The 115,343-nt window shown below is 64.1% G+C and carries 91 protein-coding genes and 1 tRNA gene; 53 read left to right on the top strand and 39 right to left on the bottom strand.

The genetic code is table 11. The annotated features are described in order from the left end of the window. Positions 1 to 152: 152 nt before the first annotated feature. Both FFS18_RS00460 and FFS18_RS00455 read left to right on the top strand, forming a co-directional pair. Positions 153 to 446 (top strand): integration host factor subunit alpha, encoded by a 294-nt coding sequence (locus tag FFS18_RS00460; RefSeq protein WP_120216736.1) that lies wholly within the window; start codon positions 153 to 155, stop codon positions 444 to 446. Between the two features lie 14 nt (positions 447 to 460). Beyond that, a complete protein-coding gene (locus FFS18_RS00455) occupies positions 461 to 853 on the top strand; it encodes a MerR family transcriptional regulator (protein ID WP_137869302.1) in 393 nt (130 codons plus the stop codon). Here FFS18_RS00455 and FFS18_RS00450 read toward each other — a convergent pair. Further along, positions 752 to 1,477 carry an NAD(P)H-dependent oxidoreductase gene (locus FFS18_RS00450; RefSeq protein WP_212743001.1) on the bottom strand — a complete coding sequence of 242 codons (726 nt, stop codon included), beginning with the start codon at positions 1,475 to 1,477 and terminating at the stop codon, positions 752 to 754. The two genes, FFS18_RS00455 and FFS18_RS00450, sit on opposite strands and share 102 nt — an antisense overlap. Between FFS18_RS00450 and FFS18_RS00445 the strand changes: the two genes are divergently transcribed. Beyond that, a complete protein-coding gene (locus FFS18_RS00445) occupies positions 1,418 to 2,161 on the top strand; it encodes a TetR/AcrR family transcriptional regulator (protein ID WP_137869300.1) in 744 nt (247 codons plus the stop codon). The genes FFS18_RS00450 and FFS18_RS00445 overlap by 60 nt on opposite strands. Here FFS18_RS00445 and FFS18_RS00440 read toward each other — a convergent pair. Together FFS18_RS00440 and FFS18_RS00435 are read right to left on the bottom strand one after the other, a co-directional pair. Continuing rightward, on the bottom strand, positions 2,158 to 2,709 hold the full coding sequence (locus tag FFS18_RS00440) for a SixA phosphatase family protein (RefSeq protein WP_137869299.1): 552 nt from the start codon (positions 2,707 to 2,709) through the stop codon (positions 2,158 to 2,160). The genes FFS18_RS00445 and FFS18_RS00440 overlap by 4 nt on opposite strands. A gap of 57 nt (positions 2,710 to 2,766) precedes the next feature. Continuing rightward, positions 2,767 to 5,499, bottom strand: coding sequence for an ATP-dependent DNA helicase (locus FFS18_RS00435; RefSeq protein ID WP_137869298.1), 2,733 nt, complete (start codon positions 5,497 to 5,499; stop codon positions 2,767 to 2,769). A 121-nt stretch (positions 5,500 to 5,620) separates the two neighbouring features. Here FFS18_RS00435 and FFS18_RS00430 point away from each other — a divergent pair, with 121 nt between their 5' ends. Further along, positions 5,621 to 6,055: a hypothetical protein gene (locus FFS18_RS00430; protein WP_137869297.1), complete on the top strand. Its 435-nt coding sequence runs from the start codon at positions 5,621 to 5,623 to the stop codon at positions 6,053 to 6,055. A 15-nt stretch (positions 6,056 to 6,070) separates the two neighbouring features. Here FFS18_RS00430 and FFS18_RS00425 read toward each other — a convergent pair whose 3' ends face one another. Beyond that, positions 6,071 to 6,439 carry a PilZ domain-containing protein gene (locus FFS18_RS00425; protein ID WP_120216731.1) on the bottom strand — a complete coding sequence of 123 codons (369 nt, stop codon included), beginning with the start codon at positions 6,437 to 6,439 and terminating at the stop codon, positions 6,071 to 6,073. A gap of 156 nt (positions 6,440 to 6,595) precedes the next feature. Here FFS18_RS00425 and FFS18_RS00420 point away from each other — a divergent pair, with 156 nt between their 5' ends. The 4 genes from FFS18_RS00420 (at position 6,596) to FFS18_RS00405 (ending at position 10,252) form a co-directional block, all read left to right on the top strand. Then, the gene (locus tag FFS18_RS00420; RefSeq protein ID WP_137869296.1) at positions 6,596 to 7,582 is read left to right on the top strand and encodes an NAD(P)-dependent alcohol dehydrogenase; all 987 of its coding nucleotides are present in this window, start codon (positions 6,596 to 6,598) and stop codon (positions 7,580 to 7,582) included. A 78-nt stretch (positions 7,583 to 7,660) separates the two neighbouring features. Next, positions 7,661 to 9,247 (top strand): lysine--tRNA ligase, encoded by a 1,587-nt coding sequence (locus FFS18_RS00415; RefSeq protein WP_137869515.1) that lies wholly within the window; start codon positions 7,661 to 7,663, stop codon positions 9,245 to 9,247. A gap of 43 nt (positions 9,248 to 9,290) precedes the next feature. Then, positions 9,291 to 9,776, top strand: a complete 486-nt coding sequence (locus FFS18_RS00410) for a DUF3291 domain-containing protein (RefSeq protein ID WP_137869295.1) — start codon at positions 9,291 to 9,293, stop codon at positions 9,774 to 9,776. Then, entirely contained in the window at positions 9,773 to 10,252 is a 480-nt protein-coding gene (locus FFS18_RS00405; protein WP_120216728.1) for an asparaginase domain-containing protein, read from the top strand. The genes FFS18_RS00410 and FFS18_RS00405 overlap by 4 nt, the downstream gene beginning before the upstream one ends. 186 nt (positions 10,253 to 10,438) lie before the next feature. Here FFS18_RS00405 and FFS18_RS00400 read toward each other — a convergent pair whose 3' ends face one another. After that, a complete protein-coding gene (locus FFS18_RS00400) occupies positions 10,439 to 11,470 on the bottom strand; it encodes a fatty acid desaturase family protein (RefSeq protein ID WP_137869294.1) in 1,032 nt (343 codons plus the stop codon). A 189-nt stretch (positions 11,471 to 11,659) separates the two neighbouring features. Here FFS18_RS00400 and FFS18_RS00395 point away from each other — a divergent pair, with 189 nt between their 5' ends. Further along, positions 11,660 to 14,257: an EAL domain-containing protein gene (locus FFS18_RS00395; RefSeq protein WP_249340234.1), complete on the top strand. Its 2,598-nt coding sequence runs from the start codon at positions 11,660 to 11,662 to the stop codon at positions 14,255 to 14,257. 33 nt (positions 14,258 to 14,290) lie between these two features. Here FFS18_RS00395 and FFS18_RS00390 read toward each other — a convergent pair whose 3' ends face one another. From FFS18_RS00390 to FFS18_RS00375, 4 genes are all read right to left on the bottom strand, one after another. Continuing rightward, positions 14,291 to 15,562, bottom strand: a complete 1,272-nt coding sequence (locus tag FFS18_RS00390; protein ID WP_137869292.1) for a metal-dependent hydrolase family protein — start codon at positions 15,560 to 15,562, stop codon at positions 14,291 to 14,293. A 338-nt stretch (positions 15,563 to 15,900) separates the two neighbouring features. Then, positions 15,901 to 16,857 carry an RcnB family protein gene (locus FFS18_RS00385; RefSeq protein WP_137869291.1) on the bottom strand — a complete coding sequence of 319 codons (957 nt, stop codon included), beginning with the start codon at positions 16,855 to 16,857 and terminating at the stop codon, positions 15,901 to 15,903. Positions 16,858 to 16,992: 135 nt separating this feature from the next. Continuing rightward, positions 16,993 to 17,538 carry a (2Fe-2S)-binding protein gene (locus FFS18_RS00380; protein WP_137869290.1) on the bottom strand — a complete coding sequence of 182 codons (546 nt, stop codon included), beginning with the start codon at positions 17,536 to 17,538 and terminating at the stop codon, positions 16,993 to 16,995. A 27-nt stretch (positions 17,539 to 17,565) separates the two neighbouring features. Then, positions 17,566 to 18,330: a class II aldolase/adducin family protein gene (locus tag FFS18_RS00375; RefSeq protein WP_137869289.1), complete on the bottom strand. Its 765-nt coding sequence runs from the start codon at positions 18,328 to 18,330 to the stop codon at positions 17,566 to 17,568. 275 nt (positions 18,331 to 18,605) lie between these two features. Between FFS18_RS00375 and rpsU the strand changes: the two genes are divergently transcribed. Next, positions 18,606 to 18,812, top strand: coding sequence for a 30S ribosomal protein S21 (gene rpsU, locus FFS18_RS00370; protein WP_037510267.1), 207 nt, complete (start codon positions 18,606 to 18,608; stop codon positions 18,810 to 18,812). 171 nt (positions 18,813 to 18,983) lie between these two features. Continuing rightward, entirely contained in the window at positions 18,984 to 19,532 is a 549-nt protein-coding gene (locus tag FFS18_RS00365) for an FKBP-type peptidyl-prolyl cis-trans isomerase (protein ID WP_137869288.1), read from the top strand. A 131-nt stretch (positions 19,533 to 19,663) separates the two neighbouring features. Here the strand turns inward: FFS18_RS00365 and FFS18_RS00360 are convergent, their stop codons facing one another. The 5 genes from FFS18_RS00360 to pyrE all read right to left on the bottom strand — a co-directional run bounded on the left by FFS18_RS00360 (position 19,664) and on the right by pyrE (position 23,515). Then, positions 19,664 to 20,776, bottom strand: a complete 1,113-nt coding sequence (locus FFS18_RS00360; protein WP_137869287.1) for an AI-2E family transporter — start codon at positions 20,774 to 20,776, stop codon at positions 19,664 to 19,666. Positions 20,777 to 20,787: 11 nt separating this feature from the next. Further along, entirely contained in the window at positions 20,788 to 21,630 is an 843-nt protein-coding gene (lepB, locus tag FFS18_RS00355) for a signal peptidase I (RefSeq protein ID WP_137869286.1), read from the bottom strand. 7 nt (positions 21,631 to 21,637) lie between these two features. Continuing rightward, positions 21,638 to 22,039, bottom strand: coding sequence for a holo-ACP synthase (gene acpS, locus FFS18_RS00350; protein WP_137754003.1), 402 nt, complete (start codon positions 22,037 to 22,039; stop codon positions 21,638 to 21,640). Between the two features lie 163 nt (positions 22,040 to 22,202). Further along, a complete protein-coding gene (locus FFS18_RS00345) occupies positions 22,203 to 22,934 on the bottom strand; it encodes a pyridoxine 5'-phosphate synthase (protein WP_137869285.1) in 732 nt (243 codons plus the stop codon). Next, positions 22,931 to 23,515 (bottom strand): orotate phosphoribosyltransferase, encoded by a 585-nt coding sequence (gene pyrE / locus FFS18_RS00340; RefSeq protein WP_137869284.1) that lies wholly within the window; start codon positions 23,513 to 23,515, stop codon positions 22,931 to 22,933. Before pyrE ends, FFS18_RS00345 begins: the two co-directional genes overlap by 4 nt. Positions 23,516 to 23,747: 232 nt before the next feature. On the opposite strand from pyrE, the gene coxB reads away from it, so the two are divergent. From coxB to FFS18_RS00295, 10 genes are all read left to right on the top strand, one after another. Further along, positions 23,748 to 24,845, top strand: coding sequence for a cytochrome c oxidase subunit II (gene coxB, locus FFS18_RS00335; protein ID WP_137869283.1), 1,098 nt, complete (start codon positions 23,748 to 23,750; stop codon positions 24,843 to 24,845). Positions 24,846 to 24,860: 15 nt separating this feature from the next. Then, a complete protein-coding gene (ctaD, locus tag FFS18_RS00330; RefSeq protein WP_120216714.1) occupies positions 24,861 to 26,534 on the top strand; it encodes a cytochrome c oxidase subunit I in 1,674 nt (557 codons plus the stop codon). Between the two features lie 44 nt (positions 26,535 to 26,578). Next, complete coding sequence (locus tag FFS18_RS00325; protein ID WP_502704160.1) at positions 26,579 to 27,505, top strand: heme o synthase; 927 nt, start codon at positions 26,579 to 26,581, stop codon at positions 27,503 to 27,505. Continuing rightward, positions 27,502 to 27,651 carry a cytochrome c oxidase system small membrane protein gene (locus tag FFS18_RS17320; protein WP_168453161.1) on the top strand — a complete coding sequence of 50 codons (150 nt, stop codon included), beginning with the start codon at positions 27,502 to 27,504 and terminating at the stop codon, positions 27,649 to 27,651. The genes FFS18_RS00325 and FFS18_RS17320 overlap by 4 nt, the downstream gene beginning before the upstream one ends. Continuing rightward, positions 27,648 to 28,223 carry a cytochrome c oxidase assembly protein gene (locus FFS18_RS00320; RefSeq protein WP_120216712.1) on the top strand — a complete coding sequence of 192 codons (576 nt, stop codon included), beginning with the start codon at positions 27,648 to 27,650 and terminating at the stop codon, positions 28,221 to 28,223. The genes FFS18_RS17320 and FFS18_RS00320 overlap by 4 nt, the downstream gene beginning before the upstream one ends. A gap of 81 nt (positions 28,224 to 28,304) precedes the next feature. After that, positions 28,305 to 29,180 (top strand): cytochrome c oxidase subunit 3, encoded by an 876-nt coding sequence (locus FFS18_RS00315; protein ID WP_120216711.1) that lies wholly within the window; start codon positions 28,305 to 28,307, stop codon positions 29,178 to 29,180. A gap of 1 nt (position 29,181) precedes the next feature. Then, positions 29,182 to 29,577 (top strand): DUF983 domain-containing protein, encoded by a 396-nt coding sequence (locus FFS18_RS00310; protein WP_249340233.1) that lies wholly within the window; start codon positions 29,182 to 29,184, stop codon positions 29,575 to 29,577. Further along, complete coding sequence (locus FFS18_RS00305; RefSeq protein WP_232014670.1) at positions 29,570 to 30,214, top strand: SURF1 family protein; 645 nt, start codon at positions 29,570 to 29,572, stop codon at positions 30,212 to 30,214. The genes FFS18_RS00310 and FFS18_RS00305 overlap by 8 nt, the downstream gene beginning before the upstream one ends. A gap of 27 nt (positions 30,215 to 30,241) precedes the next feature. Beyond that, complete coding sequence (thrC, locus tag FFS18_RS00300; RefSeq protein WP_137869281.1) at positions 30,242 to 31,639, top strand: threonine synthase; 1,398 nt, start codon at positions 30,242 to 30,244, stop codon at positions 31,637 to 31,639. 4 nt (positions 31,640 to 31,643) lie between these two features. Further along, positions 31,644 to 32,522, top strand: coding sequence for a class I SAM-dependent methyltransferase (locus FFS18_RS00295; protein ID WP_137869513.1), 879 nt, complete (start codon positions 31,644 to 31,646; stop codon positions 32,520 to 32,522). A gap of 78 nt (positions 32,523 to 32,600) precedes the next feature. Here the strand turns inward: FFS18_RS00295 and FFS18_RS00290 are convergent, their stop codons facing one another. The 4 genes from FFS18_RS00290 to FFS18_RS00275 all read right to left on the bottom strand — a co-directional run bounded on the left by FFS18_RS00290 (position 32,601) and on the right by FFS18_RS00275 (position 39,208). Beyond that, positions 32,601 to 35,258, bottom strand: coding sequence for a TonB-dependent receptor (locus FFS18_RS00290; RefSeq protein WP_137869280.1), 2,658 nt, complete (start codon positions 35,256 to 35,258; stop codon positions 32,601 to 32,603). 323 nt (positions 35,259 to 35,581) lie between these two features. After that, the gene (locus FFS18_RS00285; RefSeq protein ID WP_137869279.1) at positions 35,582 to 36,718 is read right to left on the bottom strand and encodes a sensor domain-containing diguanylate cyclase; all 1,137 of its coding nucleotides are present in this window, start codon (positions 36,716 to 36,718) and stop codon (positions 35,582 to 35,584) included. 149 nt (positions 36,719 to 36,867) lie between these two features. Beyond that, positions 36,868 to 38,532: an N-acyl-D-amino-acid deacylase family protein gene (locus FFS18_RS00280; RefSeq protein ID WP_249340232.1), complete on the bottom strand. Its 1,665-nt coding sequence runs from the start codon at positions 38,530 to 38,532 to the stop codon at positions 36,868 to 36,870. Between the two features lie 52 nt (positions 38,533 to 38,584). Continuing rightward, positions 38,585 to 39,208 carry a helix-turn-helix domain-containing protein gene (locus FFS18_RS00275; protein WP_137869277.1) on the bottom strand — a complete coding sequence of 208 codons (624 nt, stop codon included), beginning with the start codon at positions 39,206 to 39,208 and terminating at the stop codon, positions 38,585 to 38,587. A 141-nt stretch (positions 39,209 to 39,349) separates the two neighbouring features. Between FFS18_RS00275 and FFS18_RS00270 the strand changes: the two genes are divergently transcribed. The 10 genes from FFS18_RS00270 (at position 39,350) to FFS18_RS00225 (ending at position 53,239) form a co-directional block, all read left to right on the top strand. After that, positions 39,350 to 41,329, top strand: a complete 1,980-nt coding sequence (locus tag FFS18_RS00270; protein ID WP_137869276.1) for a serine hydrolase domain-containing protein — start codon at positions 39,350 to 39,352, stop codon at positions 41,327 to 41,329. Further along, positions 41,329 to 42,333 carry a dipeptide epimerase gene (locus tag FFS18_RS00265; protein ID WP_137869275.1) on the top strand — a complete coding sequence of 335 codons (1,005 nt, stop codon included), beginning with the start codon at positions 41,329 to 41,331 and terminating at the stop codon, positions 42,331 to 42,333. The genes FFS18_RS00270 and FFS18_RS00265 overlap by 1 nt, the downstream gene beginning before the upstream one ends. A gap of 88 nt (positions 42,334 to 42,421) precedes the next feature. Next, on the top strand, positions 42,422 to 43,564 hold the full coding sequence (locus tag FFS18_RS00260) for a dipeptidase (protein ID WP_137869274.1): 1,143 nt from the start codon (positions 42,422 to 42,424) through the stop codon (positions 43,562 to 43,564). Positions 43,565 to 43,568: 4 nt separating this feature from the next. Next, a complete protein-coding gene (locus FFS18_RS00255; RefSeq protein WP_137869273.1) occupies positions 43,569 to 45,755 on the top strand; it encodes a TonB-dependent receptor in 2,187 nt (728 codons plus the stop codon). Between the two features lie 20 nt (positions 45,756 to 45,775). After that, the gene (locus tag FFS18_RS00250; RefSeq protein WP_137869272.1) at positions 45,776 to 46,816 is read left to right on the top strand and encodes an N-acetyltransferase DgcN family protein; all 1,041 of its coding nucleotides are present in this window, start codon (positions 45,776 to 45,778) and stop codon (positions 46,814 to 46,816) included. Continuing rightward, positions 46,813 to 47,949: a YkvI family membrane protein gene (locus FFS18_RS00245; RefSeq protein ID WP_137869271.1), complete on the top strand. Its 1,137-nt coding sequence runs from the start codon at positions 46,813 to 46,815 to the stop codon at positions 47,947 to 47,949. Before FFS18_RS00250 ends, FFS18_RS00245 begins: the two co-directional genes overlap by 4 nt. Further along, positions 47,946 to 49,523, top strand: coding sequence for a serine hydrolase (locus FFS18_RS00240; RefSeq protein ID WP_137869270.1), 1,578 nt, complete (start codon positions 47,946 to 47,948; stop codon positions 49,521 to 49,523). Before FFS18_RS00245 ends, FFS18_RS00240 begins: the two co-directional genes overlap by 4 nt. Next, entirely contained in the window at positions 49,520 to 50,701 is a 1,182-nt protein-coding gene (locus tag FFS18_RS00235; protein ID WP_137869269.1) for a dipeptidase, read from the top strand. The genes FFS18_RS00240 and FFS18_RS00235 overlap by 4 nt, the downstream gene beginning before the upstream one ends. Positions 50,702 to 50,788: 87 nt before the next feature. Continuing rightward, positions 50,789 to 51,955, top strand: coding sequence for a transglutaminase-like cysteine peptidase (locus tag FFS18_RS00230; protein WP_137869268.1), 1,167 nt, complete (start codon positions 50,789 to 50,791; stop codon positions 51,953 to 51,955). Between the two features lie 543 nt (positions 51,956 to 52,498). Further along, entirely contained in the window at positions 52,499 to 53,239 is a 741-nt protein-coding gene (locus FFS18_RS00225) for a LuxR C-terminal-related transcriptional regulator (protein ID WP_137869267.1), read from the top strand. Between the two features lie 83 nt (positions 53,240 to 53,322). Here the strand turns inward: FFS18_RS00225 and FFS18_RS00220 are convergent, their stop codons facing one another. The 8 genes from FFS18_RS00220 to FFS18_RS00185 all read right to left on the bottom strand — a co-directional run bounded on the left by FFS18_RS00220 (position 53,323) and on the right by FFS18_RS00185 (position 74,688). Next, the gene (locus FFS18_RS00220; RefSeq protein ID WP_137869266.1) at positions 53,323 to 54,600 is read right to left on the bottom strand and encodes an HlyD family type I secretion periplasmic adaptor subunit; all 1,278 of its coding nucleotides are present in this window, start codon (positions 54,598 to 54,600) and stop codon (positions 53,323 to 53,325) included. Beyond that, positions 54,597 to 55,658 (bottom strand): cell wall hydrolase, encoded by a 1,062-nt coding sequence (locus FFS18_RS00215; protein WP_137869265.1) that lies wholly within the window; start codon positions 55,656 to 55,658, stop codon positions 54,597 to 54,599. The genes FFS18_RS00220 and FFS18_RS00215 overlap by 4 nt, the downstream gene beginning before the upstream one ends. After that, positions 55,655 to 57,841, bottom strand: a complete 2,187-nt coding sequence (locus FFS18_RS00210; RefSeq protein WP_137869264.1) for a type I secretion system permease/ATPase — start codon at positions 57,839 to 57,841, stop codon at positions 55,655 to 55,657. Before FFS18_RS00210 ends, FFS18_RS00215 begins: the two co-directional genes overlap by 4 nt. Then, entirely contained in the window at positions 57,838 to 59,235 is a 1,398-nt protein-coding gene (locus FFS18_RS00205) for a TolC family outer membrane protein (RefSeq protein WP_120216692.1), read from the bottom strand. The genes FFS18_RS00210 and FFS18_RS00205 overlap by 4 nt, the downstream gene beginning before the upstream one ends. A 100-nt stretch (positions 59,236 to 59,335) precedes the next feature. Continuing rightward, complete coding sequence (locus tag FFS18_RS00200) at positions 59,336 to 68,722, bottom strand: DUF5801 repeats-in-toxin domain-containing protein (protein WP_137869263.1); 9,387 nt, start codon at positions 68,720 to 68,722, stop codon at positions 59,336 to 59,338. Positions 68,723 to 69,196: 474 nt separating this feature from the next. After that, positions 69,197 to 70,183 carry a M23 family metallopeptidase gene (locus FFS18_RS00195; RefSeq protein WP_137869262.1) on the bottom strand — a complete coding sequence of 329 codons (987 nt, stop codon included), beginning with the start codon at positions 70,181 to 70,183 and terminating at the stop codon, positions 69,197 to 69,199. A 462-nt stretch (positions 70,184 to 70,645) separates the two neighbouring features. Further along, positions 70,646 to 72,835, bottom strand: coding sequence for a calcium-binding protein (locus FFS18_RS00190; RefSeq protein WP_171005170.1), 2,190 nt, complete (start codon positions 72,833 to 72,835; stop codon positions 70,646 to 70,648). 281 nt (positions 72,836 to 73,116) lie between these two features. Further along, the gene (locus FFS18_RS00185; RefSeq protein ID WP_137869260.1) at positions 73,117 to 74,688 is read right to left on the bottom strand and encodes a TolC family protein; all 1,572 of its coding nucleotides are present in this window, start codon (positions 74,686 to 74,688) and stop codon (positions 73,117 to 73,119) included. A gap of 365 nt (positions 74,689 to 75,053) precedes the next feature. On the opposite strand from FFS18_RS00185, the gene FFS18_RS00180 reads away from it, so the two are divergent. The 5 genes from FFS18_RS00180 (at position 75,054) to FFS18_RS00155 (ending at position 82,399) form a co-directional block, all read left to right on the top strand. Then, the gene (locus FFS18_RS00180; RefSeq protein ID WP_137869259.1) at positions 75,054 to 76,253 is read left to right on the top strand and encodes a helix-turn-helix transcriptional regulator; all 1,200 of its coding nucleotides are present in this window, start codon (positions 75,054 to 75,056) and stop codon (positions 76,251 to 76,253) included. 2 nt (positions 76,254 to 76,255) lie between these two features. Continuing rightward, entirely contained in the window at positions 76,256 to 78,052 is a 1,797-nt protein-coding gene (locus tag FFS18_RS00175) for a type I secretion system permease/ATPase (protein WP_120216686.1), read from the top strand. Next, the gene (locus FFS18_RS00170) at positions 78,049 to 79,413 is read left to right on the top strand and encodes an HlyD family type I secretion periplasmic adaptor subunit (RefSeq protein ID WP_137869258.1); all 1,365 of its coding nucleotides are present in this window, start codon (positions 78,049 to 78,051) and stop codon (positions 79,411 to 79,413) included. Before FFS18_RS00175 ends, FFS18_RS00170 begins: the two co-directional genes overlap by 4 nt. 78 nt (positions 79,414 to 79,491) lie before the next feature. Further along, a complete protein-coding gene (locus tag FFS18_RS00165; RefSeq protein WP_137869257.1) occupies positions 79,492 to 81,714 on the top strand; it encodes a BamA/OMP85 family outer membrane protein in 2,223 nt (740 codons plus the stop codon). Positions 81,715 to 81,982: 268 nt separating this feature from the next. Next, positions 81,983 to 82,399 carry a helix-turn-helix domain-containing protein gene (locus tag FFS18_RS00155; RefSeq protein ID WP_137869255.1) on the top strand — a complete coding sequence of 139 codons (417 nt, stop codon included), beginning with the start codon at positions 81,983 to 81,985 and terminating at the stop codon, positions 82,397 to 82,399. 15 nt (positions 82,400 to 82,414) lie between these two features. On the opposite strand, the gene FFS18_RS00150 is transcribed toward FFS18_RS00155, so the two are convergent. After that, positions 82,415 to 83,500, bottom strand: coding sequence for a 2OG-Fe(II) oxygenase (locus FFS18_RS00150; protein WP_249340231.1), 1,086 nt, complete (start codon positions 83,498 to 83,500; stop codon positions 82,415 to 82,417). Between the two features lie 230 nt (positions 83,501 to 83,730). Here FFS18_RS00150 and FFS18_RS00145 point away from each other — a divergent pair, with 230 nt between their 5' ends. After that, positions 83,731 to 84,543, top strand: coding sequence for a universal stress protein (locus FFS18_RS00145; RefSeq protein ID WP_137869253.1), 813 nt, complete (start codon positions 83,731 to 83,733; stop codon positions 84,541 to 84,543). A 54-nt stretch (positions 84,544 to 84,597) separates the two neighbouring features. Further along, entirely contained in the window at positions 84,598 to 85,290 is a 693-nt protein-coding gene (locus tag FFS18_RS00140) for a Crp/Fnr family transcriptional regulator (RefSeq protein WP_120216679.1), read from the top strand. A 9-nt stretch (positions 85,291 to 85,299) separates the two neighbouring features. Here FFS18_RS00140 and FFS18_RS00135 read toward each other — a convergent pair whose 3' ends face one another. Next, positions 85,300 to 85,971 carry an OmpW/AlkL family protein gene (locus tag FFS18_RS00135; RefSeq protein ID WP_137869252.1) on the bottom strand — a complete coding sequence of 224 codons (672 nt, stop codon included), beginning with the start codon at positions 85,969 to 85,971 and terminating at the stop codon, positions 85,300 to 85,302. Between the two features lie 168 nt (positions 85,972 to 86,139). On the opposite strand from FFS18_RS00135, the gene ccoN reads away from it, so the two are divergent. Genes ccoN through hemN form a run of 10 tightly spaced genes read left to right on the top strand, consistent with a single transcriptional unit; the run spans position 86,140 to position 95,410 of the window. Beyond that, positions 86,140 to 87,798 (top strand): cytochrome-c oxidase, cbb3-type subunit I, encoded by a 1,659-nt coding sequence (ccoN, locus tag FFS18_RS00130; RefSeq protein WP_137869251.1) that lies wholly within the window; start codon positions 86,140 to 86,142, stop codon positions 87,796 to 87,798. Positions 87,799 to 87,809: 11 nt separating this feature from the next. Then, positions 87,810 to 88,574, top strand: coding sequence for a cytochrome-c oxidase, cbb3-type subunit II (gene ccoO, locus FFS18_RS00125; protein ID WP_137869250.1), 765 nt, complete (start codon positions 87,810 to 87,812; stop codon positions 88,572 to 88,574). Continuing rightward, complete coding sequence (locus FFS18_RS00120; RefSeq protein WP_137869249.1) at positions 88,571 to 88,729, top strand: cbb3-type cytochrome oxidase subunit 3; 159 nt, start codon at positions 88,571 to 88,573, stop codon at positions 88,727 to 88,729. Before ccoO ends, FFS18_RS00120 begins: the two co-directional genes overlap by 4 nt. Then, positions 88,722 to 89,651 carry a cytochrome-c oxidase, cbb3-type subunit III gene (ccoP, locus tag FFS18_RS00115; RefSeq protein ID WP_137869248.1) on the top strand — a complete coding sequence of 310 codons (930 nt, stop codon included), beginning with the start codon at positions 88,722 to 88,724 and terminating at the stop codon, positions 89,649 to 89,651. Before FFS18_RS00120 ends, ccoP begins: the two co-directional genes overlap by 8 nt. After that, positions 89,638 to 91,095 carry a cytochrome c oxidase accessory protein CcoG gene (gene ccoG / locus FFS18_RS00110; protein ID WP_137869247.1) on the top strand — a complete coding sequence of 486 codons (1,458 nt, stop codon included), beginning with the start codon at positions 89,638 to 89,640 and terminating at the stop codon, positions 91,093 to 91,095. Before ccoP ends, ccoG begins: the two co-directional genes overlap by 14 nt. Next, positions 91,092 to 91,562: a FixH family protein gene (locus FFS18_RS00105; RefSeq protein ID WP_137869246.1), complete on the top strand. Its 471-nt coding sequence runs from the start codon at positions 91,092 to 91,094 to the stop codon at positions 91,560 to 91,562. Before ccoG ends, FFS18_RS00105 begins: the two co-directional genes overlap by 4 nt. Continuing rightward, complete coding sequence (locus FFS18_RS00100) at positions 91,559 to 93,670, top strand: heavy metal translocating P-type ATPase (protein ID WP_137869245.1); 2,112 nt, start codon at positions 91,559 to 91,561, stop codon at positions 93,668 to 93,670. Before FFS18_RS00105 ends, FFS18_RS00100 begins: the two co-directional genes overlap by 4 nt. Next, entirely contained in the window at positions 93,667 to 93,822 is a 156-nt protein-coding gene (gene ccoS / locus FFS18_RS00095) for a cbb3-type cytochrome oxidase assembly protein CcoS (RefSeq protein ID WP_120216672.1), read from the top strand. The genes FFS18_RS00100 and ccoS overlap by 4 nt, the downstream gene beginning before the upstream one ends. After that, positions 93,819 to 94,046 (top strand): hypothetical protein, encoded by a 228-nt coding sequence (locus FFS18_RS00090; RefSeq protein ID WP_120216671.1) that lies wholly within the window; start codon positions 93,819 to 93,821, stop codon positions 94,044 to 94,046. The genes ccoS and FFS18_RS00090 overlap by 4 nt, the downstream gene beginning before the upstream one ends. Before the next feature lie 56 nt (positions 94,047 to 94,102). Beyond that, positions 94,103 to 95,410, top strand: coding sequence for an oxygen-independent coproporphyrinogen III oxidase (hemN, locus tag FFS18_RS00085; protein ID WP_137869244.1), 1,308 nt, complete (start codon positions 94,103 to 94,105; stop codon positions 95,408 to 95,410). 33 nt (positions 95,411 to 95,443) lie between these two features. On the opposite strand, the gene FFS18_RS00080 is transcribed toward hemN, so the two are convergent. From FFS18_RS00080 to FFS18_RS00060, 5 genes are all read right to left on the bottom strand, one after another. Next, complete coding sequence (locus tag FFS18_RS00080; protein WP_137869243.1) at positions 95,444 to 96,130, bottom strand: MgtC/SapB family protein; 687 nt, start codon at positions 96,128 to 96,130, stop codon at positions 95,444 to 95,446. Between the two features lie 209 nt (positions 96,131 to 96,339). Continuing rightward, positions 96,340 to 97,455: a M14 family metallopeptidase gene (locus tag FFS18_RS00075; protein ID WP_171005169.1), complete on the bottom strand. Its 1,116-nt coding sequence runs from the start codon at positions 97,453 to 97,455 to the stop codon at positions 96,340 to 96,342. 70 nt (positions 97,456 to 97,525) lie between these two features. Next, positions 97,526 to 100,582, bottom strand: coding sequence for a TonB-dependent receptor domain-containing protein (locus FFS18_RS00070; RefSeq protein ID WP_137869241.1), 3,057 nt, complete (start codon positions 100,580 to 100,582; stop codon positions 97,526 to 97,528). A 17-nt stretch (positions 100,583 to 100,599) separates the two neighbouring features. Then, entirely contained in the window at positions 100,600 to 101,547 is a 948-nt protein-coding gene (locus FFS18_RS00065) for an alpha/beta hydrolase (RefSeq protein WP_137869240.1), read from the bottom strand. After that, entirely contained in the window at positions 101,544 to 102,929 is a 1,386-nt protein-coding gene (locus FFS18_RS00060) for a dicarboxylate/amino acid:cation symporter (protein ID WP_137869239.1), read from the bottom strand. The genes FFS18_RS00065 and FFS18_RS00060 overlap by 4 nt, the downstream gene beginning before the upstream one ends. Before the next feature lie 190 nt (positions 102,930 to 103,119). Between FFS18_RS00060 and FFS18_RS00055 the strand changes: the two genes are divergently transcribed. From FFS18_RS00055 to FFS18_RS00045, 3 genes are all read left to right on the top strand, one after another. Next, positions 103,120 to 104,817 carry a sensor histidine kinase gene (locus tag FFS18_RS00055; RefSeq protein WP_137869238.1) on the top strand — a complete coding sequence of 566 codons (1,698 nt, stop codon included), beginning with the start codon at positions 103,120 to 103,122 and terminating at the stop codon, positions 104,815 to 104,817. Beyond that, entirely contained in the window at positions 104,814 to 106,139 is a 1,326-nt protein-coding gene (locus FFS18_RS00050; protein WP_137869512.1) for a sigma-54-dependent transcriptional regulator, read from the top strand. Before FFS18_RS00055 ends, FFS18_RS00050 begins: the two co-directional genes overlap by 4 nt. Positions 106,140 to 106,501: 362 nt before the next feature. Next, a complete protein-coding gene (locus tag FFS18_RS00045) occupies positions 106,502 to 106,762 on the top strand; it encodes a hypothetical protein (protein ID WP_137869237.1) in 261 nt (86 codons plus the stop codon). Positions 106,763 to 106,818: 56 nt separating this feature from the next. On the opposite strand, the gene FFS18_RS00040 is transcribed toward FFS18_RS00045, so the two are convergent. Beyond that, positions 106,819 to 107,343 carry a group I truncated hemoglobin gene (locus FFS18_RS00040; protein WP_137869511.1) on the bottom strand — a complete coding sequence of 175 codons (525 nt, stop codon included), beginning with the start codon at positions 107,341 to 107,343 and terminating at the stop codon, positions 106,819 to 106,821. Between the two features lie 10 nt (positions 107,344 to 107,353). Continuing rightward, positions 107,354 to 108,244, bottom strand: coding sequence for a DUF3034 family protein (locus FFS18_RS00035; RefSeq protein WP_137869236.1), 891 nt, complete (start codon positions 108,242 to 108,244; stop codon positions 107,354 to 107,356). A 93-nt stretch (positions 108,245 to 108,337) separates the two neighbouring features. Here FFS18_RS00035 and FFS18_RS00030 point away from each other — a divergent pair, with 93 nt between their 5' ends. Both FFS18_RS00030 and FFS18_RS00025 read left to right on the top strand, forming a co-directional pair. After that, positions 108,338 to 108,955: a cupredoxin domain-containing protein gene (locus tag FFS18_RS00030; RefSeq protein WP_137869235.1), complete on the top strand. Its 618-nt coding sequence runs from the start codon at positions 108,338 to 108,340 to the stop codon at positions 108,953 to 108,955. Beyond that, positions 108,952 to 111,267, top strand: coding sequence for a putative bifunctional diguanylate cyclase/phosphodiesterase (locus FFS18_RS00025; protein WP_137869234.1), 2,316 nt, complete (start codon positions 108,952 to 108,954; stop codon positions 111,265 to 111,267). Before FFS18_RS00030 ends, FFS18_RS00025 begins: the two co-directional genes overlap by 4 nt. A 324-nt stretch (positions 111,268 to 111,591) precedes the next feature. Here the strand turns inward: FFS18_RS00025 and FFS18_RS00020 are convergent. From FFS18_RS00020 to FFS18_RS00005, 4 genes are all read right to left on the bottom strand, one after another. Further along, positions 111,592 to 111,667 (bottom strand) — tRNA-Lys (locus tag FFS18_RS00020). Between the two features lie 112 nt (positions 111,668 to 111,779). Then, positions 111,780 to 112,886 carry a rod shape-determining protein RodA gene (gene rodA, locus FFS18_RS00015; RefSeq protein WP_137869233.1) on the bottom strand — a complete coding sequence of 369 codons (1,107 nt, stop codon included), beginning with the start codon at positions 112,884 to 112,886 and terminating at the stop codon, positions 111,780 to 111,782. Further along, positions 112,883 to 114,790: a penicillin-binding protein 2 gene (gene mrdA, locus FFS18_RS00010; RefSeq protein ID WP_137869232.1), complete on the bottom strand. Its 1,908-nt coding sequence runs from the start codon at positions 114,788 to 114,790 to the stop codon at positions 112,883 to 112,885. The genes rodA and mrdA overlap by 4 nt, the downstream gene beginning before the upstream one ends. 18 nt (positions 114,791 to 114,808) lie before the next feature. Further along, positions 114,809 to 115,333 (bottom strand): rod shape-determining protein MreD, encoded by a 525-nt coding sequence (locus tag FFS18_RS00005; RefSeq protein WP_137869510.1) that lies wholly within the window; start codon positions 115,331 to 115,333, stop codon positions 114,809 to 114,811. Positions 115,334 to 115,343 lie beyond the last annotated feature (10 nt).

Raw genomic sequence — 115,343 nt, 5'->3', positions numbered from 1 at the left:
CCTGCGGCTTCACCGCATTAACTCCTCGTCCCATCCATTTCAGTTTGGCGGATTAATTCGCTTTTGTTACATAGGGGCACGGGACTCGTGACGGTGGGGGCTGTCCGGGACCGGTTTGAACATTTTCGCTTCACGAGGGGGAAGGGACCGTCATGACCGCAGGGACGCTTACGCGAGCCGATATTGCGACGCGGATCAACCAGCAGATCGGGTTGTCGCGCAACGAATCGGCGACGATCGTCGAATCGATTCTGGACCATATGTCCAACGCGCTGGCGGACGGGCAGAATGTCAAAATCTCCGGCTTTGGCACCTTTGTCCTGCGCGACAAGGCGCAGCGTATCGGTCGCAATCCCAAGACCGGCATCGAAGTGCCGATCCTGCCGCGCCGCGTGATGACCTTTCGCGCCAGCCAGACGATGCGAGCGCGCGTTGCCGGTAAATAATCCAGGCCTCGGCCATGGTGGGGTTTGACGTGCCGGACGACAGCGGCAAGGCGCCCACTGCCATGCTCGCGATCGGCGAGCTGGCCGACCGCATCGGGGTACCGACGCACGTCCTGCGCTACTGGGAAACGCGCTTTCCGCAACTGAAGCCGCTCCAGCGCTCGGGCCGCCGCCGCTATTACCGCGCCGAGGATGTAGCGCTGGCCGAGCGGATCCATCATCTGCTGCATGTGCAGGGGTTCACGGTCGACGGCGCGCGCAAGGCACTGACCGACGGCAGCGCCAAGGCAGCCGTAACGGCGCCATCATTGCCCGCGACCGGGAATGGTGCAGCGCGCGAGGGCACGGGCGTTCCGGTCGCGGCGCTCGTCGCGCTGCGGGCGCGGCTGGCGGCGGCGCTGCGCTGACCGTCGGGCGGCGGCGCGACTGGCTTCGCCGACGCCGATCTGTGCACCGATCCGACGTGCTTCAACCAGAAGCTCGCCGGTGGTGTCGGCATCGGCGATCGAAAGCATGTTCGACGACAGCACCGGCGCCCCGCAATAATCGAAAATGCCATGGTCGATCTGCGTCGTCATTGCCTGCAAATATCCGCGGCGCGTGTACATTTCGGACCCTGCGGCGGCGACCGCCACCAGATGGACGCGTAGCCAGCCGAGCTTCTTTTCCACCTTACCGTCCGCGTTTTCGTCATAGGCCCAGCCGTTGGTGAAAACGCGGTCGATCCAGCCTTTCAGCAAGCCCGGCATCGACCACCAATAGACCGGATAGACGAGGATCAGGTTGGCAGCGCGTTCGATCCGCAGCTGTTCGGCGCGCGCGTCATCGGCGAGTGGTCCCTCGACGTTAAAGGCCGCAACATCGCTGCGTGAGAAGCGCGGATCGAAACCTTCCTCGCTGAGATCGGCGATTTCGACGCTGTTGGCGGGCGACGCTGCGATAATCGCGTGCTCAATTTCGGTCGCTACGGCATGGGTCAAGGCGGCGGGATTGGGGTGCGAAACGACGATCAGGCTGTGCATCGGTTTCATCTTTCGGGACAGTTGCGGGAGCGTGGCATATCGTTATATACTATCAGTAAGATACTAAAGGTATATAGTGTGTCAAGCCCTCCGCCACCGGAATCCGATCCGCCGTCCCGCCAGCGGCTTTCACGCGATGATCGTCGCCGCCAACTGGTCGCGACGGCGTGGCGGATGATCGGTGAGAGCGGCGCCGACGCCCTCTCGCTGGGGCGCCTTGCCGAGCGGGCGGGCATCACCAAGCCGGTGGTTTACGATCATTTCGGAACGCGCGCAGGCTTGCTTGCCGCGCTGTACAGCGATTTCGACCAGCGCCAGAGCGAGACGTTCGATGCGGCGCTGGCGGCGAGCGACGATAGCCTTGACGCCAAGGCAGCGGTAATCGCCGACTGCTATGTCGAATGCGTGCTGCGGCAAGGCCGCGAGATTCCCGCGATTCTGGCCGCACTGGCGGGATCGCCCGAAATGGAGCGGCTCAAGCGCGACTTTCAGCTGGACTTCATCGAAGACTGCCGATCGACATTGGCGCCTTTCGCAGGGCCGCGGGGGGTCGGGACAGCGGCGTTATGGGCGATGCTGGGAAGCGCGGAAGCGCTGTCGCATGCCGCTGCCGCGGGCGACATCGACGATACCGAAGCCCGCGCCGAACTGCGCGCGATCATTGTGGCGATGGTGGCCCGGACCGTGGCCTAATCGTGATCCATCGCCGGCGCGAGCGTCGGGTCGAGGTCGCGGGGGCGGATGAAGGCGGCGAAGCGGGCTTGTCCCGTGTCAAGATCGTGCCAGTCGGCAATGTCGAGTTCGAGCCGCGCCAGTGCCGACGTCGGCAGTTTTTCCTCGATCTCGGCGCGCAGATCGTTGCCCGCCGATTCGAGCACGAGCATCAGGATGAGATCCTCCAGCCCCGGATTATGCCCTGAAATGAGCAGATGTTCGGCATCGCGGCCGGTGTCGCGGATGACGTCGATCAGCGTCGCGGCCGAGGCGAGATAGATGCGGCGATCCCAATGCGGTTCAAGTGTGTCCAAGTCGGCAGCAGGCTGGAAAATGTCGAGCGTTTCGGTCACACGCACCGCGGGCGACGCAATGATGCGGTCGACGGGTAGTTTTTGGCGCTTCAGCCATTGCCCGACGATCTCGGCGCCGCGCGCGCCGCGTTTGTTGATCGGGCGGTCGAAATCGCGCTCGACCTGCACGTCCCAACCCGATTTGGCGTGGCGCAGGATCGTCAAAGTCTTCAAAATCTTCCCCCGCGCGTTCGCGCTTATGCCGTCGTTCGCGAGCCTTGTGCCGCAAACTTATGACGGTGAAAAGGCTGGAAAGGCGGTTTTTCGCCTTTCGACGTTCGCCGCGGCGACATGATTGACTGCCTCGTCGAGCGGCAGGCGGCGGATCGGGGTGCCTTCGGGAAAGGCGCTGAGCAGCCTCGACGGGAAGCTGGGCGAGAGCATGACGAACTGGCCGAAATCGTCGGCGCGGCGGATCAGGCGGCCGAACGCCTGCCCGATGCGCCCGCGAATGACCATGTCGTCATAGGCGTTGCCGCCCTGCGCCGCGCGCCGCGCCGCGTGCAATATCGTCGGGCGCGGCCAGGGCACCCCCTCCATGATTACCTGCCGCAGCGATTCTCCCGGTACATCGACCCCGTCGCGCAGCGCATCGGTACCGAGCAGCGAGGCGTGTGGATCGGCGCGGAAGATATCGACGAGGGTACCAGTGTCGAGCGGATCGACATGCTGGGCATAGAGCGGCAGGCCTGCGCGCGCGAGGCGGTCGGCGATGCGCGCGTGGACGATGCGCAGCCGCCGGATCGCGCTGAACAGCCCCAGCGCGCCGCCGCCCGATGCCTCAATGAGCCGACTATACGCGCCGGCGAGCGCGGGCAGGTCGCCGCGCGCGAGGTCGGTGACGATGATGATTTCCGACTGGCGCGCGTAATCGAACGGGCTGGGGACCGCGAAATGCCGAACGCTGCCGTCCATGTGGCGCGCGCCGGTGCGGATGTCGGCCTCGGTCCAGCCCTGCGCGCCATGGCCGCTGCGCAACGTCGCCGAAGTGACCAACACACCTTGGGCGGGACGATAGACGATATCGGCGATCGGGCGCGCGGGGTCGAGCCAGTGACGGTGCAGCCCGCAATCGAACTCGCGCCCGTCGTAGCGATCGATCGCCAGCCAGTCGACGAAGTCGGGGTCGGCGGGGCCGCCGACGCGTCCGAGCAGTGACAGCCAGCTGCCGAGCGTGTCGACGCGCGTGCCGAGACTGTGGCGCGCGCCGTCAACCCTTGCCCGGGCTTGTCCGTCGAGCCAGTCGGGCGGGTCTTCGATCAGGGCTTCGAGCCGCTTGCCGAGTGCCAGCAGCGGGCGGAGCAAAGCCTCGACCGCGTCGCTCGCTCCGGCAGCGGCGGCGACCAGCGCCGCGTCGGGATCGGCCAGCTCGGTTTCGAGGCCATAGCCCGCATCGGCGGTGCGGGTATCGACCGCACGCGCATAAACCTGCCCGCGCACCGCGGCGAGCAGCCGCTCGATCGCGCCCCACGGATCATTCTCGGACAATCGTCCAAGCCAGCCATCGCCGGGCAGTTCGGCGGCGGCAGCAATCGCCGCCTGAATCGCGCGCTCGCCCGCTTCGTCATAGCTCGCGACATCAGCGAGCCGCGCCGCCAGCCCGCGCCGCCGCCCGCGCGACTTGCCCTCTGGCCCCAGCACCCAGCGGCGGATTTCGACCGCTTCCTGCCCGGTGAGCGCCGCGGCGAACATGCTGTCGGCGGCGTCCCACAGATGATGGCCTTCGTCGAAGATCAGCCGCGTCGCGGGCGCGCCGCCGTCGCGCGGGCGGGCGGCCTGCACCATCGTCAGCGCATGGTTGGCGATGACGATGTCGGCCTGCGTCGCGGCGCGCGCCGAGCGTTCGATGAAGCATTTGCGGAAATGCGGGCAGCCGGCATAGATGCATTCGCCCCGCCGGTCGGTCAGCGCGGTGGTGCCGTTGCGGCGGAACAATGCGGGCAGCCAACCGGGCAAATCGCCGCCGACCATGTCGCCGTCGCGCGTGTAGGCGGCCCAGCGCGCGACGAGCTGCGCGAGGATCGCGGCGCGGCCCGAAAAGCCGCCCTGCAAGGCGTCCTCTAGATTGAGCAGGCAGAGGTAGTTTTCGCGGCCCTTGCGCACGACGACTTTTTCGCGGTGCGTCGCGGCATCGGGATACAGCCGCTCGGTCTCACGCGACAATTGGCGTTGCAGCGCCTTGGTAAAGGTCGAGATGCAGACGCTGCCCGCCGACTGGTCGATCCACTGTTTGGCGGGGGCGAGATAGCCCAATGTCTTGCCGATCCCGGTTCCTGCCTCGGCGACCAGCATCTGCGGCGCGTCTTTGCGCTCGCGCGGTTCGAAGATCGCGGCGGTCGCGCGCGCATACTCTTGCTGCCCCGGCCGCCGTTCGGCGCCGTCGCCGGTCAGGCGGTCAAGCCGCGCGGTAACATCGTCGGGGTTGACGCGGACCTGCCGCGGCGCGGCGCGCGGCGGCGCCTCCTCCCACTCGGGCAGGCGCGCGAACAGCCAGCGTTCATTGGCGTCGGGCGCCGTCGGCCGTGGCTGGACGAGCGGCGCCCACGGCCAGCACTGGCGGGCGAGCGCCTGCATGCCGTGCCACGCGCCCTCGCGTTCGGGCCAGGCGGGGTCGTCGATCCCGGCAAGCATGGCTGCGGTTGCCTGCGGCAGAAAGGCGGCGATGTCTTCCTCGGTCTTTGGCGGGGTGATGCCAATCGTCGCCGCGATTCCCGCCGGGGTCGGCACGGCAAAGCGCGCGGGATAAAGGAACGCGAAAAGTTCGAGCAGGTCGAGCCCCGACAGCTCGGGATAGCCCAGTCGGTCGCCGGTCAGCGTCGCATTGAGCAGCAGGTGCGGGGTCGCGGCCACCGCCGCAATCGCCTCACCGCGCCCGACCCGCTGCACGCGCCCGTGCGTATCGGCGATCCAGATGCCGACGTGACTCGCGTGGATTGCGGGGAGGGAGAGAGGATCGGATGCCACCGTGCCAGCCTAGGGACAAAAGGCGAACGCGGCAAGGCGGGTGGTGGCGCCCGCCCGCTTTCTTCTTGCGATCGGGCGGAAAAGATCGATGCTTGGTCGCGGAGCAGGAAAGGATGTCGGGATGAGCGAAGAAAGCGCGATCGGTGCGGTAGTCGACGAGATGTATGCGATGATCTCCGGGCCGAAGGGGCCGCGCGACTGGTCGCGGCAGGCGAATTGCTTTCACCCCGACGCGCGGCAGATCCGGACATGGGTCGATGCCGATGGACGCGCGACCTTTCGCAGCATGGGGCTGGCCGATTATGCGCGCGACACGACGCCCTTTTTTGCCGCCAATGATTTTTTCGAGATCGAGATCGGGCGGCGGATCGATGTGATGGGCAATATCGCCCATGTCTGGAGCGCCTATGAAGCGCGCACCGCGCTCGACGATGCGGCGCCCGAGCGCCGCGGGATCAATTCGATCCAGCTGTTCAAAGATCCCGATCTTGGCTGGCGGATCATGGCGATGATCTGGGACAATGAGCGCGAGGGCGTGGCGATCGCGCGCTTTTGACGCCTATTCCGGCGATCAGTTGAGGCCGCGGCGTCCGAACGTGACCGGCCGACTGCTCTGGAATATCTGCGCGGGTTCGATCAACATGGCATTTCGCGCGCGATTCAACGCGTTATAGAGCGGACCGTGGGTCAGTTCATAGGGGAAGCGCACCCCCATGCGATCGACTTCGGACCACATGACGACGGCATAAGTGACCTGGCCGCCATAATGGATCTCGCAGCGCGAGCGCGCCGGCATGCTGGCACCGTCGATCCGCGCGCCGCCTTCGGACAGGTCGGTGATCTGGCCTTCGACGAAGTTGAGAACGCCATTGACCGTCACATCGAGCGCGACGGGCGTGCGGGTCTGGCGGCGGGGCTGCGGGATGCGGGGCGTGTCCATGGCATGATGCTAAGCCAAAGATGGTAAACAATCCGGTAATGATAGTCCGGCAATGCTGACCCGCGACGACGATGCCCCGGTACATGGCCGCGGCTGGCGCGGCGCGCCGAAACGGGCAGAAGGGCGCCGCCCCCTCCCCAAGGTCAGGATTCGCTGATGAAAGCCGTTGTCTGCCCCCGCTATGGTGGTCCCGAGGTGCTTGAGTTTCGCGACGTGCCGACACCCGAACCCGGGGCGGGCGAGGTGCGCGTCAAAGTGATGGCGACGTCGGTGACGTCGGGCGACAGCCGCCTGCGCGCCGCGCGGTTTCCGGCGGGTATGGCCATGCTGGCGCGGCCGTTCCTGGGCTTTCGCGGGCCGCGCCAGCCGATTTTGGGGACCGAAATCGCCGGGATCGTCGATGCCGTCGGCGCTGGGGTCACCCGCTACCGCGCTGGCGATGCGGTGATGGCCTTTCCGGGCGGCAAGATGGGATGCCATGCCGAATATCGCTGTGTCCCGGAAAACGGGCCGATTACTCCCAAACCCGAAACCGTCAGTTTTGCCGAGGCCGCAACGCTGAGTTTTGGCGGAGCCACCGCGCTGCATTTCCTTGAAGTTGCGGCGGTAGTGGCCGGCGACCGGCTTTTGGTCATCGGTGCATCGGGCGCGGTGGGGTCGGCGCTGGTTCAGCTCGCGTCCCACCGCGGTGCGCATATCACCGGCGTCTGTAGCGCGCGCAACGCCGATCTGGTTCGCGATCTCGGCGCGGCGGCGGTGATCGATTATGAAACGACCGATTTTCGCAGCGATGCAGAGGCTTATGACGTCATTTTTGAAACGGTTGGCAGCATCGTGACGCGCGAGGCGCTGCCCTTGCTGCGTCCCGGCGGCCGTTTCGTCGCGATCGCCGCGGGGTTGCCCGACATGCTGGCGACGATCGGGGGACCGGGCCGCAAAGGGCGGCGGGTGATCGCAGGACCCGCAACCGAAAAGCCCGAATATGTTCAGCAATTGGCCGACCTCGCCGCATCCGGGGTGCTGCGTCCGCTGATCGACAAAAGCTATGCGTTCGACGAGATTGCGGCGGCGCATGCCTATGTCGACACCGGGCGCAAGCGCGGGTCGGTGGCGGTGCTGCTCGATCCGGCGGCGCGCGACTAGCCCGGTCCGGTGCATCGCGCTTGCAAAAACGCGCAAAAAGGGGAAAGGGCGGAGCCCCCGCCACACAAGTACCGGAAGATAGTCGTGACCGATTTTCGTGCTGCCGCCCTCGCGTCCAAGGCCTGGCCTTTTGAGGAAGCGCGCAAGCTGGTCAAACGCTATCCCGACGGCAAGCCGGGCGGTGCGCCGATACTGTTCGAAACGGGCTACGGTCCTTCGGGCCTCCCGCACATCGGCACCTTCAACGAAGTGCTGCGCACGACGATGGTGCGCCGCGCCTATGAGGAAATGACCGGCGCGCCGACGCGGCTCGTCGCGTTCAGCGACGACATGGACGGGCTGCGCAAGGTTCCCGACAATGTCCCGAACGGCGACATGCTGCGCGAATATCTGGGCAAGCCGCTCACCGCCATTCCCGATCCGTTCGGCAAGTATGAGAGTTTCGCCCATCATAACAATGCGATGCTGCGCGAGTTTCTCGACCGGTTTGGCTTTGAATATGAGTTTGTGAGCTCGACCGAACGCTACACGTCGGGCGCCTTCGACGACGCGCTCAAGAACGTCCTACGTCATAATCAGGACATTCTCGACATCATGCTGCCGACGCTCCGCGCCGAGCGCGCTGCGACCTATTCGCCGATCCTGCCAGTCAGCCCCAAGTCGGGCATCGTGCTGCAGGTGCCGGTGACCGTGGTCGATGCCGATGCGGGCCTCGTGTCGTTCGAGGATGAGGGCGAGACGATCACGCACAGCATCCTCGGCGGCGGGGCGAAGCTGCAGTGGAAGGTCGACTGGGCGATGCGTTGGGTCGCGCTGGGCGTCGATTATGAAATGTACGGCAAGGATCTGACCGACAGCGGCGTGCAGTCGGGCAAGATCGCCAAGGCGCTCGGCGGCCGCAAGCCCGAGGGGCTGATCTACGAGATGTTCCTCGACGAAAAGGGCGAGAAGATTTCGAAGTCGAAGGGCAACGGCCTCAGCCTCGAACAATGGCTCACCTATGGTAGCGAGGAAAGCTTGGCGTTTTTCGCCTATCGCGAGCCCAAGGCGGCAAAGCAGCTGCATATCGGCGTGATCCCGAAGGCGGTCGATGAATATCTGCAGATGCGCGGCAATTACGCGGCGCAGGATGCCGACAAGAAGCTCGGCAATCCGGTGCATCATGTTCATGTCGCGCGCGGGCAGGATGTGCCGACGACCGAATTGCCGGTAACCTTCGGGCTGCTCCTCAACCTCGTCGGGGTGATGGGTGCCGACGCGTCGAAGGAGCAGATCTGGCGCTATCTTGGCCAATATGTCGACGGCGCGGACGCCGCGACCTGGCCCGAGCTCGACCGGCTGATCGACAACGCGATGGCGTATAACCGCGATTATGTCGCGCCGACGCTCAAGCGCCGCAAGCCGCAGGACGGCGAGCGCGCCGCGCTGAAGGAACTCGACGCGAAGCTCGCGGCGCTGCCCGCCGACGCTAGCGCCGACGACATCCAGAATATTGTTTACGAGATCGGCAAGAACGAGTCCTATGGCTTTGAAAATCTGCGCGATTGGTTCAAGGCGCTGTACGAAACTTTGCTCGGGTCGAGCGCCGGGCCGCGGATGGGCAGCTTTATCGCGCTGTTCGGGATCGACAACAGTCGGCGCCTGATCGCCGAGGCGCTGGCGTAAACTTTGTCGGTTGGATGCGAACGGGAATTATTGGGAGGACTGCATGGCGGCTTATGAGTTGGCGCAGATCAATATCGCGCGTTTTCGCCTGCCCGCTGATCATGTCGCCAACCGCGATTTCATGGACGCGCTCGATGCGGTGAACGCGATTGCCGAGGCAAGCGACGGCTTTGTCTGGCGGCTGGTCGGTGATGGCAATGACGCGACCGACGTTGCCGTGACCGACGATCCGCACGTCATCGCCAACATGTCGGTTTGGCGCGACGTCGATGCGCTGGCGGCGTTCGTTTATCGCGCACCCGAACATCTGGCGATCATGCGTCGGCGCAAGGAGTGGTTCGATCACATCGATGTGTTTCAGGCGCTGTGGTGGGTTCCCGCCGGGCATCGGCCCACCGTGGCCGAAGGCATGGCGCGGATCGACAGTCTCGCCGCCAACGGCCCGACGCCAACCGCTTTCTCATTCAAACAGCCCTTCGCCGCGCCCGACGGCACCCCGGCGTCGCCGGTGCAGGACGAATGCGCATGATCGAAATTTTCACCACCGGCGGGACGATCGACAAGGTCTATTTTGACGCGCTGTCCGAATTCCAGATCGGGCCGACGGCGATCCCCGATTTGCTGCGCGAGAATAATGTCCATGTCCCGCACCGCGTGACGCAGTTGATGCGCAAGGACAGCCTGGAACTGGACGACGCCGACCGTGCCGCGATCCGCGCGGCGGTCGAGAATAGCGAGGCTTCGCACATCCTGGTCACCCATGGCACCGATACCATGGTCGTCACCGGCCGGATGCTGGCGGGCATCGCGGGCAAGACGATCGTGATGACCGGCGCGATGCAGCCGGCATCGGTGCGCGCCAGCGACGCCGAATTCAACGTCGGCTTTGCCTTGGCCGCGGCGCAGATTTTGCCGCCGGGGGTCTATATCGCGATGAACGGGATGATCTTTGACCCGGCGACAACGGTGAAGGATCGGGCGGGGGCGCGGTTCGTCGCGCAATAGCCGCTTTTCTCCCCCTTGATGGGGGAGGCAGCGAGACTTGCCAGCTTGCTGGCTTAGTCGCAGCGGCGGGGGTGGGCTCTCGGCCGAGATGACGCCATATGGATGCACCATCACCCCCATCCAACTTCGCCTATGCCGCTACGCGGCCAAGGCTGCGTATCCTTCCCCCATCAAGGGGGAAGGGGGTCACGCCTTCGCCGTCACCTGCCGCAGCACCGCGGCGTAACCGGGTGCGATCGTCATCGCTTCATGGCGCCCGGCGCGCCCCAGCATCGCGTGAACCTGTGCCAGCCGATAGCAGGGCACCCCCATGAACAGATGGTGTTCCGCGTGATAATTCACCCAATATGGCGCGACCGTCGTGCGCGCGAGCCAGCCGGAGTGCGTGGTGCGGGCATGGGTGAAGGGATCGTCGCTACCGGTGGCCGTACAGGCATGTTCGGCGATATTGCGGATGCGCAGGTAAAGCTGGAAGGTCGTCGCCAGCCCCGCGAGCCAGAGCAGGTAGGGCGTCCAGCCGTAGAGCGCGAGCGACGCCGCGAGCAGCACCGCCTGGACAAGCAGGAAGCGCCCGACCGCGCGCGCCACCGCCATCGCGCCCGCAACATCGACCGTCGGTGACGTCACGCCGTCATCCGATTGCTTGTTGAACGGTGTCCCGGCGGTGGTGCTGGCGCGGCCCTTTTCGGCGGTTTCGCCGCGCAGCATCGCCTTCAGCCCGATAAGCGCGAAGCCGAATTGTGCGATGCGCTGCTTGAAAAAGGTCTGGCCGGTCAGGTCGCGCACTATCTTGCGGCCCAGACTGGCGCGGGTGGTGGGGAAGGGCTTCGACAGCGCCAGGTCGGGATCTTCGGCCTGTTGGGTGAATTTGTGGTGCTGAAGATGATAGGTCCGATAGGCGATGAGGTCGGACCCGATCGCGGCGCCGGTCAGCCATTGGCCCAGGAAATTGTTGGTCTTGCGCACCGGGTGCAACAGGCCGTGCGCCGCGTCGTGCATCAATATCGCGAGGCCAAGCTGGCGCCCGCCGACGAAGACGATCGCGGCCAGCCACGCCAGCGGATTGTGCGACCATGCGGCCAGCCCCACCAGCGCGATGCTGACGATCCATGCATGGGCAACCAGCCAGATTCCGCGCCAGCGCGACGCGGTGGTGATCGCCGCCCATTGGTTGCGGTCGAAAAAACGGTCGGGCGGGAGCAGGCGGACGGCGGGCATGCGGCTCTATAACAAGTTGCGATGCGAAACGGAATAGCATCCATTTTGGCACAGTAACGGGGTTAACGAGCGGCCCGCGGTAAGGAATTGGCAACCCCTATCCGGCCACTGCACCGGACGGACCAGACGAGCAGGACAAGCGGGACATTGGGGGATCGGCGTAGCATCATCCGGCCAACGGTCGGCGACGTGACGACGGGCGAATCGATCTTTGATTCACCCGAATTCGTCACGCGACTGCTGCGCGTCGCCCAGCTGTGGCATTATGTCCTCATCGGCCGGGTTCTGGCGTTTTTCACCTTTGCATTTGTGCCGGGGGTCGCCGGGTTTCTGGATCAGCCGCTGCAATGGCTGGTCATGGCGGTGGGACTGTTTTTCGACCTGGTGTTGACGGTGGTCGGCCAGATGATGCGGCGCCCGAGCCCCGCGCTGCAACAAAGATTGCGGGGGCTGGTGGCGGCGAGCATGGCGCTGATCCTGCTGGGCAGTTTGCTCAACGCCGCCGCGATGTTCGCCGCGGTCGCGATATCCGACGGTCGCCACAGCTTTGACGCCTTCACCGCGATTCAGATCGGGTCCCTGCTCGTCGCGGCATCGGCGGCCGCGATTGCACGTCCTGCCTTTTTCGCCTTTGCCGGTGCGACCGCGCTGGGGGGCGCAATGGGTATCGCGTCGTGGCCCTTTGCGATGGCGGGCTGTGTCTTTCTCGCCCTGCTGATCGTGATGATGCGCGAAGATATTCGCCACCAGCGTCGGGCAACGCGCGAGGCGCGATTGTCGGTCAGCGACCAGCAACGGGCGCTCAACCTGATGCGCGATTTCGAACGCGCCGGACGCGGCTGGTTCTGGGAAACCGACCGTCATGGCCAGTTGGTCTATATCTCGGCGACGATCGCGGCGCGGCTGGGGCGTCCGGTGTCGGAACTGCTCGGCCAGCCGTTCACCGACATCATCCGCAAACGCATCGGCAACGACGAAAATGAGGAGCGCACGCTGGGCTTCAGCCTGTCGTCGCGCACCCCGTTCAAGGAATTGACGGTGCAGGCGGCGGTTGCGGGCGAAGAACGCTGGTGGTCGATCTCGGGCCAGCCGATCAGCAACGAACTTGGCAATTTCCAGGGGTTTCGCGGCAGCGGCACCGACCTGACCGACAAGAAACGGTCGGAGCGCGAGATCAACCAGCTTGCACGTTACGACACGCTCACCGGGCTCGCGAACCGGCCGCACATCACCGACCTGCTCGAACGCGCGTTGAAGAGCCATATCGGCCAGCCGCAGCCGTGCGCGCTGCTGCTGATGGATCTCGACCGGTTCAAGGCGGTCAACGACACGCTCGGCCATCCGGTCGGCGACCAGTTGCTGCAACAGGTCGCGGGACGATTGACCCAGATCGTCGGCGACAAGGGGCAGGTCGGGCGGCTTGGCGGCGACGAGTTCCAGATCGTCGTGCCGCAGCTGAGCCAGCCCGAAAAACTGGCCGGGATCGCCAATGCGATTATCCTGAGCCTCGCCAAGCCCTTTTCAATCGAGGGCGAGCAGGTCCGTATCGGCTGTTCGGTCGGCATCGCGGTGTCGGAGGGGCAAGGGGTTTCGGCGTCGGCGCTGGTCCGCAATGCCGACCTCGCACTTTATGCCGCCAAGGATGCCGGGCGCGGCGTCTATCGTTTCTATGCCGACGCGATGCATAATCAGGCGAGCGAGCGAAAGGCGATCGAGGACGCGCTGCGCGACGCGCTGGTCAAGGACGAGCTGCGGTTGTTGTATCAGCCGATCGTCGACGTCAGCAGCGAGCGGATCACCGGCTTTGAAGCGCTGATCCGCTGGCACCACGCGCGCGACGGGATGATCAGCCCGTCGAAATTCATTCCGATCGCCGAGGAATCGAACCTGATCGTGCCGATCGGCGAATGGATCATCCGCACCGCCTGCGCGAGCATCGCTCTGCTCGGTCCGGGGTACCGCGTCGCGGTCAACGTGTCGCCGCGCCAGTTCGCCAACGAGAAATTGCCCGCGACGATCCTGAGCGCGGTGTCGGCGGCGGGGATTCGCCCCGAACAGCTCGAGCTGGAAATTACCGAGGGCGTGTTCCTCGACGAGAGTCCCGAAAATCTGGCGATGTTCCAGAAATTGAAGCGTACCGGCGTGCGGCTGGCGCTCGACGATTTCGGCACCGGCTATTCGGCGCTCGGCTATTTGAAGAAGGCGCCGTTCGACAAGATCAAGATCGACCAGAGCTTTGTCCTGGGCGCCGCCGACCCCAGCAGCATGAACGGCGCGATCATTTCGTCGATCGTCGGGCTCGCCACCGCACTCAAGATGGAAACGACCGCCGAGGGGGTCGAGACGCATGACGATCTGGCGCTGATCCGCGGGCTGGGGTGCAGCCACGTCCAGGGCTATATCTACGGGCGCCCGATGGATCTGGCCGAGGTTCTCGCGCTGCTGCGCGATGGCGGCGGGCGGGTCGAAGCGCAGGGCTATAAATGCGCGCGCGAGCCGCGGACCACGATCTTTCGGACGATCCAGGTCGCGAGCGGCGGGCATCAATATGAAGCGATCGTCCGCAACATGTCGCCGCGCGGCGCGCTGGTCGAGGGATTGTGGAATGTGCCGCCGGGCACGCCGCTGACGCTGGAGTTCGGCGCCGATCAGGCATTCGATGCCGAGGCGCGCTGGTCGGCGGGCAATCGCGTCGGAGTCAAATTCGCGGAGGCGATCGATCTGGACGCACTGCTGGGGCCGAAAACGGGGGTAGCGGCGCGCGGGCGGGTGCGGCGGGCTGCTTAAACACCCTGCGCCGGGATGACGATCTATGGCAAATCAATCCGCAACCCGCCCGCGCACCATCACCCAGTCGACCTTTTCCAGCGCCGTGACATCGGCAAGCGGGTCACCGCTGACCGCGATCATGTCCGCCGACAGGCCGGGTGCGATGCGGCCGATCTCGCCCTCCATCGACAACGCCTTGGCGGCGACGGTGGTCGCGCTCGCGAGCGCCTCGCGCGGGGTCAGACCCGCCTTGACCAGCAGCGCAAATTCGCCGCCGTTGCGGCCATGTTCGAACACCCCGGCGTCGGTGCCAAAGGCGACGGGGACGCCCATCGCCTTGGCGCGCGTTACGGCCTTGCCGACGCTGCCCAGCGTCATGCGGACCTTTTCCTCGACCGTCGCGGTATAAACACCCTTGCCGAGCCGCTCGCGGATTCCCTCGAACGCCATCAGGGTCGGGACCAGATAAGTGCCCTTCGCCTTCATCACCTTCAGCGCCGCATCATCGGCAAAGGTGCCATGATCGATCGTGTCGATCCCGGCCGCCGCCGCCGCCTCGATCCCGCGCGCGCCATGGGCGTGCGCCATGACTTTCAGTCCCAGCGAGTGGGCGGTGTCGGCAATGCTTTGTAACTCGGGGCTCGTGAAATGCCCCTCCAGCCCGCGCCCCTGCTGCGACAGCACGCCGCCGGTTGCGGTAATCTTGATGATGTCGGCGCCCGCGCGTGATGCCTTGCGGACCTTTTCGGCGCATTCGAGCGCGCCGGTGCAGGTATAGCCCTGATCGAGCACATCATGAACGTCTTCGCGAAAGCCGGTGATGTCGCCATGCCCGCCGATGATCGACAGCGCCGGACCGGCGGCGATGATCCGCGGCCCGGTGATGAAGCCCGCGGCGGTGCCGCGGCGCAGCGAGTAAGCGGTGTATTGCGCCGATCCCGCCTCGCGCACCGTGGTGAACCCGGCGCGCAGCGTGATGCCGGCGTTCTTCACCCCGACGACGACGCCCCATTCGTTGGGCTCGACCGCTGCGCTGCGGAAATCTTCGCCGGGGTCGCCGGTCAGGTGGACGTGCAGGTCGATGAGCCCGGGAAGCAGCGTCTTGTCGCCCAGATCGACGACGGTCGCATCGGCGGGCGGGGCGCTCCGGCCTGTGGTGATCGACGTGATGCGGTCATCGGTGATGACGATCGTCGATGGTCCTTGCGCAGGCTTGTCGGCATCGGTGATGACGCGCCCGGCATAGATGACCGTGGTCTTGGCGTTCGCCGCGGTGCCAAGCAGCGCCAGCGTGAGCGCCGCAAGCATTCCGTATTTTCGCATGAAGATTCCCCTGTCCTGATCCGGCATCGTGACGCGTCGGGCCGTGGACGGCAAGGGGAAAGGGTGGGTGAACCGGTCGGGCCAGCCGTAGATCGACGGGCGCGGATATGGGGTGGTTTTAAGCCATTCCCCTCCCTTCCAGGGAGGGGTTAGGGGTGGGTACGAGCGAAGCGAGCCGAGGCAGAATGCCGCCTTCGGCGGCTACCCACCCCCAAGCCCCTCCCTAAAAGGGAGGGGAGAAGACACGTCCGCAATCGGGCGGACGCGACGCGCTACGCATAAAAAGAGGGGCCGAGTGGGTCGGCCCCTCAAGTTTGTCTTCGGGTAATCGAAAGGACTTACCAGAAGAAATCGTAGATCACGTCGACGACCTGGCCGTTGTACGTATCGACGAGGATCGCGTCGTTGTAATAACGGATCCAGCGATAGCCATCGTATGCCGGCGGCAGGCGGTAATACCAGGGATCGTTGATCCAGTAGCGGCTGCCATAGAATAGCGAACCCAGGCTGAACCCGATGCTGAACCGCGTGTAGCGGTGGTTGCGGTACGGCGAATAATAGGCCGGCAGGCGGTAGTGGCTGCGATAGCGCTGGCGATGGTCGCGCCAGTTGTAGCGGCGATCGTCGCGCCACGAGCGGTTCCAGTTGTTCCGGCGATTGTCGTAGCGACGATCGACGCGGTCGTTGTTGTTGCGATCGTAGCGCCGGTCGATCTGGCCGTCGCGATTGCGGTCGTAACGCCGGTCGCGCTGGTCGATGCGATTGTTGTTGTTGCGATCCCAGCGGCGATCAAGGTCGCCGTCGCGATTGCGGTCGTAACGGCGATCGACACGATTGTTGTCGTTGCGATCGTAACGCTGATCGACCTGACCGTTGCGATTGCGATCCCAACGGCGGTCAAGGCGCCCGTCGTTGTTCCGGTCATAGGCGCCGCCCTGGCGCACCTCGCGCTGTCCGTCTGCACGCTGCTGCTGCCACTGCTGGCGTTGCGCCTGTCGCTGGGGATCATTGGCGCGCTGTTGCTGACGCGCCTCGCTGCGCTGCTGGCGTATCTCGCTGCGTTGCACACGCTCGGCGCGCGGCTGCTGGCTCTGCTGGCGCTGGACGCGCGCTTCGCCGCCGCCGTTACCGCGGCGCACTTCGGGCCCGCGCGGTCCACGGTCGCCGCGGTTGCCACGCTCGCCGTCGCCGCGCTGAGCCAATTGCATGCGCTCGCCTGACGCCTGCGCGGCAGCCGGGGCAATGGGGGTCAGGATCGTCGCAGCGATCAGCAACCCTCCGAACATCTTTTTCATCTCGCCATTCTCCAACTCATGTCCCGATTGCTGGAGAGGCCAGCCGGGATGATGAATTATGTGTTACCGGCGGCAAGATGATCGGCGGCTGAACCGCGCTGTTGCCTGCGGTTCAGCTACATGAACGAAACGGGTTCAGGAGCCGGGGGGCAGGCGCAGCGCGGGGACGGCGCGGGCGGCATCTTCGGGCCGGATGCCGGGTGGCGGCGCCGCGGCAATCCGATCCTCGCCGCGCAGCACGCGGCCGGCGCGGCGGATCGCGGTGCGGATGCGCGGATAAGTGCCGCAGCGGCATATGTTGGTGATCGCGGCGTCGATCTCGGCATCGCTGGGGTTGCTGTTGGTCCGCAGCAGCGCGGCCGCGGCCATGATCATCCCCGACTGGCAGAAGCCGCATTGCGGCACCTGTTCGGCGACCCATGCTTGCTGCACCGGATGGCTGCGGTCGCGCGACAGGTTTTCGATCGTCGTGACGAAGCGGCCTTCGCATTCGGCAATCGTGACCATGCAGCTTCGAATCGCTTCGCCGTCGATATCGACGGTGCAGGCGCCGCATTCACCGGTGCCGCAGCCATATTTGGTGCCGGTCAGGTTCGACGCGTCGCGCAGCGCCCACAGCAGGGGCGTGTCGGGCTCCATCCGATATTCGACCGGACGGTCATTGACCGAGAATCGTGTCATGCGGACTGGTGTAGCGTCGGCGCGTTTTTAGTCACGCCAGCTTGAATCGATTTTATCGACCTTGCGGACCATTGCATCGAATTCCATGCGGCCCGCGCCGCCGGGGGGCGACGCCATATAGAGGTCGCGCTGGTGAACGGCGATCACCTCGGGACTGACCTTGATAGGCGCTCCCATGCTGAGCGTCGCCATCTGATGCTCGCACGCGCGTTGCAGGGACCAGTATTTGATAAACGCTTCGGGCAAGCTCTTGCCCATCACAACGGGGCCATGATTTTTCAGCATCAGGATGCGCTTGTCACCCAGGTTCTTGACCAGCCTCTCGCCCTCTTCTTCGCGAACGGTGACGCCTTCGAAGTCATGATAGGCGAGCTGACCCTGAAAATTGCAGGCGTAAAAGTTGATCGGTTGCAGCCCGCCTTCAAGCGAGCAGACCGCGACGGTGGCGGTCGTATGCGTATGAATGATCGCGTGGGCGTCGGGCAAGACGCGGTGGAACAGGCTGTGCTGGACAAAACCCGCCTTGTTCACATGCCAGGGATTATCCTCGTCCACCTTGTTGCCGTCGATGTCGATCTTGACCAGGCTCGATGCATTCACCTCGCCAAAATGCATGCCATAGGGATTGATCAGGAATGATCCTTCCTCATCCGGCACCTTCACCGTGATGTGGTTGAAGATCATCTCGTCCCAGCCCATCATCGCGAAAATCCGGTAACAGGCGGCCAGTTCCTGCCGCGCCGTCCACTCCGCTTCGCTATATTTGCTGTTGCGCTTCAGCTGGGTTGCCATCGCCTGTCCCTTTGCATGTTAGTTTCGTCCTGCTACCTATGCCATAAGGCAAGGGGGCGGCACAATCCCGCAAGCGGGCCGGACGGCCGTTCAGCGGGGCAGGGGCATTTTGCCGTGCAGGGGCTTGCATTTCGCCGCGAATCCTCTTATCGGCGCAGCCATCGGAACGTCGCGGGTTCGCGGCGCTTCTTTTATTGCCCTTATATCGGCGATTTATGGCGGACCGGAAATCCGGTTGCCGTTCATCGTTGGACGAACCGGAGACGACACGGCACATGCAGATCATCGTTCGCGACAATAATGTCGACCAGGCTCTTCGCGCGCTCAAGAAGAAGCTGCAGCGTGAGGGTGTGTATCGCGAAATGAAGCTGCGCCGTCATTACGAAAAGCCCAGCGAAAAGCGCGCGCGCGAACACGCCGCCGCGGTCCGCCGCGCCCGCAAGATGGAGCGCAAGCGGATGGAACGCGACGGGATCAAGTAAGACCCGTCCTTCCTTTTCAGGATTCGGATCGTGAAACAGGCGCTGCGGGCAACCGCTGCGCCTTTTTCGTTAGGCGTGCGTGCATAATGCCTCTGGACCGCCCCGCGCCGCACCGCCTATAGGCCTCGCCAAGATTTGCGCCCGCGGGCGCCTGCGGAAGGATCAGCAGACATGAGCGTGACGACGGTTCCCTTGCGCCCGGTGAGCAAAAGCGGCCTGTGGCTGATGTGGTTCGGCCTCTTGGCGCTGCTCGCGCTCGGCGCCGCCTTTGCCTGGCACATGACCCCGCGCATCGGGTTCGAAGTCGTCAAGGAAGGAACCGGCAACAGCCCGACCAAAGCCGATGTCGTGCTGGTCAAATATGAGGGCAAGTTGGACGACGGCACCGTTTTTGACGCCAATGAGCAGGCGCCGATGCCGGTTGCAGGCGTCGTTCCGGGCTTTTCCGAAGCGCTGACCCGGATGAAAAAGGGCGGCGAATACAAGATCACCATCCCGCCGCGGCTCGGCTATGGCGACCGCGCCACCGGACCGATCCCGGCGAACAGCACGCTGCACTTTACCGTGACCCTGCTCGACTACCGCTCCGAAGCCGAAGTTCGCGCGATGCAGCAGCAGATGCAGCAACAGCAGCAGATGATGCAGCAGCAACAGATGATGCAGGGTGCACCGGGCGGCGCTGCCCCGGCCGGTCCGCCGCCGGGTGCGCCGCAGCCCTGACCCTGATTTCCGTTATCCCGGTTATTCCCGTCATCCCGGCGAAGGCCGGGATCTCGCCGGTTGCGTTAGAACGATCGGGTGAGATCCCGGCCTTCGCCGGGATGACGAACTGAAAAGAGGGGCGACGGTTTTCAGACTGCCGCCGCCTTCGCATCCTTGGGCGCTGCCCCGGCATTCCTCTCCGCCTCGCGCTCCAGCGCGACCTTGATCATCGCGACGATCGGGTCGGCCAGGAACAGCCCCATGATGCCAAGCAGCGCACCGAGCAGGATTTGTGCGCCGAGTACAAGGGCGGGGGCAAGGTCGACGGTCTTTTTCGCGACCATCGGCACGATCAGATAACCATCGACGGTCTGCACCACCAGATAGATGACGATCGCCCATAGTCCGGCATCGGTCCCTGCGGAAAAGCCGACGAGGACCAGCAGCACCCCCGACACGATCGCGCCAATATTGGGAATGAAGGCGAGCAGGCCGGTGAGCAGGCCCATCAACGCCGCCATCGGGATACCGACCGCCAGGCAGGCAAGCCATGTCCCGATACCCTCGACCAGCATGCCGAGCAGGCGGCCCGCCATCAGGCGGCGGAGGGTGAAACCCATGCGCGCGGTGGTGATATAGAAATTCTCGCGATGCTTCATCGGCAGCATCCAGGCGACCCCGCGTTCGTACAGTCGCGGTTCGATGGCGATGAAAATTCCCAGCACGACAATCATCACCAGGCTGGTCAGCGCGCCCAGCACCGTGCCGACCGCGGCGGTGACGCGGCCCACGGTGCCCGCGATATTGTCGGCAATCGTCTTGGTATCGATCTGGAAATTGCCCATGCCATGATCGGCGGCCCAGGCCGCGATCCGCTCGACCTGGACCATGATGACCTGTTGCAGCGTCGCCGCCTGGCTCGCGATCTGCGACCCGGCAAACATCGCGGTCCACGCCAGAAAGGCCAGCAGCGACAGGCACACGATCGCCAGCCGCCAGCCGCGCGCGATCGGCAATATGCGGCCGAGCAGGCGCGTGCCGCCGTCGAGCATCGACGCCATGACGATCGCCGCAAAGATCAGCAGGATCGGTTGGATGAGCACGACGCACGCCGCGATCAGCAGCGCGAGGCCGAGCCACACGCTGGCCTTGAGCAATTCGGTGCGGACCAGATGGCTGCGGATTTCGGTGGGGCCGGGGGCGTTGGCGGTCGCCTTGGCGCGCGCCTGAGCGCGTTCTTTTCGCTCGACCCGCTCCACCATGCCCGCGCTCCCTATTTTGCTGTGCTGCTACGTTCGGGCCGCAGGTCGGTTCCCGCGCGGCCCGAGCGCAGCGCATTGAACCAGCTCAGCGGATTGTACCACACCGCGGTACCGTCGGTCGAAAAGCTGATGATCTCTGCCCGCCCCGCGATCACGTCGAACGGCACGGGGCCGCCCAACCCCTTTTGCGACGTGTCGACCCGGCTGTCGGCGCTGCCGTCGCGGTTGTCGCCCATCAGGAACAGATGGTCGGCGGGCACCTTGACCGGGCCATAATCGTCGGTGGTGTACCCCGGGCCCATATCGATCGTGTCGAAGGTCGCGCCGCCGGGCAGCGTTTCCCGCACAATCGGCAGTTCGAGTGTTTCGCGCCCGTCAGCGCCGCGGGTGATGAAGCGGTCGAGGCTGCTGTCGCCGCTGGGCAGGTTCGGGTCGACCGGGATCGATAGCAGCGGCTGGACTTCGCGCTTCACCGGCTTGCCGTTGATGCTGAGTTCGCCGTTGCTCAGCTGGATGGTGTCGCCGGGAAGGCCGATCACGCGCTTGATATAATCGACCCGGGTGACCGGATGTTCGAGCACGACGATGTCGCCGCGCTCGGGCAGCTTGGCGAACCAGCGGCCCGCCGTCTTGGGTGCGAGGTGAAAGCTGACCGAGGCGTAGGACCAGCCATAGGGAAATTTGCTCACGATCAGCCGGTCGCCGTTGCGCAGCACCGGCATCATCGAATCGGACGGGATATAGAAGGGTTTGGCGACGCAGCTGTGGATGCCCAGCACGAGCAGCAGGATCACCACGATGTCGCGGATAAGCTTGCCCCAGCTGCCGTCGTCCTTTGCTTTGCCCTTCGCCATAATGCCGTCAGTCCTTGATCGCTTCGATAATGACGAATGCCTGCGCCCAGGGGTGATCGTCAGTCAGGGTGAGATGAATATGAGCGCTGTGTCCCGCCGGGATCATCGCCGCCAGCCGTTCGGCGGCGCCGCCGGTCAGCGCCAGCGTCGGCGCGCCGGAGGGCGCGTTGACGACGCCGATGTCCTTCATGAACACCCCGCGCTTGAAGCCGGTGCCGACGGCCTTCGAGAAGGCCTCCTTGGCGGCGAAGCGCTTGGCATAGGTGCCCGCGCGGGTGAAGGGGCGCCGCGCGGCCTTGGCGCGTTCGACGTCGGTGAAGACGCGATTTTCGAAACGCTCACCAAAGCGGTCGAGCGAGTTCTGGATGCGCTCGATATTGCAGAGGTCGGAGCCGAGGCCGATGATCAACTGAAATCCTCCCTGTCGCGAAGCGATGGGGACGGGGACCGCGCCCGAAGGGCGGGGTGGAGGGGCCGCGACGTAGCGCTATTTGCCCCTCCGTCAGCGCTTCGCGCTGCCACCTCCCCATGGCTGCGCCACAGGGAGGATTGGATGAGAGCCATCCCCATCCTCACCCGCGCGCCTCATCCATCAGCACCCGCATCCGGCGCACCGCATCCTCGAGGCCGGTAAAGATCGCCTCGCCGATCAGATAATGGCCGATGTTGAGCTCGGCGAGCTGCGGGATCGCGGCGACGGGGACGACATTCTCATAGGTCAGGCCGTGTCCCGCATGCGGTTCGATGCCATTCTTCCACGCGAGCGCGGCGGCATCGGCGATGCGGCGCAGTTCGACGGCGCGTTCCTCGCCTTCGCAATGCGCATAGCGTCCGGTGTGAAACTCGACGACGGGCGCGCGCAGCCGCATCGCGGCCTCGATCTGGCGCGGATCGGGCTCGATGAACAGGCTGACGCGAATGCCTGCGTCGGCGAGGCGCGAGACGATCGGGGCGAGGTGGTTATGCTGCCCCGCGGCGTCGAGCCCGCCCTCGGTCGTGCGCTCGTCGCGCTTTTCGGGGACGATACACGCGGCGTGCGGTTTGTGGCGCAGCGCGATCGCGACCATCTCGTCCGTCGCCGCCATTTCGAGATTGAGCGGCAGGTCGGTCGCCGCCTGGATGCGCGCGAGGTCGTCGTCGCGGATGTGGCGCCGGTCCTCGCGCAGATGCGCGGTGATGCCGTCGCCGCCGACCGATGCGACGATTTCGGCGGCGCGCACCGGGTCGGGATGCTCGCCGCCGCGCGCGTTGCGGATCGTCGCAACATGGTCGATGTTGACCCCCAGGCGAAGGCGACCCGTCAATTCGCGCGGCTTCCGGGCTTGATCGCCGGCGTACCGGCGAGATGTTCGGGGAGCTCGTCCGCCGCATAGGTCGGGAAGTTGATCGCGACGAGCGGATAGAAGGGGACGCCAAGGTCGATGTTGCTGCCCGCCGAACGATCGACGAGCGCCGCCTCGGCGACCACTTCGCCACCCGCGGCGGTCACGCACGCCATGGCTTCACGCGACGACAGGCCGGTGGTCACGACATCCTCGACCATCAGCACTTTGGCGCCGGCTTCGATGGTGAAGCCGCGGCGCAGTTCGAAGGTGCCGGTCGGGCGCTCGACGAAAATCGCGGGTTTGCCGAGCGCACGGCCCATTTCATGGCCGATGATGACACCGCCCATCGCGGGCGACACGACGATGTCGATCGCCTGTTTGAGTTCGCGCGGCAGCTTGGCGGCGAGGGCGATCGCGAGGCGTCCGGCACGCTCCGTATCCATCAGCACGCGCGCGCATTGCAGGTAATATTCGCTGTGGCGGCCCGACGACAGCAGGAAATGCCCTTGGAGCAGGGCGTCGGCAGCGCGGAATTCGGCCAGGATTTCGTCATCAGTCATGGGAGAATTGTTCTTTTGTCCAGTGCGTCGTCCTGTGCGGACGACCGGGTTTTGGCGGCGAAGATTATCCAGCCGCAAAATAGTGTTAGAGATGCTTGAGGCAAGCGGCAAGCGGGTCTATAGCGCCCGCGAGATTCAGCCCATCCTCCGGCTGTCGCGACGCTTGTCCGACCGCCGCCGAAGAGGGGTGAAATGTGATAAAGAACAACAGGCAACGGGCGGCACCAGTCTTATGAAGAGCTTGAAAACCCTTGTAATTGCGGCGGCTTTGTCGCTGGGCGCAGTGGGCGCCGGTCATGCGCAGGCACCGGCGGCGGCTCCGGCCGCAGCCCCTGCTGCGGCACCCGTGGCGAATCCGGCGCCGGTTTCGGCCGACGCGGCCGCCCCGGCGGCTGCGCCCGCGGCAACCGAGGCGGCGGTCCCGGCTGGCGACGCGACCTATGTGCCGATGAAGCCGACCCCGGGGGTTGGTCAGCCGATCGATGCCGGTATCGATTTCCAGCCGCAGGTCAGCCCGGTTGGCGAACAGGCCTATTGGTTCAATCATGTCATCCTGTTGCCGGTGATCACCGTGATCACGCTGTTCGTTCTCGGCCTGCTGCTCTGGGTGGTGTTCCGCTACCGCGCCAAGGCGAACCCGGTCCCGTCGAAGACGACGCACAACACCTTCATCGAAGTCATCTGGACCGCGATTCCGGTGCTGATCCTCGCCGTGATCGCGGTGCCGTCGATCCGCCTGCTCGCGCAGCAATATGAGCCGCCGAAGAAGGAAGCGCTGACGATCAAGGTCACCGGATACCAATGGTATTGGGGCTATGCCTATCCCGACCAGGGCATCGGCGAATATGTGTCGAAGATGCTGACCAAGGAACAGGCCGATGCCGCCGGCGAACCGCACCAGCTGGCCGTCGACAATCGCATGGTCGTTCCCGTCGGTCGTCAGGTGAAGCTGATCATCACCGGCGCCGACGTGATCCACAGCTTTGCTGTCCCGGCCTTCTGGACCAAGATGGACGCGGTTCCTGGCCGCGCCAACGAAACGACGTTCACCGCGAACAAGGTTGGCGTCTATTACGGCCAATGTTCGGAACTTTGCGGCGTTGATCATGGCTATATGCCGATCGCGGTCGAGGTTCTGCCGGTCGACAAGTGGGAGGCCTGGGTCCGCTCGAAGGGCGGCAATCCGGCCGGTCCGGTTGTCGCCGCCGCAGCGCCCGCTGTCGCTGCGCCGACACCTGCCGCTGCTGCGCCGGCCGCGACGCCGGCCGCCACCACGACCGAAGCTGCACCGGCAGCGGCGCCTGCCGCTGCACCGGCTGCCAAGAATTAATAAGGGGTCCGACAGATGACCGATATTGCCGCAACTGCACCCGCCCATGGCCATGCCGATCACGCGCATGACGACCATGATCACGATACGCCGGGCTTTTTCGTCCGCTGGTTCATGTCGACGAACCACAAGGACATCGGCACCCTCTACCTGATCTTTGCGATCGTCGCCGGTATCGTCGGCGGCGTGATTTCGGGCATGATGCGCTGGGAACTGGCCGAGCCGGGCATTCAGTATCTGACCGGCTGGGCGCAATTCTTTGACCCCGCCGCAAGCGAAGTGCAGGGCAAGCATTTCTGGAACGTGATGATCACGGCGCACGGCCTGATCATGGTGTTCTTCATGGTCATGCCCGCGATGATCGGCGGTTTCGGCAACTGGTTCGTGCCGCTGATGATCGGCGCGCCGGACATGGCGTTCCCGCGCATGAACAATGTCAGCTTCTGGCTGACCTTCGTCGCGTTCGTCATGCTGGTCGGCTCGATGTTCGTTCCGGGCGGTAGCGGGCTTGGCGCCGGCACCGGCTGGACCGTGTACGCGCCGCTGTCGACCAGTGGGTCGGCGGGTCCGGCGGTCGATATGGCGATCTTCTCGCTCCACCTTGCGGGTGCGGCGTCGATTCTGGGCGCGATCAACTTCATCACCACCATTTTCAACATGCGCGCACCGGGGATGACAATCCACAAGATGCCGCTGTTCGTGTGGTCGGTGCTGGTCACTGCCTTCCTGCTGCTGCTCGCGCTGCCGGTTCTGGCGGCGGCGATCACCATGCTGCTGACCGACCGCAACTTCGGTACCACTTTCTATGATGCGGCTGGCGGCGGCGACCCCGTTCTCTACCAGCATCTCTTCTGGTTCTTCGGCCACCCCGAAGTGTACATCATGATCCTGCCGGGCTTCGGCATCGTCAGCCAGATCATCTCGACCTTCAGCAAGAAGCCGGTGTTCGGCTATCTCGGCATGGCCTATGCCATGGTCGCGATCGGCGTCGTCGGCTTCATCGTGTGGGCGCACCACATGTTCACCGTCGGCATGTCGGTGAACCTCAAGATGTACTTCACCGCGGCGACGATGGTCATTGCGGTCCCCACGGGCATCAAGATCTTCAGCTGGATCGCCACCATGTGGGGCGGTTCGATGAGCTTCAAGACCCCGATGGTCTGGTCCTTGGGCTTCATCTTCATGTTCACCGTCGGCGGCGTGACCGGCGTCGTGCTCGCCAATGGCGGCGTCGACACCAACCTCCACGACACCTATTATGTTGTCGCGCACTTCCACTATGTGCTGTCGCTGGGCGCCGTGTTCTCGCTGTTCGCCGGTTTCTATTACTGGTTCCCGAAGATGTCGGGGCGGATGTACAACGAGTTCCTGGGTCAGCTGCACTTCTGGATCTTTTTCATCGGCGTGAACGTCTTGTTCTTCCCCCAGCACTTCCTGGGCCAGCAGGGCATGCCGCGCCGTTATCCGGACTATCCCGATGCCTATGCCTATTGGCACCTGATCTCGTCCTACGGCTATGTCATCATGGCGGTCGGCGTGCTGATCTTCTTCGTCAATATCCTGTGGTCGCTGGCTGCCGGCAAGAAGGCCGCCGACAACCCGTGGGGCGAAGGCGCGACGACGCTCGAGTGGACGCTGTCGAGCCCGCCGCCGTTCCACCAGTTCAACGAACTGCCGCGTATCGCCTGACAAGGTTCGCCCCCTGCTGATTTCCGGCAGGGGGCGTTTCCCTGATGGCCGGAGTTAACATGGCGCAAAGCCTGACCCATGGCGAAACGGCGCTTCCCGCCGACTGGCGCGACCTGTTCGCGCTGACCAAGCCGCGCGTGATGTCGCTGGTGGTTTTCACCGCGCTGTGCGGGCTGCTCGCGGCGCCGGTGTCGGTGCCGCCGGTGCTTGCCTTTTCGTCGATCCTCGCGATTGCCTTGGGCGCAGGCGCGTCGGGCGCGCTCAACCAATGGTATGAGGCGGGGCTCGACGCCAAGATGAAGCGCACCGCCGGTCGGCCGCTTCCCGCCGGGCGGCTTGACCCGCAGACGGCGCTCCAGTTCGGGATCGGCCTTGCTGCCTTTTCGCTGTTCCTGATGTTGTTTGCGTCGAACTGGCAGGCGACGTTGCTGCTGGCGGTGTCGATCCTGTTTTACGTGTTCATCTATACGATGTGGCTGAAGCCGCGGACGCCGCAGAATATCGTCATCGGCGGTGCAGCGGGCGCCTTTCCCCCGCTGATCGGCTGGGTCGCGGCGACGGGCAGCGTTGCACCGCTGCCGGTGATGCTGTTCCTGCTGATCTTCCTCTGGACCCCGCCGCATTTCTGGGCGCTCGCGCTGTTCGTGCGCTCGGACTATGCCGCCGCGGGCATCCCGATGATGCCGGTGGTGGCGGGCGAGAAATCGACGCGGCGCCAGATCCTGTTTTATGCGCTGATCATGGCGGCGGCGGCGATCGCCCCATGGCCGCTTGGTTACACCGGTGCGCTCTATGGTTGGACAGCCACGATCCAGTCGGTTCTGTTCGTGGCGCTGTCGGTGCAGGTCGGTACCCGCACGACGGGTGAGGGCGATCTGATGCAACCCGAAAAGCGCCTGTTCGCTTATTCGATTGCCTATCTTTTCATTTTGTTCGGCGCCGTTGTTGCCGACCATTGGTGGACCATATGACCGACGAACCCAAGCCCGCGCCGTTCGACGAGGCGGAGTATCGCCGCCGCCAGCGTAGCCGCGCCAATATGATGGCGTGGATGCTGGGCGCGCTCGCGATCCTGTTCTTCTTCATCACCATCGCCAAGATCCAGATATTCGCATGAGGTCTTTTCCCGCAATTGGGCGCCTGTCCCCCAAGGCGAAGACCGCCAGCCTTGCCTCGGCGCTGGCGCTTGCGATGGTCGGGCTCGGCTTTGCAGCGGTTCCGCTCTACGACCTGTTTTGCCGTGTGACCGGCTTCGGTGGCACGACGCAGCGTTATGACCCCGTTGCGGCGGCGGCCGACCCGGTGATCCTGTCGAAAACCATTTCGGTCCGTTTCGACGCTAATGTGTCGGCGGGGCTGCCGTGGAAATTCTACCCCGAGCATCCGACCGACACGGTGAGCATCGGCGCGCGCGACATGGCGATCTTTATCGCCGAAAACAACTCGTCAAGGCCGGTCGTCGGCACCGCCGGGTTCAATGTCACGCCTACGCAGGCGGGCAAATATTTCACCAAGATCCAATGCTTCTGCTTCACCGAACAACGGCTGGAGCCGGGGCAGCAGATGCGGATGCCGGTGCTGTTCTTCGTCGATCCCAAGATCATGGACGATCCGGACGCGCGCGACATCCAGGAAATCACCCTCAGCTACACCTTTCACCCTGTAGACGAGGGTAAAAAGGCGAGCTAAGGCCGCGATCAGAGTCTTATTTCAAGGACCGGCGAGCGATGGGGAATCGCGACGCTGGGGCTGCAAAACGGGAAACACGCAATGTCCGGTGCCAAACATCATGACTATCATCTGGTAAACCCCAGCGTCTGGCCGTTGATCGGCTCGTTGGCGGCGATGGTGATGTTCTTCGGGCTCGTCATGTACATGCACGACGATTATTTCGGCGGCGTCGGCAAATGGGTGCTTGGCCTCGGCTTCATGGGGGTGATCGCCACCTTCTTCAGCTGGTGGTCGGACGTCATCAACGAAGCGCACGCCGGTGACCATACCCCGGTCGTACAGCTGCATCTGCGTTACGGCATGATCCTGTTCATCGCATCGGAAGTGATGTTCTTCGTCGGCTGGTTCTGGGCCTGGTTCGACTTCTCGCTGTTCCCGGTACCGATCGAATATGCCGAAGGCGCGGTAACGTCGATGTTCGGCCAAGAAGGCGCCGAAGCGATCACCATGTGGCCGCCGAAGGGCATCGAAGTGATCGATCCCTTCTCGCTGCCGCTGCTCAACACGCTGATCCTGCTCTGCTCGGGCACCACGATCACCTGGGCACACCATGCGCTGATCCATGGCGACCGCGAAGGGCTGAAAAAGGGTCTGTGGCTGACCATCATCCTTGGCGTCATCTTCTCGATGATCCAGGCCTATGAATATGCCCATGCGCCCTGGGGATTCGGACAGAGCAACTATAGCTCGGCCTTCTACATGGCGACCGGCTTCCACGGCTTCCATGTGCTTGTCGGCACGATCTTCCTGATCGTCTGCCTGGTGCGCACCTACAAGGGCCATTTCACCCCGAAGCAGCATTTCGGCTTTGAGGCAGCTGCCTGGTACTGGCACTTCGTCGACGTGGTGTGGCTGTTCCTCTTCATCATCGTCTATGTCTGGGGCGGCTGGGGCGCGCCGGTCGCCGCGCACTAAGTTGCCGGACACCGAATCCATTGCAAAGGGGCAGCCGCCGGTCTGGCGCGCTGCCCTTTTTGGCCTCTGCCCCGAATGCGGGGCAAAGACGCTGTTCGACGGGCCGGTGCAGTTTCAGCCGACGTGCCGTGCCTGCGGGCTCGATTACAGCCGCTACAATGTCGGCGATGGTCCCGCCGCCTTCCTGACCCTGATCATCGGCGCCTTGCTTGTCGCGATCGCGCTGACCCTCGACGCTGCTGTCCAGCCGCCCTTGTGGGTTCATGTCATATTGTGGGTGCCGCTGACCGCTGCCGCGGTGGTTTATGGCCTGCGCGTCGCCAAGGGCGCGCTGCTGGCGAGCGAGCATCAGCGGCAGGCGGCCGAGGGGCGCCAGCTGGACAAGCCGAATGACTGAAGCGGCAACGCCCTCCGCGCGGCGCTGGCCGCTGATCCCGACCATCCTGGTGCTGATCGCGGTGGCGGTGATGATCGGTCTGGGCGTGTGGCAGTTGCAGCGGAAGGCGGAAAAGGAAGCGCTGGTCGCGCTCTATCAGCGCAATATGGCGATGTCGTCGCTCGTCACCTATCCCGAACTGCCGCCGGTTGCCGACAGTTTGCTGTTTCGCAAGAGCAGCGTCGTGTGCCTGGAACCCGTGCGCTGGGATCCGCGCAGCGGCACCGACCAGAAGGGAAGGGCGGGCTTTCGCATGATCGCCGAATGCCGCACCGGCGCCGAAGGGCCGGGGGTGCTTGTCGATGTCGGCATCGGTGATGATTTTACCCCGCCCAAATGGAGCGGTGGGATCGTTCAGGGGACGATCGTTCCCGGGCCCGACCAGCCCACGGTGATGGAGCGTGCCGCCGGCAAGGGTTCGGCCGCGCGCGCCATGCTGATCGCCGACATGCCCGCCGCGGGCCTGCGCGCCAGTGCGGTTCCGTCGGCCGACAATACGCCGAACAACCATCTGGCCTATGCGGTGCAATGGTTCCTGTTCGCTGCGGCGGCGCTGATCATCTACGTGCTGGCCCTCCGTCGCCGCTTGCGGCCTTGAAGCTGGCCCGCTAGGCGCTGGGCCGCCATGGAATATATCAGCACCCGCGGCTCCGCGCCGACCCTCGACTTTCGTGCCGCGACCCTTGCCGGTCTTGCCAGCGATGGCGGCCTCTACCTGCCCGCGCTCTGGCCGCAGATGGCGGCGGACGAGATCCGGGCGCTCGCCGGGCTCGACTATGTCGAAACCGCGGTGCGCGTCATGCGCCCGTTCGTCGCAGGCGTCCTGTCCGAAGACGAACTGCGTCAGCTTTGCCGCGCCGCCTATGGCAGCTTCAGCCATGATGCGGTGACCCCGCTCGTCCAGCTCGACCATCGCCACTGGCTGCTCGAGCTGTTCCACGGTCCGACGCTGGCGTTCAAGGACGTCGCGCTGCAACTGCTCGGCCAATTGTTCGAAAAATTCCTGAGCGGCGGTGAAACGAACATCACGATCGTCGGCGCGACGTCGGGCGATACCGGGTCGGCGGCGATCGAGGCGGTCGCCGGGCGCGAGCATATCCAGATCTTCATGCTCCACCCCGAGGGCCGGGTCAGCGATGTCCAGCGCCGCCAGATGACGACGGTGCTGGCGCCGAACGTCCACAATATCGCGATCGACGGCAGCTTTGACGATGCGCAAGCGATGGTAAAGCGGCTGTTCGGCGATGAAGAGGCCCGCGCGCAGGTCAATTTGTCGGCGGTCAACAGCATCAACTGGGCGCGATTGATGGCGCAGATCGTCTATTATTTCTATGCCGCGGTCCGGCTCGGCGGTCCTGATCGGCCGATCGCGTTCAGCGTGCCGACGGGTAATTTCGGCGATGTGTTCGCGGGTTATGTCGCGGCGCAGATGGGCTTGCCAATCGCGCGGCTGGTCGTCGCGACCAACGTCAATGACATCCTGCACCGCGCGCTGACCAGTGGCGACTATAGCGCCGGGACGGTCACCGCGACCGCCACCCCCAGCATGGACATTCAGGTCAGCAGCAATTTCGAGCGCCTGCTGTTCGACCTGTCGGGCCGCGACGGCGCCGCGATCACCGCGATGATGGGCGAGTTCGACCGCAACCGCGCGATGACGATCCCTGCCGACATGCTGGTCGGCGCGCGCGGGCTGTTCTCGAGCGCGAGCATCGACGGCGACGCAATGGCGCTCGCGCTGCGCTGGGCGCAGGAACATGGCGGCCAGATCGTCGATCCGCATAGCGCCGTCGGTCTCGCCGCGGCGCGGGCGCTCGACATTGACGCCGACGTCCCCGTCGTGACGCTGGCAACGGCGCATCCGGCCAAGTTCCGTGAAGCGGTCGAGCGCGCCACCGGGGTGCGGCCGCCGCTGCCCGCACGGCTTGGTAACCTTTTTGAGCGCGAAGAACGCTTTACGAAGCTTCCCGGAGACTATGATGCGGTGAAGGCGTTTGTGCTGGCGGAAGCCGCGCGTGGCTGAGTTGTTGCCGCTCGTCACCCTCGTCGGCGAGGCGTGGGACGACTATGGGCTGGTCGACAGTGGCAATGGCCGCAAGCTCGAACGCTATGGCCGCTTTCGTTTCATTCGCCCCGAACCGCAGGCGATGTGGGCACCCGCAATGCCCGACAGCGAGTGGGCAGCGGCGGACGGCGAATTCATTCCGGCGTCCGACGACGATGGCGGCGGGCGCTGGTATTACAACAAGCCCGTCCCTGCCGACGGCTGGCCGCTCGCGTGGCGGGAAACGCGCTTTACCGCGTCGTGCACCCCGTTCCGGCATCTGGGCTTCTTCCCCGACATGGCGCCCGTATGGGACTGGTTGCGCGCAAAGGTTGCCGACAAGCCCGACCCGGCGTTCCTCAACCTGTTCGGCTACACCGGGGTCGGCAGTCAGGCGCTCGCCGCCGTCGGTGCATCGGTAACGCACGTCGATGCATCGAAAAAGTCGGTCGGGCAGGCCCGCGAGAATGCGGCACTGGCGGGCATGGCGGACAAGCCGGTCCGCTGGATACTCGACGATGCGGGCAAATTTACCGCGCGCGAGGTACGGCGCGGCAAACGCTATGACGCGATCCTGCTAGATCCGCCGAAATTCGGCCGTGGCCCGACCGGCGAGCGCTGGCAACTGGAGGAAGGGTTGGCGCCGCTGCTGACCGATTGCCGCCAGTTGCTCGACGCCGACAGCCGCGCGCTGTTCCTGACCGTCTATGCCGTGCGCATGTCGGCGCTCGCGATCGGCGAGCTGCTGGCGCAATTGTTCGCCGATCTCCCCGGAAAGGTCGAATGCGGCGAGCTGGCGGTGCGCGAGGAGACGCGCGGACTGCTGCTGCCAACCGCCATCTTCGCGCGCTGGAGCCGCTGAGGCCCGACCGGGGCCGAGCCAAAAAAAAGAGGCCGCACCAGCTCCGTTATGGAGCTGGTGCGGCCGCTGCGCCCAGTGTCAGAATTTGGCGCGAACGCCGAAGTAGAATTGGCGACCATTGTCATAGGTCGCGCGCGGCTGCGCCCGGGTGCCCGAATATTGCTCGATCGGCTCGTTGGTCAGGTTCACCGCATCGACCGTCAGCGCGATGCCGTCGGTGACATTGACGCTGACCGAGGCATCGAGTGACGACAGGGCGGCCTGATTGAGCGGCGCGGCGCGGTCGATGTCGATGAAGAATTTCGAGCGATAATTATACGACAGGCGCGCGCTGAGCAGGTCGTTTTCATAATAGCCCGTCAGGTTGAGCGCGTGTTTCGAATTGCCCGGGATCGGGTCGCCATTGTTCGCCTTGGCGTCCGAATAGGTGTAATTCACCACCGCGCCAAAGCCGCCCCAGATCGGGCGTGAGACCTGGAATTCGAAGCCCTGATTGCGGCCGCCGGTCCCGTTGCTGCGGCGGTTGATCTGATAGGGGCAATTGAACAGGTTCGGATTGCCGCCGCCCGCCGCGACGCAGCCTGCGGGCTGCGATCCCGGGACGAATACCCCGGGCAGGGTTTCGACCGACGTCGCATTCACGATGTATGACTGGATATCCTTGTAGAATGCGGCAAGCGCAACGATCGTTTCGCGATCGGGATACCATTCGATCGACAGGTCATATTGGTTGGCGCGATAGGGGTCGAGGTTCGGGTCGCCGCCGCGTCCGGTGAGCAGGGTGCCGTTGAGATCGACGCCGGGGGTGATGTCGACAAAGTCGGGGCGCGTCACCGTCTTGCCCGCACCGAAGCGCAGCACCACCTGATCCGAAAGGTCGAGCGACAGGTTCGCGCTCGGCAGAACGTCGGTGTACGACCGCTTCGCCGTGCTCGGGGTAAAGCCGCCGAACGGGTTGGTGAACTGCGGGTTGGCGCCGCCGATGATGAAGCCTTGCGACGTCTGGTCGGTCGTGATCACACGCAGGCCGACATTCCCGCGCCAGTTGTCGCCGCCGAATTTCGCGAGGCCGTAGCCGCCATAGGCCTTTTCATTGATCGAATAGCTGTTGCCGGGAACGAGGAAGCGATCGGTCCCCGGGGCGGTCTGCGCGGCATAAATCGCCCGCAGCTTGGCCGGGTCGACGCGCCAATAGTCGGTCAGCGTGCCATCAGTCGCGATATTGTCGAGGAAGTCGCCGGGCATGCCGCCGCCGGTGGCAAAGCTTGCCGAGGTGCATGGCGCCCCGCCGCAACGCAGGCCGGGGGTAAAGACGCCGCCGTTGGTGGCAAAGCGTTCGGCGACGCGATCATGGTCGGTATATTTGACGCCAAATTTCAGCGCCGTCAGCGGACCCCATTCGACCTCTTTTTCGAGGTCGAGGTAAAGATATTTTTCCTCGTCATCATTGGTCACCGACTGGATGCGCGCGAAGTCGGGGCGGATGCCTGCCGGATTGAGTGGGCTGGGGCTGCCAAAGCTGACTTCGGGGCGACCGCTGCGCAGGTCATAGGTGAAGCGGCCCGGCCCCGCGAATTCGATGAAATTCTCGTTGCTCGTATCGCCGTTCGCCTTGGTCCAGCCGGCCTTGAAATGGACGGTCAGCGTGTCGCTGGGGCGGTAGGTCAGGTCGAAGTCGGCCGAAACGGTCTTGGCAACGGCCTGACGATCGATCGCGTCATAGACGACGCCAAATCCCTCGGTGCCATTGTTCCGCGACGCGATGGTGCCCGCGACCGCGATGCCGTCCTGCACCACGGCGTTGGTCAGCGTGCCGCCGCCGCCCAGCGCCTGATCGCCCCAGGCGAGATAATTCTGGTTGAAGTTGTCGGCGTTGAAGCGCGAATAAAGCCCGGTGATTTTGATCTCGAGCTCGTCCGAGGGGCGGAACTGGATCCCGATATTGGCGCCATAGCGCTCGCGATTCTGTTCGAACATCGTCGAACCGATCAGCGTGGGAATAAGCGCGGTCTGGCCACCACCGGCGGGGCGATAGCCAAAGATTTCCAGGCCGTCGCGGCGGGTGCGGCGCTTCTGATAAATGCCGCCGATCAGGACGCCAAAGGTCTCGTCGGCATTTTTCCAGCTGACCAGCCCCGAAACCTGCGGATCGACCTTGCCCGACAAGTCCGAATAGACGCCCTGCAGCGACGCCGAGACGGCGAAGGGTTCGAGGTCGAGCGGGTTGCGGGTGATGACGTTGATCGTGCCGCCAACGCCGCCTTCCTCGATATCGGCCTGCGGGCTCTTATAGACTTCGAGGCGGCCGACGATTTCGGCGGGCAGGGTCAGATAGTTGAAGCTGCGGGTCGAGGCGACCTGATCGAGGATGAACCAGTCGGCGGTGGCGACCGAATGGCCATTGAGCAGCGTCTTGGTGAGGTTGGGGGCGGTGCCGCGCAGCGAGACGCGTTCGCCTTCGCCGAATTCGCGATTGACGACGATGCCGGGAACGCGCTGCAGCGCTTCGGCGACGTTCTTGTCGGGGAATTTGCCGATGTCTTCGGCGGTCACGACGTCGGCGATCACCGCCAGGTCGCGCTTGGCGTCGATCGACTGTGCTACCGAGCCGCGAAAACCCGTGACGACGATTTCATCAGTGGCCACCGCGTCAGTACCTTGCGCCGCCGCCGGGGTAACGCAGGTCGCGAACGCGAGAATGCTTGCGGTGGCAAAAAGGCGGTTTGATTTCAGCATGTCGATCCTCCCAAAGATCCGTTGGTCTTTATTGGTAATGCATAAGTCATAACAATCCTGCTTATGCTGTCAAGATTGGAGTTATGCGGGGGCGAATGCTTGCGATGGGGCGCCACGGCGGGGCGCCAATATCGATATTGGTATTAGATTGGACTTGTTCAGATGTTCGGTGCGTGCCCGGGGGTGGTCTGCCGACATCGGAACAGGCGGTGGTGGCGGTCGTTGCCCGCCGGTCGCGCCGCCATGCACGGAAATCGCCGCGGATCGTCGCGCTCTGGTGCGCGATGATCCGCGGCGTCCCGCCCCCTTGCGGGAAGCCCGGTTCAGTTGGGTTCGGCGAGTTCGATGCGGTTGCGACCGCCCGCTTTCGCTCTGTACAGGGCGTCGTCGGCGGCCTTGAGCGCGCCGCGCGTTTCGCCATAACCAAAGACGTCGGCAACCCCGCCCGAGAAGGTGATCTGCCCGAACGGCTCGTCGGTCTTGCGGTTGATCAGGCGGCGTTCGGCCAGACCTTCGCGCGCCTCGTCGAGTCGCTGCGCCGCCTGGGTCGGGGTCAGGCCGCGGAACAGCATGACAAATTCCTCACCGCCGTGACGGGCAACGTGACAGCGATCGTCGGAAATGCGCGCCAGCGTGTCGGCGATGGCCTTGATGACGCGATCACCGGCTTCATGGCCATGAAGATCGTTGACCTTCTTGAACTCGTCGATGTCGCAAAAGGCGACGCTAAGCGGTTCGCAAGCGGCGCGGGCTTCCTTGTAATGGCGTTCGAGCAGGATTTCGAACGCGCGGCGGTTGGGCAGGCCGGTCAGGAAATCGAGCTCGGCGTCGCGCTTGGCGCGCTCGAGGCTGCGGCGGAGCGCCTTGGCCTCATCCTCGCTCTTGCGCATATCGTCCTCGGCCTTGCGCGTACGCTCCAGCATGACCTTCGCAAGATCGGCGAGGCTCGAGACGATGCGGCCGGTTTTCTGGAGCTGTTCCAGGTCGTCGACATGCTGTTCGAGTTCGGTGCCATAATCGCTGGTCACGCTCCGCGCTTCCTTGGCGTGGGCATGAAAGGATTCGAGATTGGTTTCGAGCCGCGTCATCAGGCGGTCGAGATCGGCGTGGTCGGCGGGGGCGCTATTCTGTTCGCTGAGCTCGTTGAGCCATTGCTGCGTGATCCCCTCCGGCGATTGCGACCGCGCGGTAATTTGCCGGGCGAGCGGCGGGTTCATCCCCGAAAAGGCGCCATGCGCGAGCAACAGGTTCGCGGGCGACACGTCGAGGTCGTTGTCGACCAGAAAGGCCATGATCGTGCCGATCAGCTGATGCCGCGCCAACTGCGCAAGGTCGCGCGTGCCGCCACCGTCCGGGGGCGCCGGGCGTCCTGCCGCGGGATTGATTCGCCCCTGGCGAAGTCCCAGCCAATCCAGAAGCCGTCCTACCGGCTCGTTCGATGGGGTTGCTTTGGTGGTCATGCGAGAATTAACGGGCTCGCATCGACGCTTTTAAGCCGATTTTTGGAAGGAATTTGCGCTTTCGCGCCGGATCGATGGACTAGTTCATGCAAACCAGCGTCAAAACAGCAGCTTAGTTATACGCATTTTTTGGCGCCGCCAGTGCGGGGTCATCGGCATCGGTTCCAGCCCGCCCCGCGCACCGCGCGCCCGGGCGTCGCGCCGCTATGTTCGCCATTGCGCAGCACGGCCACGCCGTTGACGAACACGTCGCGCACGCCGACCGAATATTGGTGTGGATCCTCGAAGGTCGAGCGATCGGCGACCTTGGCCGGATCAAAGACGACGACGTCGGCATAATAGCCGGGCTTCAGCGCGCCGCGCTCCTTGATCCCCAGATTGGTCGCGGGCAGGGTGGTGAGGCGGTACACCGCCTGCTCGAGCGAGATCAGCTTTTCGTCGCGCACATAACGGCCGAGCAGGCGCGCGAAATTGCCATAGGTGCGCGGATGCGCGCCCGATTTCAGGAAATCGCCCTCGGCCGCCTGCGATGCACCGTCGGACCCGAAGCTCATCCATGGGAGCTGGATCTGTTTGCGGACATTGTCCTCGGACATCAGGAAATAGACGGTGCCCACGCGTGAGCCGTCCTCGACCACCAAGTCCATTGCGGTTTCCTCGGGCGACTTGCCGCGCATCACCGCGACCTCCGCCAGCGTTTTGCCGGTCAGCGGTTTGAGCTTCTCATTCTTGAAGCCCGAGAGGATCATCTTGTCGGCGCCCGCGCCCAAGTAGAGATTCTCCCAGTCGCTGCCGGGCTGCTGCATTTCGGCGGCAACGCGCGCGCGGGTGGCAGGATCTTTCAGCCGTTCGATCCACGCTTCCAGCCCGCCCGCCTGCACCCAGGTTGGCATTGCAGCGTCGAGCCCGGTCGCGCCCGCGGTATAGGTGTACATGTCGGTGGTGATCCGCTGGCCGGCGGCGCGGGCGGCCTCGATCTTGGCGACGACGGAATCGAGTTTGCCCCAATTGCTGCGCCCCGCCATCTTGAGGTGATAGATTTCGGCGGGGGCACCCGAGCGGCGTGAAATTTCGATCAGCTCGTCGACGGCTTCCTCCAAGCGGTCGCCTTCGGAGCGCATGTGGCTGATGTACATGCCGCCGCATTTCGCGGCCTCGCTGGTCAGCGCGACCAGCTCGTCGGTTTCGGCGTAGGAGCCGGGGGCGTAGATCAGCGAGCTGCCGACCCCCATCGCGCCTTCGTTCATCGCCTGCCGCACTAACGCGCGCATCTTGTCGAGCTGCTCGGGGGTCGGGTCGACGTCGCCTTCGCCCAATTCATGGACGCGCACCGTCGCCGCGCCGACGAAACTTGCGACATTGGTCGAAACGCCGCGCTTTTCCAGATAGCTCAGGTAATCGCCAAGACTGGTCCATTCGATCGGGAATTTGAGGTCGCCCTGGCGCTCGGTTTCTTGCCGTTTCATCGCCGGGCTCAGCGGCCCCATCGACCAGCCTTCGCCCATCACCTCCAGCGTGACACCCTGCCGGATGTCGCTCTGGCTTTTGGGATCGACGATCAGCGATTCGGTCGCCCAGCTGAGCATGTTGATGAACCCCGGCGCGACCGCCATGCCTTTGGCCTCGACCTCGCTTTTCGCCGTTCCGGTCACTTTACCGACGGCGACGATGCGGTCGTCCTTGATCGCGACATCGCCGACAACCGGCGACTGGCCCGACCCGTCGTAGAGCGTGCCGCCGCGAACGATCAGGTCATAGGCAGGCGCCTGCGCGCCAACCGACGCCGACAGCAGCATCGAACTGCCGAGTAGCAAGACGGAAGGGACGAAGCGCCGCGAAGAGGCCATCAATTTTCTCCGAATGGGATCAGCCGTGCAGGCTCATCAGCGAATCCATCAGTCCGTCGTCGGCGCTCGAACAGACGCCGAGCACCAGCGCCTCGTCGAACCCGTCGGCGACGACATAAGCGTGGCCCATCGACGAATCGAGGTAGATGCCTTCGCCGGTCTTGAGCGCGACGGGATCGTAAAATTCGGTGTGAATCTCGATCGCGCCTTCCAGGACATAGATGAACTCCTCACCCTGGTGGCGGACCAGCTCGCCAAACTCGCTCGCGCTGTGCGCGCGGATGCGGGTGATGATCGGGATCATCCGTTTCTGGCGCAGGTCGGTGCAGAGGTAATGATAATCGTAATTGTCGGTGGTGACGCGCACCGCTTGATCGATCGTCCCGACGCTGCGGCGGCCGGTGACGCGCGGAGTGGTGTCGCCCTCATCCTCGGCGAACAGGTCCGACATGCGGATGCTGAGTCGCTGGCTGAGCTGCTGGAGCTTGTCGTAACTGAGCGTCAGCCGGTCATGTTCGACCTTTGACAGCGTCGAGACCGGGATCCCCGATTTCGCGCTCATCTCCTTGAGTGTCCAGCCGTTTCGCGAGCGAATGCTCTTCATCACGGTGCCGAGTGTGGGTGGGGCCGCACGCGCCGCCATCAAAATTTCCATTCCATGTTTGACAATTTTCTAATCAGGATCATTATGTCCCTATTGGGTTAACAGTTGTTGACCCTTGGTAAGGCGTCGCGCCGCTTGCTGCAAGGTCAGACAGGGCGGGCCAGACAAAAGGGGAAAGTGATGCGTTTCATCCGCAAGGCGATGATCGGATTGGCGGCGCTCGCCGCGCTGCCGCTGGCGGCGCAGGGGCCGCTGCCCGCACCGACGGCGAAGAAAGTCGAAACAGCCGCCGTGGTCAGTCCTGCCACGCCGAAGGCGCCGGTTACGCTCGATGCAGCGGACCTGGAAGCGTGGATGGACGGCTATCTGCCCTATGCGCTTGAACGCGCGCGCATCCCCGGCGCGGTGGTCGTCGTCGTGCGCGGTAACCAGGTCGTGCTGCAAAAAGGCTATGGCTTTGCCGATGTTGCCAAGCGCGCGCCGGTGCTCCCCGAAACGACGATGTTCCGCCCCGGATCGGTGTCGAAACTGCTGACCTGGACCGCGGTGATGCAACAGGTCGAGGCGGGCAAGATCGACCTCGACAAGGATGTGAACGCCTATCTCGATTTCAAGATCCCGCCCTTTGAGGGCAAGCCGGTCACGATGCGCAACATCATGACCCATACCCCGGGGTTCGAAGAGTCGGTGCGTCACCTGATCAGCAGCGATCCCAAGGCGGTGATGACGTTGAAGCAGCAGATGCCGCTGGCGCTGCCCGAGCGGGTATTTGCCCCCGGAACCACCCCTGCTTATTCCAATTACGCAACTGCGCTGGCGGGCTATATCGTCGAGCGGGTGAGCGGCGAGCCATTCGATAACTATATCGAAAATCACATCTTCAAGCCGCTAGGGATGAATCATTCGACGTTCCGGCAGCCGCTGCCCGCGCGCCTCGCGCCGCATATGGCCAAGGGCTATCCCGACATCACGCAAAAGGCGAAGCCGTTCGAGATCGTCATCCCCGGACCCGCAGGCAGCCTGTCGGCGAGTGGCGCCGATATGGCCAAATTCATGATCGCGCATCTCAATGACGGCGCCGGTCTGCTGAAGCCCGAGACCGCGAAGCAAATGCATGATTTCAAGGCGCCTGGTGTCGGCCCGCTCAACAGCATGGCGCTTGGTTTCTATGAACAATGGGTCAACGGTCGGCGCGCGATCGCGCATGGCGGCGATACGGTCTGGTTCCACTCCTATCTGTGGCTGTTCCCCGAAGATGACATCGGCGTCTATGTGTCGATGAACAGCGCCGGGAAGCAGGGCGATGCGGGCGCGATACGCAGCGCGTTGTTCCACAAATTCGCCGATCGCTATCTGCCCGGCGAGGACAAGGCGGGGCAGGTCGATGCCAAGACCGCGAGCGAGCACGCGCAGATGATGGTCGGCAATTATGTCAGCAGCCGCGGATCCTTCACCAACTTCATGAGCCTGCTCGGGCTGCTCGGGCAGGCCACCATCTCTTTGACCGAAGACGGCAAGATCACCTTCCCCGCGCTCGACGGCCTCGGCGCCGGTGCGCGCGACTGGGTCGAGGTTGAACCGTTCGTGTGGCGCGACCGCGGCACTGGCGAACGCCTTGCCGCCGAAGTGAAGGACGGCCGAGTGGTACGCTTCAGCGTCGATGCCGGATCGCCGTTCATGGTGTTCGAACCCGCTCCGGCGGGCGTCAATGCCGCCTGGCTGACCCCGGCACTGATCGCGGCGCTTGGCATTGTCCTGCTCGCGGCGCTGGCGTGGCCGGTGCGGGCGCTGGTGCGGCGCAGCTTCAAGGCCGTTTTTGCGCTCGAAGGGAAATCGCGCCGCGCCTACCGCTTGTCGCGCATCTTTGCGTGGCTGGTGCTGGCGGCGCTGGCAGGTTGGCTCGGACTGATCGCCGCTTTCTCAGCCGATATCGGTAGCCTCGGCGGTCCGCTCGACTGGCTGATCCATCTGCTGCGTATCCTGACCCCGGTGGCCTCGTTCGGCCTGCTGGCAACCGCGGGCTGGCACCTGTGGCTGACGATCAAAGACAAGCGCCGCTGGACGATGAAGCTTGGCGCGGTGCTGCTGCTGCTCGCGGCGCTGGTGCTGGTGTGGGTGACACTCGCCTTCAACCTCTATGGCTTTGACATGGTGTATTGATGGCGACGCAAATGACGCAGGAACTGACGCTCGACCTTCGGGTCGAGCGGTTTCCCTACCACCAGCCGTTCCGCATTTCGGGGCATGTCTTCACCGAAACCGCGCTGCTCGTCGCCGAGCTGTCCGACGGCACGCATGTCGGGCGCGGCGAGGGGGCGGGGGTCTATTATCTGGGCGACGACATCGACCATATGCTGGCCGAAGCGACGCGGGTGCGCGGCGTGATCGAGCGCGGCGCGACGCGCGCCGATTTGCAGCAGCTGCTGCCGCCGGGCGGCGCGCGCAACGCGCTCGACTGTGCCTATTGGGATCTGGAGGCGAAGCAGGCGGGGCGCCCGGTGTGGGAACTGGCCGGACTGAAGCCGCCGCGCGCGCTACCCTCGACATTGACGATTGGCGCCGACAGCGCGGGCAATATGGCGAAAGCGGCGCTGGCGATCGATCCGGAGGCGCCGATCAAGGTCAAGCTGACCGGCGACCTCAGTGACGACATCGCCCGGATTGTCGCGATCCGCACCGCGCGCCCGCATGCGTGGATCGGGGTCGATGCGAACCAGGGCTATGACATTGCCACGCTGGCCGAGCTGCTGCCGGTGCTGGTCCAGACCCGCGTCGCGCAGCTCGAACAGCCGCTCAAGCGCGGGCACGAGGCCGATCTCGACGGACTGAAACGGCCTTTGCCCTTTGTCGCCGACGAAAGCGCGGTGACGCTCGCCGATACCGCGACGCTGGTGGGGCGCTTCGATGTCGTCAATATCAAGCTCGATAAATGTGGCGGGCTGACCGAGGGGCTGGCGATCGCGCGGCAGTCGCGCAAGCTGGGGCTCGACGTGATGGTCGGCAACATGATGGGCACCAGCCTGTCGATGGCCCCGTCGTTCGTACTCGGCCAGCTGTGTGACATCGTCGACCTCGACGGCCCAACCTTTCTGGCGCGCGATCGGACGCCCGGTGTCGAATATCGCGGCGGGATGATCCATTGTCCGGCAGAAATTTGGGGATAGATGACAATTTCATGTCCTAAATGGGTTGACAATTTTCTGATTAGGACAATAGTCGTCATATTGAAATTTAGTTGAGAGGGAGGCTGGAATGACGGGGTCATTCGCAGTAACGCGCCGCGCGGTCATCGCCGGCGCGGTCGGCGCCGCCTTGTCTGCGCCGATGGTGAACAGGGGGAGCTATGCGTTCGCTGCCGCACCGGGCCGTGTTTACACGCGCCGCGCGGTCGACCTCGTCGCGCGGTCGCTTGTCATCGACATGCTGGCGCCGCTCAAGATCACTTTGGCCGAGGATTATGTCGCGCACCGGCTGACCGATGCCGAAGCCGCAGAGTTTCGCGCCAGCGGCATCACCGGCTTTCACAATGCCTATGGCCTCGGCGGCCCGGACGCGAAGCAACAGGCGCTGACCTTTCTGGCGGGGTGGCAGGGTTTCGCGGGGCGTAACAGCCATGTGTTCACGCTGGTCGATGGCGTCGCCGATCTCGATCGTGCGAAGGCCGACAAGAAATGCGCCGTCATCATGGGCATCCAGAATGCCGAGCATTTTGAAAAGATCGAGGATGTCGCGCTTTTCCGCCGCCTTGGCCTGCGCTGCGCGCAGCTGACCTATAACAGCCAAAATCTGATCGGTTCGGGCAGTACCGAACGGATCGACGGGGGGATCAGCGACTATGGCGCCGCGATTATCGCCGAAATGGAAAAGCAGCGCCTGCTGGTCGACGTGTCGCATTGCGGCGACAAGACGACCCTCGACGCGATCGAGATTGCCAAGGGACCGATCGCAATCACCCACAGCAACGCGCGCGCGCTGGTCGATCATCCGCGCGTCAAGACCGACGCGGCGATCAAGGCGCTGGCGGCCAAGGGCGGGGTGATGGGCATCACCGGGGTGCGGATGTTCGTCCGCACCGCCGACCCGACCAACGTCGGGCATATGGCCGACCATATCGACCATGTCGCCAAACTGGTCGGGATCGACCATGTCGGCATCGGATCGGACGCCGATCTGCACGGCTATGACGACATGAAGCCGGACGAATATGCGCTGCTCAAGGGCGCGTACAAGGGCAGCTACGCGTTTCGCGACAAGATCGACATCGACGGTTTCGATCATCCTCTGAAGGTCTTTGACCTGACTGAGGAGCTGATCCGCCGCGGCTATTCAAACGACAACATCACCGCCGTGTTGGGGGGCAATTTCCGCCGCCTGCTGGCGCAAGTCTGGGGGTAAGACAATGAACAAAGGACTTTATTTCGCTACAAGCATTGCCGCAATGATCGCCGCGATGCCTGCGCAGGCGCAGGAACCGGGCGCGCTCGAGGCGGCGGGCGAAATCGTCGTGACCGCGCAAAAGCGCGTCCAGAATGTCCAGGACGTGCCGATTGCGATCGCCGTCGTGAACGGTGAGGAGCTTCAGCAACAGGGCTCGGCGTCGCTGGTCGATTATGCCGGTTACGTCCCCGGCATGAATGTCAGCAACAGCGGCACGCCCGGCCAGACGACGATCACGCTGCGCGGCGTTGCGCCGCTGAACTCGAGCCAGACCGTCGGCATCTATCTGGATGACGCACCGGTGGGATCGAGCGCGATCTACAACCGCGCCGGGGCATTCACGATCGACCTGATGCCCTATGATCTCGAACGGATCGAGGTACTGAAAGGGCCGCAGGGTACGCTTTATGGCGCCAGCTCGATCGGCGGCCTAGTGAAATATGTCACGGTCCAGCCGAACACCAATGCCTTCAGCGTCAAGGCGGGGGTTGAAGGTTTCGCGATCAAGGGTGGCGACGGGCTCGGCTGGGGCGCGCAGGTGATGGTCAATGTGCCGATCGTGCAGGACAAACTGGCGGTGAGCGGCAGCTTCGCCTGGCGCAGCACCCCAGGCTGGGTCGACAGCGTCAACAATGCCGCGCTGAAGGACCAGAATGATTATGAACAGCGCGGCGGCCGCGCGGCGCTGCTGTGGACGCCGACGCCCGAATTCAGCGTGAAGCTGGCCGGGATCTGGCAGTCGCTCGATTCCGAGGGCAACGCCCTCTACGCCGCCGACCTGACCGGACAGCGGTTGGGTGACGGTCGGTCGTTCAACAATTTCGTTCCCGAATCCTTCGACGTCGATCTCGACTATTATTCGGCAACGCTCGACTATGATTTCGGCGCCGCGATCCTGACGTCGGCGACGACGTACAGCAAGACGCAGAGCGCGCAGGTGCAGGATGCGAGCTATGCCTTTGGCGTGCTGTTCCCGCTGCTGACCGGCGGCGCGGTCCCGCCGGGCATCACGCCGTTCTCGCTCGACCTCGGCCTCAAGAAATGGACGCAGGAACTGCGGCTTGCTTCGCCGAGCGGCGGACGGTTCGAATGGCTGATCGGCGGCTTTTTCACCGACGAAACCACCAGCAATGCACAGCTGGTTCGCTCGTTCGACATGGCCGGCAATCCGATCCCCGGGCTCGATCCGCTGGCGATCGTCGGGCTGCCCGCGACATACAAGGAATATGCGATCTTCGGGAACGGCACCTTCAAGCTCAGCGACCAGTTCGAAATCACCGGCGGCCTGCGCTGGGCGCGCAACAAGCAGACGTTCCGCCAGATCAGCTCGGGGGCGATCGTACCCCAAGCCGATGATCCCGGCACATCGGCGGAAAGCGTCTTCACCTATTCGATCAGCCCGCAATTCCACATCAACGATGACGCCATGCTCTATGCGCGCCTCGCGACGGGCTATCGCCCCGGCGGACCGAACGTCATCGTTCCGAACGTCCCCCCGACGGTCGATGCCGACCGCATGAAGAACTATGAAGTCGGGTTGAAGTCCGACTTTGCCGACCGCATGGTTTCGGTCGATGTCGCGCTGTTCCTGATGGACTGGACCGACATCCAGGTCGTGCGTTCGTTCGGCGGCGTGTCGGGCGGTGCGAACGGCGGCAAGGCGCGGAGCAAGGGGATTGAGGGCAGCTTTGCGCTGCGTCCATCCCCCGGCCTGACGATCAGCGCGACCGGCAGCTATACCGACGCGGGGTTGAGCGAGGATGTGCCCGAAATCAGCGGCGTGAAGGGCGACCGCCTGCCCGCGGTACCGAAATTCAGCGGCGCGCTGCGCGCCGATTATGAATTCGAGCTGGGCGGCGGCAACAAGGGCAGCTTTGGTGCCGGCATCCGCCACGCCAGCAACCGGCTGTCGCTGGTCGAAAGCGATCCGCTGGTCGCGACCGCCAAGCCCTATACCTCGGTCGATCTCAACGCCTCGATCACCGTGGGCGATCACTGGACATTGCGTGCCTATGCCCGCAATCTGCTCGACAATCAGGGTGAGATGGCGCGGTCGACCTTTGCCAACGGGCTCAATCAGCCGAGCTTCCTTGGCATTTCGCCGCTTCAGCCGCGGACCGTCGGCATCGCGCTCGACCTGGCCTATTGAGCGGACTGGAGTTGGATACGATGAACGCGCCCACCGGCAGGCTGGAGAGCAGCCTGACCCTGCCGCAGCCCTATCTGCTGTTCCTCGGCGACACGACCGAGGCGGGTTATGCCAAGACCGCCTTCGGGCTGGCTGACTGGGCCGCGGATCGCTGCGTCGGCGAGCTGGCGATCGGCGGCTGCACCGTCACCACCGGCCTGCCGCCGATGTCGCCCGCCGAGGCGCGGGCGGCGGGGGCGCGGTCGCTGGTGATCGGGGTCGCCAACCAGGGCGGGGTGATCGGCGACAGCTGGGTCGCGGTACTGGTCGAGGCGATGGAGGCGGGGCTCGATATCATCAGCGGGCTGCACGTCCGGCTGGCGAGCCTGCCCGCGCTGGCCGAGGCGGCGAAACGCACCGGCCAGCGGCTGATCGATGTGCGCACGCCGCCGCCGTCGATCCCGATCGGCAATGGTCGCAAGCGCAGCGGAAAGCGGTTGCTCACCGTCGGCACTGACTGCGCGCTCGGCAAGAAATATACCGCGCTGGCGCTGCACCGCGCCTTTGTCGAACGCGGCATCGACGCCGATTTTCGCGCGACCGGCCAGACGGGGATCATGATTGCGGGCGGCGGTATGCCGATGGATGCGGTGGTGTCCGATTTCGAGGCAGGCGCTGCGGAGATTCTGAGCCCCGATGCGTCCGCCGACCATTGGGACTTGATCGAAGGGCAGGGGTCGATCTTCAACCCCGCCTATGCCGCGGTGTCCTTGGGCCTGCTCCACGGCAGCCAGCCCGATGTGTTCGTCGTCTGTCACGATCCGACACGCAAGGTGATCCTGGGCATGGAAAGCTTTGCGCTGCCCTCGATCGAAGAGGTCATCGATCTGACAATCCGCCTCGGCAGCCGCACCAACCCGGCGATCCGCTGCGGCGGGGTCAGCCTCAATACATCGAGTTATGACGCCGACGCTGCCGAAGCGCTGATGGCGGCGGAGCGCGAGCGGCTGGGTCTGCCCGTGACCGACCCGATCCGTGGCGGCGCTTCCTTCGATGCGCTTGTCGAAAATATTCTCGCGTGAGTGTGGGCGCGACGGGCGGCAGGGCGAGCTGGTTCCAGCGCTTCCTGCTGCCCGGACTGGCGCTGAAAGCGGTGATTATCGGCGGCGGCTATGCCACCGGGCGCGAACTCGCTGAATATTTCGTCCCGTCCGGGCCGTGGGGCGGGCTGTCGGCGATGCTGCTCGCGACGCTGATCTGGAGCACCGTTGCCGCGGTCACTTTCGCGCTCGCCCGGAAAATGGGCGCCTATGACTATCGAGCGTTTTTTCAGCGGCTTCTGGGACCGGGCTGGGTTGCGTTCGAGCTGGCCTATCTGATCTTCGTGATCCTGATCCTCGCCGTGTTCGGCGCTGCGGCAGGCGCGATCGGCGCGGCGACCTTTGGCTGGCCCGAACTTGCCGGGTCCATCGTGCTGGCGGTCAGCATCGTTGCTTTCACGGCGTTCGGGACCGACACTGTCGAGACACTGTTCAAATATGCCTCGATGCTGATCTATGCCGTTTATGCGCTGTTCCTGATCTTCGCACTGACCAGCTTCGGCGGATTGATCGCAGAAGGGTTCGCTAATGCGCCGCCGCCGTCGGGCAATTGGGTCGCGGGCGGGCTGACCTACGCCAGTTACAATATCGTCGGCGCGGTGATCATCCTGCCGGTGCTGCGCCACCTCACCAGCCAGCGCGATGCGCTGGTCGCGGGGATCATCGCCGGGCCGCTGACCATGCTGCCTGCAACCCTGTTCTTCGTCGCGATGATGGCATTCTACCCGGCGATCGGCGCCGAGACCTTGCCGTCCGATTTCCTGCTGCGCCAGATGGCGGTGCCGGGGTTCCATATCCTGTTCCAGTTGATGATCTTTGCCGCGTTGCTCGAAAGCGGGGTCGGCGCGATCCATGCGATCAACGAGCGCGTTTCCGGGGTGGTCGAGACGCGCGGCCGCCCGCCGCTCGGCACCGGCGCGCGCGCTGCAATCGGCGGCGTCATATTGGTCGGCTGCATGTTCGTCGCGGCGCGCATCGGCCTCGTCGACCTGATCGCCAGCGGCTACCGCTTCCTCGCCTGGCTGTTCCTGATTGTGTTTGTCGCGCCGCTGCTGACCATCGGCGTCTGGCGCCTCTGGCGCCCCGCTCCCGTCCGAATGGAGACCCTGCCATGAAAACCGACCGCCTGCTTGCCCTGTCGTTGATGCTGTCGGTCGCGGCGCCCGCCTGGGCCGAACCGCCCAAGGACATCGTGGAAACGGTCGAAACCTTACGCCAGAAAATCGGCGCCCCCGGCGTATCGATTGCGATCGTCGAGGATGGCAAGACGACGCTGTCGCGCGGTTGGGGCGTCCGCAAGCTCGGAGAACGCGCGCCGGTCGACAAACAAACGCTGTTCCAGACGGGCTCGACCGGCAAGGCAATGACCGCGGCGGCGCTCGCGATCCTGGTCGATGAAGGCAAGATTGCCTGGGACGATCCGGTCATCAAACATATGCCGTGGTTCCGCATGTACGACGCGTGGGTCACACGCGAGATCACGATCCGCGACCTGCTGGTTCACCGCAGCGGGCTGGGGCTGGGGCAGGGCGATTTGATGTTCGTGCCGCGCACCAACCTGACCCGCAAACAGACGGTCGAGCGCGTCGCTTATTTGAAGCCCAAGACCAGTTTCCGTTCGGCTTATGCCTATGACAATATCCTCTATGCGGTGGCGGGCCAACTGATCGAGGAAGTAACCGGCCAGACTTGGGAAAGGTTCATGCGCGACCGCCTGCTGCGCCCCGGCGGGATGCGCGACGGGACGACCGACAGCGAGGATCGTTTCCGCATCGCCAACCGGTCATGGCCGCACGCCCGGCTGTCGGGGCCGCTGCGCGGTCTTGGCCCGCAGCAGGCGCTGAACGAACGCGACGAACTCGGCCGCAACGGCGCGCCCGCTGGCGGACTGGCGCTCAGCGCCGATGACATGGCCGCGTGGCTCAAGATCCAGCTCGCTTATGGCGCGTTACCCAATGGCAAGCGGCTGTTCAGCGAAGCGCAGGCCAAAGAGATGTGGGCACCGGTCACCCCGATGCCGATCACCCCGCTGCCCGACAGCCTGAAACCGGCGCAGCCGAACCAGCAAGCCTATGCCTTGGGCTGGCAAGTGCAGGATTATCGCGGCCACCGTATCATCCAGCACAGCGGCGGGGTGTTCGGGTCGATCACCCGCGTCGTGATGATCCCCGACAAGAATGTCGGCTTTGCGATCATGATGAACAGCGAGGACAGCGGGATGCTCCTCGGCCTCTATTTCGACCTGCTCGACCATTATCTCGACCAACCCGACTATGGCTGGATCGACAAATGGGAGGATTGGTACCAATCGCGGCTCGCGGGCGGGGTCGAATATCTGAAGCAGACGCAAGCCTCGCCAGCGAAGAGCGGTCCCTCGCTTTCGCTGGCGGGCTATGCCGGGCGGTACCGCGATCCGTGGTATGGCGATGTCGTCGTCGGATCCACGGCAAATGGCCTGACGATCGACTTTACTTCGACGCCGCGGATGGCGGGGCGGCTGAAACATTGGCAATATGACAGCTTCGTCACCGATTTCGACGACCCGGCGATCGAGCCTGCTTATGTCACCTTCGTGCTCGATGCCGACGGCAGGATCACCGGGGTGACGATGAAGGCGGTGAGCAAGATTGCCGACTTCAGCTGGGATTATCATGATCTCGACCTGAAACCGGTGGAGGACAAGAAGTGAAGCATCTCGCGATCCTGCTTGCCGCCACCGCGCTATCCGCCTGCTCGACCGGTGAGGAAGCGGTGAAGGCGCCCGAAGCGCCGCTGCACAGCCGGATGCTGGTCCTCGACACCCACCTCGACACCCCGCTGCATTTCGAGCGGCAAGGGTGGAGCTTTGCCGACCGCCACGGTCTGACCGAGGATATGGTCCAGCTCGACATCCCGCGGATGAAGGACGGCAACCTCGATGGCGGCTTTTTCGTTATCTACACCGAACAGGGCGCGCTCGATGCGAAGGGCTATGCCGATGCGCTGGCTTTTGCGCGGGCGCGTTCGGATCTGATCGACGCCACCATCGCCAAGCATAGCGACGCCATCGGTCCGGCGCGCACGGCTGACGACGCGCGAACGCTGAACAAGGCGGGCAAGCTGATCGCCTATAAGGCGATGGAGAACAGCTATCCGCTGGGCGAAGACCTCGCGCTGCTCGCCGAGTTCCACCAAAAGGGCGTCCGCATGGCGGGGCCAGTGCATTCCAGGACCAACCAGTTCGCCGACAGCGCGACGGGCGAGGCGCGCTGGAAGGGGCTCAGCCCGCTGGGCAGGCAGTGGGTGGCAGAGATGAACCGGCTTGGTATTATCATCGACGCGAGCCATGCGTCGGACGCGGCGTTCGACCAGTTGCTGGTGCTGTCGAAATATCCGATCATCCTGTCGCATTCGAGCCTGCGCTCGACCAACGATCATCCACGCAATCTGGACGAGGGGCGTCTGAAAGCATTGGCCGCAAAGGGCGGCGCGATGTGCATTTCGACGATTTTCATGTCGGACATGAACATGACCCCGGCGCGCGGCGAATTGTTCGGGCAATATGAACGCATCGGCAGCCTGTCGCCCGCCGAGCAGGCCGAGCTCAACCGCAAATGGCGCGAACTCGACAAGACCGAGCCACTGTGGGCCGCGGATTTCGAGCAATATATGGCGATGGTGTTGCGCGCGATCGAGGTCGGCGGGGTCGATCATATCTGCTTCGGCGCCGACTGGGACGGCGGCGGCGGGCTGAAGGGGATCGAGGATATTTCGGCGCTACCCAAGGTCACCGAGCGGCTGAAGGCCGCGGGTTATTCGGACGCGGACATCGAAAAAATGTGGAGCGGCAATGTGTTGCGCGTGCTGGCCGCGCAGCAGGCCCGCTGATCGATCGAGCGTAGCGGCATAGCGGCGGCTCTTTCCTAAACGCGTCGTTAACCATGTTGCTGAAGCATATTCTCACGTCGCTTCGGCATGCCTCGCGCTATGTTCGCGCGGCTCCATCCTTCAACCATCGCCAGCGTTGCAGCGCTCTCGCTTGCCGCAATGGCGCCCGCGACGGCGCATGCGGCGACCGACGCGACCGCGATGAAGATGGCCAATGCCAAGTCATTTGCGATCGGTGATAGCTGCCAAGCCGCTGTCGCCCCGCCATCGACGACGTCGACCTTCGCCGCCGTCGCCCCGTTCCAACCGGAGGCGCCAAGCGCGCTCGACCGGATCCGGATGAGCCAGGAACAACCGGCGCCGACGGTCGACGCCGCTCCAGCGCGCACCAATCCGATGGTCGTCCACGCGATTTCGCGGGGCGCCGACCGCCTGTTCAATGCCGATCGCCCGGCGGCCGTGTCGGTGCGGGTCGATTGCACCGCGCCCGTTGCGGTGCTGGCGACGGCTGCTCCGGACCCCGACAGCGAGCTTGGGACGCTCGCCATTCCCGTCGATACGACGCGCTTTGACGATCGCTGGGCGCGCGTCCGCCGCGCGCCCGCCGTGCGGCTGATGCAGGCGCAGCTCGATCGCGCTGCGGTGACGCCGGGGCTGGGCGAGGCGACGACGCTCGAACGGATCAACCTGTGGGTCAATCGCCAGATCGCCTATGCCGACGACGAGCGCAATTACCGGCAGCGCGACTTTTGGGCGACCGCCGATGAAACGGTCGCGCGGGGCAGCGGCGATTGCGAAGATTATGCGATCCTGAAAATGCACATGCTGCGCGCGGCGGGTATCGACGGTGACCGCATGAAACTTGTGCTGCTGCGCGACCTCGCGATCAACGCCGACCATGCGTTTCTGATGGTGCGGTCGCAGGCGGGCTGGGTCGTCCTCGATAATATGACCGACCGCATCTACGACGGGCGCCAGGCCAATGCGGTGCGCCCGATCATGTCGTTCAGCGGCGACCGCCGCTGGATCCACGGCTATCGCGACGCCGCCGCGCCCGTTGTGATGGCCGCAGTGGCGGCGCCAAAGGTGTCGGCGACGGCTTTCGCCAGCGCTGCCCGCGCCGCGAATGGGCGTCCGTCTTTCAAGACGGCGTTGCTGCATGCTCCCAGCGTCAAGCTCGCTTTGGCGCATGTTTCGATCGGCAATGCGCTGCCCCGATTGTTCGGGCGCCTGGCATCTCGCGGAACCAAATGATCGCCTGACGGCGCAATCGGCGGCAAATCACCGGATTTCAAAAGCTTCTGTGACAGAGCTAAAATGCCGCCAGATTGGCGGCATCGAATCGGCAACGACTCGCGGCGGGCGATACATTCGAATCGGATTCTTTCTCGATTGACGATCGTCGATTAACCAGAATTGTTAGGGGTTGCGGCCAAATTTTGGCCGGGCCGGGCAGCAGGCATCACCCGAAAGGCTAGCAAATCTGCGATTCCGGGATGCACACTTAAAGTGCTGCATTTGATGCGATTAAGCACGCTCGGTCGTCGACGAGGGGCGATCTCCCGCTGGCGCCGCCGGAATCGCCCATACCTCTTTGTGGGTATGTATCAAAATCCTCGTAGATTCTGTCATTTAGTTGTATAACCTTTAGGGTAGTTATTGGATAACCAAACTAAAAGGTTAACATATTCAACGTGGGGAGGGGTCCGCCGCGATGAAGATCAAAGGGAATTTGGGGTTTAGACCGAAGTCCAGACAAGTTGGGTCGCCTTGACTGAGAGTTCAGGGGAGGCGGAAATGTCGCAGTTGATCAAGATTTCGCTTCTAGCGAAATATGAAATCGCGAGGGAAGGGTTACGCAACATCCTTTCCGGCGAAAGCTTTCAAATACAGGCATCGGTGTCCGATGCTTCGGCGTTGTTCGACCCGCAGGGACGGATTGCGGACGACGTCGATTGCCACGTCATCGTCGTCGATGGCGGCGATACCGGATATGGCCTTGATGCCTGTCGTCGGCTCGTCGTGAAAAAAGATCATGCGCGCTTGGCGTTGCTGTTCGACCATTATGACTTTGAAGATGTGGTCGAAGCGTTTCAGATTGGCGTCGATGCCGTGATCATCAAGGAAATTCTGTGCGCACCGCTGGTCGAATCGATCAAGCTGGTGGCTCTGGGCGAAAAGGTCTTTCCGTCGCAGCTGGTGAACAATCTGACCAGCTGGGTGCCCGCCGCGCTTGGCGGCGACTGGAAAAGCAGCGCGGCATCGGTGGGGCTGTCCGACCGCGAGATCGAAATCCTTGAAAGCATCATGGCCGGGATGGCCAACAAGGTGATCGCCCGGCAATTCGGCATCTGCGAAGCCACCGTCAAGGTTCACGTCAAGGCGATCCTGCGCAAGTTGGGGGTGGAGAACCGCACCCAAGCGGCAACCTGGGGGGTCAAGAATGGCCTGGGGGAGCCGGTACAGCTAAATCTCCGCGAGGTAAGGCCCGTTCGCGCTCCGATTAGGCCGCCGCCGTTGGCCGGACGCGCTGCCTGACGCGGCCCGCCACCGCGCCGACATGCAAAGGGGCGCTGCGGCAATGGCCGCAGCGCCCCTATTCTTGACCGCCTCCAGCACGCTCAGCGTTCGGTAAATGCTTCCGACCGCGCGCGCAGGAACGGCTTGAACAAATAGCTCAAGATGCTCTTCTTGCCCGTCAGCACCTCGACGTCGCACACCATCCCCGGCGTGATCGGTAACTGGCGACGGCCATTTTTCAGATAGGCGACATCGGTTTCGACCACGACGGTGAAATAGGCTTCCTTGGTGGCTTCGTCGTACAGGCTGTCGGGCGAAATCTGCACGACGCGCCCCGACAGGCCGCCATAGACCGCGAAATCATAGGCGGTGACCTTTACATTGGCGCGGTCGTTGACCTTGATGAAAGCGATGTCACGCGGTGCGACGCGCGCTTCGACCAGCAATTTGTCGCCGACCGGGACGACCTGCATGATCTTTTGCCCCGCCTGCACGAAGCCGCCCACCGTGGTGACCTGAACGTCGTTGACGATGCCGTTGGCGGGCGAGCGGATCTCGCTGCGCTGCTGGCGGCCCGCGGCTCCGCGCAGCGATTCCGAATTGACCGCCATCTTGGCGACGATCTGATTGCGCTCGTCGAGCGCCTCCTGGCGGAACTCCAACCCGGCGGCGGAAACCTGCGCCTGCGCTTCGCTGATCGCCGCGGCAGCGCGCGACGCGGCCTGTTCGGCGGCGGCGAGCTTGCCGCGCACCTCGGTCACCTCACGCTGGGCATTGAGCAGCTCGGTCTGCGGGACGATCGATTTGGCGGCGAGCGGCGCCAGCAGGTCGACCTGATTCTGCGCCAGCGACAGGCTGGACCGGAGCGATGCGATCGTCGCCTGCGCCTCGCCATAATCGCGGCGTCGCTGCTCGACCGCAGCGTTCAGCGCCATCCGGCGACTGCGCTGGGTCGCGGCGCGCACCGATTGCAAATCGGCTTCCTGGCTGCATTCGGCGGGCCTGACGCCGCTCGCGTTCGGGATGCAGTCGGCCGCCGCCCCGCCATTGCCTTCGCGTCCCAGCCGCGCCGCACGCGCTGCCAGCGAGCGGTTTTCGGCTTCGATCTGGCCGAGCTGCGATGAGGATTCGGTGTCATCAAGGCGGACTAGCAACTGGCCCTTGCGAACCGCTTGCCCCGATCGCACGACAATGTCCAAAATCGTTGCCGGTTCGGCGGACTGGACGATCTGCGCCTTGCTTGACGGGATAACCCGCCCCTGACCGCGAGTGACTTCATCGACCTGCGCAAAGCTGGCCCAGCTGACGAAGACGAACATCCCGACCCCGGACGCCAGGATGATCCGGCGCGTGCCGACATAGGGCCGCGATCTGATCATTTTCCGCTCTCCTTTGTGGCGACGTCAAACTCGCCGCCTTGCTGGCGCGCCATCATGCGCGAGGCGCGGCTAGTTTCTTCGGGTTCGGGGATCGCCAGTTCCCAGCCGAGCGACGGGTCGAGCCGACCACCGGCGTCGTTGTCGGCGCGGCGATCCTGCAGGGCTTCCAGCGTATTGCCCGACGATGCCTGGATCAGGCCTTGCCCGTCGCCGCCATCGCGCTGCCGCACCACCGCGCTGCGCGCGAGGATCGTCGGGATCGCTTCGACGCCGCTGTAGCGACCCGAAAACGCCCCCGGCGTGCCCCATTTGCCGGGCCAGCGATAAAAGATATGCGCACCCAGCTGCGCGATCTTGACCAGCTTCGGCGCCCAATAGGGCGACACATAATTGGCGTGATAGTGCGTCGCATGACCGACCGAAGGTTCGACATAGCCCGCGAGCGCGGCGCGCGCGACATCCTCGGCCTCTTGCCATTTCGCCGGGTTCGGACGCCGATTGAGCGACCCGTCGCAGGTGAAGCTGAACTGGCACACCGGGCGATTGACGCCCTGATAGACGACGCCGCAGATCGATTTCGGAAAAGCAGGGTGCAGCGCACGGTTGATGACGACCTGCGCCACCGCCCGCCGCCCGGCAATCGGTTCGTAAGCCGCCTCGAAATAGACCGCCTGGGTCAGGCAGCGCAGCGCCGTCAGCGCCGCCCTTTGATCGACCGTCACCGGGTGGAACGGCCGCGCCGACGCCACCGGGCCGGTGGAGAAAGGTATTGCCTGATTGCGCGTCATCGCCGTTTCGGGTGCCTGGACCGGCGTTGCCGCAGGATCTTCGGTCAGCTTGATAAGCCGCACCATTTCGGGATCGGTGATCACCGGCGCGTCGGGGCGGCTGTAGCCGGTTTCGGGAACGTCGCCACCCACGAAGTCGGCCACATGCGCCCACATCGTCCGCGACGTCAGCAGGGTGACGACCACTGCCATGATGACCAGCCACATGATGGTGCGACGGTTGTCGTCCTGGGCGACCGTGCCATATCGCCGGGCGGTCGCGGCGGTCATGATGCGGCTCGCTGGGCAAGGATTTCGTCGCGCGGCCCGTCGGCGACGATCCGACTGTTGTCCATGACGATCAGCCGGTCGACCAAGCCGAGCACCGTCATCCGGTGCGTCGCGATGACCAGTGTCTGCGTCGACGGGATCGCCGCGTGCAGCCGGTCGACGAAATGCTTTTCGGTCTGGCTGTCCATCGCGCCGGTCGGCTCATCGAGGAACAACAGATGCGCCGGGGTCATAAGCGCCCGGGCGAGGACCAGAAAGCTGCGTTGCCCGCCCGACAGGCGCGCCCCGCGTTCGCCGATATGAAAATCGAATCCCGCCGTGTCGCGGCCCAGAAATTCGTCGGCACCCGACCGGCGAACCGCGTCGATGATGGCCGCGTCGTCGGCATCGCTGGCACCGACCATCAGATTTTCGCGCACCGTCCCGCTGAACAGCTCGGCATCCTGGCCGACGAAACGCAGCGTCGAGCGCAAGTCGTGCGGATCATATTGGCGGCTTTCCAGCCCGTCGATCCGGTAGCTGCCGCTGGTGGGATCATACAGGCCGCACAGCACGCGGCCGAGCGTCGATTTGCCCGACGCGACACGGCCGATCAGGCCGACCCGTTCGCCGGGCTCGATGACCAGGCTGACATCGGCGAGCGATTCCCGTTCGGTATCGGGATAGCGAAAGCTGACATGGTCGAGCTGTAGCCGCCCATCACGGATCTCGGGAGTGATCGAACGGCTGCCCTTGTCGCGCTCGTCATCCTGATCCATCAGCTGTTGCAGGCTGTTCAGCGTGACAAACGCCTGCCGTCCGCGCGTCATCAGAAAGGCGAGCTGCCCGACCGGGGCGAGCGAACGGCTGGCCAGCATCACGATTGCGATGATCGCCCCCATCGAAATGCTGCCGGCATTGAACAGGTAGAAACCGCCGATGATCAGCGCGACACCGGTCGCCTGCTGGCACAGCGTTGCGAGGTTGACCGCGGTCGCGGTCAGCTTGCGCATTTCTTCCTGCGTATAGGCATTGGATGCCGACAGCCGCCGCCATTTGCCGAGCATCCGGCCCTCGGCACGGCACGCCTTGACGGTTTCGAGGCTGCCGATCGTTTCGACGAGCGTTGTCTGCAACATGCTGGCGTCGACCTGTGCGTCGGCGACCGCAGCGCTCATCCGGCGCTGCAAAACCCAGCCCATCGCGAGCATGACGGCCATCGCGACGATCGGGATCACCGCCAGCCAGCCGCCAAGCACCGCGATCAGCGCGACGAACACCGCAAGGAACAGGATGTCGGTGATCAGCACGACGGTGGTCGAGGCAAAAAAATCGCGAACCTGTTCATAGTCGGTCACCCGCCGCGCGAGCGCGCCGGTGCTGCCGCGCTGGGTCGCCAGCGGCAGGTTCAGCACCTTGTCGAGCAGCCGCTGCGACAGCCGCGCGTCGATGCCGCGCCCGACCTCGTCGATCAGCCCGGTGCGTGCCAGCCGCAGCCCATATTCGACCGCGATCGCGAACAGCGCACCCAGCGCCAACATCCAGAGGCTGGCCGCCGCCTTGTTGGGAATGATGCGGTCGTACACATTCATCGTGAACAACGGCATCGCAAAGGCGAGCAGATTGATCAGCAGCGATGCGAACATCACATAGCCATATTGGCTGCGCTCCTTCCACACCTCGCTCCAGAACCAATGCTGTTTCGTGGCTTCATCCCACGGACGTTCGCGCGCCGTTTCGCTGGCGGGGTCGTGGCGGACGATGACGCCCTGTCCCGAATAGGCGGCGTCGAGCAGGCGGCGATCGATTTGCAGGTCGCTGCGCGCACCCGGCAAGCGCACCCAGCAGCTGTCATCGTCCATCGCGGTCAGGACCAGCGGTCGTTCTTCGTCCAGCAGCAGGATGGCGGGAACGTCCTGCGCATTCCACGCCGCAAGTGGCCGCCGCACCAGGTGGCAGCGGAGGCCAACGGCGTCGAGGGCGTGATCGAGCTGATCGAGCGGCACCAGGCCGTCGTCGTCGAGCGCGAGCCCCTTTTTGACGCGCAGGTCAGAGAAGGGACGTTCGAATAGCGCCGCGATGGCCGCCACGGCATCGAGCAATTCGTCGCCCTGCGCCGGGGTGCTGCGCCATGCTTCAAAACCCGTGGCGGGGGAGGGCTGGCGCGACCGCCGCGCCCCGCGGGCGTCGGCCGGATAGTTCATGTGGGATCCCGCATCGCTTCAGGATTCATTTCCGGGGTCGGCCCGACCTTGAAGCGTTCGCGCGCGGTCGCCGCGGCCGCGGCAGGCGGCTGGACATCCATTGCCGCGAGCAGGTCGTTGAGCGCGGCAAGCAGTTTGAATTCGGAATAGAATTGCGCGAATTTTGCCGTCTCGGTGCGAACCTGGACGTTGTAGCGGGTGTTTTGTGCGTCGAGCACGTCGAGCAGCGAGCGACGCCCGACGTTGAACTGGGCGCGATACGAGCGCAGCAATTCGTCCGAAACCCGGCTCTGCTCTTCCAACTCCTTCACCAGCTTGCCCTGTGCGTCCCAGGTGTTCCACGCGACGCGCACATCCTCTTCGGCTTCGCGGATCATCTGATCCATCCGATAACGCGCTTCCTTTTCGCGCCGGTGCATCTCCTGCACCTTCGACCGTTTGAGGCCGCCGTTGAAAATGTCCCAGCGCAGCACGAGTCCGGCGCGCAGGTCATTGGTCTCGCCGCGGAAGCCGTCGATGTCGTCGCCGATCCGTGCATTGCCTTCCAGCGCCAGCGTCGGCGACATTTCGGCCTTCGCCTTCCGAACGAGCGAATGGGCGGCGTCGAGGTCCGCCTGCGCTTCGCGCACGCGCGGGTTGCGCTCGCGGGCGCGGGCCAGCGCATCCTCGAGCGTCGCCGGAATGCTACCCGCAAGCGAGGGCGGCAATGCGGCGCCGTCGACCAGATCGAGCCCGGTCAGGGTGCGGAACGAGGCCGAGGTGTTGACGAGGTCGAGATTGGCTTCGGTCACCCGCGCCCGGGCGGCTTGCTGGCGCTCCTCGGCCTGCTGCTGGTCGGCGATGCTCAGCGATCCCTTGGCGACGCCTTCGCGCAGGTCGGTGACCAGCTTGCTGTGGAAATCGATATTGTCTTCGGACGCCGCGACGATCCGCTGCTGCAAAAGATAGTCGAGATATTGGCGCGTGACCTGGAGCGCGATGAACTGCGAGCGCTCCTCGACGCGGAACGCGGCGCCGTCGGTCCGTGCGGCCTGGCGCCGCACCTCGTTGCGCCGAACGCCGCCGTCGAACAGCGTTTGTTCGACGCTCAGCGAACCCTCCATCGGATAGAGCTCGTTGTCGGCGATACCGAGTGCGCGGCGGGTGCTGTTCTCGAGACGCCGAATACCGACCGACCCTTCAACCGAGATGCGCGGGGCGAACAGCCGCTGCGCCTGTTCGCGCTCAAACTCGATCGCGGTCTTGTTCTCGACCGCCTGATTGATCTCGGGGTTGGTCTGGACCGCGGTTTCCACCGCGGTTTTCAGTTCGATCCGCTGGGTCCAGCCGGCATCGTGCGTAGCAACGAGCGCGACGGCGGTGAGCAACAAGGCTGCGGTACGAAGTTTCGGCATTTTCAGTCCCCTGCTTTTATCCGGTCGAAGTCGAAGATCCTTCTGCGTGATCTTTCACCTGCGCCGGTGTTTCGTAATGTTCGGCCTTTCCGGCGGTGTTTCAGGCGTGTCCGGCCGACGCCATTTGTTCGAGCTGCACCACGACATGCTGCTGCGCGAGGTCGGCGATGAACGAATGGCCCGATACGCTGTCGCTGATCCCGCCGATCCCGCCGATCGTTCCGCCGTCGCCCAGCATGATGCGGGCCAGCACCGGTTCGGCTGGCGTCGCCGGACCGAGCAGCGCGTCGAGTTCGACTTGCGGTCCTTCCAGCGCGGCGGCGACGATGGTGTCGAGCTGCGCGGCGGCGGGGTCGGCGACGGCCTGCGGCGGCAGCGCCATCTGCATCTGGTCGCTCGCGGCGGTTGCCGTTGCGGGTTCGGGCGGCAGGTCGACCTCGGTCCCGGCAAGCAGCTCCGAATAGCTTGGGTCGGGCGCCGCGCTGTCGGCGGGGTCGCTCTGCGCTTCGCGGCGATCATCCTCATCCATCTGCCGCTGGGTATTTTCAGGCTCGATGCGAGCGGTCGCCGGGCCGGAGAAATATTCGTGGACCAGTCCGTCGGCCTTGGCAGCGGGCAGGGCATCCGATTGCGCGGCGGCTTCGCTCGATACCCCGACCTGCTGGTTCGCAACGGCGTTGTCGCCGTCGGGCGTCGCGGGGGGACGGGCCGCCAGCGGTGTCGCTGCCGCCAGCCCGGCCACCAGCATCGCGGTCGACACGCCCGCGGCGCCATTGGTCGCGGCGATCCGTTGCTGGTCGGCAAAATTGGTGGCGAAAGCCGCGTCGGCAAGCTTGCCCGTGGTGCCGTCGGCGCGGGTGTAGAGCGCTTCACCCTTGACCTGCACCTGTCCGTCGGCGGCGGTATAGGCCTTTCCGTCGGAGGTCAGCGAAATGCTGATGATGCCTTCGCTGATCAACGAGCGGAATTCGCCGGCGTCGGTCACGCCGTTGCTGTTGGCATCCTGCCAGATCCCGAATTTTGCGAAATCGGCGTCGGCAGCGTCGAGCTTGCCATCGCCATTGCTGTCATAGACGGCGGCAAGACCTTGCAGATCGGACAGGCCCGCGCCGCCGAACACCAGTTCGGTGCCGTTGTTGACCTTGCCATCGCCATTTTTGTCGATCGCCAGCAGGCCGTCGTCGGCGCCGACCCAGGCGGTGGTTTCGGCGAAGCCGTCGCCATTATAGTCAAAGCTGACCCCGGCGGCGTTCGACACGAACTCGACCCCGTCGCCGTCCAGATCGACCGCGATCGGCGGTGCGAGCGCGGTGATGGTCACCGACAGGTTCGCGGTCGCGGTGTCACCATCGCGGTCGGTGATGACATAGTTGAACACTTCGGTCGCGGTCACTGTGATCGGGCTCGGCGGCTGGTAATTATACTGGCCCGTCGCGAAGTTCAGCGTGAGCGTTCCGCCCATCGGCGTGGCGATCGCATTCAGCGTCGTTCCGGCAATGCTGCCGCCGCTCGACACCGCGATGCTTGACGCGCCATCCCAGGTATAGGTGGTCGAACCGATGGTGATCGACAGCAGGCGTCCGCCATCGGCGCCAAAGAAATCATTCGCGTCGAGATCGCCCGACACCGCCGACGGGACGATCACCGACAGCAAGGTCGCCACCAGATCTTCGAAATCGTCGACCAGGATCGGCTCGTTGTTCGGCGCTGCGTTCAGGTCGACGTCGCGCAGCCGCTGGATGTTGAGCGGTTGCAACGGATTGTTGTCGATGCCGATCGCGGTGACGTTGACATTGTTGTTGTCGACGAAATTGTTCCAGGCCGTCGCGGTCGCGGCAGTCAGAGAGTTGGTGACCATTGGCGGGATGCCCCCGAACTGCGTTTGCTGGTTCGGGTTGCCGTCGCTCAGGAAAAACACCTGGTTGCTTGCGCCGGGGATGGCGCTGAAGTTGGCCAGCGCGGTCTGGATCGCGCCGGTGTAGTTGGTGTTGAACCCGATGTCGTCCTGCGACGGGCGTTCGCCGCCCGCAGTCGGGTTGAGCGAGTCGAGGTAGGCGTTCGCTTCGGCGGCCGTCGAGAAAGCTTCCGAGGCGAAGGAGCCCGACGAGAAGATCACGAACTTGATCGTGAGCGCCCCCGATGCCGCGCTATCCAGCTGCGCGAGCGCACCCTGGACGGCCTCCAGCATGATGTTCAATTCGCTGTCGTCGATGCTGTCGCTGAAATCGAGGATGAAGAGCGTGTTCACATCCTGCATCGGCTGCGACGACGATCCGGTTTCGCCGGTGGCGGTCGGCGCATCATCCTCGATCACGATCTGGATCGCCGATGCGTTGGTCGTCGTCGTCGTGCCGTCGGACACCGACACCGGGACGAAGAAGTCCTTAAGGTCTTCCAGCGCAACGGTCGGGTGATCGACGGCGCGCGACAGCGTGACGGTGTAGGCGCCGTTCGACGCGAGCGTGACGCGGATGACCTCCGATCCGCCGACCGAACCGATCAGGGTTCCGGTGCTGATCCCGGCCCAGGTGACCGGGACGCCGCCTGCGGTCAGGACCGCGCCGGGGTTGCCGAGCGTCGCGGTCAATGTCTCGCCCGCGTCGGCGTCACCGATCGCCAGCGTGCCGCTGAAGGTCGTGCTGTTGGTCGTGTCGAGCGTTGCATTCGGCGCCGTGTCGGGCAGCCCGTTCGGCAGGCCTTCTTCCGACACGCGGGCGATGGCGGTGCCGATCGTCGGCGCGTCGTTGGTGCCGAACACCGTGATCGTCAGCGTCGATCCGACCGAGAGCGATCCGTCGCTGATCGTATAGGCAAAGCTTTCGGTCAGCGTCTGGCCGCTGTCGAGCGCGTTGACTACCGGTTTGTCCTCGTCGAGCGTATAGGTGTAGCTGCCGTCGCCATTGATGACGAGCGTACCGTACAGCCCGACATAGGTGCCCGCCGAGGTAACGGTGATCGCCTCCAGATCGGGGTCGTTGTCGGCAACGTCGGCAAAGCTGCCAAACGGCGCGCCGGGATGCGCTATGTCCTGCAGCACATTGCCCGACGCGCTGGGGTCCGAACCGCTGACGCCGTCGAGCACCCAATTGGTATCGGCACGCGCGATCGGGAAATCATTGGCGCCGGTGATCGAGATGGTGATCGTCGCGATCGACGTGTCGCCGTCGGCGTCGCGCACCGTGTACTGGAACGTATCGGTCAGCGTCTCGCTGGAATTGAGCGCGATGACCGCCGGGTCATTGGGGTCGAGATCGTAACGATAGCTGCCATCGGCGGCGATCACGATCGAACCATAGTCACCCGCGAGGGCAGCGCCGATTGTTCCCGTCGTCGCCCCGAATGCGACGCCGATCACGATCAGTCCGCCATCGGCCCCACCATTGTCGGGCGATCCGTCCATGCCGTTGACATCGGTGCCGCCGATGCCGGTCAGCACATTGCCGTCGGCAAAAATCTCGCCGTCGCGCGACACATTGTCCTCGTCGTGCACCGCCTGCGGGGCATCGTCGCGGATCGCGAACTGCCCGGTAATGTCGGCCGTCGCGCGCGCCGTGTCGCCGTCGCCGTCGGTCGCGATGGCGGTGAGCGTGATCAGATTGCTTCCCGAGAGGAATTTCGTCTGATCGGGACCGCTGTCGGGCGTGTGCAGGATCGCGCGCGACTGGTCAAAGGTGACCAGGCCGCCCGGGGCCACCGAGATGCGGAACACCTCGTGCGTCGATGTGCGGCCAAAGATCACGCCGCCCTCGATCGACAGGATAACCGGCTCGCCGGTGAGCGAGTCGATGAGGCCGCTCGCTCCGGCGGTGACACCCAATTCATAGGTGACAAAACCCGGACCATCGGCACCGAAATCGGTGGTTGCGTTAAACAGCCCCGACAGATTGACCGTCGCATTGGTCGCAAAGTCGCTTTCGTCGACGGTCAGCGTCGATCCTGTGCCGCCAGCGGTGATCGATGGGCCGTCGTCGGCAAAGCGGATATTCCCGCCCAGATCGACGGCAACGGTGTCCGACACGCTGTCGCCGTCGCGATCGACGATCGTCGCGGTGCCGCGAAGCTCGACCAGATTGGCCGCCAGCTCGACGAGCTGGGCGGCATAGTTACTGGCCGAACCCGGCAACGGATGGTCGATCTCGGCAAATTGGGTCAGCGTGACGACGCCGGTGGCGGCGTTCACCGCGATGGAGAAAATGGGCGTGCCGGCCGCGCTGCCGACGATCTCGCCGGAGACAAGGGCCAGCGTGACCGGCACGCCGTTGCTGGTCAGGGCGGAGGTCGCGGCCGCCGAGCCCAGCGCAAGGGAATAGGTCCAGGTGACCGCGCCCGCATCCGCGGGACCATCGGCGCCGAAATTGACCAGTGAAGTCGAAAAGGCCGCCGAAAAATTGGCGGTCGCGACGTCGAACGCGCTGCCGCGCGTATCGGCATCCTGCGTCGTCAAGGTAATGCTGTTGGTATCGGCGTTGGTCGCGTCGATCGACGGGCCGTCGTCCCTGAACACCAGCGTGCTGCCGATCGCGACCAGTGCCGACGCCTGGTCACCGTCGCCGTCGGTCACCGTCGCGGTCAGCCGGATGATTGTCGGCGACAAGGTTACCGGATCGTCGGGGTTGGTGGCATCGGGGTGACGGATGGCGCGGATCTGGTCGAGCGTTGCCTGTCCGTTGGAGGCGACGGTCAGCCGGAACGCGACCGTCGACGGCGAATCCTGCAGCCGTCCCTCGACGACGTTGCCGATCGCCTGCAGGATGATCTTCGACCCGGTGGCGACGTCGACTAGCCCGGTGGCCGTTGTGACCTCGAAGGTATAGCTGACGCTGCTGCCGTCCTGATCGGCACCGATTACGATGTTGAACAGGCTAGCGAAATTGGCAGTCGCATTCATCGCGAGGTTGGTTTCATCGACCGTCAGCAGCCCTGCGGTCGGCGACAAGGCCGTAATCGACGGCACGTCGTCCGATACCGAAATATTGACCGTACCCGCGACCTGATCGCCGTCGGCGTCGGTCGCCACCACCTCGATCGATCCCAGATCGACCAGATCGTCGATCGTCGTGTCGGGATGCAGATCGTAATTATATTGCAGCGTGACGCTCACCGTCGCGACATTGCCCGACAGGCTGAGGTCGATCACGACCACCGGATTCTCGTCGGCGTCCCAGCCGATGATCTGGTTGTCGGATTCCAGCGTCCAGCTGAGCCCACCGTCGAGTGTCGAAATGTCGCCAAAGCCGATCGATGCGATGGCATCGGACCCCGGTGTGAACACGATGTTGCCGCTCGACGTGACCGGCTGCATCGGCGACGGCGTCGAACCGCTTTCGAGATGCTGGTCGTCGACGGTCAGTAGGATCGGGCCGCTCGCGGTCGGCAGGCTGCCGTCGGCAAGGCGGATTTGCTGCACCGCCGACGACTGGTCGCCGTCACCGTCGGTGATCGTGTAAGTGAAATCGGCGTGGATCGGGAACACGCTGACCTGCGGCTCGGGATCAAAGCTCCAGGCGCCGTTGGCCTGGAAGGTGTAGGTGCCGTTGGCGTTGGTGAAACTGGTAATGCCGGTTGCAGCGACCGCCACGACGGTGCTGCCGATCGTCACCGACGTCACCGTTGCCCCATCGGCGCCCTGCGTATCGTTGGTCAGCAGATTGCCCGTGATCGCCGGCGCGTCTTCGGCGACGGTAATCGACGGGGCCGACCGCGCGACCGGGACATCGTCGATCACGTCGATGACGATGACATTCTGGGTGACGTTCCCGAATGCGTCGGTGACATTATAGGTGAAGGCTTCGACCGCGGCGACAAGGTTGGTGCCATTGTTCGCGGTCACCCCGTCCACCGTGCTGGTCAGTGTGTAGAAATAGGTGCCATCGGGATTGAGCGTGAAGGTACCATGCGTACCCACGCCATTGCCGACCAGGCTGAATTCCAGCGGACCAGTGCCCCCCGCGACATTGTCGTTGAGATCGCCCAACACCGTTTCCGCATCGCTGTCCGGATTGCTGCCGGTGGCAAGCGCGGCTTCGTTGACCTGCAACTGGACCGCCTCGGCGGACAGACCGGCGTCGCTCAGGCGAATGGTCAGTGTCGTCGTCGATCGGTCGCCGTCGCCATCGACCAGCGTATAGACAAACACATCCTCGGCGCCGTCGGGCGGGACGATGTTCGCATTGGCGACATAGACGTAGCTGCCATCGGCGGCGACCGTCAGTTGGCCGTACAGACCAACGATGACCGCGCCGACCCCACTGATCGCTGGCGCCGACAGATTGTCACCCGCCGCGCGCACGCCCAGGATTTCGCCGCCATCGGCACCCGGAATGTCGTTGGCGAGCAGCCCGCTTGCCGCATCGACTTCCAGCGTCTGGCCTTCACCGACGTCGCCCTCGTCAGCTTCCGCTGCCGGATTGTCGTCCTGGATCAGGACGTCGAGCGTTGCCGCCGCGACAGTGCCATCGCTGTCGGTGATCTCGATCGCAAAGCTTTCGGTCAGCGCGGCGTCGGTCGGGCCGCTGTGCAACAGGCTGTTGTCGATGAGTTCATAGCTGTAGCTGATCGTCCCGCCGACGACATCGCCCGCCGCATCGAACACCGGTTCGAAATCGGTGATCGTCAGGATGCCCAGGTCGGTGGTGATCACCAGCCCCGCGACGATCGTCTCGCCCGCCAGCGTGATCGCGGCGACGCCATCGGCGGCGCTGAAGGTAAAGCTGCCGAGCTGGAGCAGCGCGTCGCTGTCGGGCGCCGACCCGTCGGCCAGGTTGGCTTCCGACACCGTGGCTTCGGCGCCATCGGGGTTCAATCCGTTGATCGTCACGATGTCGTCGCGGCCGCGGATGATCACGGTCAGCGTGGCGGTCGCTTCGTCGCCGTCGGCGTCGGTGATCACATATTCGAACGTCTCGGTCAGCTCGTCGTCACCGTCGAGTCCGGCAACGTCCGGGTTCTCGGGGTCGAGCGTGTAGAGATAGCTGCCGTCCGCCGCGATCTGCAGCGTGCCATAGGCGCCAAAGGTAAAGCCATTGATGTCGCCGCTTTCGCCGCCGAATGCGATGGCGGTAACGCTGGCGCCGTCCGCACCCTCGACATCGGCTTCACCGTCGCTGTCGTTGGCATCGACGCCGCCAATGCCCGTCAGGACATTCCCGTCAGCGGTGCTGGTGATGCCCGATTGCAGCGAGTCCAGATCGTCGATCGCGGTCGGGACGTCATCCTCGACCACGATGCTCAGCGTACCGCTGGCGGCGTCGCCGTCGAGGTCGGTGACCACGACGCCGAAATTCTCCATGACATCGTCGCCGCTGGTCACCTCGGTCAATGTGTAGCTATACTCGATCGAGGTCGCCGTTATGCCGGTGATGGTGAGCGTGCCGAACTCGCCCGCGATCGTCTGGCCGACCGCCGTAATCGTCTCGCCATTGATCCGCACCGTGCTGACGCCATCGGTCGCGGCAAAGGTGATCGACCCTGCGGTGGTGTCGCCGCCGCTGCCCGGCGCCGATCCGGTCGGCAGGCCCGCTTCGGACACCTGCTGGCCATCGTCGTTGCCCGTCGGAAGCGACAGGGTGACGCCGCCATCGCCGATGGCGATCCGCAGCGTCGCGGTCGACGTATCACCATCGCCGTCGGTCAGCCGATAGGTAAAGGTGTCGAAAACGCCGCCCGGGGTGCCGGGATTGCGCACATAGCTGTAGCTGCCATCGCTGTTCAGCGTCAGGACACCGTACAGCCCTGCGACGGGGGTTCCTGCGGCGACGGGGTCGCCGCTGCCCGAAACCGACGACACGGTTGCGCCGTCGGCACCGGGGAAGTCGCGTCCGCCGTCATTTTCGGCGTCGGTGATGACATTGCCGGTGGCGGGGCCAAAGGTACCCGCAGGGATGCTGTCGAAATCGGCGACGGCTTCGGGAACATCGTCGATGATGTCGATCTCGAAACTCGCCGATACGGTATCGCCGTCCAGGTCGGTGATGCCGACGGTGATCAATTGCGACATATTGTCGCCGATCGTGTTGTCGGTCAGCCAGAAGAAATATTCGATCGAGTCGGGGTTGATCGCGATGATGTAGAAGGTGCCGTTGGCCAGCTCGATTTCCTGGCCCTCTTCGGTAATCGCAACGCCATTGATGGTGATGGTCGCGGGCCCGTCACCCGCTGCAAACTGGATCACCCCCGACGTGAAATCGGAACCGTCACCCTCCCGCGAGCCGGGGCTTTCCCCGTCGCGTTCGGGCAGGCCGGCCTCGTCGACAAAGGTGCCGTCGTCGCCTGCACCGGGCAGGATCAGGCTGGGCGCGCTGTCGCCGATCCGGATCGTCAGCGTCGCGGTCGTGACATCGCCGTCGCCGTCGGTCAGCCGATAGGTGAAGACATCTTCGACGCCGCCCGGCGTTCCCGCCGACCGGACATAGGCATAGGTGCCGTCGGGGGCGATCACCAGCCGGCCATATTGGCCTTGCACGGGCGTCCCGGTCGGGCTGAAATCGGTGGCGGCGGCGCTGCGCACGCCGGTGACCAGCGCGCCGTCGGCGCCAGGCGAATCGGCACCCGCCGCGCCCGTGGCGGTACCGGCACCGGTGATGACATTGCCGCCCTGCGGTGCGTTGCTGCCCGGCAATGTGTCGTCGATGTCGGCGCGCGCAATCGGCGCATCGTCTTCGATGGTCAGCGTCAGCGTTGCGGTACCGATGTCGCCGTCTTTGTCGGTAACGGTGATCGTCACGATTTCGGTGGCGGTCGGGTTGGTGCTGTTGTCGGTCAGCGTGTAGCTGTAGCCGATCAGTCCCGGGGTGATGCTGGTGATGGTCACTTGGCCCAGCGGGGTCGTAATGACCTGTCCGACCGTGGTGACGACGGTGCCATTCACCGCAACGACGACCGGTTGGTCGAGCGCCGTGATCTGGATCGTGCCGCTGGTCGATTCGCGCGGTGATGCGGGGTCTGTCCCGGCGGGTTCCGCGCCGCGCGCGGCCAAGGCCGCTTCAGAGACCACGGCGGTCGCGGCGGTGACGCCGACCTGCTGGTCGGGCGTGGTGATCAGGATCTTGGGCTTGTCGTCCGGTGCGTTCGGAATGACTTCAAGGTCGAGAATTTTCGGAAAGCCAAACTCTGTTGGCGGCAGCAGGTTGCCGAGCGCAAAGGGGTCGCCAATGTCGCCCGGCGTCTGGGCGAAATTGCCGCCCGAACTTTGCGGACGGCCAGCGGCGGGTTCGGGTTCCTGATCGGCGATCAGCGCCGCGACGGTGGGCGCCGGGATATTGATCGGGCCGACCTTGATCTGCGGGATGCGCAGCGCGCCATCGACGATCACCAGCACTTGCCCGTCGGGCAGGGTGACCAGCAAGTCGTTGCCCGACAGCTTGATCGCGTCGAGCCGTGTTCCGGGCGGCAACTGGATGACGCCGTCGACAGGCAGGATGGGGGTCGCACCGGGCGGAATGGCGCGTGCTATGGTGGCGATTTCGCCGACCTGGTCATTCCGCTTCAATTCCATCGCCTAATGCCCCCTGCACCTCGATGTTCGCTGGTCATGCGGCAGCGACCTGTACGGGGCCGCTGCGGAAACGGGCGAACGGCACTGCATTTCCGCGCCGGATGTCGCGCAGAGCAGCAATGCAAGCTCTTGTGATCGTGCTGGGTTCTCTTTGGCGACCTGTGCCCGTGCCTTGTCACTGACCCCTGAAATACAAACCTCGGGGGGTGATTCTGCAATGGCAATTTTCGGTATGGGCACCTATACCTTTGTATAATAACACTATCTTACGAGTTAATTTTTCGTTAAAATTCCTATTATTCGTAAATTTGTCAATCGTAACTGTCACAAATTGAATATGATGCCTTTCATATGTCATGCATGTTTGATACCATATTCAATTATCACGAACATATAAATCGTCACATAAACCAATAATTTGCGTTTTTCTGGAAAAAACTGAGTCTTGTTTTCGTTGTTAATTTAACCTTATTTTATCGTTTCTGACGTTTCGATCGTCGCGATCGTCGCGCCGCCGCGTTTTAGCAGATATCGTCCGGTATAGCGGCCCCCCGGCCATCCCGTCGGTGGGGCACGTTTGCCACTATAGGCAAACCAACTGAGCCCGCCGCCTTCGACCAGCGATTGCTGGTCATGAACGATTTGCCCGTCGGGTCCGGCGATCGAGAAGTGCTGACGGTCGCCGGCACGCGCGCCGATCGTATCCACCCACAGGATCAGCGGCGCCTGCCGCCCGCCCAGCCCCGGCGGCGGGTCGCGCTCGGCAACGGCCTTGGGCGGGACGGTGGAGGCGAGGCCGCCTGCGATCACCGCCGTGGGCGTGTAGCCAAGCGAACGCGCCGCCGCCGCTGTCCAGAGACCCGCCGGGCGGGCTTCGACGTTGCAGGGGGCGGGGGTCGCGCCGCCAACGAACGGATCGACGGCCTCGCCGCGATGACGAACAGTGAAATGCAGATGCGGAAACTCGCTGTTGCCCGATAGGCCGATCAGCCCAATCCGCTCACCGCTGCCGACGCGCTGCCCGGGACGAGCGCTGATGCTGCCCTGGCGCAGGTGGCTATATTGCGTCTGCCAGCCGTCGCCATGGTCGATCACGACGGCGTTGCCCGCATCCTTGCCATCCAGGACGGCCCGATCCTCGACGCTGCGGTCGGGTTCGCCATCGCGCGTCCGCAGCACCGTTCCCGGCGCTGCGGCGACGACCGCAAAGCCGGTGCGCATGTCGGCCATGGTGCGCAAACGAATATCCACCCCATCATGCCCGTTCGTCGTCAGCAGCCCGCAGCGATAGTCGCGGCGACCCGGTCCCGGGTCATGGTCGACCAGTTTCTGGATCAGGCAGGTTTCGCCGACGACACACTCGACCGGAAAACCAAGGGCAGGGGCGCTGTCCGGCGGCGGAGCCTGCAACGCAGCGATTGCCAGCGCGAAGGAGAGGTGGGACGCATGCATCATGGTCGGGCTCTTGTTGCGGACAGGCGTTCGCGGCGCAAAAGTGACGATCGATGGAATTTCGACGCCGGCCGCCGCCAGGGGGCGTGGCGGCGGACACGGCTAGCCAGCGGGAGCTGGCCGAACGATAAAATCTGCCAATTGTCGTGGGGCGATATTGCCCCCGGGTCGTCGGCAGGATTCTTACTTTTACTACACCCAATCTCTGCAGACCTGCTTGGCTAAAGCAGGCATCGTCCGGATGATTCTTGCCCGTCATCCTTGTGTCAAAATTGGCGGAAAGCGCGGTTTCCTGCCATTCCCTGATGGGGACATTTCAAAAATTGGCCACCGGCGAGCTGCTATTTGGTTGCAGCGCCGGCAAAATATCCTGGCTCCGGAACATAAAAAGGAGGGCAGGCCGCGGCCTGCCCTCCAGTTAGCAGAGGTCCGTCGAGGAGTGGCTCCCCGTACGAAGCCTTGTCCTCAGACGAACGTGATCATGTCGTAGGACGCGTTACCCTGGCTGTACGCGTTGAGCGCGGCAACCGAGTCATAGGCACCGAGTGCAGCGAGCGCCGCGATCGGAGCCGAAGCGCCTTCCCAGAAATCTTCGATCAGCACCGAACCGGCTGCGGTGAAGACATACACGTCGAGCGCGTCGCCTTGACCGTCCCAGTCGCCGGTGATGACGAAAGCATCATTGGCAGGGTCAAATCCGGCATCGACATCGAACACCAAGGTGTCGCGGTTCGCGAGGTTGAAGTCGCGGCCCGATCCCAGGCTGAACGGCGCACCGATGACATCATTGCCAAAGCCCGGCGAAGCGTCGGTCGAGTCGAACAGGAACAGATCCTTGCCCGCGCCGCCCGACATATGGTCGTCGCCTTCGCCACCAGTGATGGTGTCGTTGCCTTGTTCACCTTCCAGATTGTCATCGCCAAGGCCACCGTTGATGGTGTCATTGCCGGTGTCGCCCCGGATGCTGTCGTCGCCGTCATCGCCGTTCATCACGTCGTTGCCGAAGCCGCCCGACATATAGTCGTTGCCGTCGCCACCCGACATGGTGTCGTTGCCGCCGCCCGGGTTGCCCAGGTTTTCGTACAGCGTGTCACCATACATGATGTCGTCACCGGCGCCGCCCGACATGTTGTCGTTGCCGGCGTCACCAGCAAGCTGGTCATCGCCGTCATTGCCATTGACGACATCGTTGCCGGCGCCACCATAGATCAGGTCATCACCGTCGTTGCCCGACAGATTGTCGGCGCCGTTGTTGCCCTGAATGACGTCATCGCCGGCGCCGCCCGCGACGACGTCTGCTCCGTCATTGCCCGACAGATTGTCGTCGCCATCGCCGCCATCAATGTTGTCATTGCCAGCGTCGCCAGCAATCAGGTCATCGCCGTCATTGCCTTGGAGAACGTCGTTGCCTTCGTCACCGTTGATGGTGTCGTTGCCGTTGCCGCCCGAGATGAAGTCGGCATCGGTGTTCGTCGGGTCGAGCGGATCGAAGAAGGGATCCCCGTTGCCGCGGATCACGTCGTCGCCGTCGTCGCCATACAGCTCGTCATCGCCGCTCTGGCCCCAGATCAGATCATTGCCCGCGTCGCCGTGGACCAGATCGTCGCCGTCATTGCCGTTCAGCGTATCGTCGTCGTCGCCGCCAGCGATGTCATCGTCGTCGGCACCGCCCTGAACAAAGTCAAAGCCGGCACCGCCGCGAATGATGTCGTTGCCAGCGTCGCCGCTCAGTTCGTCGTCACCTTGTTCGCCAACGAGGGTGTCGTTACCTTCGCCGCCGTCAAGTGCGTCGCTGCCGGTCCAGCCCAGAATGACGTCGTCGCCGTCGTCACCCCACAGAAGGTCGTCGCCTTCCCAGCCGTCGATGAAGTCGTTTCCGCCCTGGCCAAAGACCTGGTCGTCGCCCGCTCCGGCAAAGATGCTGTCGGCATGGCCATTGCCGCGATTATAATTGCTCTGGTTATAAGCAAAATCGCCGTCAGCCTTGCGGCCCACGCCATTGTCGCCAAAGATGACATCATTGCCGTCGCCGCCGTTGATGTTGTCGATGCCGTTGGAGTTGGTGCCACCTTCGATATAGTCGTCGCCAGTGCCGCCGACGATTACGTCGGTTTCCGTGCCACCGAACAGATTGTCGTTGCCCGAGCCGCCGTCGATGACGTCATCGCCAGCACTACCTTCGATACGGTCATCGCCCGATTGGCCGTTGAGCGTGTCGTTGCCGGCGTCGCCGCGGATGAAGTCGTTTCCTCCGCCGCCCCAGGCCGTGTCGTTGCCGGCACCGCCGAGCAGCGTGTCGTTGCCGTCCGCGCCGCCATTGTCATCGCCGGTATAGACGACGTTGCCGGGGCCGACGACGACGAACGACGCCTGGTCACCGATCAGCGTGTCGTTGCCGGTGCCGCCATCGACGCGATCGTTGCCGCTGCGGCCGATGACATTGTCGTCGCCTGCATCGCCATAAAGATCGTTGTCGAAGTTGTTGCCATAGACGGTGTCCGCCCCGCCGTTACCGCGTGCGTTGTACGGCAGCGCAGCAGTCGAGGTGATCGCGTTCAGATCGATGAAATCGACCGCATTGGTTCCCAGTACTTGCCCGCGCGAGGTGGGCAGCTTTGCGCTATTCGGTGCGCTAGAAGGTCCTACTGTAGGCATTTCGCTATCCTCTTCTTTCATGGGTCGCAAGGGATGCGTGGTCGCCGACTCGGCTTGCTCATCCCCCCAATGACCCCGAAAACTCGAGGCCATGACAATGGGATATGGCGGGGCAGGGGGACCGGACATTCCTGCTTGGGGACATGGCGGATAATTTTATGAAGTGGTTCATTTTGGGGCAGGTCGACGGCGCATAGAAGCATCCAGCTTTCGAAAATGCGCGGATTTCCGACGTTTCGGCGATGGCCGAAACAGAACAGTCCAGAAAGAAAACTTGCTTGCTAGTTAAGTTTGCGGCCGAGCGCAGAGCTGGCGGGACGCCCCGAACTGCCTGCGGGCGCAGCCGCGTCGGCGGGGGTGCGATCGGCCGTCTGGCCCAGCGATGACATTTGCGGGCGAGGCGCCGTTGCGGGATCGACAACCGCCTTGCCAACCTCGGTCATGCGAGGTCGGCCGAGCGCGGACATCGTCGGGCGCTCGCTCGTGTCGGCGCCGCAGCAGCGGCCATCGAGAATCGCCTGGGCGTTGAGCTGACCGGTCGCCGCGAGCAAGCTTGCGCGGGCGACGAATTCGTTGCGATGCGCGCGCTCGAGGGTCACGCGGGCGTTCAAAAGTTCATTCTGCGCGTTGAGCACGTCGGTCAGGGTGCGATTGCCGCCGACCGCTTCCTTCTTGATGCCCTCTGCCGCTTCCTGCGTAGCGGCCACTGCCGTTTCAGCCGCCGCGATCGTGCTCTTTGCCGATTGCCAGCGGGTCCAGGCGCTCGCCACCTCCTCGGCTACCGTTCGCACTGCCATATCGGTTTGCGAGAGGCGTTGATCGCGGACTGCACGGGCGCGGCGCACCTCGGCATGGTCGCGCGGGAGGAAGATCGGCACGCGCAGTTCGAGCCCATAATAGAGCGAAGAACGATCGTCGGGATATTTGCCTGTGAAAGTGTTCGTCGCGCCGCCGGTCAGATAATCATAGCCGGTCACGGCATCGAGCTGGGGCAGCAAGGCGCCGGTCGCAAAATGCACCGCCGACTTGCCCGCCTGGGCATTCAGCCGCGCCGCGCGGAGCCGCGGCGCGGCGTCCTGCGCAATCTTTTGAGCAGCGGCAAGTGACGAAGGAACCGGCGCGAGCGGCGGCAGCGGCGGAACCATCGTTCCCGACTGGCCGCTGACATTGCGAAACCGATGTCCGTTCACGCCCAATTCTTCGGTTGCGGCAAGCACCCCGGCTTGCGAGGTCGCGAGCCGCGCGCGCGCGAGTTCCTCATCGGTGCGGGTGGCTTCGCCAAATTCCAGCCGACGCGACGTCGCGCGTAGCTGCTCCCCGATCGCTTCGGTCTGTGCTTCGGTGAATTGCAGGATCTTGCGATTGAGCTGGACGTCCGCGGCGCTGGTCAGCAGCTCCAGCAGGATGTCTGACGTGATCGCATCCAGCCCCGCGCTCGTCGCTTCCAGTTCGGCCTTGGCGATTTTGACGCCGTTATACGTGCGGTCGCCGTCGTAGAAGCGGAGCCGTGCCTCGATCCCCGCCTGTCCGGCGGTATATCGCGCGTCGTTCGTGCTGCTCCCGTTCTTGATGTCGATCTCGCGCCGTTGGACCGTACCGTTCGCTTCGATGGTTGGCAGATAGCCTGCCTCTGCCGCCTGGAGTCGCGCCGCAGCCACCCGGACCTGATGGCGCTGCGCCGCGATTTCGGGGTTGGAGATGACGATCTGACGCGCGAGCGCGGCCATCGTGCTCGCCGGCGCGGCGGCGGGCGACGCCGATTGCGCCAGCAGCGGAGTCGCGGCAATCGCGAACGCCGCGACGGCGGCCGGCGCGCCAAGGGCGCTCGCCCAAAAAGTCCATGATTTCCGCACGTCACCCCTCCTGAATCATCACAGATTCGAGTGCCGACCCCTCTTTTGTGTAGTTACCAAAGAGTAATGTGCGGTGGCGGAACGGGAAACTACTCTAACGGATATGTCCGAGGGGGTAATAGACTCAATCCGCCGAATCGAAATAGACAAAGCTCGTCGCCAGCATCCGTCATGGCAGGCGACGCTATCGAGAGATTCGCATCAATCGACAGCCAACGCCGGGAAAAAAAGGCTTCAGGCAATCCCGGTGGGCGCGTGCATTCTGGCCCGTAACCAGAGCATTGCGTCAGACATCATGGTCGCGCGTGAAACGCCCGTTGCGAGGTTGAGCCTTGCTTCGGGGACGATGTTTTTTGGGGGCCATAATGTCTGCGACAATGGAATTTTCGACGCAGTATGCAGAATCAATCCGCGACGATGCCCATTTGTTCGAGGGGGTGTCGGAAAGCGAAAACCATGACGTCATGGCGGACCATCCGCTGTCGGTCGATGTCGCCGCGAACACCCGGCGGCTTTGGCACGATTATCTGGCACAATTTGATGTCGCATCGGCGATTTTGACCGTCACCTTGCCGGGCGTCGGGCATCAACGCCACGCGTTTTTGATCGGCTTTGATCAGGTGCGCGGCAACGCCGCCGCCACCCGGCGCCTGCTGGCGATGGTGGAAGACGTCTGGGTGCGGATCGGTGAGCAGCCGGTGCATCATTTCCAATTCTCGGGCGCCCTCTTCGGTGCGACGAACGGCCCCGTCGATGCCGACGCCGACAGTCCGCTCCACAATGGCATCGCGATCCAGATGAAGCGCGAGGGCAAAGTCATTCGCGCGCTGTTCTTTCGCGAGGGCGGCGGGGAACATTTCGGCGATCGCGATGCCGCATCGCTGCAACTGATCGCGCCGCTGCTCGCCGAATCGGCGACCGGCGTGGCGCAGCTGGCGCAGCAGTCGCAGCGTTCCGCCATGCTGGAGGGAATGTTCGACCGGGTATCGATGGCGATGGCGCTGTTGTCGGCCGACGCGCAGCCCTTGTTCCTGAACAGTGCCGCGACCGGACTGGTTGAACAAAGAAAATGGCTGATCCGCGCCGCGGACGGCGCGATCGTCGCCGCCGATCCGGCACAGGCCAAGCAGCTGCGCGAGAGCATCCGCCGCGCCGCCACCGCGGCGCCCGATGCGCCGGTAGAAGATGTTTTCCGGCTCGATTGCCGCGATGGCGAATGGCGCCTCGCCTATGTCATCTCGGCCAAATCGCGCACCGGGGACAGCATGACGCGCTGCGCCATGGTCATCATCATGGGGCCGGGCAAGGTCGATGCACCGACCTCGCTGCTCGAAGCGCTCGGCTTGCTCCCGTCCGAGCAGCGGTTTCTGGGGCATTTCCTGAAATCGAGCAGCCTGTGCAACGCGGCCGAAGGGTGCGGCCTGTCAGAGGAAACCGCGCGCACCTATTTGAAGCGCGTCCGCGCGAAGCTGGGGGTTCACCGCCAGATGGAACTGGCCGGATTGATCTCGGGATTGGTGCTGCCGCTCAACGCTGCGGATAGCTCTGCGCAACTGGGACGATAAACATGTCCTGGAATCCTCTCGCCGCGGGGCGGGCGTCCGACAATCCGGACAATCTGCTCAAAAAGCTCCTGATCCCGCAAAAGCCGATTGCGGTCCGGCTCATCCTGTTCTCGGCGATCACCAACATGGCGGCGCTCGCCATGTCGCTTTACATGATGCAGGTCTTTGATCGCGTCCTGACCAGCCAGAGCAAGGATACGCTGTTCTTCCTCGCGCTCGCGATCACGCTGGTCGTGGCATTGGGCTCGATGCTCGACGGCATCCGGCAGCAGGTGGCCAACCGGGTCGGGACCTGGCTGGCGCAGCAATTGGGACCGACCTTGCTGCTGCGTTCGCTCGAGCAACGGCTGATCGCGCCGAACGTGCGGCTCGAAGCGCTCCGCGAACTGACGCAGGTCAAGAATTTCATCTCGACCCCCACGGTGTTCAGTGTCGTCGATATGCTGTGGGTGCCGCTTTACCTGCTCGTCGTTTTCTTGCTGCACCCGGTCTTTGGGCTGCTGTCGGCCGTCGGTGCCGCGATGCTGTTCGGCCTGACCTGGTACAATGAACGGATCACGCGCACGGCGATCCGCGACACCCAGGCGCTTGCCACCGCGAACATGCAATATGCCGAATCGCTGGTACGCAACAGCGAAGTCATCGACGCGATGGGGATGGGCAAGGACACCATCGCGCATTGGCGCGAGCGCTACATTGCCGAAACCGAAGCGGTCGACGGGACGCAGTTTCAATCGAGCAAGATCCTGGCGTGGATGAAATTCGTCCGCAATCTCGTACAGGTTGCCGTGCTCGGCATAGGGGCGCTGCTGGTGCTCGACCAGCAACTGACCGGCGGCGCGATGATCGCCGGATCGATCCTGATCGCCCGCCTGCTCGCGCCGATCGAAGCGGCGATGAGCTATTGGAAACAATTTGTGCTGGCGCGCGAGAGCCTGCAGCGGCTGTCGCGATTCTGTGACCTGCCGACGCCGCGTCCCTCGCAGATGGCGCTGCCCAAACCGTCCGGAGCAATGGCGGTCGAGAATCTGACCTATGCGGCGCCCGGCATGAAGGGGGCGATTCTGAAGAACGTCAGTTTCGCGATCGCGCCGGGGACGTCGCTGGCGATCGTCGGGCCGTCGGCGTCTGGGAAGACGACCTTGTCACGGCTTCTGGTCGGCGTCCTGAAGCCTTTGTCGGGGCATGTGCGGCTGGATGGCGCCGACACGTTCGACTGGATGCGCAGCGATTTTGGTCCAAATGTCGGCTATCTGCCGCAGGACGTCGAACTGCTGCCTGGATCGATCCGCGAGAATATCGGACGCTTTCGTCCCGATGCCCGCGACGCCGACGTGATCGCGGCGGCGAAGCTGGCCGACTGCCATGAAATGATCCTGCACCTCAATGGCGGCTATGACTGCGTCCTGACCGACGGCGGGCATCAGCTTTCGGGCGGTCAGCGCCAGCGCATCGGGCTGGCGCGCGCGCTGTTCGGGCTACCGCCGCTGATCGTGCTCGACGAACCAAATGCCAGCCTCGATGCGCGCGGCGACGCCGCATTGCTCGCAACGATCAAGAAGCTGAAAACGCTCAACATGACGACGATTATCGTGTCGCACCGCGCCAATCTGCTCGAACTGGCCGACAAGATCTTGCTGATGATGGACGGGCAGGTTGCGAAATTCGGCGATGCCCGGACGGTGGTCGAGGAGATGGCTGGTAAACGGCGATCGATCCCCCCCGGCGAAGCAGTGCCTCCGGGCGGGCCCGGCAAGGCCAATCCGGCGATGTTCAAACAAGGGGGAATGGAGGCATGAACATTCCTTTTCGCCTCGGCGAAGATGGCGATCCGGTGCGTCTCGCGCTGCCATCTCCCGATCATGATGTCGCCGGACCGCGGGTGAACGGCTCGATGCGGCTCGCGCTGCTGTCAATCGGTCTGTTTGTTCTCGCTTTCGCGGTCTGGAGCTGGGCTGCGCCGCTGAATAGCGCGGCGATCGCCAGCGGGTTTCTGGAGGCCGAAGGCGGTGGCCGCCGCACGGTCCAGCATCTGGAAGGCGGCATCGTCCGCCAGTTCCTGGTCAAGGAAGGGCAGGAGGTGCGCGCCGGCCAACCGCTCGTGCTGTTCGACGAGACGCAAAGCGAGGCGTCGGACGCGGCCTTGCGGACGAGCTTTTACGGTCTGCTCGCGCAGGACGCACGGCTCACCGCCGAGCGGTTGGGGCTGCCCACGGTTCGCTATCCCGCCGAACTGCTGGCGGCGGCTGGCGATCCCGAGGTGAAGGAAATCATCGCCGCGTCCAATGCGGAATTCGCCTCGCGGCGTCGCGGCTTGGCGGAACAGGCGCAGATCTTGTCGCAGCGGATCGGACAGTCGAACGCCGATATTCGCAGTTCGGGGGCGCAGATCGCGGCGCTGACCGATCAGGCGAAGCTGCTCGACGACGAACAGATGGGCGTCGACATGCTCGTCGATGAGGGGTTGGAACGCAAGTCCCGACTCCTCGCGCTGCAACGGCAAAAGGCGCTGGTCGACGGCGAACGCGGCAAGCTTACCAACAATCTCGACCGGCTGCGCGATACGATTGGTGAGACGCGCGCGCAGATGGTCTCGCTGCGCGGTCAGATGGTGCTCGAGGCGACCGGCCAGCAGCGTCAGGTTCAGCTCCAGATCGCCGAAGCGCGCGAAAAGCTAACGGTCAGCAGCGATATTCGCACACGCCAACAGGTGGTCGCACCCGTCGCCGGGCGCGTGGCCAATCTGCGGCTGATTACGCCAGGCGGGGTCATCGGCGCCGGGCAGCCGATCCTCGACATCGTTCCGACGTCCGAAAAGATCGTGGTGTCGGCGCGCCTTCGCCCGATCGACATCGACGTGGTTCACAAAGGGCTGAAGGCGGAAATCAAGCTCACGCCGTACAAGGCGCGCGTGATCCCCAATCTGATCGGGACGGTCAAGGAAGTCAGCCCCGATGCGATCTACGACAAGGACGCACAGCAAATCTATTACAAGGTGATCGTCGAGATATCGGCGGCGCAGCTCAAGAAATATCCCGACGTTCAGCTGATGTCTGGGATGCCGGCCGAAGTCTATATCGACCTCGGGTCAAGCTCGCTGCTGCAATATCTGTTCCAGCCGATGATCGACAGTTTCAACCGGTCCTTCCGCGAGGGATGACCCCGACGCGGCTTGGGAGAAGGTGAAGCCGGGACCGGCCGGCATGACAGGGGGAAGAGGTTGGCGGGATACGGAATATTGTTCCGGGGCGTTCACCAGGCGGTGCAAGGCACCGCGCTGGGCGTCGCGGTGATATTCAGTGTCGGCGAAACCGCGCCGCTCTACGCGCGCGAGCGCGAAATCGTCCAGGCCGCGCCCTATGCGACGCTGCGCCAATCGACGGCGATGGCGCGGGTGCTGTCGATCCAGGAAGGGCGCCCGCTCGACGAGGTGCAAGCCGAGTTTGCCGACATGGCGCCGACGCCCAATTCGGACGCCCTCATTCTGACCGCATCGATCGCGCCGGGGCTGGTCGAAGCCCGCGCGCCGATTGCTGCACCCGACGCTGACGCGAAAACGGCGAAGCCCGCTCCGCTCGTCATCGATTGGAATGCGCCGATCGCGCCTTCGGTCGCTTCCGCAAACGCCGCAACCGGCAAGGCGCGGACGGTCGTGCCGCCAAAAACCAGCGTCATCGCTGCTGCTGCGATCGACGAAGCGCTCGCCGAGCTGAATGTCGATGTCGAACGAGCGTTCTGGCTCGGCGATGCCGGCGTTCGGCGGCAGGCGGTCATGGCGCACACCGCGGTGGCGCTGGCGACGGGCGGGGCTGCCTGCGCGGATTGCCTTGCTCCCAAGGCCGCAAAGGTCGCAGCCAAGCGGACCGCGTCGGCATTGCGGCCGATCGCCGCTGCGCGCAGCAGGAAGGCCGCGACGCGCGGCAGTCCGTCCCATGTCGCGGCGAAGGCCGTTCCAAGCGATCTGAAGCCGAGCCTTGCGGTGCGATTCGGACCACCGGCCACGATCACGGCGTTCGACCTGCCTGCACTGCCCGCCGACATGGTCAATCTGGCGTGCGTCGTGGCAGCGCAGAATCGGATGGGGCCGCCGTGCTTCTCGATCGGCGGGGGGCAGCGGGTCGGCCGCAAAGCGGCGGCAGGGATGCGCAAATTCCCGGCCTTCGATGGCGACGTTTCAACCGCGCCATGGCTGGGCGATGCCGATTCGCCCCGCGCCGCTCTGGACGGGCGCCCCGATGCATCGAAGCTTGGCATGCCGTCCGCCGAGCCTGAATATGGCGAGGAAGGTCTCGTCGAAACGGGCATCGACGGCACGACCGGTATCGACGGCGCCGATGGTCAGGCCAGCGAAACCGATCTGCTGTCGATCGAGACGCTGCCGCGCGGCGGCCTCGCTTTTTCAGGCGGCTATTCCTCGCTCGAAGGTCCGGTCGGAACGGTCAAGATCGCGCGCACCAACATCGGTGCCCCTGGCCGCGACATCACCGCGTCGGCGCGCTATTCGAAAATCCAGCGGCTGTTCGAACTCGGTCTGGCCGACGCCAATTTCATGGGCAGCAAGGTGTCGCTGGCGCCGACCTTCTTCTATTCGCGATCGACCGCGGTCGGTTTCGACGCCCAAAGCAAATCGTCGGTGTTTCGGCAGACCGCGCGGGGGGTCAATTTCTATGCCGGCAAACCGCTGGCGCGCGGCTTGCGGGTCGCGGCCAATTACCGATATTCGGACGAGGATTTCCTGATCCGTCAGAAAAATGCGCAATGCGACGTGGGGCTGCATGGAAGCCCGTTTTGCAACGACCTGGGCCGCTCGACCAGTTCGGTCCTGAGCGTCGGCCTTGTGCTCGATCGGCGCGACCGAGCCGTCGATCCCACGCGTGGATTCCAGCTTCGCCTGACCCCCGAGATCGCCGGACCGGGCGGAACCTCGCGCTATGCCCGGATCCGGGTCAGCGGCAATTTCCATCACCGCATCGGAGATATGTTTGACGTTTCGCTCGGCCTAGAGGGCGGGATGATGGAAGCGATCGGCGGTCGGACGATCCCGCTGTTTGACCGCTTCTACATCGGCGGCAACAGCATGCGCGGTTTCGACCTGCGCGGGATCGGACCTAAGGTCGTGCCGCTGAAGGCGCCGGTTGCACCCCCGACGGCGATTGGCGGCCGTGCCTATTATGTCGGTCGGTTGGAAGTCGCGTTTCGGATCGAGGGCGCGATGCAGAAATTCGGCGTTTCGCCCAGCGTCTTTGTCGACGCCGGATCGGTGTTTGGCGCGTCGAAGAGCGAATTGATCGCGGGTGAGCGGCTGATCGGAAATTCGGCCAAGCCGCGCGTCGCGGTCGGCTTCGGACTGGCATTCAATGCCGGGCCCGGCAAGCTACGCTTCAACATTGCCCAGCCCGTTGTGAGGCAGGACGGTGATCGTTCGAAAAAATTCTCGATCTCTTTGGGAACCGCTTTCTAACCCTTGAGCGCCGCAACCGGCCGCCCATCACCCCCGAAATTGTGCAATCGCGGGACAGGCCGATTTTTCGATGTCCCCATCGGGGAATGACGAAAAACCGCGATTTCTGGCACTTTGAATTCGATCGTGGCGCGGGACTTGAGGGGGCGTCAATGGATATGAACGTCATCGGCAAGAGCGGTGCTTTTTCAAGCCGCGCCGAAGCCGGGCCGAGCCGGGGGTCGCAACCGCCCGCCGCGGCACGGAAACTGCGGGCGTTGCATCGCCCATGAGCGCCTCGGCCCGCCCCATCGAGTATGACGCGGCCGAGCCCCTGCCGACGCGGCTTCGCCGTTATCGCGAACAATGCGGCATCAGCCGGTCAGAGCTTGCGATGCGGACCGGCCTCAGCAGACCGACGATCTGGGCTTGGGAGTCGGGCAAGACGCAGCCGCGGCTCAGCAACCTGCGGGTGCTGGCGAGCGTGCTTGGGATCTCGCAACTCGAACTGGTCGGCGGGCTCGAGGCGGCGGTCCCGGACGACGAAGTCGATGTGATGCTGGAGACGGGGTGGGAACATGGCGAAATTCCGGCCGGGCTGGCGAATCCGCAGCGGCTGAGCATCATGATCTACGCAGCCAAGCTCAGCATTGCGGCGCTCGCCGGGATCAAGCCGCAGAACGTGAAAATTTCGATCGAGCTTTGAAGCGCTCAGCTCCGGCTATTGCCGATAGGCGCCGACCCCTTCACCCAGGAACTGGTTGTTCGCCTCGCGCTGCGCCGCTGCCTCGTCGTCATAGAGAAAGGGCAGAAAGGCGTAACGCCGTCCGCGCGTGACCGGCGTCGCTTCGTGGAGCAGGCCGCAACCGAACACGATCGCGCCGCCGGGGGCCGGGCGATAGGTGCGCGTGCCGAATTCGGGGAAGCGCAGCTCGCCGCCGTCGAAATCGTCATTGAGGTTGATCGTGACCGCAAAGCGGCGGTGCGCGGTGCCCATGGTGGTGTTGTCGCGGTGGGCGCGAAAATGGCCGGCGACCGATGCATCGTAACAGGCGACGATGTAGCGTTCCATGCGCGTCGCGTCGAAATTGAACGCGCGCTGGATCACCGGGCGCAGGCAATGGTTCACGCGGGCGCTCAGGGCGCGGCAGAAGGCCTGGTCCCTGATGGTGACATCCGAACGGCGCTTGTGGCCATGATCGATCACCGACACCGTCTTGCCGTCGACTTCGCGCATGAACCCCGAGTCCCGTCCGCCTTCGGCGTCGTAAAGCTCGATCAGGCGCTGACAGGTCGCGCGATCAAATACGCGCGGCACCGACAGCACTGGCGCCCAGTCTTCAGGCTTCCCCTCTTCGGCGAGGCGATCGATCAGCGCGAGTGCCTTGTCGGCGTCGGGCAAATGATAGCGTCCCGCGACGCGCAACTGCCGGTCCAGAACCATGATATAGGGTTCGTAATGATCGCTGCCCGAAAGGCTCGCTCCATATGCCTCGCTGACCGCCCGATCACTGTCGAGGATATAGCGGATACCAGGGATCCGCGTCTTGATCCGCTCTGCCGTGTGGTCGTCGGCATCGACGGTCACGCCGAAAAAGCAGCTGCGCGTGTCGTCAAAGCGCTCGGGGTCGGTCATCAGCTGGGCATGAGCAGCGCGGACGCGATCACGGGTCGCCGACCCCATGAAAAACAGCAAGACGGCTCGTCCGGCCACGGTGTGAAAAGTATATTGCGGGTTGACGTCCAGAACATGCGCCTTGAACCAAGGTGCAGCCGATCCGACAATCGGTTTCGGAATTGAATCCACTGTCGTTGCAGATTGTAACATGAACTTGCCCCTGCCCCCGCACGATGCCGAAATTTTTTAGCATTAGGGACAAATGCGTACAAGCTATCCCAAAGGCTTAAGCGGCACGACTGTCCCAATTTCGGCGCGTCGGGATCACCATTACTTGCGCCGCACCGCGCATTTTGACCGCGATCAATGACTCGGCGTCCGTCGCCGTGTCTTGTCCCTGTTCCAGCAGGAGATCTGACGTGCGCAATATCTTGATTCACGCCGATGACGGTCCCGGAATGCCCGCGCGACTGGAGAGCGGGCTGGCGATCGGGCGGCGGCATCGATCGCATCTGGATCTGGTGATCAGCTCGCCATTTCAGCAGTTTATCGCGACCGACCCGTTCGGCGGCATGTACCTGGCGGGCGAGCAGCTGGCCAAGGCACAGGCGGCCGACATTGCGCTCGACCGGCGACTGCGGGCCGACCTGGAACGCGAAGATGTGCCATGGGAGGTGACGCTGGCCGATGGCGACGTCCTGGCGACGCTGACGCTGGCCGCGACGCTGGCCGATCTGGTCATCGTCTCGCTCGGCACCGCCGATCGGCGCCGGAGCTTTACGCCGCCGATGATGGCGGGGGACCTCGCGATGGCGGTCCCGGCACCGGTGCTTGCCATCCCCGAACCTTGTGGTCCGATCGACCTCGATGCGCCGGTGATGATCGCGTGGAATGGCAGTCCGCAAGCCGCGCACGCGCTGCGCGCCGCGGTGCCGCTGATGCGCGATGCGGCGCAGGTGATCATGGTCATGGTCGGTGAGGAGGAGGGGCTGGTCGCCGCCGACGATGCGCTGCGTTACCTGTCGCGCCACGAACGCCATGCCGAGCTACGCCATGTCGAGCGCGGGGTCGAAACGATCGAGGAAGCGCTCGAACGGACCGCGCGCGACATCGGGGCCGGTCTCATCGTGATGGGCGCGTTCGGCCATACCCGCCTTCGCGAGACATTCTTCGGCGGGGTAACCCGATATTTGCTGGAATCGGCGCCAGCGCCGTTGCTGCTGATGCACTGATCGCTACAGGCGGCTCGGCTTTCCAAAATCGCGGCGCTGTTGTACGGCGGCGACATGACCGATTGTTCTGCCTGCGTCGTTCGGAACCGCGCCATTTGCGCGAGCCTGAACGCGACGGAAATTCTGGCGCTCGGCAAAATGGGGCGCAAACAAAAGGTTCGCCAGGGGCAGACATTGCTGTGGGAGGGCGACGGCGCACCGGTTGTCGCCAATGTCCTGACCGGCGTGTTGAAGCTGGTCGTTTCGACCGCCGATGGCCGCGAGCAGATTGTCGGGGTGGTGTTCCCGTCGGACTTCATTGGCCGACCGTTCGGCAAGGAAAGCCCCTATAGCGTCACCGCGATGACCGATGCCGAGGTGTGCATTTTCAACCGCAACAATTTTGACGAGTTTGCCAGCTCGCACCCCGACCTTCAGCAGAAACTGCTGCGCCGCACGCTCGACGAGCTTGACCGCGCGCGGCACTGGATGATGCTGCTCGGCCGCAAGTCGGCGTCGGAGAAAGTCGCGTCGTTTCTGCTGGAAATGTCCGAGCGCTTGTCGGGGCAGGGATGCGACGCGACGCTGCCCAAGGGCGGCTTCGAGCTACCCTTCGGCCGCCAGCAGATCGCAGACATTCTGGGGCTGACGATTGAGACGACGAGCCGCCAGCTAACCAAGATGCGCGGCGAAGGCGTGCTCGACCTGCCGTCACGCCGCGAGATCGTGATCAACGATCGCGCGGCGATGGAGGCGATGGCGGGCTGACCCGCCGCGTCAGAAGCGGAACGCGAGCCCGGCGCTGACGACCCACGGGTCGATCTTGTGCCGCGTGCGCAGCACCTCGGCCGGACCGGCAAACCAGCGCGCGGTCGAGCGCATGATGTAGCGTTTGGCGTCGAAGGTCACCGACAGCCCCTTGGCGTTCACCGGGACATCGACCCCGGCCTGAAAGGCCACGCCCAGCGAATCGCTCATCTTTTGCTTTGTCGCACCCAGCGCGACCGCGGTTGCACCCGGCTTTTCGTCGATGAAGATGAAATAGCTGGGACCGACGCCGACATAGGGCTTGATGCCGGTGTCTGTTCCGAAATGATATTTCAGCGTCAGCGTCGCCGGCACGATATTCGCATTCGATACCAGACCCGCACCGGCCAGGGCGCCGCGGCCCACGACATCATGCTGGGTCACGCCCGCGATCGTTTCGACCGAGATATTGTCGGCGACGAAATATTCGACCGCGACCGTCGGGACAACATTGTCGTCTGCCTTGGTCTGGGTGCCCGCGGGCAGGCCGATCGCATCGAACTTCACATCCTTGATCTTGCCGTCGGGCGCCACATAGGTCGCGAGCAGCTTGAACTGGACGTCGCCGCTTTTCGCGGCGGCTTGCCCGGGCACCGCCAGCGTTACAGCCAGCGCGGCGAGGGAGAGATATCGGGTTTTCATGGGTATTCGCTCCTGTTGTTGATGGAGCCGTCCCTGCGCCGCCGAGCGCCGCGCCGCATTGATGAAGCGCAAGCAATTTGTTGATCCCGATCAATGTTCCGGCGGTCCGTCGCGTCCATGAGCGAGCCGAAGCGCGGCGCGAGAGCCGCTCCAAGCGGGGACAAGCATATGGACGGTCTGGTAATCAAGGCGGGCGGCTGGCTGGCGCTGGCGCTGCTGGCGCTGGTGATGGCGGCGCTGGCGGTCGATGCGCCCTTTGCGGTGCATATGGGCATCGTCGCCGTCGCGGCGCTGGCCGTGCTGTGGACAACCGTCTCGGGCGCCGATTATGGCGCGATGGCGCGGGGGTTGCTCAAAATGCCCGCCAGCGAGGGCGTCTATGATGACGATCCCGTGCGCTGGGGCGTTATCGCGACCCTGTTCTGGGGCATCGCCGGCATGGGGGCTGGGCTGTTCATCGCGCTCCAGCTTGCGTTCCCGGCGCTCAACTTCAACCTTGAATATACGACCTTCGGGCGGCTGCGCCCGCTGCATACATCGGCGGTGATCTTTGCGTTCGGCGGCAATGCGCTTATCGCGACAAGCTTTTACGTCGTCCAGCGCACCTGCCGCGCGCGGCTCGCTTTTCCGAACCTCGCGCGCTTCGTCTTCTGGGGATACCAGCTGTTCATCGTCCTCGCCGCCACCGGCTATCTGATGGGCGTCACTGCGGCGAAGGAATATGCCGAGCCCGAATGGTATGTCGACCTGTGGCTCACGATCGTCTGGGTCGCCTATCTCGCGGTGTTCGTAGGCACGATCGTGAAGCGCCGCGAGCCGCACATCTATGTCGCGAACTGGTTCTACCTCAGCTTCATCATCACCATCGCGATGCTGCACATCGTCAATAATCTGTCGATGCCCGCCAGCATCTTCGGGTCGAAAAGCTACGCCGCCTTTGCGGGTGTGCAGGATGCGCTGACCCAATGGTGGTATGGGCATAATGCGGTTGGCTTTTTCCTGACCGCGGGCTTCCTCGCGATGATGTATTATTTCGTGCCGAAGCAGGCCGAGCGTCCGGTGTACAGCTACCGCCTGTCGATCATCCACTTCTGGTCGCTGATCTTCCTCTACATCTGGGCGGGGCCGCATCACCTTCATTACACCGCGCTGCCCGACTGGGCGCAGACGCTCGGCATGGTCTTTTCGATCATGCTTTGGATGCCAAGCTGGGGCGGGATGATCAACGGGCTGATGACGCTCAACGGCGCGTGGGACAAGATCCGCACCGATCCGATCATCCGCATGATGGTGATGGCGCTCGCCTTCTACGGCATGAGCACCTTCGAAGGCCCGATGATGTCGATCAAATGGGTCAACTCCATGTCGCATTATACCGACTGGACGATTGGCCATGTCCATTCGGGGGCGCTCGGCTGGAACGGCATGATCACCTTCGCCTGCGTCTATTATCTCGTGCCGCGCCTGTGGGGCCGCGAGCGACTCTATAGCCTGCGCATGGTCAACTGGCACTTTTGGCTCGCGACCGTCGGCATCGTTTTCTACGCCGCGTCGATGTGGGTCGCCGGCATCATGCAGGGGCTGATGTGGCGGGAGTATGGCTCTGACGGCTACCTCGTCTACAGCTTTGCCGAAAGCGTTGCCGCGATGCACCCGATGTATCTGATCCGCGCCGCGGGCGGGGCGATGTATCTCGCGGGCTTCCTCATCATGATTGTCAATGTCTGGGCGACACTCGCCGGGCGGGTCCGCGCCGAAAAGCCGATGACCGAAACCCCTTACAATGCCGCTGCCGACCGCCCGTTGGTCGCTGTCCCCGCCGAATAAGGAGCCGCATGATGGCCACCCAACCCGCCGAAAAGCGCCTCAGCCACAAAAAGCTCGAACGCAATGTGACGCTGCTCGGCTTCTTCTCGCTGATCGCCGTCACCATTGGCGGCATCGTCGAGATCGCGCCGCTGTTCTGGATCGACAACACGATCGAGAAGGTTGACGGCATGCGCCCCTACACCCCGCTCGAATTGGCGGGCCGCAACATCTATATGCGCGAAGGCTGCTATACCTGCCACAGCCAGATGATCCGCCCGTTCCGCGACGAAGTCGAACGCTATGGCCATTACAGCCTAGCGGCCGAGAGTATGTACGACCATCCCTTCCAATGGGGGTCGAAGCGTACCGGCCCCGACCTCGCGCGCGTCGGCGGGCGCTATTCGGACGAGTGGCATAAGGCGCATCTGATCGACCCGCGCAGCGTGGTGCCGGAATCGATCATGCCGCCCTACGCCTTTCTGGCCGAGCGCGACCTTTATGTGGGCGATATGCGGAACGACCTCACCGCACTGTCGCGCGTCGGTGTGCCGTACAGCAAGGAAGCGATTGCCGCCGCGAACGACGATATGAAGGCGCAGGTCGATCCTGCCGCGGGCGTCGAGCTGCAGAAACGCTACCCGAAAGCGCAGGTGCGCGATTTCGACGGCAATCCCGACCGCCTGACCGAAATGGATGCGCTGATCGCCTATCTCCAGATGCTCGGCACGCTCGTCGATGTCGAAAAGGCCGCGCCGCAGGAACAGGGCGCTGCGCCAGAGGAGGTGAAGCGGTGAATTACAACGATCTCCGCCATTTCGCCGACAGCTGGGGGCTGCTCGCGATGACCATTCTGTTCCTTGGCCTGGTTGCCTGGCCGTTCCGCAAGGGCGCCCGCCGCCGCAACGAAGAGGCCGCAACGATGATCTTCAAGGACGACGAGCATGGCTGACAAAAAGCGCATCGACGAGGCCACCGGTACCAGCACCGTCGGTCACGAATGGGACGGTATCGAGGAACTCGACACCCCGATGCCGCGCTGGTGGCTGTGGACCTTTTACGCCTCGATCGTGTGGGCGGCGGGCTATGTCGTCCTCTACCCGGCCTGGCCGATGCTCAACAGCGCGACGCAGGGAATGCTCGGGTGGACCAGCCGTGGCGCGCTGGACCGCGAGATGGAGGCGCAGGCGGCGCGCCGCGCGCCGATCATCAGCGCCATCGCTGCAACGGCGCTGACCGACCTGCCTGCAAACCCCGAACTGATGCAGGCGGCGGTGCAGGGCGGAGCCGCGGCCTTTCGCGTCCATTGCGTACAATGCCATGGTGCGGGCGGCGCGGGGGTCAAGAAGCTCTACCCCAGCCTCACCGACGACGACTGGCTGTGGGGCGGCGACCTTGCGAGCATCGAATATACGATCGCGCACGGGATCCGGAACCCCGATCACAAGGCGACGCGGACCAGCCAGATGCCCGCGTTCGGACGCGACGGGATTCTCGATGCGGCGCAGATCGCCGATGTCGTCAGCCATGTTCGCGTGATCAGCGGGCAGGAAAAACCGAGCGCGGCGGCAGCGCGCGGCAATACGCTGTTCCAGGCGAATTGCGCGGTCTGCCACGGCGCCACGGGCGCGGGCGATCGCGCCGTGGGCGCGCCAAAGCTGACCGACGCTGTCTGGCTCTACGGCGGCGACCGCGACAGCCTGACCGCGACGATCGTGCAACCCCGCAACGGGGTGATGCCGCGCTGGGCGCACCGGATCGACCCGGTGACGGTCAAGATGCTCGCGACCTATGTCTATTCGCTCGGTGGCGGCGAAAAAGCCGCGCCGCAGGTGGCGAACAATGAAGGGCAGGGAGCCAATGGCCAGCCCTGACGACCTGACCGGCGAAAACGCGCCGCTCTATGCGGCGCGCAAAGGCGTCTATCCCAAAAAGGTCTATGGCGCCTTTCGCCGCTTCAAATGGGCGGTCATGGGGATCACGCTCGCCATATATTATGGCACGCCATGGATCCGCTGGGACCGCGGACCCTATGCGCCCGACCAGGCGGTGCTCGTCGATCTCGCGAACCGGCGTTTCTACATGTTCCAGATCGAAATCTGGCCGCATGAATTTTACTACGTCGCGGGCCTGCTCATCATGGCGGGGATCGGGCTGTTCCTCGTCACCAGCGCGGTGGGGCGTGCCTGGTGCGGCTATGCCTGTCCGCAGACGGTGTGGACCGACCTGTTCCAGCATGTCGACCGGCTGGTCGATGGCGACCGCAACGCGCAGATGCGGTTGGCGAACGGCCCATGGACGCTAGAGAAGGTGTCCAAGCGGACCGTCAAATATCTGATCTATCTGACCATCGCCTTCTGGACCGGCGGCGCGTGGATCATGTATTTCGCCGACGCGCCGACGTTGACGGTGAATTTCTGGACCGGGCAGGCGGCACCCATTGCCTATGGTACTGTCGCGGTGCTGACCGCGACGACCTTCGTCCTCGGCGGATTCATGCGCGAACAGGTGTGCATCTATATGTGCCCCTGGCCGCGCATCCAGACCGCGATGATGGACGAAAAATCGCTGCTCGTGACCTATAAGGAGTGGCGCGGTGAACCGCGGGGCAGCGTCAAAAAGGCACAGGCGCATCCCGGCGCGTTCGGCGACTGCATCGATTGCAATCAATGTGTTGCGGTGTGTCCCACTGGTATCGACATTCGCGAAGGGCCGCAGATCGGCTGCATCACCTGCGCGCTGTGCATCGATGCCTGCGACGATGTGATGGGGCAGATCGGGCGACCGCGCGGGCTGATCGACTATTGCACGCTCGACGATGCCGCGGTCGAAAAGGCGGGCGGCATCGGCAAACCGGTGATGAAAACGCTGCTTCGCCCGCGCACCCTGATCTATTTCTGCATCTGGTGCGCGATCGGCGCTGCCATGCTGTTTTCGCTCGGTCAGCGCACGCGGCTCGACCTCGCGGTGCAGCACGAGCGCAGCCCGCTCTATGTCCAGCTGTCGGACGGCCACATTCGCAACAATTACACGCTGAAATTGCGCAACATGGAAACGCGCCCGCGCCGCGTGGCGGTGACGGTCGATGCCCTCGCGGGGGCGGCGGTTTGGACCGAAAACGGATCGCGCGAGACCGCCACCCGGCGCGTCGAGATCGCGCTCGCACCCGACAGCGTGACCCGCGTGAAATTGTTCGTTGCGGCGCCGGGCGAGGGTCCGGCGCGGCAGGATTTCACCATCGCAACGCGCGGCCTTGACGGCGACCCGCGCGGCGACAGCGATATCATCCAGTTCGATCGGCCGGAGGCAGGACAATGACAGGCAAACCGATGCGGGGGGGCTTTACCGGTCGGCACATGGCCGCGATCCTCGTCAGCTTCTTTGCTGTCGTCATCACGGTCAATTTCGCGATGGCGCGGTTCGCGATGTCGACCTTCGGCGGCAAGGTGGTCGAAAACAGCTATGTCGCGAGCCAGCACTATAATGTCTGGCTGGCGCGCGCCGCGGCGCAGGACCGGTTGGGATGGACGCCGAAAATCTCGCTTGATGCGGGTCGCCATGTTCGCGTCGAAATTCGCAAGGATGACCGACCGCTGAGCGACCTGCGCGTCGCTGCAACCGCCCGCCATCCTCTCGGGCGCACCGCCCCTTTCACCCTGCGGTTCGAAGCGGTGGAGGATGGCGCGTGGCGCTCGGTTGAGCCGCTGGCGATAGGGCGCCAGCGGCTCGACATCGTCGTCGGTCGGGGGACCGACGAGGCGCGTTATCGGATGGACATGCAATGACCGCGGTAGCCCTCATCGAACGCGATTTCGCCGTTCCGGACATCCGATGCGCGGGGTGCATCGCCAAGCTGGAGCAGGGGCTGGTACGCGATCGCCGCATCGCGTCGGCGCGCGTGAATTTCACCGAAAAGCGCGTCCACCTGTCCTGCGTTCCCGATGCCGAAATGCCGGACCTGATCGGCGCGTTCACGACATTGGGGTTCGAGGCGCACCCGATCGGCAATGCGTTGGGCGATGCCGATCCGGCGGCGGCAGACAGCCGGGAACTGCTCCGCGCGGTTGCCGTTTCCGGCTTCGCGATGATGAACATCATGCTGCTTTCGGTATCGGTGTGGTCGGGGGCATCGGGCGCGACGCGCGACCTGTTTCACTGGCTTTCAGCGATGATCGCGCTGCCGACGATCGCCTATGCCGGGCGGCCATTCTTCCGCTCGGCGTGGCGCGCGCTGCGTCATCGTCAGACGAACATGGACGTGCCGATCAGTATCGGCGTCCTCATCACCACCGGGCTCAGCCTGTTCGAGACCGCGACCAGCGGCCCGCACGCCTATTTCGACGGCGTCGTCATGCTGCTGTTTTTCCTGCTCTGTGGTCGCTGGCTGGACAGCGTGATGCGCGACCGCGCGCGCGGCGGCGTCACGGCTTTGCTGCGCAACATGGGTACCGGCGCGATGGTGCTGGGCGACGACGGCAAAAGCCGCTGGACCGATGCCACCGCGCTCGAGCCCGGCATGGTGATGCTGGTGGCCGCGGGCGAGCGGCTCGCCGCCGACGGCGCGGTCCTTCGCGGCACAAGTCGGCTCGATCTGTCGCTGCTGACCGGCGAAAGCGCGCCGCAACTGGTCCGCGTCGACGACCGCGTTCATGCCGGTACGCTCAACCTCGATGCGCCGATCGAGGTCCGGGTTTCGGCGGTCGGCGGCGACACCGCGCTGGCCGACATCGCGCGCCTGATGGGCGAAGCGGCACAGGGCAAGTCTCGCTATGTCCGCATCGCCGACCGCGCCGCGCGGCTCTATGCCCCCGCGGTTCATGCGCTGGCGCTGCTGGCCTTCATCGGCTGGATGATAGCCGGGGCGGGGTGGCATCACAGCCTGCTGATCGCGGTTGCGGTGCTGATCATCACCTGTCCCTGCGCGCTCGGCCTGGCCGTCCCCGCAGCGCAGATAGTCGCGGCGGGGGCGCTGATGCGCGTCGGAGTGCTGATCAAGGACGGGTCGGCGCTCGAACGATTGGCCGAGGTTGATCGCGCCATGATCGACAAAACCGGTACGCTGACGCTGGGCCGCCCCGAGGCGCGCGATCTCGAACGCCTCGACCCGCAGCTCCAGTCGCTTGCCCTCGCGCTGGCGCAGGCCAGCCGCCACCCGCTCAGCGAAGCGCTGACGCGCGGCCTGCAAGCGCTCGACGTCGCGCGCCCCGATGTCCATTCGATCCGCGAAACCCCGGGCTTTGGCGTCGAAGCGAAATGGGGTGACCATATCGTCACCCTCGGCCGCCCGGGCGATCCGGTCGAGGGTGACGCCCTCGCAACGCAGCTGTCGATCGACGGCGCGCTCGCCGCGACCATCGGTTTCGCCGATCGCCTGCGTCCCGATGCGCGCGCCGCGATGGACGCGCTGCGTGCCGACGGCATCGATGTGTCGATCCTCAGCGGCGATCGCGCTGCTGCGGTGGCTCCCGTCGCCCGCGAACTGGCGATGACCGCACAAACGGGGATGAGTCCGCAGGACAAGCTGGCGGCGCTCGCGCGGCAAAGCGCGGCGCACAGGGTGTTGATGATCGGCGACGGATTGAACGACGGTCCGGCACTCGCGGCTGGGCACGCATCGATGGCGCCGGGATCGGCCAGCGATGTCGGCAAAAATGCCGCCGACTGCATTTTTCTCGGTGACCGGTTGATGCCGATCGTCGCGGCGCTGCGCATGGCGCGGCGCACGCAGGCGATCGTCCGGCAGAATTTCGTCCTCGCGATCGGTTATAATGTGATCGCGGTGCCGCTGGCCTTCCTCGGCTATGTCACCCCGCTCGTCGCGGCGCTCGCGATGTCGGGTTCGTCGCTGATCGTCGTCGGCAACGCGATGCGGCTCAAAAGGGCGATCCGGTGAACGGCCTCGCGCTGCTGATCCCGATCGCGCTCGGGCTGGGGCTGCTCGGGCTTGCGGCTTTTTTCTGGTCGCTGCGCCGCGGCCAGTTCGACGACCTCGATGGCGCGGCGCTGCGCATCTTTGTCGAGGATGAAGAGGAGGGGGCGGCATGATCGGCCGCGCCTGCGCGTCGCTGGCCGGCGCAACCGCGCTCGCATTGACGCCGCTGACGGTCGATGCCCGGATGCTGATCATTCCCGATTGCGGCGGCGGTCGCCACATGCTGCTGGTGCCGGACGGATCGGACAAGCCGGGCAGCGACAGCTGCGCCAAGGCGTGTCACGCAATGACCGATCGGCGCAGCAAGTCGGCAGGCGTTCGGAAGGGCTGCTGCTGATGAGGCCGTTGATCTGCGTCAATGCGGTCGCGCGCGCCTCCGCCTAATTGCCCCCTATGTGGAGTTATCACCCCGATCTTCTGGCTACGCCGGTTCCGCGCTACACCAGCTATCCGACCGCAGTCGAATTTACCGACGCCGTCGGCGCTGACGATTATGCAGCTGCGCTCGACCGGATCGCCTCGGCGACCCCCGTCTCGCTTTACGTCCACATCCCGTTCTGCGACCAGATCTGCTGGTATTGCGGCTGTAACACCGGCGCCGCGAACCGGACCCAGCGCCTCGCCGATTATCTGACCGCGCTCCGCTCGGAAATCGCCATGGTCGCCAAACGTCTCGGCGGCCGCGCGCGGGTTCAGCGGATCGCGTTCGGCGGGGGCAGCCCCAACGCCATCGCGCCGGTCGATTTTGTGCGTCTGCTCGACCGTATCCTGACCGTGTTCGACGCCAGCAATCCCGACATTTCGATCGAGATCGATCCGCGCGGTTTTTCTGCCGATTGGGCGCGCGTCCTCGCGGCCTCGTCGGTCGGGCGCGTCAGTCTGGGGGTGCAGACCTTCGCGCCGCAGCTCCAGCAGGCGATCGGACGGATCCAGCCGCTCGCCGACATCGAAAATGCGGTGGCCAGCCTGCGCCTGCGCGGGATCGATGCGATCAATTTCGACCTGATGTACGGCCTTCCCGGGCAAAGCCTTACCGATCTTGACGAAACCCTCGACGAGACGATCCGCCTCGCGCCCAGCCGCGTCGCGCTGTTCGGCTACGCGCATCTACCCGCCATGATCCCGCGCCAGCGCCGGATCGACGCCAGCAATCTGCCCGATCAAAAGCTCCGCTTTGAACAGGCGGCGCTCGGTTTCGACCGGCTGACGGCGGCGGGTTATATCCCGGTCGGTTTCGACCATTTTGCGCTGCCCACCGACACGCTCGCCATTGCGGCGGGCGAGGGGCGGGTGAACCGCAACTTCCAGGGCTTCACCGACGACGACACCGACGTCCTGCTCGGTTTTGGTGCCAGCGCGATCAGCAAATTTCCCGACCTGATCGTCCAGAATGAAAAGCGCGCGGGTCCTTATCGCGACCTGATCGGCGGAGGGCATCTGACTGCGACGCGCGGCGTCGCGGTGGATATGCATGAACGCCAGCGCGCAGCCATCATCCGAGAGCTGTTGTGCCGCGGCAGGGCATCGATCGACAGGCCGCTGGCCCCTGCGGCGCACGTCGTAATGCGCGATTTCGAACGGCGCGGCCTGGTCGCCTGGCACGGCGATGAACTGGTCGTCGACGCGTCCGGTCGCCCCTACGCCCGCCACATTGCGGCACAGTTCGACCGGATTCGCGGTGCCGTTCGGGCCACCGAATGATCGCCATCGGCTGTCGGGCGCCGCCGCCGATAGTCACGCCTGCTGCGGGCGAATTTCGAATCCGGTGGCATTCGGATCGCGCGCCAGCGTGGCGGCCAGTCGCTCGGCATGATCCTCGCTGTACCCATGCGCGATCGCGCCAAATTCGAGGATGTCGTCGGCCATCACTTGGTCGATGGTGATCGATTCCAGCCCGTGCTCGGCAAGGAGAGCGCCAAATTCGCTCAGCGTCATCGCCTCCGACCGGCGGTAACGGGCCTTCAGATGCACGATGCGCTGCTGCGGCGCGCGTCGACCGGTGATCGTGACCGCGGCCAGGACCAGCAAGGTTGCAGCGGCCCCGAAAATTGCCAGTTCATAAAACCCGATCCCGAACAACATTCCCAGTGTTGCCGTCATCCACAGCGACGCCGCGGTGGTCAGTCCCCGAACATTGAACCCTTCGCGAAAGATGACCCCGCCGCAGAGAAAGCCGATGCCGGTCAGAATGCCGTGCGCCATGCGCACCGGATCGATGCGGACAACCTCGATCGGTGCATCGTTTAGCCACGCCATCTGATGCACCGCCGACAGCATCAGCAGGCAGCAGGAAAGGCCGACCAGAATATGCGTCCGCAGCCCCGCAGGACTCGCTCGATACTCGCGCTCCGCGCCGATGATCGCGCTCGCGATGATGGCGCCGACGATCGGCCAAATCAGGTCGGGATCGAGCAGTTCCATTTACGCGCTCAACCGCGCGTAGCGGGGCGCCCGGAGATAATGTGAAGGGCGGCTGGGCGGTATTGGTGGGGTCACGAATCTGCAACGCCCGCAGCCTTTGTCGGTTGCCGACATTTTGGAAAGAAAAGGTCGACATACTAGGGCTCGAACCTAGGATCGGCTGATCACGAAGTCGGGTTTTCGCCTCAATTTCAGTTATTAAGTCGAACTTAAGGCAAGTCCAAAGGCGGCAATGCTTCCATTAAGCCCACCGCAAGCGCGCGAGCAGCCTGCGCAATTGCCTGACGATTCGTCTCGTCGCCAACCTCGTAGGTATAAGCGGGAATAGCATGGGTGGCGTGGAACCAGTTCTTTGCGGTTCCGGAACCAGCGTTGGCGTTGCGACGCTCGATGGAAAACGAATATCCGGCGATCAGATTTTCCTTCCCGCCAAGCCATCGTGTCAGAAACCGTTCCTGTTCCTCGCTCGACTCGTCGCCCTGCACGTAAAACAGGTTGCGCGAGGTGGAGTGGAAATCGACCATGAGGACGGGGCGAATGCGGCTTGGTAAGCGTCCCAGCCAGTCCGCGACGGCGCGGGTTTCGGGCTGGGTAAAGCGTCCCCAGTCGCGATTGAGATCTACGCCGCCCAGATTGGCGCGCCAATGTCCGCGCGCGACGCCATCGGGATTGAGCAGCGGAATGGCAAGAATCTGAACCTCCTGCGCAGCAAGCTCTCCAGCGTCGGCTCGCGCGACCAGTGTGTCCAGAAAATGCTCCATGGCGATTGCGCCGCTGACTTCGGGCGGATGCTGCCGTCCGAGCAGGATCACCAGCCGCCGCGCGGACGGATCGCCGATGCGGAGCGCTTCAATGGGACGCCCGCCGAGCGAACGGCCCAGCGTTTCACGGGTGACGGAAGTGCTGCGATCGAGTCTGGCCATCAGCGCGGCCTGTTCGTTCGCCCCGACCAGTTCCTGGCCGCTGACGACCGCCTGCCCGGGCGGCAGCACGAGGGTTGCGGTCCTGCCGTCGTCACCCTCCGACACATCGAGCGATGTTGCATGGGTCGTGCTTCGCCATTTGGGGCGATAGCGATGCTTGGCCGCGAGATAGCGGAGATGGACGATGACATTGCCGGGGCCATCGGCCCTATACCGGAATGCGTACCACGGACTCGGGTTGATCGGCGGGGCGTGTTCGGGCGCGATAAGGACAGAAAACTCGCGCTCACCTTCGATCGTGCACGGTGAGAGCGGCGCGCCCTCAAAATCGAAGCTGATGCTCGCGGCTGTAGTGATGCAACTTCGCGGTGGAGCACCGGTCCCGGCGGCGGGGGGCGGCAATTGCGCGCATCCTGCGAGCGCAAGCAGCGCCCCCGCGAAAGGCAGCCGGAACCGGTACAAAGTCACAGCGTCAGAACTTCTTCCTGATCTCGATGGCGAACTGGCGGCCGCGGGCGCTGTGCAGATCGCTGTAGAAGCCATAAGTTTCGTCGGCGAGCGGCGGATCGGTATCGAACAAATTGTTGATCGCAAACCGCAACCGGGTTCCGTCGAGCGCCGTGTCATTGTTGATCGTATAGGCGACCGACAGATTCATCGTAAAGATGTCGTCGACCGGGAAGAAATTGGCATTGGGATTGTCCGATACGACCAGCACGTCGCGAACCACGCTGGTGTCATAGAATTTCCCGACATAGCTGCCGAACAGGCCAACCGAGACCGGCCCCTTGTCCCAGTTGATCGAGCCGCTGGCTCGCCATTTGGGCCGTCCGTCCACCTCCAGAAGCTCGCCAAGGCCGCCGACGGTGACATCGAGCGGCAGCGTTCCCGCGGCGATCGCATCGAGGATTTCCTGCCCGTCCGGGCCGGCGCTCTGCACAAAGCTGTCGAGCCGCGCCACGTTCAACCGGACCCGGAAATCCCCCGCCCCGAAATCGGGCACACGATAGACAAGGCCGAAGTCCCACCCCTTCGACACGCGGCTGTCGAGGTTGAGATAGGGGTCGAGCACGCGAATGATCCGGCCGGTCGGGGCCAGGCTGGTGCCCGTGAACAGGGCGATGTCATCCGCCGTTGGCGCTTCGCGGATCACGTTGGGGTTGCTGCTCCCGGCCAGACGGCGCAGCAGGTCGAGCGCAATGGCGTTGTCATCGCCGAACGTCCCGACCAGGCCGGTCTGCTTGACCCGCCAGTAATCGGCGGTGAGCGTCAGTCCGGGCAGGAACCCCGGCTCGAGAACGATGCCCAGGTTGATGCTTTCACTGTCTTCGGGGCGCAGGTTGCGCGCGCCCGAGCGGAAGCTGATCACCCCCGCCCCGGGGCAGGCAGCAAGATTGGCGATAACGCCCTTCTCGACCTGTGCCTGGCAGACGACAAAATCGTCGCGGGTGTTCGAGCGCGTGGTGCCGTCGTCGTTGACCTGCACCAGGTTGGGAGCGCGGAAACCCTGCGACCAGGCGCCGCGGAACGTGACGCCGGGAATGGTCGTCCACGATGCCGCGATGCGCGGCACCTTGGCGGTTGCGCGGATGTCGGCGAACCGTTCGATGCGGCCGGCAAGCTGGACGTTGAGCGCCTCGATCAGCGGAATGTTCATTTCCGGGCTAACGAGGGGAACGAACAGTTCGGTGAACGCCGAATAGACATTGCGGACGCCGTCGGTGTCGGGGGATTCGCTGGTGCCGGCGACGTCGCTGCCGTTGAACACCCCGGTCACGCTGTCGGTGAAGGTGATGGTGCCGTCGAGCCGCGGATCGCGGTCGTCGTAGAAGGACTCGCGCCGCCACTCGACGCCGGCGGCGATGCCGACATTGCCGCCGGGCAGCGTGAACAGGTCATCGCGGCTGACCTTGAAGTCGGCGAGCGCCAGGCTGGTGCCGCCCTTGCGGAACACGTCGATCCGGAACGGCTCGATCGAGGAAAGCGGGTTGGGCGTGCAATCGCCGAGGCCCGGATCGTCCAAGCAGCCGCCGTTGAACGGATTATACGCATCGGGCGTGGTCAGGTTGATCTGGCGCTGCATGGCGGTGAGCGAAACCCGGTTGCGCTCCAGATCGATCGTATCGGCCTCCGAATAGACGAAGCCGGTGTCGAAGTCCCACGCGCCGAAGTTGCCCCGCAACCCGGCCACCAGCCGGTAACTTTCCTTTTCGACGTCGATGATCCGGTTGCCGACATCGACAAAACGGTACCGTTCCATGATCAGGTCGGCGCCCTCGGCCGCGATCGTGGTACCCGGCAGGCGCTGCGGGTTGGGTTGTCCGTTGCGCGTGGTCGGCCCGAACGGATTGTAATAGGCGTTGCGCGAGATGCCGACGGGAACGGCGCTGAGGATTGCCGACGGGTCGAAATTCCGCACGCTTTCCGATCGGTAATAGCTGCCCTCGAAATAGGCCTCGATATCGTCGGTCAGCTCGTAGCTGAGCAGCGCCATCGCATTATAGCGGTCTTTCTTGCTGATCAGGCTGTTACCGAAGATCGTGTTGTAACGGACCGCCGCGACCGGCGTTTCGCCGTTGCGGGCGCAGATGCCGCCGCCGAACTGGAGGCGGCAACCGGCGAAGGTGCTGGGTTGCAGGTAGAAGTCGTCGTCGCCGATCGGCGTGCGGTTGGCTGGTGCCTGGATATCGAACTGCCCGAACGGGCCAAATGTATTGCGGTTGTTGAACGAGGCATCGCCCTCGAAATCGGTCCCTTCGACCAGCGGCAGGCGGTTGTCGTCGCGCGCGTAATCGCGTGCGGTGACGGGCAGGCCGTTTTCGTGGAAATAGCCGCCATAGACGGTCAGATTGCCGCGGCCGCCGCCGAAGTCGAACCCATAGCCGCCGGTCAGGTTGAAGCTGTAGAGGCTTGTCCCGTCGGACATGCGGTAGTCGGCTTCGAGGAAGCCACCTTTCATGCCGCCTTTCAGCACCGTGTTGACCACGCCTGCCACGGCGTCGGCGCCGTAGAGCGCCGATGCGCCGTCGCGCAACACTTCGATCCGCCGCACGCTTCCCGGTGCGATCTCGTTGGTATCGGGCGAGACAACCGGCACGAGCAGCTCGGTCTGGAAACCCGGATGCAGGTTCATGCGGCGGCCGTTGATCAGCAAGAGCGTGTTGCCGGTGCCAAGGTCGCGCAGATTGATCGAACCGACGTCGCCGCGCACATTGTTCTGGGTCGTCGCGTTCTGCTCGTTGAAGGCGACCGTCCCGGCCTGCGGGATGGCGCGGAACATTTCGTCGCCCGACGATGCGCCGCTGTTCTCGATCGACTGTTCGTCGACCACGGTGACGGGCAGCACGTCGTTGATCTGGGCGCCCTGAATTTGGGTGCCGGTGACGACGATTTCGGGTTCGGCGGCGCTGACCTCCGCGGCATCGGGCGTCGATCCGGACGCGGGCTGGTCCTGCGCGGCGGCGAGCGTGGACGCGAGCAGGCTTGTGCCGCCCAGAAGCGCCAGTTTGGCAATGGTGGTGATGCGCATATTGGTGATCCTCCCGATCATTTCTTTTGGGTCATTTGCTTGTCGAGCCAGGTGTGGAACAGCGTCGGCCACTGGCTCAGCGTCTGCTCGGATGTGCCGAGACCCCATCCGTGGCCTCCATCCGAAAAAATGTGCATTTCCACGCTCGCGCCGGCGCGGTTGAGCGCCTCGAACAGCGCGATATTGTGGCCGGGTGGCGTCGTCTGGTCGTCGGCCGAGGAGAACAGGATCATCGGCGGCGCGTCCTTCGACGCATGCGTGTCGAGCGACCAAAGCTCCTGTGCCGCGATGCTGGGTTCGCGGCCGACGATCTCGCGCCGGGTGCGCGTCGTGTCATAGGGTTTGCGCAGCGTGACCACCGGGAACAGCAATGCCGCGAAATCGGGCCGCGCCGACGCCGTTTCGACCTCGTCGTTACCCGCGTATAATGGCTGGCCCGGCTTCAGCGCGGTGTAGCCGGCCAAATGTCCGCCGGCGGAGAAACCCAGAATGCCTATGCAGTCGGGCCGAATGCCGAAGTCACCCGCACGATGGCGCACGATCTTCATCGCGCGCTGCGCGTCGATGAACGGGGCGGTGGCCTCCCATCCGTCGGCGGGCAGCCGGTGGATCAGTTCGAAGACGGTATAGCCGTTAAGCTGCAACCATTGCGCCGCGGGGGTGCTCTCCTTCCACAGCTGGATGCGGAAATAACCGCCGCCGCCGATGACCACCACCGCCCGACCATTCGGATGGTTGGGACGATAGACGCGCAGACGCGGATTGGAGACATTGGACACTGCACCAAAGCCTGCGCCCTTGTCGCCGATCCGTTCCGGCCCGCTGACGGCGCCCTTCCCGGGCGGCGTGCCAGGCCACAGCAGAATTTCTTCGAATTCATGCGCCTTCAGCACGGCGCCGCCCGGCCAGGTCGATGCGACCAGCAGCGTGGCGGCGCCCGCGATCAGGGTGCGGCGCGCGATCATGCGGTCTCTCCGATCGCCGCCGCTATACCCTCGCTATGGGGTCCGGTGCGCTCGTGATGTTCGATGTCGGCTTCAGGCAGCGGCATTGGCTTACCCGCCATCGCGGCGGCCAGCCGCTGGGTGTCGAGCGCATTTTCCCATTTGGCAACCACGATCGTGGCGACCGCATTGCCAATGAAATTGGTGAGCGCGCGGCATTCGCTCATGAACCGGTCGATGCCCAGGATCAGCGCCATTCCGGCCACCGGAACAGAGGGGATGACCGACAGCGTCGCCGCGAGGATCACAAAGCCCGCACCGGTGACCCCCGCCGCGCCCTTTGAGCTGACCATCGCGACCAGCACCAGCGTGAGCTGCTCGCCGAACGACAGCTCGATGCCCACCGCCTGCGCGATGAACAGCGCGGCCAGCGTCATATAGATGTTGGTGCCGTCGAGATTGAAGGAATAGCCGGTTGGCACAACCAGCCCGACCACCGTCTTGCGGCAGCCCGCGATCTCCATTTTCTCCATCAGGCTTGGTAGGGCGGCCTCGGACGACGACGTCCCGAGAACGAGCAGGAGCTCCTCGCGCAGATATTTGATCAAGCCAAAGATGGTGAACCCTGCCAGTCGCGCGACAACACCGAGTACCACGAGAACGAACAGCAGCGACGTCAGATAGAAGGTCGCGATCAGCGCCGCGAGACTGGCGAGAGAACCAATTCCGAACTCGCCGATGGTAAAGGCGATCGCCCCGAACGCACCGATCGGGGCGAGCTTCATCAACATGTGGACGAGCTTGAAGATGACCTCGTTGAACGACCCCATCACGTCGAGGACAAGGTCGCTGTGCGGCCTGGTCGTGGCGATCGCGACACCGGACAGGATCGCAACAAGCAGCACCTGGAGGATCGATCCGCTGGTCAAGGCGCTGAACAGCGTCGTAGGTATGATGCCGAGCAGGAAGCCTGCCATGGTCTGCTGCTTCGCGGTCTCGGCATATGTCGCTACCGCCGCCGTATCGAGCGATGCTGGGTCGATATTCAGTCCCGCGCCCGGCTGGACGACATTGGCAACCACGAGCCCGATAACGAGCGCGAGGGTGGAGAAGAACAGGAAATAGACGAAGGCCTTGCCGGCGACGCTGCCGACCGCGGTCATATCCTTCATCCCCGCGATGCCGGTGGCGACGGTCACGAAAATCACCGGGGCGATAATCATTTTGACCAGCGCGATGAAGCCGTCGCCGATCGGTTTCAGCGAGGCGCCAAACTCGGGAAACAGGTGTCCCACCAGCGCGCCGAGCGCGATCGCGGTCAGCACCTGAACATAAAGATGCCGATAAAATGGCAATTTGCGGGCGGGCACGCCCGAATCCCCAGTGGCAGCTGCCAACCCCATCGCCGATCCTCTCCCGTGGCAATTTTTGCCTGGTATCGATTATAATTTGCCGGGAGGGACCATGAAACGATCAAGCCGCATTTCTAAATATCATTATTTATCATGTATATAGACTATTTGGCGTTCGAGATTTGTGCGGTTATCCCTACATTCGAGTTGAATATTGTGCGAAAAACCGCACAGTAGAGCGATGGCGGGTTGGGCAGAAAAGATCGTTGGTGACCGTCGTTACCTGATTCTGTCGGTGGCGGTCGCGATCAGCATTTTGACCGGATTGGTGCTGTCCGTCGACCGCGTGATGTATGCCCGCGCCCTTGCTCAGGAGAAGGCAGTCGCGGGCGACGATGCAGCCATTCTTGCTGCCGGTCTGCGGAGCGAACTCGACAAGGTTAGCCTGCTGCCCATTACGCTGGCGGGTGACCTGCAGGTCGGCGAAACGCTCGCGCGCGATGCCGGCCAGACCCGATTGCTTGATATCCGGCTCGAAAATCTCGCTAAGCGGTCGGGCGCCGCGGCCATCTATGTCATGGACCGGGACGGCCTCACATTTGCGGCGAGTAACTGGAACCAGCCTGACAGTTTTGTGGGCTCGAACTATGCCTTTCGCAGCTATTTCCGGGAGGCGTTGAACGGCGGAAGCGCCACCGAGTTCGCACTCGGCACCGTCAGTCGCCGACCGGGGCTGTATATCGCCCATCGGGTCGGTCCGGCGGCCCGACCACTCGGCGTGGTCGCAGTGAAAATCGAGTTCGACGCGCTCGAAGAAAGCTGGCGCAAGGCGACCAACGGCGTTTACGTCACCGATGCAACGGGCGTCGTACTTTTGGCAACCGACGCCCGATGGCGGTTCCTGCTGACCGGGGAAGGCGTCGCGAAACTGCGCGATGCCGCGCAGGACCGGCAACGCTTTGGGCTGGCACGGCTCGAGCGCCTGGTTTTGGCAAGACCCCAAGGAGCAGGCGAGCGGGCGATCGTCGAAGCGCCGTTGTTTGATACGCTGCAATCGATCTCACCCGATGGGTGGACGCTGCACTTGCTGGTGGACCCGGGACCCCGCGCAGCGGCAGCGATCGCAAGCGGGCGGCTGGCCGTCGCCCTGGCGCTGGCCAGCACGATTGCGCTGGCATTCGCCCTGTTCTTCGTCCGTCGGCGACGGCAGGCGTTACAGGAGACGGAGATCGCGCAGCGCACGCAGACGGTGCGCGAACAATTGTCACAGGCCAACCGCCTAGCGACGCTGGGCCAGATATCGGCCGGGGTTGGCCATGAGATCGGGCAGCCGGTCGCGGCGATGCGGGTGTTTGCCGAAAATGGCGAGAAGTTGATTGCGCGCGGGCTCGTCGACGAAGCGTCGGCAAATTTCCGCGAAATCGTCGGATTGGCGGACCGGCTCGGTCTGATAACCGCAGAACTGCGGCGCTTCAGTCGCCGCCAGCCGGCGCCACGGCGCCTGGTCCGGATCGGTGAGATCGTCGACAGCGCGCTCCTTCTGCTCCGCGACCGGATCGCGTCGATGGACGTGGCACTGGATCTGCCGTCGGCACAGGATCTCGATATTGCCGTCGTCGCCGAGCATGTGCGGCTGGAACAGGTGCTGGTCAACCTGCTCCAGAACGCCCTCGATGCAGTGGGCGACGGGGGTGCGATTGCAATCGAGGCGATCCGCGGGGGCGATGACATCCGGTTGCGCGTTTGCAACAGCGGCCCCGGCATCGGCGCCGACAAAATTGGCCAGTTGTTTCAGCCTTTTGCGACCACGAAGCCCGACGGTCTGGGGCTGGGGCTCGTCATTTCGCGCGACATTATGCGCGACCTTGGCGGCGATCTTGTTTTCGAACCCGACGCAAAGCGGACCTGTTTCACCATGATCATTCCGCGCACAAAATGACCGACGGCAGCCTATCAATCATCTTCGTCGAGGATGACGACAGTCTGCGAGCCGGCACGTTCCAAGCATTGCAGCTGGAAGGATTTAACGTGGCCGCATTTCCCGCAGCTACGGCCGCCTTGCGTGAAATCGCTGCGGACTTCGATGGCGTCGTGATCAGCGACGTTCGCCTGCCGGTCCTCGACGGAATCGAATTCTTTGCCCGGATTCGCGACATTGACCCCGATATTCCAGTCATCTTCACCACCGCGCATGGCGATGTATCGATGGCCGTCGATTCCATGAAGGATGGCGCCGCGGACTTCTTCACCAAGCCCTATGCGATCGAACGGCTCGCGCGCTCGGTGCGCCAGGCGGCCGACCGGCGCAAGCTTTTGCTGGAAAACCGCCGCTTGCGTTCACAACTGGAAGGAAACGCGCGCACCGGCTGGATGGGATCGTCGGTTGTAGCCGGCCGTGCCGAGCGGATCGTGCGCGAAGTGGCGCAAACCGATGCCGACCTGCTGATCAGCGGCGCACCGGGCACCGGCAAGAGTCACGTCGCGCGTCTGATACATGATCTCAGCCCGCGCCGGAATCGTCCGTTCGTCGTCCTCGATCCCGGCATTTTCGCCAACGAGGAGGCCAATGTCCTCATCTATGGCCGCGACCCGTCGGTCGCGCTGTCGCGGTCGGGGCTGATCGAGCGGGCAAATGGCGGAACGCTGGTCATCGAAGCGCTGGAGTCGATCCCCGCGCGCGATCTGCCCCGCCTGATCAGCCTGGTCGACCAGCGGAATTTCATCGCCCTTGGAGCGGATCGCCCGCGGAATGTCGATATCCGGATAATCGGGACTACCACCCTGTTCCGTCAGGGAAACGACAGCGTGTCGGTCCGCGATCGCGGACTGGAAGATCGGCTGAGCGGCATTACTGTCACATTGCCCCCGCTCGTCGAACGACGCGACGACATTCCCGAATTGTTCCGGATGTTCGTGGCCGATTTCGAACGCAGTCTCGAACGGTCGGCGGATGATCTCAGCGAGATCGAATGGCAGCATCTCGTCAGCCACGATTGGCCCGGCAACCTGCGCGAGCTGCGCACATTTGCGCAGAATTTCGTGCTCGGCCTGACCCGTCTGGCACAGCCCGTCGAGCCGGGAACCACGGGAGCGAGCCTTCAGTCGCTGGTCGCAAATTTTGAACGAACGCTCCTCGAAGATGCGATGCGCCGCTCCGGCGGGAGGGTCGCCGACGTGCAGCGGAGCCTGAACATTCCCCGCAAAACCTTGTACGACAAATTGGCCAAATATGGGCTTCGGGCAAGCAGTTACCGGCCCTAAGCGATCGACGGCCCGGCGACGGCAAGTGCGACCGGCGCCGCCATCGAATTGATCGGCATAAATAAGAGTACGCCCATCAGACGCATGCCCATGTCCGCAACATTCTTACTGCGAGCAGTTTCATTGACGTGCTGATGCTTGTGGCCATGCCACCGATCAACACCTCGCCTTTGACCAGGAGCAACATCTTAGATTTCGGCATATTTTCGACGATCGATGCGCTTCGTAAGCGCCAGCGTGCCTTCGCGAAAGCCGGACGCGACCTCGCCGCAGCAAGCGCGCCGAGGTGCCTCGGGGACGAGAAAACGTAGCACTGGTCGCCGCGGTCGCAGGCGCGATATGGCCCGGAAGCATGGCAGCCGATGATTGCCGAACTCGACATCGTCGATGGCGGCGTTGCGAGCACGAACTGGATCCCTGTTCACTTCGACGCTGACGGAATTGGACATGGCGTGTGGCGCGTCAAAGGCAGCTCGCCGCTCGCAACAGGCCCCTCGGTCGGAAATATTCTCGAACGCATTGCTCGCCTGAGTAGTGCACTCGGATCATCCGTTCGCTTCGCAATCGCCCAGCCGTGGCGCGAACGCGCTACGTCGGTCAGGATCTCGCCAAACTTGTCTTAAGCGGGACAGTCGCCGAACGACCAACTTTGGTTAGCAATGGGGCATATAAGCCCGCTCTACCTCGTGATTACTGCCCCCGACATGGGCGCGAGCTTTGCGAGAAATCGGTTCTGCGCAGCAAAGGAGACATTCTCCTCTCGCATCGCACGCTGCAAATTTTCGACGAGGGCATTCATATCTCGCGTCCGCACGCCGAGATCCTTGTGCGAAGCGGTCATGTCGCGCCCCGTATAAATGCAGCCCGCATTGAGAATATAGCAGAACTGCTCGAACAAGGTCCGTTTCAGTCGAACCATGTCGTGTGACGCGAAGATCGCGGCGATGCGCGGGTCGGCTTCCGACAGTTCGACCGTCCGGTTGGCGATCCGGCGGATGCCTGCCTGACCGCCGAAGGCGTCGGCCATCGCCACGCCGTCGAACGGCTTTGCTCCCGCATTGCCGTCGCCCTGGACATAGGGATCAACCGGAAACTCGCCGGTAACAGGATCGCGCATTTTTTCTTCGACGCCGAATTCCTTGTCCCAGTCCACCGGCGGCTCGGCGACGGATTGCGTCAGTAGTGCGGCGGCAAGGATAAGCATTGGGCGGTCCTCAAAAGGCGAGCTGGGCGGACAGAAATCCGCCACGCTGGTTGTCGAACGTCGCGATCGAACCCAGGTCGACATAGGCGGCGGTGACGGTCAGGTTCTTGGTCACCGCATAGGCGGCGAACAGATCCCACCAATCACCCTCGCGCGCGATGGCGAGATTGTCTGGCTTGGTGCGATATTCGGCGCCGATGACCGCGCGGCGCGACAGCTGATAAGCAACCGATCCCTCGAACTGGAGCGAGTAACTATTCTCCCCTGCGCTGCCGAAGCCGAGGAGCCCGCCTTGGTTGGCCTTGGTCAGCCGCGCCGTCGTATTGACGAGGACGCTGTGCGAGAGGAACAATTTTGTTGCCGATAGCGTGAAGTCGGTGCCTTGGCCGTTGGCAGCACCCACCGCGAGAGCGACGGGCGTATCGCTGCTTCGCTTGTGCTGGACGCCCGCTGCGATCTGCGGAACAAGCGGATTGCCGTAGACGACATCGCCCGCGATCCGGAGCGTTGCGGCGAACACATCCTGGTTGAGCATATAGCCCTCGCCGAGCCCGAGCGCGGTTCCTACATCGCGCGTATCGAAGTTCTGGCGTGCATAGCTAAGTTCGACGCGGTCAAAGAGCCCGACCGACAGCCCATAACTCGTCCACCCATAGTCGGGGAGTTCGATGATCGTGCCGTGCGCCGACAAGCCGACGCCGACATCGGTTTCGCGACCGCTGATCGTCGCCCATGTCGCAAGGCCGCCGCCGCTGGTGCCCTCGATCGTCGCGACACCGTTCGTCAGCAACAATTTTCCACCGTCGAGCAGCGCGCTTTCCTGCGCCGCGGCTGGCGAAGCCAGGACGCACGAAAAAGCAAGTCCGGCCAGCAGGCCGCGTAAGGGAAGAGGTTGGTCCATAATGGAGACATCACATCAATCGGCTAAGATTGTGTTAACCATGCGCTCCAAATTTTGACGCAAAATTAAACAACTAGCCCTAGTTCGGCGCAAATGAAGGGACCAATCATCCTTGCTGCGTTGCTCGGCCCGGGCATAGGGATTGCCGCTGCATGGGCTGCGACGCCTGCGTCGATGCAGGTCCAGGTCGTTGACGAGCGTGGTGTCCCGGTGCGTGACGCGGTCGTCGAACTCGATCCCGGCGGCGGCTGGCGCGGCGGAGCGATCCGCTTTCCAGGGCGTGCCGCCATGGCGCAGAAGAACGTCACCTTCACCCCCGGTACACTCATTGTCGCCAAGGGCGGCAGTGTCGCTTTTCCCAACCTTGATACCGTCCGGCACAGCGTCTTCAGCTTTTCCAAAGCGGCGCGGTTCGAGATCGACCTCTATGGGCGCGATCAGTCGCGGTCGCAGGCGTTCCCGGTCGTCGGCACCGTCGCGCTCGGATGCAATATCCACGATCAGATGCGAGGATATATACGCGTGGTCGACACGCCTTATGCCGCAAAAACCGACCAGAACGGTCTTGTCCGCTTGTCGGGCATGGCGGCGGGCACCTATCAGCTGACCATTTGGCACCCACGTGCCCGGACACCCGGGGGAGAGGTCAAGCGCGCCGTCGTTGTCGGCGCCGGAGCGGCCAGCCAGAAGATCGCGTTAAGGCTGCGATGACGTTATCGCTTTCCATTCCGGCGCGCTTTCGTTTTCGATCACTGAAGCTTCGTATCGCGGTCGCCTATGCGACGCTGTTTGCGCTCGTGCTCGCGGCGGTCGTGCTTCTGGCAGGCAATGGGGTTGCGCGTTTCGGCGAGAATAGCGCATCGCGTGATCTGGCCGCGAACGCCCGGGTCTTTGACGAGATCATTGCCTTGCGGGCCCAACAAATGCGGGGGTCGACCGATATCCTGTCGCGCGACTTCGGGTTTCGAGAGGCTGTGGCAACGCATGACGACGCGACCATCGAAAGCGCACTGCTCAGCCTGCGGCAGCGCTCGCGCAGCGCCGCGGCCTTCGTCGTTGGCCTCGACGGCAGCATCGTCGGTTCGTCGGATGCGGCATTGCCTGCCGTCGAAGATTTGTGGAACGCGCTCGATGCGGGGCAGGAGCGCGGGGTAATTCGGCTTGGCGAAAAACTTGCCCTGGCCGCCGCTTCGCCTGTGGAAACGCCGGATACAATCGGCTGGCTCGTCATGGCCCAGCCGCTCGATGCCGCCGAGATGAAGCGGCTGAGCCGTCTCGCCGCGGTCGATATCGATGCGCGCGTGCTGCCGGCGTCGCGTCTCCCAGCCGCGCTTAGCAACGCAACTCTAGGGAGTGTTGTCGAAACCGACGATGGCGATCGAATCTTGCATCATGTAACGGCGCTCCCCGCCTTGCAGCAGGGTCTCCGGCCGCGTCTTCTTCTCAACCACTCACTCAGCGAGGCGCTGGCCGAATATTCCGGCCTTCAATGGCTGCTTGCGGCGCTCGCGGCCGCCGGCCTGTCGCTGGTCGTCGTACTGAGCTGGCGTGTTGCCCGGACCATCACCAGCCCACTGCGCGCCCTTGACAACGCGACGCGGCGGCTTGGAGAAGGCAAGGACGCGAAGGTCGAAATTACGTCGGAGGACGAGATCGGAAGACTCGGTGCGAGCTTCAATACCATGGTTGACGCGATTGCGGAGCGCGAACGGCAGATCACGCACGTTGCGCTCCACGATGGACTAACCAATCTGCCCAATCGCAAATTGTTTGTCGAACAGCTGGATCATGCCTTGCTGCGCCGCCGCGACGATATGCAATTGATGGTCGTCTACGTCGATCTTGACGATTTCAAGGTCGTCAACGATACGCTCGGACACCCCGCCGGAGATACGCTGCTTCGCAACGTGGCCGCGCATCTTCAGGATGTGCTTGGCGATGCCATTGTCGCGCGACTGGGAGGCGACGAGTTCGCGATTCTGCTCAGTGACCTGCCAGCGACCGAGAATCTCGCGGCTCTGGCCGATCGGCTCCAGGATTGCTTTGATCGCTCGATCGTGATCGACGGTCAGCAGGCGGATGCCTCGGCGAGCCTCGGTATCGCGGTTGCGCCTGCCGATGGGGTCGATGGGATCACCTTGATGAAGAATGCCGACCTTGCGCTTTACCGCGCCAAGCGTGACGGCAAGTCGACATATCAATTCTTCGAACGCTCCCTCGACGAGCAGGCGCGTTATCGGCGACAGATGGAGCTCGACCTCCGCCTAGCCATCCGCGACGGCGGTTTCGAACTCCACTTCCAGCCACTCTACAGCCTCCAGGAGGAGCGGCTCAAGGCGTTCGAGGCGCTCATTCGCTGGCCGCACCCCGAGCGCGGGATGATCAGTCCCGCCGAGTTCATTCCGCTTGCGGAAGAAACGGGTCTCATCGTTCAGATCGGTGAGTGGGTCGTTCGCGAAGCTTGCCGTCAGGCAGCGTCCTGGCCGGGCGATCTCGCGGTGGCGGTCAATATCTCGCCCAAGCAGTTCCTCAGTCCAAATCTGGCGACGGTCGTCTTGTCGGCGCTCGCAATTTCGGGACTTCCCGCGACCCGACTCGAACTCGAGATCACAGAGAGTATTTTCATTTCCAACGTGGAACGCACGCTCGATGCGCTCCACGGCCTGCGCAAGCTCGGTGTGCGGATTGCGCTCGACGATTTCGGGACCGGCTATTCCTCGCTCAGCTATCTGCGGTCGTTCCCGTTCGACAAGCTGAAAATCGACCAGAGCTTCGTTCGCGACCTAACGGCTGGCGGCAACGCCAACGCGGTGATCCGCGCGATAACGACCTTGGCGGATGCGCTCGGCATGGAGACCTTGGCCGAAGGCGTCGAGGATGAGGCACAGGCCGAAATCCTTCGCCAAGAAGGCTGCCGTCAGATTCAAGGTTATCTGCTCAGCAAGCCGATCGACTCGCGCTTGGTTCGGGGCTTTATCAATGAGATGGAATTTTCCACGAACGCGGAACGGCTGCGGGCGTGAGCATGGCAATTGCCTGATCCTAGCGTTTCATCCTACTTGGCCGACATCATTCAGAACACGGCCACCCGTAGCGCACGCGTCGCGTGCGGGAACTCCCTGCGAGAACTCCCGCATAGCGTACCGCAGGGGCAATTTTCGGGTGAGGAACTCACCGGTGATGAAGCAGCCTCCACCGCCGAACTCGATAAAGTTGGCAACGAAGATGGGCCGGACGATTCCAACGCGCACTCACACGCTTCGGTGTCTATTCGATACTCACCTTAGAAGAAAGCTTTGCTGATCGCAGGCAAGGTGGCGTAAGCTATTTCAATTGATCAGAAAAGGTGGTGGACGCACTAGGGCTCGAACCTAGGACCCGCTGATTAAGAGTCAGCTGCTCTACCAACTGAGCTATGCGTCCACTGCCGGATTTCGGCGCGCTTGGCGGCGGCGAGCTATGCTCTTTGCTGCGAAGCGAGCGGCCCGCTATCATGCCAATCGGGGGAACGCAATGCCTCTGCCAAAGATTTTTCTCAATGCAGGCGGCGTGTGCCCGTTTTGCTGTCGTTTTCGATCGCCAACATGATCCCGACGCACGTCATGATCGTCAGCATCGACGATCCGCCATAGGAAAAGAGCGGCAACGGAATGCCGACCACCGGTGCCAGCCCCATCACCATCATCAGGTTGATCGCGATGTAGAAAAAGATCGTCATGGTGAGCCCCGCCGCGGTCAGCTGGCCAAAGCGGGTGCGTGCTTTCAGCGCGACGCGCGTTCCCCAGCGCAGCAGGAGGAAAAAGGCAAAGAGCAGCCCCAGCCCGCCGATCAGCCCCCATTCTTCGGCCATCGTGGCGAAGATGAAGTCGGTGTGGCCTTCGGGCAGATAGTCGAGATGGCTCTGCGACCCGTTGAGAAAGCCCTTGCCGCCGACCCCGCCCGATCCGATCGCGATCTTCGACTGGCTAATATGATAGCCGGCGCCGAGCGGATCGCTTTCAGGGTCGAGAAAGATGAGCACGCGCTTTTGCTGATAATCGTGAAGGAACGAGAACAGCACGGGCAGCGCCGCCGCCCCGGCGATCGCGGTGCTGCCGAACCACCAGAAGGGCAGGCCCGCGACGAACATCACCACCACGCCGCCGATGCAGATCGACAAGGCCGTGCCAAGGTCGGGTTGCAGCATGACGAGCGCGGCGGGCAGTCCGATCATGATCAGCGCCGGCCACAGCGCGGTCCAGCTGCGCGTGTTCCCGGGCGGCAACTGCGCGTAGAAGCGCGCCAGGGCGACGACGATCGTCACCTTCATCAGTTCGGAGGGCTGGAGGTTCATGAAGCCGAGGTTCAGCCAGCGCTGGCTGCCCCCGCCGACAAAGCCGAGCAATTCGACCGCGATCAGCAGGACGAGCACGCCGATATAGGCAATGTACGAAAAATCCTCGAAAATGCGGATCGGCAGGCGCCCGATCACCATCGCGACGGTCAGGAACACCAGAAAGCGGATGGTCTGCTGCATCGCCCACGGCGTGAAGCTGCCGCCCGCGGCCGAATAGAGCACCAGAATGCCAAAACCCGTGATGGCGCTGAGCAGCGCGATCAGTTTCCACGGAATGCGCTGGATGGCGGGCGGCACGACGATCATTGTGGCAGCTCCGGATTGGGATCGCTCGACGCACCGGATTTCCACGCGGCATAGTCGCGGTCCATCCGCTCCTTGATATTGCCGCCCCAGCCAGCCTCGAACGTCTCCAGCGCTTCCATCGCCTTTTCGCGGTCGTAGAGGAAGGTGAAGATGTCCTTGGCGATCGGGGCTGCGGCGCGCGATCCGCCCATGCCATGCTCGATGACCACCGATGCGGCATAACGCGGGTTTTCGACCGGCGCGAAGCAGACGAACAGGCCGTGGTCGCGATATTTCCAAGCACCGCTCTGACCGCGCGAGCCCGAAGCGAGGCCGCGCACCTGCGCGGTGCCGGTCTTGCCGCCCATGGTGATGCCGTCGAGCGGCAGGCGGCTGCGCACCGCGGTACCCGCGCCGTTGACGACGCGGTCCATGCCCGAACGCGCAACGGCCAGCGCCTCGGCCGAAAAGGGCAGCGGCTCGTTGCGAAATTCGCGGTTGATCAGGCGCGGATACAGCCGCCGCCCCGACGCGATCCGCGCCGTCATCACCGCCAGTTGCAGCGGATTGACGCTGACATACCCCTGGCCGATCACCGCGTTCAGCGAATCCGACGCCGACCATTTCTGGTCGTACCGGCGCATCTTCCACGCGCTGTCGGGGATGGTACCGTACCGCTGGTTGCTGCCCGCCAGCTGAAATTCCTCGCCCAGCCCAAGCAGCTTGGCGGTGGGCGCCATCGCGTCATAGCCCAGCCGGTGCGCCAGCCAGTAGAAATAGCTGTTGCAGCTTTTTTCGATCGCGGTCGCCATGTCGACGCTGCCGTGTGTGCCGAGGCAGCGAAAGAAGCGGCTGCCGAGCCGATAGCCGCCGATGCAGGTGTGGCGTTCTCCGGGGTCGACGCCGTGCTGGACCGCAGCGATCGCGGCCATCGGCTTCAGCGTCGACCCGGGGGGATAGAGCCCGCGCGTCGCCTTGTTGATCAGCGGCTGGTGGTCGTCGGCGCGCAGCCAGCTATATTCGCTGTTGCTGATGCCGTCCGAAAAGCTGTTCGGATCGAAACTGGGCATCGAAATGAACGACAGGATGTCGCCGGTCAGGCAGTCGATAACGACGACCGCGCCCGATTCGCGGCCCATGCGCCGCGCCGCATATTCCTGCAGATCGGCGTCGATCGTCAGATGGACGGTCTTGCCCTGGACATCGGGCTGGGTTTCGAGATCGCGGACGATCTTGCCGCGCGCGGTCACCTCGACGCGCCGCGCGCCCGGCTTGCCCTTCAGCATCGGCTGGAAATATTTCTCCAGCCCATCCTTGCCGATCTTGTACCCCGGCGTGATGTACAGCGGATCTTTCGCCTTCTGATATTCCTCGGCATTCGGTGCGCCGACATAGCCGATCAGATGGCCGACCGCCGCGCCGGTCGGATAATTGCGGGCGAAGCCGCGCTGCGGCGCGATGCCCGGGAGCTCGGGCAGGCGGACGAGGATCGAGGCATATTCGGCCTCACTCATGTCTTCGGCCACAGCGACCGGTTGAAACCCCGATGCGGCCTTCAGATCGCGATTGATCCGCTCCATCGTGTCGCCGTCGAGGCGCAACAAGGTTCGCAGTTGGCCGAGCACGAAGTCGCGATTGTGCAGGCGGTCGGGGATGATGTCGATACGCAGCGAGACGCGATTGTTCGCCAGCGCCTTGCCATGGCGATCGACGATCCAGCCGCGACGCGGCGGGATGAGCGTCAGGTTGACGCGGTTGCTTTCCGATTCCAGCACATAGCGATCATTGTCGATGACCGAGATATAGGTCATGCGCGCCGCCAGCGCGAGCCCGACCGCCGCCTGCGCACCGCCGACAACCAGCGCGCGGCGGGTGAAGGTGATACCCCTCCAGGCTTCGGTAATGGGCGGGTTCTTGCGCGGCATTGCTTCTGACTAAGGCGATTATCGGCGTTTCAGGCGGAAATTGTCAAACTTGCCGGTCAGCCGCATGAACAGCGGCACCAGCAGCGCCGAGATGACAATCTGCGGCACGACCAGCCCCAGCACGCGTCCTGTCGCCGCGCTCGGATGAACGATCAGCGCCGCCAGCGACTGGATGATCGCGATCAGCAAGGCTGCAATCGCCCAATCGTGCAGAAAACCGCGCCAATAGATGCGCTGCGACGAATAATGGATCGCGATGCTGGCGAGCGTCCACAGCCCGACCGCGGTGCCGATCGGCTGGCCGCTGAACAGATCGTCCCACAGCCCCAGCGGCAGGCCGATCCACACCGGCCACATTTCGGTGCGCAGCAATTGCCAGCAGAGGAAAAACAGCAGCCCAAGCGGTGGTAGCACCGGCGAGTTGGCGACGAGCGGCAACATCAGCGGCAGCGCCGAAGCGATCATCACGGTCGCCACCGGCACGATCCGCATGCGCCACAGCGAAGCCGGTTCGCCCAGACGGGGCGCGGCGCGGTTGTTCATGGGGTGGGGC

Source organism: Sphingopyxis sp. 2PD (assembly GCF_005503695.1).
In the GTDB taxonomy this organism is placed as follows: Bacteria; Pseudomonadota; Alphaproteobacteria; order Sphingomonadales; family Sphingomonadaceae; genus Sphingopyxis.
Note: the sequence above shows the minus strand (reverse complement) of the source record. Positions and strands in the feature narration are given on the sequence as shown.

Excerpts from the sequence above, each read along its gene's own strand:
- FFS18_RS00460 (WP_120216736.1), top strand. The coding sequence starts at position 153 with ATGACCGCAGGGACGCTTACGCGAGCCGATATTGCGACGCGGATCAAC.
- FFS18_RS00455 (WP_137869302.1), top strand. The coding sequence starts at position 461 with ATGGTGGGGTTTGACGTGCCGGACGACAGCGGCAAGGCGCCCACTGCC.
- FFS18_RS00445 (WP_137869300.1), top strand. The coding sequence starts at position 1,418 with ATGGGTCAAGGCGGCGGGATTGGGGTGCGAAACGACGATCAGGCTGTG.
- FFS18_RS00450 (WP_212743001.1), bottom strand. The coding sequence starts at position 1,477 with ATGAAACCGATGCACAGCCTGATCGTCGTTTCGCACCCCAATCCCGCC.
- FFS18_RS00430 (WP_137869297.1), top strand. The coding sequence starts at position 5,621 with ATGAGCGAAGAAAGCGCGATCGGTGCGGTAGTCGACGAGATGTATGCG.
- FFS18_RS00425 (WP_120216731.1), bottom strand. The coding sequence starts at position 6,439 with ATGGACACGCCCCGCATCCCGCAGCCCCGCCGCCAGACCCGCACGCCC.
- FFS18_RS00420 (WP_137869296.1), top strand. The coding sequence starts at position 6,596 with ATGAAAGCCGTTGTCTGCCCCCGCTATGGTGGTCCCGAGGTGCTTGAG.
- FFS18_RS00410 (WP_137869295.1), top strand. The coding sequence starts at position 9,291 with ATGGCGGCTTATGAGTTGGCGCAGATCAATATCGCGCGTTTTCGCCTG.
- FFS18_RS00405 (WP_120216728.1), top strand. The coding sequence starts at position 9,773 with ATGATCGAAATTTTCACCACCGGCGGGACGATCGACAAGGTCTATTTT.
- FFS18_RS00400 (WP_137869294.1), bottom strand. The coding sequence starts at position 11,470 with ATGCCCGCCGTCCGCCTGCTCCCGCCCGACCGTTTTTTCGACCGCAAC.
- FFS18_RS00390 (WP_137869292.1), bottom strand. The coding sequence starts at position 15,562 with ATGCGAAAATACGGAATGCTTGCGGCGCTCACGCTGGCGCTGCTTGGC.
- FFS18_RS00385 (WP_137869291.1), bottom strand. The coding sequence starts at position 16,857 with ATGAAAAAGATGTTCGGAGGGTTGCTGATCGCTGCGACGATCCTGACC.
- FFS18_RS00380 (WP_137869290.1), bottom strand. The coding sequence starts at position 17,538 with ATGACACGATTCTCGGTCAATGACCGTCCGGTCGAATATCGGATGGAG.
- FFS18_RS00375 (WP_137869289.1), bottom strand. The coding sequence starts at position 18,330 with ATGGCAACCCAGCTGAAGCGCAACAGCAAATATAGCGAAGCGGAGTGG.
- rpsU (WP_037510267.1), top strand. The coding sequence starts at position 18,606 with ATGCAGATCATCGTTCGCGACAATAATGTCGACCAGGCTCTTCGCGCG.
- FFS18_RS00365 (WP_137869288.1), top strand. The coding sequence starts at position 18,984 with ATGAGCGTGACGACGGTTCCCTTGCGCCCGGTGAGCAAAAGCGGCCTG.
- FFS18_RS00360 (WP_137869287.1), bottom strand. The coding sequence starts at position 20,776 with ATGGTGGAGCGGGTCGAGCGAAAAGAACGCGCTCAGGCGCGCGCCAAG.
- lepB (WP_137869286.1), bottom strand. The coding sequence starts at position 21,630 with ATGGCGAAGGGCAAAGCAAAGGACGACGGCAGCTGGGGCAAGCTTATC.
- pyrE (WP_137869284.1), bottom strand. The coding sequence starts at position 23,515 with ATGACTGATGACGAAATCCTGGCCGAATTCCGCGCTGCCGACGCCCTG.
- coxB (WP_137869283.1), top strand. The coding sequence starts at position 23,748 with ATGAAGAGCTTGAAAACCCTTGTAATTGCGGCGGCTTTGTCGCTGGGC.
- ctaD (WP_120216714.1), top strand. The coding sequence starts at position 24,861 with ATGACCGATATTGCCGCAACTGCACCCGCCCATGGCCATGCCGATCAC.
- FFS18_RS00325 (WP_502704160.1), top strand. The coding sequence starts at position 26,579 with ATGGCCGGAGTTAACATGGCGCAAAGCCTGACCCATGGCGAAACGGCG.
- FFS18_RS17320 (WP_168453161.1), top strand. The coding sequence starts at position 27,502 with ATGACCGACGAACCCAAGCCCGCGCCGTTCGACGAGGCGGAGTATCGC.
- FFS18_RS00320 (WP_120216712.1), top strand. The coding sequence starts at position 27,648 with ATGAGGTCTTTTCCCGCAATTGGGCGCCTGTCCCCCAAGGCGAAGACC.
- FFS18_RS00315 (WP_120216711.1), top strand. The coding sequence starts at position 28,305 with ATGTCCGGTGCCAAACATCATGACTATCATCTGGTAAACCCCAGCGTC.
- FFS18_RS00305 (WP_232014670.1), top strand. The coding sequence starts at position 29,570 with ATGACTGAAGCGGCAACGCCCTCCGCGCGGCGCTGGCCGCTGATCCCG.
- thrC (WP_137869281.1), top strand. The coding sequence starts at position 30,242 with ATGGAATATATCAGCACCCGCGGCTCCGCGCCGACCCTCGACTTTCGT.
- FFS18_RS00290 (WP_137869280.1), bottom strand. The coding sequence starts at position 35,258 with ATGCTGAAATCAAACCGCCTTTTTGCCACCGCAAGCATTCTCGCGTTC.
- FFS18_RS00285 (WP_137869279.1), bottom strand. The coding sequence starts at position 36,718 with ATGACCACCAAAGCAACCCCATCGAACGAGCCGGTAGGACGGCTTCTG.
- FFS18_RS00275 (WP_137869277.1), bottom strand. The coding sequence starts at position 39,208 with ATGGCGGCGCGTGCGGCCCCACCCACACTCGGCACCGTGATGAAGAGC.
- FFS18_RS00270 (WP_137869276.1), top strand. The coding sequence starts at position 39,350 with ATGCGTTTCATCCGCAAGGCGATGATCGGATTGGCGGCGCTCGCCGCG.
- FFS18_RS00265 (WP_137869275.1), top strand. The coding sequence starts at position 41,329 with ATGGCGACGCAAATGACGCAGGAACTGACGCTCGACCTTCGGGTCGAG.
- FFS18_RS00260 (WP_137869274.1), top strand. The coding sequence starts at position 42,422 with ATGACGGGGTCATTCGCAGTAACGCGCCGCGCGGTCATCGCCGGCGCG.
- FFS18_RS00255 (WP_137869273.1), top strand. The coding sequence starts at position 43,569 with ATGAACAAAGGACTTTATTTCGCTACAAGCATTGCCGCAATGATCGCC.
- FFS18_RS00250 (WP_137869272.1), top strand. The coding sequence starts at position 45,776 with ATGAACGCGCCCACCGGCAGGCTGGAGAGCAGCCTGACCCTGCCGCAG.
- FFS18_RS00240 (WP_137869270.1), top strand. The coding sequence starts at position 47,946 with ATGAAAACCGACCGCCTGCTTGCCCTGTCGTTGATGCTGTCGGTCGCG.
- FFS18_RS00230 (WP_137869268.1), top strand. The coding sequence starts at position 50,789 with ATGCCTCGCGCTATGTTCGCGCGGCTCCATCCTTCAACCATCGCCAGC.
- FFS18_RS00225 (WP_137869267.1), top strand. The coding sequence starts at position 52,499 with ATGTCGCAGTTGATCAAGATTTCGCTTCTAGCGAAATATGAAATCGCG.
- FFS18_RS00220 (WP_137869266.1), bottom strand. The coding sequence starts at position 54,600 with ATGATCAGATCGCGGCCCTATGTCGGCACGCGCCGGATCATCCTGGCG.
- FFS18_RS00215 (WP_137869265.1), bottom strand. The coding sequence starts at position 55,658 with ATGACCGCCGCGACCGCCCGGCGATATGGCACGGTCGCCCAGGACGAC.
- FFS18_RS00210 (WP_137869264.1), bottom strand. The coding sequence starts at position 57,841 with ATGAACTATCCGGCCGACGCCCGCGGGGCGCGGCGGTCGCGCCAGCCC.
- FFS18_RS00205 (WP_120216692.1), bottom strand. The coding sequence starts at position 59,235 with ATGCCGAAACTTCGTACCGCAGCCTTGTTGCTCACCGCCGTCGCGCTC.
- FFS18_RS00195 (WP_137869262.1), bottom strand. The coding sequence starts at position 70,183 with ATGATGCATGCGTCCCACCTCTCCTTCGCGCTGGCAATCGCTGCGTTG.
- FFS18_RS00190 (WP_171005170.1), bottom strand. The coding sequence starts at position 72,835 with ATGCCTACAGTAGGACCTTCTAGCGCACCGAATAGCGCAAAGCTGCCC.
- FFS18_RS00180 (WP_137869259.1), top strand. The coding sequence starts at position 75,054 with ATGTCTGCGACAATGGAATTTTCGACGCAGTATGCAGAATCAATCCGC.
- FFS18_RS00175 (WP_120216686.1), top strand. The coding sequence starts at position 76,256 with ATGTCCTGGAATCCTCTCGCCGCGGGGCGGGCGTCCGACAATCCGGAC.
- FFS18_RS00170 (WP_137869258.1), top strand. The coding sequence starts at position 78,049 with ATGAACATTCCTTTTCGCCTCGGCGAAGATGGCGATCCGGTGCGTCTC.
- FFS18_RS00155 (WP_137869255.1), top strand. The coding sequence starts at position 81,983 with ATGAGCGCCTCGGCCCGCCCCATCGAGTATGACGCGGCCGAGCCCCTG.
- FFS18_RS00140 (WP_120216679.1), top strand. The coding sequence starts at position 84,598 with ATGACCGATTGTTCTGCCTGCGTCGTTCGGAACCGCGCCATTTGCGCG.
- FFS18_RS00135 (WP_137869252.1), bottom strand. The coding sequence starts at position 85,971 with ATGAAAACCCGATATCTCTCCCTCGCCGCGCTGGCTGTAACGCTGGCG.
- ccoN (WP_137869251.1), top strand. The coding sequence starts at position 86,140 with ATGGACGGTCTGGTAATCAAGGCGGGCGGCTGGCTGGCGCTGGCGCTG.
- ccoO (WP_137869250.1), top strand. The coding sequence starts at position 87,810 with ATGGCCACCCAACCCGCCGAAAAGCGCCTCAGCCACAAAAAGCTCGAA.
- ccoP (WP_137869248.1), top strand. The coding sequence starts at position 88,722 with ATGGCTGACAAAAAGCGCATCGACGAGGCCACCGGTACCAGCACCGTC.
- ccoG (WP_137869247.1), top strand. The coding sequence starts at position 89,638 with ATGGCCAGCCCTGACGACCTGACCGGCGAAAACGCGCCGCTCTATGCG.
- FFS18_RS00105 (WP_137869246.1), top strand. The coding sequence starts at position 91,092 with ATGACAGGCAAACCGATGCGGGGGGGCTTTACCGGTCGGCACATGGCC.
- FFS18_RS00100 (WP_137869245.1), top strand. The coding sequence starts at position 91,559 with ATGACCGCGGTAGCCCTCATCGAACGCGATTTCGCCGTTCCGGACATC.
- FFS18_RS00090 (WP_120216671.1), top strand. The coding sequence starts at position 93,819 with ATGATCGGCCGCGCCTGCGCGTCGCTGGCCGGCGCAACCGCGCTCGCA.
- hemN (WP_137869244.1), top strand. The coding sequence starts at position 94,103 with ATGTGGAGTTATCACCCCGATCTTCTGGCTACGCCGGTTCCGCGCTAC.
- FFS18_RS00080 (WP_137869243.1), bottom strand. The coding sequence starts at position 96,130 with ATGGAACTGCTCGATCCCGACCTGATTTGGCCGATCGTCGGCGCCATC.
- FFS18_RS00070 (WP_137869241.1), bottom strand. The coding sequence starts at position 100,582 with ATGCGCATCACCACCATTGCCAAACTGGCGCTTCTGGGCGGCACAAGC.
- FFS18_RS00065 (WP_137869240.1), bottom strand. The coding sequence starts at position 101,547 with ATGATCGCGCGCCGCACCCTGATCGCGGGCGCCGCCACGCTGCTGGTC.
- FFS18_RS00060 (WP_137869239.1), bottom strand. The coding sequence starts at position 102,929 with ATGGGGTTGGCAGCTGCCACTGGGGATTCGGGCGTGCCCGCCCGCAAA.
- FFS18_RS00055 (WP_137869238.1), top strand. The coding sequence starts at position 103,120 with ATGGCGGGTTGGGCAGAAAAGATCGTTGGTGACCGTCGTTACCTGATT.
- FFS18_RS00050 (WP_137869512.1), top strand. The coding sequence starts at position 104,814 with ATGACCGACGGCAGCCTATCAATCATCTTCGTCGAGGATGACGACAGT.
- FFS18_RS00045 (WP_137869237.1), top strand. The coding sequence starts at position 106,502 with ATGATTGCCGAACTCGACATCGTCGATGGCGGCGTTGCGAGCACGAAC.
- FFS18_RS00040 (WP_137869511.1), bottom strand. The coding sequence starts at position 107,343 with ATGCTTATCCTTGCCGCCGCACTACTGACGCAATCCGTCGCCGAGCCG.
- FFS18_RS00035 (WP_137869236.1), bottom strand. The coding sequence starts at position 108,244 with ATGGACCAACCTCTTCCCTTACGCGGCCTGCTGGCCGGACTTGCTTTT.
- FFS18_RS00030 (WP_137869235.1), top strand. The coding sequence starts at position 108,338 with ATGAAGGGACCAATCATCCTTGCTGCGTTGCTCGGCCCGGGCATAGGG.
- FFS18_RS00025 (WP_137869234.1), top strand. The coding sequence starts at position 108,952 with ATGACGTTATCGCTTTCCATTCCGGCGCGCTTTCGTTTTCGATCACTG.
- rodA (WP_137869233.1), bottom strand. The coding sequence starts at position 112,886 with ATGATCGTCGTGCCGCCCGCCATCCAGCGCATTCCGTGGAAACTGATC.
- mrdA (WP_137869232.1), bottom strand. The coding sequence starts at position 114,790 with ATGCCGCGCAAGAACCCGCCCATTACCGAAGCCTGGAGGGGTATCACC.
- FFS18_RS00005 (WP_137869510.1), bottom strand. The coding sequence starts at position 115,333 with ATGAACAACCGCGCCGCGCCCCGTCTGGGCGAACCGGCTTCGCTGTGG.